The 86,026-nt window shown below is 65.4% G+C and carries 57 protein-coding genes, 1 tRNA gene and 1 pseudogene (1 of these 59 cut by a window edge); 38 read left to right on the forward strand and 21 right to left on the reverse strand.

The window, feature by feature from the left end; genetic code table 11:
• Window positions 1-1,984, reverse strand: partial view of a TonB-dependent siderophore receptor gene (locus tag QYS36_RS07570; protein WP_308838953.1) — the 5' portion only. Its footprint begins 146 nt before the window's first position; only the first 1,984 of its 2,130 coding nucleotides appear in the window; it begins with the start codon at window positions 1,982-1,984; its stop codon lies beyond the left edge, outside the window.
• 414 nt (window positions 1,985-2,398) lie between these two features.
• On the opposite strand from QYS36_RS07570, the gene QYS36_RS07575 reads away from it, so the two are divergent.
• From QYS36_RS07575 to QYS36_RS07620, 10 genes are all read left to right on the forward strand, one after another.
• Window positions 2,399-3,193 carry an ABC transporter ATP-binding protein gene (locus QYS36_RS07575; RefSeq protein WP_308838887.1) on the forward strand — a complete coding sequence of 265 codons (795 nt, stop codon included), beginning with the start codon at window positions 2,399-2,401 and terminating at the stop codon, window positions 3,191-3,193.
• A complete protein-coding gene (locus QYS36_RS07580; RefSeq protein ID WP_308838888.1) occupies window positions 3,190-4,173 on the forward strand; it encodes an iron ABC transporter permease in 984 nt (327 codons plus the stop codon). Before QYS36_RS07575 ends, QYS36_RS07580 begins: the two co-directional genes overlap by 4 nt.
• Window positions 4,170-5,213: an iron ABC transporter permease gene (locus tag QYS36_RS07585; protein WP_308838889.1), complete on the forward strand. Its 1,044-nt coding sequence runs from the start codon at window positions 4,170-4,172 to the stop codon at window positions 5,211-5,213. Before QYS36_RS07580 ends, QYS36_RS07585 begins: the two co-directional genes overlap by 4 nt.
• Window positions 5,214-5,241: 28 nt before the next feature.
• A complete protein-coding gene (locus tag QYS36_RS07590; protein ID WP_308838890.1) occupies window positions 5,242-6,180 on the forward strand; it encodes an ABC transporter substrate-binding protein in 939 nt (312 codons plus the stop codon).
• 188 nt (window positions 6,181-6,368) lie between these two features.
• Complete coding sequence (locus tag QYS36_RS07595) at window positions 6,369-7,355, forward strand: TauD/TfdA family dioxygenase (RefSeq protein WP_308838891.1); 987 nt, start codon at window positions 6,369-6,371, stop codon at window positions 7,353-7,355.
• Window positions 7,356-7,420: 65 nt separating this feature from the next.
• Window positions 7,421-12,226 (forward strand): condensation domain-containing protein, encoded by a 4,806-nt coding sequence (locus QYS36_RS07600; protein ID WP_308838892.1) that lies wholly within the window; start codon window positions 7,421-7,423, stop codon window positions 12,224-12,226.
• Window positions 12,227-12,276: 50 nt separating this feature from the next.
• Window positions 12,277-21,753, forward strand: coding sequence for a non-ribosomal peptide synthetase (locus QYS36_RS07605; RefSeq protein WP_308838893.1), 9,477 nt, complete (start codon window positions 12,277-12,279; stop codon window positions 21,751-21,753).
• Between the two features lie 2 nt (window positions 21,754-21,755).
• The gene (locus QYS36_RS07610) at window positions 21,756-30,773 is read left to right on the forward strand and encodes a non-ribosomal peptide synthetase (protein ID WP_308838894.1); all 9,018 of its coding nucleotides are present in this window, start codon (window positions 21,756-21,758) and stop codon (window positions 30,771-30,773) included.
• A complete protein-coding gene (locus tag QYS36_RS07615; protein ID WP_308838895.1) occupies window positions 30,770-34,552 on the forward strand; it encodes an amino acid adenylation domain-containing protein in 3,783 nt (1,260 codons plus the stop codon). The genes QYS36_RS07610 and QYS36_RS07615 overlap by 4 nt, the downstream gene beginning before the upstream one ends.
• Entirely contained in the window at window positions 34,552-36,195 is a 1,644-nt protein-coding gene (locus QYS36_RS07620) for a cyclic peptide export ABC transporter (protein ID WP_308838896.1), read from the forward strand. The genes QYS36_RS07615 and QYS36_RS07620 overlap by 1 nt, the downstream gene beginning before the upstream one ends.
• A 14-nt stretch (window positions 36,196-36,209) precedes the next feature.
• On the opposite strand, the gene fhuF is transcribed toward QYS36_RS07620, so the two are convergent.
• The gene (fhuF, locus tag QYS36_RS07625; RefSeq protein ID WP_308838897.1) at window positions 36,210-36,935 is read right to left on the reverse strand and encodes a siderophore-iron reductase FhuF; all 726 of its coding nucleotides are present in this window, start codon (window positions 36,933-36,935) and stop codon (window positions 36,210-36,212) included.
• 291 nt (window positions 36,936-37,226) lie between these two features.
• On the opposite strand from fhuF, the gene QYS36_RS07630 reads away from it, so the two are divergent.
• From QYS36_RS07630 to QYS36_RS07640, 3 genes are all read left to right on the forward strand, one after another.
• On the forward strand, window positions 37,227-37,442 hold the full coding sequence (locus QYS36_RS07630) for an MbtH family protein (RefSeq protein WP_308838898.1): 216 nt from the start codon (window positions 37,227-37,229) through the stop codon (window positions 37,440-37,442).
• The gene (locus tag QYS36_RS07635) at window positions 37,442-38,218 is read left to right on the forward strand and encodes an alpha/beta fold hydrolase (RefSeq protein ID WP_308838899.1); all 777 of its coding nucleotides are present in this window, start codon (window positions 37,442-37,444) and stop codon (window positions 38,216-38,218) included. Before QYS36_RS07630 ends, QYS36_RS07635 begins: the two co-directional genes overlap by 1 nt.
• Before the next feature lie 326 nt (window positions 38,219-38,544).
• Window positions 38,545-39,933, forward strand: coding sequence for a diaminobutyrate--2-oxoglutarate transaminase (locus QYS36_RS07640; RefSeq protein WP_308838954.1), 1,389 nt, complete (start codon window positions 38,545-38,547; stop codon window positions 39,931-39,933).
• 27 nt (window positions 39,934-39,960) lie between these two features.
• Here QYS36_RS07640 and QYS36_RS07645 read toward each other — a convergent pair whose 3' ends face one another.
• Window positions 39,961-40,371, reverse strand: coding sequence for a PA2817 family protein (locus QYS36_RS07645; protein ID WP_308838900.1), 411 nt, complete (start codon window positions 40,369-40,371; stop codon window positions 39,961-39,963).
• A 74-nt stretch (window positions 40,372-40,445) separates the two neighbouring features.
• Window positions 40,446-42,893 (reverse strand): acyl-CoA dehydrogenase, encoded by a 2,448-nt coding sequence (locus QYS36_RS07650; protein WP_308838901.1) that lies wholly within the window; start codon window positions 42,891-42,893, stop codon window positions 40,446-40,448.
• A 331-nt stretch (window positions 42,894-43,224) separates the two neighbouring features.
• Between QYS36_RS07650 and QYS36_RS07655 the strand changes: the two genes are divergently transcribed.
• From QYS36_RS07655 to QYS36_RS07665, 3 genes are all read left to right on the forward strand, one after another.
• The gene (locus QYS36_RS07655) at window positions 43,225-43,845 is read left to right on the forward strand and encodes a glutathione S-transferase (RefSeq protein WP_308838902.1); all 621 of its coding nucleotides are present in this window, start codon (window positions 43,225-43,227) and stop codon (window positions 43,843-43,845) included.
• A 75-nt stretch (window positions 43,846-43,920) separates the two neighbouring features.
• A complete protein-coding gene (locus QYS36_RS07660) occupies window positions 43,921-44,853 on the forward strand; it encodes an ABC transporter ATP-binding protein (protein ID WP_308838903.1) in 933 nt (310 codons plus the stop codon).
• Window positions 44,853-45,638 (forward strand): ABC transporter permease, encoded by a 786-nt coding sequence (locus tag QYS36_RS07665; protein WP_308838955.1) that lies wholly within the window; start codon window positions 44,853-44,855, stop codon window positions 45,636-45,638. The genes QYS36_RS07660 and QYS36_RS07665 overlap by 1 nt, the downstream gene beginning before the upstream one ends.
• Window positions 45,639-45,683: 45 nt before the next feature.
• Here QYS36_RS07665 and QYS36_RS07670 read toward each other — a convergent pair whose 3' ends face one another.
• The gene (locus QYS36_RS07670; protein ID WP_308838904.1) at window positions 45,684-46,655 is read right to left on the reverse strand and encodes a magnesium and cobalt transport protein CorA; all 972 of its coding nucleotides are present in this window, start codon (window positions 46,653-46,655) and stop codon (window positions 45,684-45,686) included.
• A gap of 150 nt (window positions 46,656-46,805) precedes the next feature.
• Window positions 46,806-47,495 carry a crotonase/enoyl-CoA hydratase family protein gene (locus QYS36_RS07675; protein WP_308838905.1) on the reverse strand — a complete coding sequence of 230 codons (690 nt, stop codon included), beginning with the start codon at window positions 47,493-47,495 and terminating at the stop codon, window positions 46,806-46,808.
• Between the two features lie 350 nt (window positions 47,496-47,845).
• On the opposite strand from QYS36_RS07675, the gene QYS36_RS07680 reads away from it, so the two are divergent.
• From QYS36_RS07680 to efp, 4 genes are all read left to right on the forward strand, one after another.
• Window positions 47,846-47,935: transfer RNA gene (locus tag QYS36_RS07680), tRNA-Ser, on the forward strand.
• A 205-nt stretch (window positions 47,936-48,140) separates the two neighbouring features.
• Entirely contained in the window at window positions 48,141-49,487 is a 1,347-nt protein-coding gene (locus QYS36_RS07685) for an MFS transporter (protein ID WP_308838906.1), read from the forward strand.
• Between the two features lie 25 nt (window positions 49,488-49,512).
• Window positions 49,513-50,637, forward strand: coding sequence for an elongation factor P maturation arginine rhamnosyltransferase EarP (gene earP, locus QYS36_RS07690; RefSeq protein WP_308838907.1), 1,125 nt, complete (start codon window positions 49,513-49,515; stop codon window positions 50,635-50,637).
• A 46-nt stretch (window positions 50,638-50,683) separates the two neighbouring features.
• Window positions 50,684-51,256 (forward strand): elongation factor P, encoded by a 573-nt coding sequence (gene efp, locus QYS36_RS07695; protein ID WP_042556123.1) that lies wholly within the window; start codon window positions 50,684-50,686, stop codon window positions 51,254-51,256.
• A gap of 79 nt (window positions 51,257-51,335) precedes the next feature.
• Here efp and QYS36_RS07700 read toward each other — a convergent pair whose 3' ends face one another.
• The 3 genes from QYS36_RS07700 to QYS36_RS07710 form a co-directional block, all read right to left on the reverse strand.
• Window positions 51,336-51,893, reverse strand: a complete 558-nt coding sequence (locus QYS36_RS07700; protein WP_308838908.1) for a Smr/MutS family protein — start codon at window positions 51,891-51,893, stop codon at window positions 51,336-51,338.
• A gap of 47 nt (window positions 51,894-51,940) precedes the next feature.
• Window positions 51,941-52,264 (reverse strand): hypothetical protein, encoded by a 324-nt coding sequence (locus tag QYS36_RS07705; RefSeq protein WP_308838909.1) that lies wholly within the window; start codon window positions 52,262-52,264, stop codon window positions 51,941-51,943.
• Window positions 52,265-52,357: 93 nt separating this feature from the next.
• Entirely contained in the window at window positions 52,358-52,957 is a 600-nt protein-coding gene (locus QYS36_RS07710) for a cysteine hydrolase family protein (protein WP_074879417.1), read from the reverse strand.
• Between the two features lie 236 nt (window positions 52,958-53,193).
• Here QYS36_RS07710 and prmB point away from each other — a divergent pair, with 236 nt between their 5' ends.
• Window positions 53,194-54,099, forward strand: a complete 906-nt coding sequence (gene prmB, locus QYS36_RS07715) for a 50S ribosomal protein L3 N(5)-glutamine methyltransferase (protein WP_308838956.1) — start codon at window positions 53,194-53,196, stop codon at window positions 54,097-54,099.
• A gap of 501 nt (window positions 54,100-54,600) precedes the next feature.
• Here the strand turns inward: prmB and cobF are convergent.
• From cobF to phhA, 6 genes are all read right to left on the reverse strand, one after another.
• Entirely contained in the window at window positions 54,601-55,365 is a 765-nt protein-coding gene (gene cobF, locus QYS36_RS07720) for a precorrin-6A synthase (deacetylating) (protein ID WP_308838910.1), read from the reverse strand.
• Window positions 55,366-55,531: 166 nt separating this feature from the next.
• The gene (gene ggpS / locus QYS36_RS07725; protein ID WP_308838911.1) at window positions 55,532-57,787 is read right to left on the reverse strand and encodes a glucosylglycerol-phosphate synthase; all 2,256 of its coding nucleotides are present in this window, start codon (window positions 57,785-57,787) and stop codon (window positions 55,532-55,534) included.
• A gap of 89 nt (window positions 57,788-57,876) precedes the next feature.
• Window positions 57,877-59,166, reverse strand: a complete 1,290-nt coding sequence (locus tag QYS36_RS07730; RefSeq protein ID WP_308838912.1) for an MFS transporter — start codon at window positions 59,164-59,166, stop codon at window positions 57,877-57,879.
• Between the two features lie 136 nt (window positions 59,167-59,302).
• The gene (locus QYS36_RS07735; protein WP_308838913.1) at window positions 59,303-60,655 is read right to left on the reverse strand and encodes a DUF2254 domain-containing protein; all 1,353 of its coding nucleotides are present in this window, start codon (window positions 60,653-60,655) and stop codon (window positions 59,303-59,305) included.
• A 213-nt stretch (window positions 60,656-60,868) separates the two neighbouring features.
• On the reverse strand, window positions 60,869-61,225 hold the full coding sequence (locus QYS36_RS07740) for a 4a-hydroxytetrahydrobiopterin dehydratase (protein WP_308838914.1): 357 nt from the start codon (window positions 61,223-61,225) through the stop codon (window positions 60,869-60,871).
• A gap of 35 nt (window positions 61,226-61,260) precedes the next feature.
• Window positions 61,261-62,046, reverse strand: a complete 786-nt coding sequence (phhA, locus tag QYS36_RS07745) for a phenylalanine 4-monooxygenase (RefSeq protein ID WP_308838915.1) — start codon at window positions 62,044-62,046, stop codon at window positions 61,261-61,263.
• A gap of 206 nt (window positions 62,047-62,252) precedes the next feature.
• Here phhA and QYS36_RS07750 point away from each other — a divergent pair, with 206 nt between their 5' ends.
• Window positions 62,253-63,806: a sigma-54-dependent transcriptional regulator gene (locus QYS36_RS07750; protein WP_308838916.1), complete on the forward strand. Its 1,554-nt coding sequence runs from the start codon at window positions 62,253-62,255 to the stop codon at window positions 63,804-63,806.
• 41 nt (window positions 63,807-63,847) lie between these two features.
• On the opposite strand, the gene QYS36_RS07755 is transcribed toward QYS36_RS07750, so the two are convergent.
• The 4 genes from QYS36_RS07755 to QYS36_RS07770 form a co-directional block, all read right to left on the reverse strand.
• Window positions 63,848-64,510, reverse strand: coding sequence for a DUF799 domain-containing protein (locus tag QYS36_RS07755; protein WP_308838917.1), 663 nt, complete (start codon window positions 64,508-64,510; stop codon window positions 63,848-63,850).
• Between the two features lie 5 nt (window positions 64,511-64,515).
• Window positions 64,516-64,863, reverse strand: a complete 348-nt coding sequence (locus tag QYS36_RS07760) for a DUF4810 domain-containing protein (protein WP_308838918.1) — start codon at window positions 64,861-64,863, stop codon at window positions 64,516-64,518.
• A 14-nt stretch (window positions 64,864-64,877) separates the two neighbouring features.
• Window positions 64,878-65,546, reverse strand: a complete 669-nt coding sequence (locus QYS36_RS07765) for a CsgG/HfaB family protein (protein ID WP_308838919.1) — start codon at window positions 65,544-65,546, stop codon at window positions 64,878-64,880.
• 255 nt (window positions 65,547-65,801) lie between these two features.
• Window positions 65,802-66,698, reverse strand: a complete 897-nt coding sequence (locus QYS36_RS07770; RefSeq protein WP_308838920.1) for a LysR substrate-binding domain-containing protein — start codon at window positions 66,696-66,698, stop codon at window positions 65,802-65,804.
• 127 nt (window positions 66,699-66,825) lie between these two features.
• On the opposite strand from QYS36_RS07770, the gene QYS36_RS07775 reads away from it, so the two are divergent.
• The 11 genes from QYS36_RS07775 (at window position 66,826) to QYS36_RS07825 (ending at window position 79,464) form a co-directional block, all read left to right on the forward strand.
• Window positions 66,826-67,653 (forward strand): MaoC family dehydratase N-terminal domain-containing protein, encoded by an 828-nt coding sequence (locus QYS36_RS07775; protein ID WP_308838921.1) that lies wholly within the window; start codon window positions 66,826-66,828, stop codon window positions 67,651-67,653.
• Window positions 67,654-67,817: 164 nt separating this feature from the next.
• Window positions 67,818-68,981 (forward strand): acyl-CoA dehydrogenase family protein, encoded by a 1,164-nt coding sequence (locus QYS36_RS07780; RefSeq protein ID WP_308838922.1) that lies wholly within the window; start codon window positions 67,818-67,820, stop codon window positions 68,979-68,981.
• 10 nt (window positions 68,982-68,991) lie between these two features.
• Window positions 68,992-70,341, forward strand: coding sequence for an MmgE/PrpD family protein (locus QYS36_RS07785; protein ID WP_308838923.1), 1,350 nt, complete (start codon window positions 68,992-68,994; stop codon window positions 70,339-70,341).
• 80 nt (window positions 70,342-70,421) lie between these two features.
• Complete coding sequence (locus tag QYS36_RS07790) at window positions 70,422-71,624, forward strand: CaiB/BaiF CoA-transferase family protein (protein ID WP_308838924.1); 1,203 nt, start codon at window positions 70,422-70,424, stop codon at window positions 71,622-71,624.
• Window positions 71,625-71,786: 162 nt separating this feature from the next.
• Window positions 71,787-72,611: a CoA ester lyase gene (locus tag QYS36_RS07795; RefSeq protein ID WP_308838925.1), complete on the forward strand. Its 825-nt coding sequence runs from the start codon at window positions 71,787-71,789 to the stop codon at window positions 72,609-72,611.
• A gap of 121 nt (window positions 72,612-72,732) precedes the next feature.
• Complete coding sequence (locus QYS36_RS07800) at window positions 72,733-73,734, forward strand: TRAP transporter substrate-binding protein (RefSeq protein ID WP_308838926.1); 1,002 nt, start codon at window positions 72,733-72,735, stop codon at window positions 73,732-73,734.
• A gap of 91 nt (window positions 73,735-73,825) precedes the next feature.
• A complete protein-coding gene (locus tag QYS36_RS07805; protein WP_308838927.1) occupies window positions 73,826-74,494 on the forward strand; it encodes a nitroreductase in 669 nt (222 codons plus the stop codon).
• A 332-nt stretch (window positions 74,495-74,826) separates the two neighbouring features.
• On the forward strand, window positions 74,827-75,294 hold the full coding sequence (locus QYS36_RS07810; protein WP_308838928.1) for a MarR family transcriptional regulator: 468 nt from the start codon (window positions 74,827-74,829) through the stop codon (window positions 75,292-75,294).
• Window positions 75,294-76,739, forward strand: coding sequence for an efflux transporter outer membrane subunit (locus QYS36_RS07815; RefSeq protein ID WP_308838929.1), 1,446 nt, complete (start codon window positions 75,294-75,296; stop codon window positions 76,737-76,739). The genes QYS36_RS07810 and QYS36_RS07815 overlap by 1 nt, the downstream gene beginning before the upstream one ends.
• A gap of 9 nt (window positions 76,740-76,748) precedes the next feature.
• Window positions 76,749-77,936 carry an efflux RND transporter periplasmic adaptor subunit gene (locus QYS36_RS07820; RefSeq protein ID WP_308838930.1) on the forward strand — a complete coding sequence of 396 codons (1,188 nt, stop codon included), beginning with the start codon at window positions 76,749-76,751 and terminating at the stop codon, window positions 77,934-77,936.
• A 1-nt stretch (window position 77,937) separates the two neighbouring features.
• On the forward strand, window positions 77,938-79,464 hold the full coding sequence (locus QYS36_RS07825) for a DHA2 family efflux MFS transporter permease subunit (RefSeq protein WP_308838931.1): 1,527 nt from the start codon (window positions 77,938-77,940) through the stop codon (window positions 79,462-79,464).
• 120 nt (window positions 79,465-79,584) lie between these two features.
• Here QYS36_RS07825 and QYS36_RS07830 read toward each other — a convergent pair whose 3' ends face one another.
• Window positions 79,585-80,520, reverse strand: coding sequence for a hydroxymethylglutaryl-CoA lyase (locus tag QYS36_RS07830; protein ID WP_308838932.1), 936 nt, complete (start codon window positions 80,518-80,520; stop codon window positions 79,585-79,587).
• A gap of 195 nt (window positions 80,521-80,715) precedes the next feature.
• On the reverse strand, window positions 80,716-81,921 hold the full coding sequence (locus QYS36_RS07835; RefSeq protein ID WP_308838933.1) for a CaiB/BaiF CoA-transferase family protein: 1,206 nt from the start codon (window positions 81,919-81,921) through the stop codon (window positions 80,716-80,718).
• A 178-nt stretch (window positions 81,922-82,099) separates the two neighbouring features.
• Here QYS36_RS07835 and QYS36_RS07840 point away from each other — a divergent pair, with 178 nt between their 5' ends.
• The 5 genes and pseudogenes from QYS36_RS07840 to dctM all read left to right on the forward strand — a co-directional run.
• Entirely contained in the window at window positions 82,100-83,017 is a 918-nt protein-coding gene (locus QYS36_RS07840) for a LysR family transcriptional regulator (RefSeq protein ID WP_308838934.1), read from the forward strand.
• Window positions 83,018-83,108: 91 nt separating this feature from the next.
• Window positions 83,109-84,113 (forward strand): DctP family TRAP transporter solute-binding subunit, encoded by a 1,005-nt coding sequence (locus QYS36_RS07845; RefSeq protein WP_308838935.1) that lies wholly within the window; start codon window positions 83,109-83,111, stop codon window positions 84,111-84,113.
• A 24-nt stretch (window positions 84,114-84,137) separates the two neighbouring features.
• Window positions 84,138-84,515, forward strand: a complete 378-nt coding sequence (locus tag QYS36_RS07850) for a VOC family protein (protein WP_308838936.1) — start codon at window positions 84,138-84,140, stop codon at window positions 84,513-84,515.
• Between the two features lie 310 nt (window positions 84,516-84,825).
• On the forward strand, window positions 84,826-85,464 hold the full coding sequence (locus QYS36_RS07855; RefSeq protein ID WP_308838937.1) for a TRAP transporter small permease: 639 nt from the start codon (window positions 84,826-84,828) through the stop codon (window positions 85,462-85,464).
• Window positions 85,461-86,026: pseudogene (gene dctM / locus QYS36_RS07860) on the forward strand (C4-dicarboxylate TRAP transporter large permease protein DctM); the annotation flags it as partial. The gene QYS36_RS07855 and the pseudogene dctM, both read left to right, overlap by 4 nt.

Below are 86,026 nucleotides of genomic sequence, written 5' to 3' on the forward strand. Positions count from 1 at the left end.
TGGCGTCGAACAGGGTATAGGCTGGCATGGCCGAATCCATACCCGAGGCCTGCGTGGTGCCCATGTAGCGAGCGCCGGCGCCTAGGGTCAGTTGCGGCATGCCCCAGTCGACGAAGTCGTAGCTGGTCCACAGGGCGGCCTGGTGGTAGGGCGTGTCATCGGTGCGCTGACCCACTTCATCGGCAATCGCGCTCTTGGTGGTGCGGGCATCGGTATAGGCGTAGGTGGCGATCACGCTGAGTGCTGGGGTGACATCCGCCTTGGCTTCCAGCTCCAGGCCGCGGGAGCGTACCTCGCCGGTCTGGCGGAACTCCTCGGTGCCTGGATCCTGCTTGAGCACGTTGGTCTGGGTCAGCTCGTAGACTGCTGCGCTGAGCAGCATATTGCTGTCCTTGGGCTGATAGCGCACGCCTGCTTCGTACTGTTTACCTTCGGTGGGGGTGAAGGTCTGGCCGGTGACTTGCGCAACGGAAACCGGGAAGAACGACTCGCTGTAGCTGATGTAGGGTGCCAGTCCGTTGTCCGCCTGGTAGACCAGGCCCGCGCGGTAGGTAGTGGCTTCGTCATCCTGGCTGGCTTTGGCGCCATTGCGATGCGCGGTCTGCTGCTGATCGGCCCAGTCGTGGCGACCACCCAGCAGCAGGGTCCACTTGTCGCCGAACTTGATCTGATCCTGGAAGTAGACACCTTTTTGCAGCATATCGAGCTGCGAGCCGCGATCCCGGCTGCGATCCTTGTTTACTACTACCGGTTGCCCATAGTCGTAGCGACTCAAGTCCAGGCTGGGGGCTGCAGCGCGGAAGTTGTGCGAGTCGTAGGAGGTGTCGTAACCATCGAAGCCGACCAGCACGGTGTGCTCGACACTACCAAGCTGCCACTTCGACTCGATATTGGTATCGCTGGCCCAGGTTCGCGCGCGTTCACGGCGATCACTGTATTGCCGGGCGAGAATGCCGGTATTGGCGGCATTGCGGATAGCGGTTGCCGATGTCTGTACTTGCAGGTAATTCCACTTCACATCGGATTCGTAATAACGCAGCTTATTGTTGAGCGTGAAATTTTCGTTGAAGTGGTGTTGAAACTCGTAGCCCAGCGTCGACATCTCTCCATTCATGTCGTCGTAGTCCGGCTCGCCGACAAAGTCGTGGCGGCCGATCTTGAAGGCGCCGTCACCCACACCCTTGACCAACTGATAGGGCAGGGTGGCGGGGAAGCGGGTATCGGTCTTCTGGTAGAAGGACAACAGGGTCAGCGAGGTGTCTTCATTGGGGCGCCAGGTCAGCGCCGGGGCGATATAGAACTTGTCGTCATTGAGATGATCCTGCTGGGTGTCACTGTCGCGACTGAGTATCGTCAGGCGATAGCTCAGGGTATCGCTGCCGGCCAGTGGGCCGCTGAAGTCGGCCGAGAGCTGCTTGCGATCGTAGGAGCCGACTTGCAGGTTCAGCTCATGGAAGGGCGTTTCGGTCGGGCGCTTGCTGACGCCATTGACCATGCCGCCAGGTGAGAGCTGGCCGTAGAGCACCGAGGCCGCGCCGCGAATGACCTCGACGCGCTCCAGGCCGTAGGGTTCCTGAATGCCGTCGTAGGAGTTGTTCTGCAGGCGCAGGCCGTCCCGCAGCGAGCCGCCGGTGCCGGATTCGACCTCGAAGCCGCGGATGCGGAAGCGGTCCGCAGTGCGGTTGAAATTGGTCGAGCTGCTGGTGAAACCTGGCGTGTAGCTCAGCGCCTGGGCCATCGTTTCCGACTGGCGATCGCGGATCTCATCGCTGGTCACCACCGACAGCGACTGTGGCGTCTCGGTGATCGGTGTGCTGGTCTTGGTGGCACTCATGTTGCGCTTGGCTACGTAGCCGACCACATGCTCGGTGGGTTGTTCGACGCTTTGCCCGGTCACGTTGATGGCGTCGATCTCCACGGCTGCAGCCGTGGGTGCCTGGGTGGTCTCGGCGGCATGCAGGTTGCCTGAGCCCAGGCTGGCCATGGCCAGTGCTAGCGCGGTAAGGCTGAAGGCTGGGCGTCGGGCGAAACGTTCGGGGCTTAGGTGCGAAACCTGGCACATGACGAAGGAATCCTTTGGTCTTCTGGTATGTGTGCGCAAGGCGGAGGACGTTCTGTGATCCTTCGCGCCGGTGCGCCGTGGCAGTCAGCAGTAGCGCGTGAACTCTACATCTAAATGAGAAATATTTGTACTAGCGCACAATTTATTGTCACCACTAAGCTATTACTGCAAGCTACGTATAAATGTTCAAGGCCTGGGCGCTGCCTGATAGGCAGTGTCCACCCTGAGCTGGACGAGATTCGCGGTGAATCCGCATGCCCGACAAACCGCGCTGGCCCCTGAGCAAGGCGGCGCTGGCGCTGTGGTTCGAATTCGAGTGTGTACATGTTGAAAGCGATGGGACTTCAGCTTCAATTCGACGGATTGAAGGTGCTGGATGACATCAGCCTGACGATTCCCGAGGGCTGCTTTACTGCATTGATAGGTGCCAATGGCTGCGGCAAGACCACCTTGCTCAACGTGCTGGCGCGCATGCTGCGGCCAGCCAGCGGCGACGTACTGCTGCAGGGCAAGCCCCACGTTCAGCTCTCGCGCCGTGATCTGGCCAGGCAGATCGCGCTGCTGCCGCAACGCACCGCTTCGCCTGCCGGGATCACCGTGCGCGAACTGGTCATGCAGGGGCGCTACCCCTGGCAAAGCTGGTGGCAGCAGTGGAGTGACGCCGATCAGCAGGCGGTCGACCGCGCCGTGGCACTGGCTGATGTCGGTATGCTGCTGGATCGCACCCTGACCAGCCTGTCCGGGGGGCAGTTGCAGCGCTGCTGGATTGCCATGACCCTGGCGCAGGAGACCCCGGTCATCCTGCTCGACGAGCCCACCACCTTTCTCGACATCGCTCATCAGATCGCCTTGCTCGAACTGCTCGCCGAGTTGCGTGACCAGGGGCGTACTGTCGTGGCGGTGCTGCATGACCTCAATCAGGCCGCGCGCTACGCCGACCAACTGGTGATGTTGCGCCAGGGCAAGGTTCACGCCCAAGGCACGCCGGCCGAGGTATTCACCCCGGCCAATCTCAAGGCGGTGTTCGATCTGGATGCGCACATTCTCATCGATCCGCATTCCGGTGATCCCTTGTGCGTGCCGGCATCGCCTGCCCGCATCCGCGCACTCGACAGCCAGGTAGCGCTGTGACGGGTGGGTGGCGCTGGCCGATCTGGTTATCGATCCTGGTCGGCGTCGGCCTGGCGTCGACGCTGCACCTGGCGGTGGGGGCCAAGTCGATCCCCTGGAACGATGTCTGGCAGGCGCTGCTGGCCTATGACCCGAGTAATGCGGATCACAGCGTGATCCGCGGCTCGCGCCTGCCACGCCTGTGGGTGGCGATGGTGGTGGGCGCCTGCCTGGGGCTGGCCGGCACGGTGATGCAGGCAGTGGGTGACAACCCGCTGGCCGACCCGGGCATTCTCGGCATCAACAGCGGCGCGGCCTTGTTTGTGGTCATCGGCTTGCTGGTGCTGCCCGGCAATGATATGAGCATGATCCCGCTGTTCGCCTTCAGTGGTGCTCTGGTGGCCGCCATCGGCGTCATGCTGCTGGCCGGTCGCACGCCCAACCCGGTGCGCCTGACGCTTTCCGGGGCGATGATGGCTGCGCTGTTCGGCGCCATCACCGCGATCCTGCTGCTGCTCGATCAGCAGGGGCTGGACAGCCTGCGCCGTTGGCTGACCGGCTCGCTGGGGATCAGTGGGGCCAACCTGCCGACCTGGCTGTGGCCTTATGTCGCTGGCGGCATGCTCTTGTGCCTGGTCAATGTGCGGGCATTGAATGCCTATCGGCTGGGCGCGCAGGTGGCCTCGAGCATGGGCGTCAATCTGCTGCGCATGCGTCTGCTCAGCCTGGTCGCCGTGGTGCTGCTGTCCGGTTGCGCGGTGGCGCTGGCCGGGCCCATCGGGTTCGTCGGGTTGGTGGTACCCCATGCGGCGCGGCTGCTGGTTGGCCACGACCTGCGCCAGTTGCTGCTGGCCACGCCGCTGCTGGGCGGCTTGCTGCTGGTGCTGGCCGATGTCGTGGCGCGCACCCTGGTGAGCCCGTATGAACTCAATACCGGCATCGTCACCGCGCTGATCGGTGGCCCGGTATTCGTCGCCCTGGTGCTGAGGAAGCTCAAGTGAGTCGCTGGCTGACCACGCCAAGGCGTTGCCCCGGCTTGCCCTGGGTCGGCCGACCCATCGATGTGTTGGCGGCGTCAGTGCTGCTCTTGTTGCTGACGGGGCTGACACTGTACGCGGCGAGCGTTGGTAGCTACTCCACCAGCATGGCCCAGCTCTGGCAGAGCCTGTTCTCCGCCGAGGCGACTGCGGCACAGGCCAACGTGCTCTGGGAGTTGCGCCTGCCGCGCATCCTGCTGGCGATTCTCGGCGGTGCGGCGATGGCCCTGGCGGGTGTGCTGATGCAGTCACTGACGCGCAACCCACTGGCGGCGCCGGGATTGGTCGGGGTGGAGGCGGGCGCCAGCGTCACCATGCTGCTGATCCTGGTGCTCTGGCCGCAGGCCTTGCCGCTGCCGCTGTATCCCCTGGCGGCGCTGCTCGGTGGCCTGGCGGTGGCGCTGTTCATCGTCGCGCTCTCCTGGCGCGGTGGCATTGCCCCGCTGCGTCTGATTCTGGTCGGCGTGGGGCTGACGGCCATGCTCGGCGCCGTTGCCGATCTGCTGATCACCTACGGCAATATCGATCGGGTCGAGTCGGCGCTGATGTGGCTTGGCGGCAGTCTGCATCGCAGTGATTGGCCGCAGGTGCAGAGCCTGCTTATCTGGCTGCTGGTGGCGGGCCTGCCGCTGTTGTTCTGTCACCGCCAGCTCAATCTCCTGCAATTGGGCGAGGGCGTGGCGCTCAGCCGCGGCCTGAATACGCCGCTGATCATGCTCTTGCTGTTGCTGTGCAGCGTCACCCTGACCGCGGCAACGGTGGCCAATATCGGCGTGATGACCTTCGTTGGTCTGGTCGCGCCGCATCTGGCGCGGCAGTTGTGCGGTGACCGGCATGGCGCGTTGTTGCCGCTGTCGGCCCTGTTCGGCGCCGTACTGGTTCTGCTCGGTGACACCCTGGGGCGCGCCTTGCTGCCACCGTTGCAACTGCCGGCCGGTCTGGTGGTGGCGATTATCGGTGCGCCTTATCTGTTGGTTTTGCTGGCGCGGCAACGCAACCGTTGACGCGTCGTCATTGAAGGACATGACGAAGATGATGGTGAAGTTAAAAGCTCTTTCCCTGATGGCCTGGGTACTGCTTGGCCTGAGTTCGATGCAGGCTGTGGCGGCCGACACTCGGGTGTTCGAGAACCGTTTCGGGCGTGTCGAAGTGCCGGTTGCACCGCGTTGCGTGGTATCCCTGCATGACCTCAGTCTGACCACCCAATTGCTCGAGCTGGGCATAACCCCGTGCGGGTCCACCGGGCGCAAGAAGCTGTTTTCCGATGCCTTGTTCCGTGGTGCTCAGCAACGCTTCGATGTCTCCGGCATTCGCTATGTCGGTTCGCACCAGGCGCCCGATCTCGAGGCCATCGCGGCGCTCAAGCCGGACCTGATCGTCGGGCTGTCCTATCACCAGGACCTAAAGGAGCGCCTCAGCAGCATTGCCCCGGTGGTGCTGCTACCGGCGCGCGAGGCTGACATCAAGACCTACGCCAAGGAACTGGCCGAACTGGTAGGCAAGCAGCAGCGCTATGAGGAGATGCTCAAGGAATACCAATGGATCGTCGGCGAATTCGCCAAGCGGGTGAAGGAGCCGGGGCGCATAACGGTCACCACCCTGGAGGTCTATCCGGACGGTTTTCAGCTGATCGGCCGGTCCGGCATGGATGATGTGATCGCCGACTTCGGCCTCGGGCGCGTGGCGGCCTACAAGGAGGCGCGGCAGAACGTGCCGTACAGCCTGGAGCGCATTGGCGACTTCGACAGTGATTTCATCATCGACACCTATGAGGAAATGCTCGGCTCCGAGGCCAGCACCGAGGCCTTCCGCCGTTCGCCGCAGTGGCAGAACCTGTTCGCGGTGAAGAACCATCAGTTCCTGTACTTCAACCGTAGCCGCTTCGCCGACACCATGCAGGGCATGATCGGCTCGGCCTACCTGCTGCTGTCGCATATCGGCGAGCGTGAATACAACCTGCAGGGAAAATGACCCGTAGCCGGCCTTTGCGAGCAGGCTGAATAATGGCCAGTTAATGGCTCCAGGCCAGTTGATTCGCGGCCTGCGCTGCTGCAACAAGCACATAACGGCTTATGCTTAAATAATATTAATTCTTGTTTGATAGTGAGTGCGTTTTGCGATAATTTGGTGCGCCTTATCAGTAGCGCCAAGGAATCCAGATGCTTACCGATTCGCTCAGCCGTGCAGACCAGTCACCGGTTCATGCGGGTGTCGAGGGACCGCTGCCCTTCGTGTTGCGTGCTCCTGTGCCAGGCGACTCCTGGCGCGATCATGCAGAGCTGATCAGGCGCGCAGTCGACAGCGACCTGCAGACCACCGGAGGCATCCTGTTTCGCGATTTCGCCTTCCGCGACACCAACGACTTCGAGGATTTCGCTCGCAGCTTCGGTCACGAACTGCTGACCTACGACTACGCCTCCACGCCGCGCACCAAGCTCAACAGCCGCGTCTACACCTCCACCGAATACCCCGCTCACCAGGTCATTCCGCTGCACAACGAGCAGTCCTACTCGTTGAATTGGCCGATGAAGATCTGGTTTCACTGCATCCAGGCCGCGCCGGTCGGCGGCGAAACCCCCATCGCCGACAGCCGCCTGGTCTACCAGCGCATCGATCCCGTCATCCGCCAGCGTTTCGCCGGCAAGCGCCTGATGTATGTGCGCAACTACGGCAATGGTCTGGATCTCACCTGGCAACAGGCGTTCAGCACCGAAGACCGCAACGAGGTCGAGCGCTTCTGTCGGCTCAGCCACATCGACTTCGAGTGGAAGGACGACGGCGAGCTGCGCACGCGCCAGGTCTGCCAGGCCGTGGCGCAGCACCCGGTCACCGGGGAGTGGGTCTGGTTCAACCAGGCGCACCTGTTCCACATCTCCAACCTGCCTGCCGCACTGCGCGAAACCCTGGTGTCCATCGTTGGCGAGGAGGGTGTGCCGCGTAACGTCTTCTACGGTGACGGCTCGCCCATCGAGTTGGAGGCGCTGGAGCATGTGCGCGACGTGCTGCAACGCACCCAGATCAGCTTCCCCTGGCAGGCGGGCGATGCGCTGATGCTCGACAACATGCTGGTCGCCCATGGGCGCTCCACCTTCCAGGGGCCGCGCAAGGTGGTGGTGGCCATGGCCGAGCCTGCGCCATTGGGCTGACGCCCTCACTCTCTATGCCGCCGCGAAGGCGGCAGAACTCGACTCTGCAAGATGAAGGACGACATATGCTCGATCGCCTGATGCGTGATTGCTGGCTGCGCGGTATTCGCCTGTCCGCCAGCGAAGGCCGCCTGATGATTTCCGCTGGCTTGCCGGAGGCCCTGAGCGCCGAGCTGGAGCAGGAACTGCAGGCGCGCACTGCCGAGATTCTGCCCTGGTTGGCGCGCCACCCGGACTACTTCCAGGCGCGCCCGCTCAACGATAACGAGCAGGCCCTGTGGTTCCTGCAGCGCATGGAGCCGAACAGTTGCGCCTACAATATCGCCCTGGCCGGGCGGGTGAGGCCGCAGTACCTCTGGGCCGATCTGCCGCAGCGTCTGGAGCGGGCCTGGCAGACGGTGCAGCAGCGTTATCCGCATCTGTGCAGTGCCTATGTCGAGCGTGATGGCGAGTTGCTGCAGTGGGATAGCCGCCCGCAGCCTACCTCAGTGCAGTGCGAGACCTGGCAGGACGCGGATGCGGCCAGTGTGCAGCGCCGCGTGATCGAACTGGCCGACAAGCCCTTCGACCTCGCTGCCGGTGAGGTCAGTCGGCTGGTGCTGTTGAGCAATCAGTTGGGCGAGCGTGTCGAGCACACGGTGTTGCTGGGTATCCACCATATCGCCTCTGACCTGACCACTTTCGATGTGCTGTTCGCTGAGCTGTTCGCCCTAGTCGATGGCGAAACGCTTGCCGATGTCGACCCCCAGGCCTATCGCAACTGGTGCAGCACCCTGCATATCCGCAGCGAGGCGATCGAGGCCGAGGAGCTGGCCTGGTGGCAGGCACAACTGGCCGATGCACCGACCCTGGAGCTGCCCACCGACTTCGCCCATGGCAGCACCCAGGGCTTCGAGGGTGGGGAGCTGTCGTTCCATTTTGGCGCGGACGACAGCGAGCGGCTGCGTGCGGTGGCCAAGAGCCTGGGCGTTACGCCCTACGTTTACTGGTTCTCACTGTTCCAGCAGTTTCTCGGCGTGCTGTCCGGGCAGGATGATTTCGTCCTCGGCACCCCCAGTGGCTGGCGCTTGAAGCGCGAGCAGGCCGAATTGCCGGGCTATCTGGTCAACCCCTTGCCGGTGCGCTGCCGGGTGCGTCGCGACCTGTCCAGTGCTGACTGGGCCAGGCAGGTGGCGGCCAATGTCAAACAGGCGTTGCGCCACCGTCACTATCCCTTCGCGCGCCTGGCCAAGCACCTGGATCTGCCACGGCAGATGGGCCGGGCGCCGGTGTTCCAGCACATGTTCACCCTGAACAAGGAGCGTGACGTACCCTTCGAGCGCTACATCGAGCGCATGATTGGCGAGCAGCGTGGCGCGGCCCACGAGCTGAACCTGGTGATCATCGATGACCTGCCCGAGTTCATCGGCCGTTGGCGCTACAGCAAGGCGTTGTATCGCCGCGAGAGCGTCGAGCGCTTCCAGGCGCAGTTCCTGGCCCTGGTCATGGCGGCCATGGAACAGCCGGACGTGCCTTTCGCCGAGTTGGACTGGCTGCCCCGCGAGCAGCGTTCGCAACTGTCTGGCGAAACCCTGCCGGTGCCGGAGGAGGGCGCCTGGCAGGCCTTCGCCAAGCACTGTTTGGAAAAACCCCAGGCCATCGCCCTGGAGGATCGGCAGGGTCAACTGACCTATGCCGAGTTGGCCAAGGCCGTGGTCGCCCGTGGTGAGCGCCTGCAAGGCTCGCTGAGCGCCCTGGGCGATCGGGTTGCCCTGTGCCTGCCGCGCAGCCGTGAACTGGTGATGCATATGCTCGCTGCCTGGCAGTGCGGCGCTACCTATCTGGCCCTCGACCCGCAGTGGCCCGAGTCGCGTCTGCAGGACATCTGCCAGGATGCCACGCCCAGGGTCTGCGTGGGCGAGGGCGCTCGGCCACACTGGTTGCCAGAGCAGGTGCAGTGGCTGGCCGTGCCGGGCGAGGCGGCATTTAGCGATGCACCGCTGCGCACCAGCGTGCCGGCGGACTTGCCGGCCTATGTGGTCTACACCTCCGGTTCCAGCGGGCGACCCAAGGGCGTGGAGGTGACCCAGGGCAACCTCGTGCACTACGTCAGCGCCTGCCTGGCGCGACTGCACCTGAGCAGCGATGCCAGCCTGACGAGCCTGGCCAGTTGCGCCACGGACCTGGGCCACACTGCCTTGTTCGGCGCGCTGCTCAGCGGCCGGCGCTTGCGCCTGCTGGACGAGGCGCTGGCCTTCGATGCCGAGGAGCTGGCGGCGCTGCTCGGGCAGCAGCCCGTGGACATGCTGAAGATCGTGCCCTCGCACCTCAACGCCCTGCTGGTGGCCAGCGAGCCGCAGCGCCTGTTGCCGCGCCAGTGCCTGGTGCTCGGTGGCGAAGCCCTGGGCGCCGAGCTGCTGGCACGGGTGCGCGCCCTGAGCCCGCAGCTGCGTATCGTCAACCACTACGGGCCCAGCGAAACCACGGTGGGCGTGCTGACCCACGAAGTCGAAGGCGAGGGTGACGCACCGCTCGGCCGGCCCCTGGGCAACGTGCGCATCAGCGTGCGTGGGCCGGATGGCGCGGTGTTGCCGGCTGGCGTCAGCGGCGAGCTGTATATCGAAGGCGCCACCGTGGCGCGTGGGTACCTGAATGCCAGCGAGGCCGATCGGGCGCGTTTCGGCGAGCAGGGTTACCGCACGGGTGACCGGGTACGCCTCGATCATCTGGGGCGGGTGCTGTTCCTCGGCCGCCTGGACGAGCAGGTGAAGATTCGCGGTTATCGCGTCGAGCCTTCGGAAGTGGCGGCGCAATTGCGTGCGCTGCCCCAGGTGGCGGACGTGCGTGTGCTCAACGCACCGACGCCGTTGACCGGCAACCGCCTGGTGGCCTTCCTGGTCGCCGCGCCGAGCGCGCTGGCGGATATTCAGTCCGCGTTGCAGGCCCGCCTGCCGGACTATATGCAGCCGGCGCAGTGGTATTGCCTGGAGGCCATGCCGCTGCTGGCCAATGGCAAGGTCGATCGTCAGGCATTGTTGAACCTGGCCGAGCAAGCGCCACGCAGCGTCGAGGCGCGTGCCGAACAGCCGCTGAATGCCGTGGAAAGCACCCTGCTGGATATCTGGCGCGAGTTGCTGGGTAACCCGGATATCGGCCCCGACGACAACTTCTTCGCCCAGGGCGGCGACTCGATTCTCGGCCTGCAGATCATCGCCCGTGCGCGCCAGCAGCAGATCACCCTTACCCCCAAGCAACTGTTCGCCGAGCCCAGCGTGCGGGCGCTGGCGCGGGTGGCACAGACGCCACAGCGGGCTAGGCTCGAGCGCCTGTTGGCGATTGCCCGGGAGATTCTGGAAAAGCCCGACCTGCAAGCCGACGACAACTTCTTCGCGGTCGGCGGCGACTCGATCCTCAGCCTGCAGATCATCGCCCGCGCCAAGCAGCAGGGCCTGCAGCTCAAGCCCAAGCAGATCTTCGAGTTCCCTTCGGTCAACGGCTGGGCCGAGCAGGCCGTGGACCTCGCCAGTGTGGCCGAGCAGGCCAAGGCCGACAGCGCTGAGCCGAGCGCCGCTTTCCCTCTGACGCCGATCCAGGCCTGGTTCTTCGATCAGCAGCAGAACACCCCGCAGTACTGGAACCAGTCTCTTTTGCTGGCCGTTAGGCAGCCGCTGGAGCCGGCGCGCCTGGCCCAGGCGCTGGCGACCTTGCTGCAGCGTCACAGCAGCCTGCGGCTGATCTTCGAGCACAGCGCGCAGGGCTGGCAGCAACGCTATCAGCCGCTATCGGCGGACATGGCCGGCAAGCTGCTGCAGGTGGTCGAACAACCGCTGGACGACGCGCTGCTGGAGCAGTGGCAACAAGGCTGGCAACTGGATCGCGCGCCATTGATCCGCTGGGTGTATTTCACCGGCAGTGGGCACCTGCTGTGCACGGCGCATCATCTGCTGGTCGATGCGGTGTCCTGGCAGGTACTGCTCGAAGAGCTGGAAAGCCTCTACCTGGACCCGCAGGCCGCGCTGCCGGCGGTTTCCACGAGCTTCCATGGCTGGAGCGGGGCCTTGCAGCAGCATCGCCAGGCCGCCGAGGTATTGGCTCAGCGCGACTACTGGCAGGCGCAGTTGGCCGAGGAGGGCGAGGTCGCCCGTGACGTCAGCCTGTATGGCGAAAGCCGCACGCTGGAAACCAAGCTGTCCGTCGAGAAAACCGAACTGTTGCTGGGCGACTGCCATGGGGCCTACGGCACCCAGGTGCAGGATCTGCTGGTCGCCGCCCTGGCTGGCGTGATCGGCCAATGGCTGGGACGCGAGCAGGTCACCCTGGAGATGGAAAGCCACGGCCGCAGTGGCTGGGAGCAGGGCCCGGATCTGTCGCGCTCGGTGGGCTGGCACACCAGCCGCTACCCCTTGGCCGTGCCCGCTGCCGAGCAACCGGAAGAGGCGATCATCGCCGCCAAGGAGGCCCTGCGCCGCGTACCGGAGCAGGGCATCGGCTACGGCCTGCTGCGCCTCGATCCCCAGCACGGGCTCGGCGCCGCTTCGCTGCTCACCTTCAACTACCTGGGGCGGGTCGACCAGTGGCTGGGTGGCTCGCGCCTGTGGCGCCTGGCGCAGCCGCTGTGCCCGGCCATGCGCGCCCCCGATACCCGCCGCACCCATCTGCTCGACGTTACCGCCCTGGTCGACCAGGGTCAGTTGCACATCGAATGGCGCTACGCCCCGCAGGTGCATGAGCAGGCCCTGATCGGCGCGCTGTCGCAGCAGTTCCAGCAGCGTATCGAAGCCCTGCTCGAACACTGCCTGGATCCCGAAGCCGGTCGCGCCACCGCTGCCGACTTCGCCGATTCGGGGCTTTCCGACGACGAATTCCTCGGCCTGCTCGAGCAACTGCAATGACCATCCCTGGCGCCCCCACATCCCCAGCCCACGGCAAGGAGACCCTCGGCATGAACGACAAGGTCAAGGCACTTTCCCGCAATATCGAGGCCATCTACCCGCTGGCGCCCATGCAGCAAGGGCTGCTGTTCCACAGCCTGATGCACCCGGGCAAGGGCATGTACCTGCTGCAGTACCGCCATGTCATGGTGCTGCCGCAGCTCGACCTGGACGCCTTCCGCCAGGCCTGGGCACAGGTCGTGGAGCGCCACGAGCTGCTGCGCACCTCCTTCGTCTGGAAGCAGCAGAAGCGGCCAATGCAGGTGGTGCACAAGCAGGTCGAACTGCCGATCACCTACGAGGACTGGTCGGCTATCGATGAGGCCGAGCAGCAGGCGCGCCTGGAGCATCTGCTGGCCGAAGAGCGCCGCGAGGGGCTGGATTTCACCCAGGCGCCGCTGATGCGCGTGCGCCTGTTCAAGCTGGCGCCGGACACCTACCAGTTCGTGCGCAGCTACCACCACATCCTCATGGATGCCTGGTGCTTCTCGATCATCATGATGGACTTCCTCGACGGCTACCGCGCCGCGCGCGAAGGGCGGCGCCTGGAGCTGCCCAAGCCACGCCCCTACCGCGACTTCATCCGCTGGCTGGAACAGCAGAAGCCCGAGGATCATCAGGCCTTCTGGCAGCAACGCCTGGCCGGTTTCGACACGCCCACCACGTTCGGCTTCGGCCACTCCGGCCGCGTGCTTGATGCGCCGGAGCCGGTGGAGGATTGCGTCGAGCACCTGAGCCTGGCGCAGACCCAAGGCCTGCAGCAGGCTGCCAGCCGCCTGGGCATCACCCTCAACACCCTGGTGCAGGGCGCCTGGGCCTTGCTGCTGGGGCGCTACAGCGGCAATCGCGACCTGCTGTTCGGGGTCACCGTGGCCGGGCGCCCGGTGCACATGCAGGGTATGGAGAGCATCGTCGGGCTGTTTATCAACAGCCTGCCGCTGCGCTGGAACTGGCAGCCGCAGCAGTCCCTCGGTGCCTGGCTCAAGGCCCTGCAGGCGGAGAACCTCAGCCTGCGCGAGCACGAAAGCGTATCGCTGGCACAGATCCAGGGCTGGAGCGAGGTGCAGCGCCAGGATCTGTTCCAGAGCCTGTTCGTCTTCGAGAACGCGCCGATTTCCGCCAGCCTGCGTCAGGGCCAGTTGGACTACCTGATCAGCGACATGGCCAACCGTACCCACACCAACTACCCGATCACCGTGGTGATCGTGCCCGGCGAGCGCCTGCACCTGCAGTTGACCTACCAGACCGACTGGTTCCTGCGCGAGGAAGTCGAGCAGATGCTGCGCCACTTCCGCACGCTGCTGCTGAATATGGGCGACGCCCTGGCCCGCGATATGGACATGCCGCTGCAACGCCTCGCCATGCTCGATGCGGCGGAGATCGCCCAGCAGCATGCCTGGGCCGCAGGTGGCCTGGCAGCGGATGAAGCGCAGTTGCAGCCGCTGTACGTCGAGCGCGTGCAACGGCAGGTGCGCCGCACGCCTGAGCGAATTGCCGTGGTGCATGGCGAGCGCAGCCTGAGCTTCGATCAGCTGAATCGGGCGGCCAACCGCCTGGCCCACCACCTGCGCGCCAATGGCGTGCAGGACGGCGACCTGCTGGCGCTGCTCGATGAGCGTGGCCTCGACCTGGTGGTGATGATCCTCGCCGTGCTCAAGGCGGGCGCCGGCTGGCTGCCGCTGGATCCGCGCAACCCGCCGCAGCGCCTGGCCCAGGTGCTTACCCAGAGCCGTTCGCCGCTGCTGGTCCATGGCCTGGAGCAGGATGAGTTGGCCCTGCAGGCGTTGCAGCAGATGGCCCAGCCGCTGGCGGCGATCCGCTACGAGCCGGCGGCCCTGAGCGGTTACAGCGATGCCGACCTGGACATTCCCGTGCATGGCCTGTCGCTGGCCTACTGCATCTTCACCTCGGGCTCCACCGGCACGCCCAAGGGGGCGATGGTGGCCCACGCCGGCATGCTCAACAACATCCTCGGCAAGTTGCCGGGCCTGGGCCTGAATGAGCAGGACGTGATCGCCCAGAGCGCGCCGCAGTGCTTCGACATTTCCGTCTGGCAGACCCTCGCCGGCCTGGTGCTGGGCGCGCGCACGGTGATTCTCGGCGACTGCGTGATGCAGAACCCCATGGCCCTGGCCGATGCCATCGCGCGGCATAGCGTAAGCATTCTCGAAGCGGTGCCGTCACTGATGCAGAGCCTGCTCGACGCCGGCCTGGAGCGCACCGCACTGCGTTGGGTATTGGCCACTGGCGAGGCGCTGCCGCCGGCGCTGGCGCGGCGCTGGTTCGAGCGCTACCCGGGCATTCCGTTGATGAACGCCTACGGCCCGGCCGAATGCTCCGACGACGTGGCCTTCCACCCGCTCACCGAGCGCCTGGCCCAGGCGCGCAGCAGCGTGCCGATTGGCCGTGCCACCCTGAACAACCGCCTGTACCTGCTGGATGCCGAACTGCAGCCGGTGCCGCTTGGTGCGGTGGGTGAAATCTTCGTTTCCGGTGTCGGGGTTGGCCGTGGCTATATGGCCGACCCGGCGCGCACGGCAGCGGTGTTCCTGCCTGACCCCATCGCTAACGACGGCAGCCGCCTGTACCGCACCGGCGACCTGGCGCGCTTCCTGGCCAATGGCGAGCTGGAGTACGTCGGGCGTACCGACCACCAGGTGAAGATTCGCGGCCACCGTATCGAGCTGGACGAGGTCGAGGCCTGCCTGACCCGTTATCCCGGCGTGCGTGAAGCGGTGCTGCTGGCCCGTGACGACCTGCAACGCGCCAAGGTGCTGGTGGCCTACCTGGTAGCCGAGCCGCAGCCCTCCATTGAGGCGCTGCGCGAGTTCGTCGCCGCCAATCTGCCGCCTTACATGCTGCCCAGTGCCTTCATGCTGCTCGAGCGCATGCCGCTCAACGCCAATGGCAAGATCGATCGTAAGGCCCTGCCGGCACCCGACTTCGCCGCGCAGAGCGAGGCGCGCTACCTGGCGCCACGCAGCGAGCTGGAAGCGCAGTTGGCCGAAGCCTGGCAGGGCGTGCTGGGGCTGGCGCGGGTCGGCATCCAGGATCACTTCTTCGAGCTGGGCGGGCATTCGCTGCTGGCCACGCAACTGATCGGCCAGATCGGCAAGCTCAGTGGCAAGGAGCTGCCCCTGCGCGTGGTCTTCGAGCGCCCGACCATCGCCGCCATGGCCGAGTGGCTGGAGCAGCAGCAGGCAGGCGAGGGCAACACGCCGAAGCGCCTGCCGCGTCCGCAGAGCCTGCCGCTGTCGTTCGCCCAGCAGCGCCTGTGGTTCCTTCAGCAACTGCAGCCTGAAAGCCCGGCCTACAACCTGGCCGGCGCGGTGCGCATGAGCGGCGACCTGCATGTGGCTGACCTGCAGGCAGCACTACAGGCTCTGGTCGATCAACACGAAGTCTTGCGTACTCGTTTCGTCAGCGACGGCGGCGAGCCGACGCAGGTCATCCTCGCCAGAGCCGAGCTGGCCCTGCCGCTGATCGAGGTGGCCAGCGAGGCGCAGTTGCACGAGCTGCTGCGCCAGGACGCGATGACCCCGTTCGCCCTGGACAGCGCGCCGCTGCTGCGCGCCTGCCTGTATCGTCTGGGGCCGCAGGCGCATGTGCTGGCGCTCAATTGCCACCATATCGTCGCCGATGGCTGGTCGCTGCAACTGATCATCGACGGTCTCTGCGCCCATTACCGCGAGCTGCGCCAGGGACGTAAGCAGGCGTTGGCCGAGGCGCCGATGCAATACGCCGACTATGCCCTCTGGCAACGCCAGTGGATGGACAGCGCCGCCTGCCAGAGCGAGCTGGCCTACTGGCGCGAGCAGTTGTCCGGCGAACTGCCGGTGCTCGAACTTGCCGCGGACTTTCCCCGTCCGGCCCATGCCAGCCAGGCCGGTGGCCGCGTCGAGCAGCGCCTGCCGGAGGCAATGGCGGCGCGCTTGCGGGCATTCAGCGCGAGCCACGGCTGGAGCAATTTCATTCCCATGCTCTGCGCCTTCCAGCTGCTGCTGCGCAGCCGCAGCGGCGAGCACGACATCCTCGTCGGGGTGCCGGCAGCCAACCGTCATCACGCGGCCTTGCAGCCGCTGGTGGGCTGCTTCGTCAACACCCTGGTGTATCGCCAGAAGCTTTCCGGCACGACCAGCCTGTTGCAGCACATGAACGCCTTGCAGGCGCTGTCGGTGGCGGTGCAGTCGCATCAGGACCTGCCCTTCGACTACCTGATCGAACAGCTCGGCGTGGCCCGCCAGGTCAGCTACAACCCGCTGTTCCAGGCCATGTTCAACTACTTCCCGGGCCATGCCCTGGAGCGTTTCGAGCTGACCGACCTGATCGCCGAGCCCCTCGACAATCGCCCGGACAGCGCCCTGTGCGACCTGCATCTGGACGTGCGCGACAGCGAGCACGGCATTGCCCTCAGTCTGCAGTACAGCAGCGAGCTGTTCCGCGAGCAGACCGCCCAGGCGATGCTCGATCAGTACCTGGCGCTGCTCGACGCCGTGCTCGAACAACCGCAGCAGGTGCTCGGCGAACTCGCCTGGCAGCCCGAGCAGCGCGCACTGGCTCGCTTGCACGGCGAGCCTGCAGAGGGCCGGGAAGACATCCTGCAGGCCTTCGCCCGGCAGGTCGCCGAGCAGCCCGAGGCCATCGCCCTACAGGCCGGCGAACGGCGCCTGAGCTATGCCGAACTGAACCAGGCCGCCGAACGCCTGGCCGCTGCCTTGCAGGCCCGTGGTGTCGGTGCCGAGGATCGTGTGGCCCTGCGTCTGCCGCGCGATGCGCGTCTGCCCATGGCCATGCTGGCCATTCTCAAGGCGGGCGCTGCCTACGTGCCGCTGGCCGAGGACACCCCGGCCGAGCGCGGCCGTTACATCCTCGCCCACGCACAACCGCGGCTGTGCCTGAGCAATGCCGAGGCCCTGGCGGAACTGGCCGAGTGGGGCAGCGATGTCGAGTTGCTGGATATCGATACGCTGAGCACTAGCGAGCCTTACCGTGCGCCTAGCGTGCATCCCGCCCAGCTCGCCTACGTGCTCTACACCTCGGGCTCCACCGGCCAGCCCAAGGGTGTGGCCATCGCCCGTGGCAACCTGATGAACCTGATGCTCGGCGTGCAGCAGGTGCTGCCATTGACGGCGCAGGACAGGGTGCTGGCACTGACCACCGCAACCTTCGATATCGTCATCGTCGAGCTGCTGCTGCCGCTCGGTCGCGGGGCCAGCATCCTGCTTGCCGACCGTGAGCAGGCACGCGACCCGCAAGCCCTCGACCGCCTGATTGAGACCGGCCAGCCGACGGTGATGCAGGCTACCCCTGCCACCTGGCGCATGCTGGTGGCGCACACCGGGCGCAGTTGGCAGGGCGTGCGCGCCATTTCCGGTGGCGAGGCCCTGCCGTGCGCGCTGGCCGAGGCCATGGAGCAGCGTGGTGCCCGGGTGATCAACGGTTACGGGCCGACCGAGGCCACCGTCTACAGCACCTTCGAGCCGCGTCAGGGCGAGAGCGGCGGGGTGGAGGTACCGATCGGCCGGCCGCTGGTCAATACCGCCGCCTATGTGCTGGATGCCGATCTGCAGCCCGTAACGCCGGGCGTTTCCGGTGAGTTGTACCTGGCCGGGGAGAACCTGGGGCGCGGTTATTTCGCTGCGCCGGGCCTGACCGCCGCCAGCTTCCTGCCTGATCCCTTCGTGCCGGGGGCGCGCATGTACCGCACCGGCGACCGCGTGCGGCGCAACGCCAATGGCAGCCTGGACTACCAGGGGCGCCTGGACTTCCAGGTCAAGCTGCGCGGCTTCCGTATCGAACTGGGCGAGATCGAGGCCCTGCTGGCGCGCGTCGCCGGGGTGCGCGAAGCGGCCGTGGTACTGCTCGGCAGCGGCGACAGCGCGCGTCTGGTGGCCTACTACTCGGTCACCCAGGCGGCAGAAGAGCTGACTGATGCCACGCTGCGCGCGCAACTGGCGCAGCACCTGCCGGATTACATGCTGCCGAGCCAGTTCGTACGCCTCGACAGCTTGCCGCTGAGCCCCAGTGGCAAGGTTGAGCGCAAGGCGCTGCCGGCACCCACCCAACATGAAGGCCAGCGCGACGGCGAGCTGAGCCAGCCCTGGGAGGCGCAACTGGCCGAGCTGTGGTGCGAGCTGCTCGGTTGCAACGCGGTGGGCGCCAGCGACAACTTCTTCGCCCTCGGCGGCCATTCGCTGCTGGCGGCACGGCTGGTGGCGCGCATCGCCGAGCGCCATGGGCGGCAACTGCCGCTGCGCAGCGTGTTCGAGTGTCCGACCCTGGGCGCGCTGGCGGCCAGCCTGGCCACTGCTGAGGGCGCAGACGAAAGCATCCTGCGACCATTCGGCGAGGTTGCGGCGCCGTTGCACTTCACCCAGCAGCGGCTGTGGTTCCTCGACCGCTTGCAGGGCGACACCCAGGCCTACCACCTGTCCCTGGCCATGCACCTGCACGGCACCCTGCACGCCGAGGTACTGGAACGCGCCCTGGCGCAACTGGTGCAGCGTCAGCACAGCCTGCGCACTGTCTTCAGCGAGACTGAAGCCGGCGCGCGGCAGCAGGTCGTGCCGTTGCTCGGCCCGCTGCTCAGCGTCGCATCCTTGCCGCAGGATGTGCATGCGCCGGCCTTCTCCCGCACCTTGAGCGAGGAGGCGCAGCACGCCTTCGACCTGAGCGCGACGCCGCTGTGGCGGGTGCGCCTGTATAAGGGTGAAGGGCAGAGCGTGCTGCAGGCCACTTTGCATCACATCATCGCCGACGCCCGCTCGCTGGAGATCTTCTTTGACGAGTTGCAACGCCTCTACCAGGCCGAGCTGAGCGGAGAGCAGGCGACGTTGGCGCCGCTGCAGCTGCAGTTCAGCGATGTTGCCGCCAGTTGGCAGAGCCCGGCCGGGCAGGCACGCATCGACGCGCAACTGGACTACTGGCGGCAGGCCCTGGCCGGCGAGCCGCCGGTGCTGGATCTGCCCACCGATCTGCCGCGTCCTGCCGAGCAGGGCTACCACGGGCGGCGCCTGCGTTTCGAGCTGCCGTTCGAGTTGGTCGAGCGCCTGCGCAGCACCGCGCAGCGCCACGGCCTGACCGCCTTTGCGCCGCTGCTGGCGGCCTGGAAGGTGCTGCTGGCCAGGCATTCCGGGCAGCGTGAGCTGTGGATCGGCCTGCCGGTGGCGCAGCGTCAGCAGGCACACACCGACAACCTTATCGGCTATTTCGCCAGCACCCAGGTGCTGCGCAGCCAGATCGACCCGCTGCAATCGGTGGCCTCGTTCTGGCAGGCGTTGCAGGCCACCCACCTGACCGCCCAGCAGCACGGCGACGTGCCCTTCGAGCGACTGGTGGAGGCCTTGCAGGTACGTCGCGATTTGAGCCACACCCCGCTGTTCCAGGCGCTATTCAACCTGATCCAGCGCGACGACGTGGCGGCGGTCGGCCAGGGCTTCGCCGGCCTGCCGGCGCAGCGCCTGGATGTCGAGAGCGACAGTGCCCTGGTGGACATCGGCCTGCATATCGAGCAGCACGGCAGCGCCTGGCACTGTGTGCTGGAGTACAACACCGAACTGTTCGTCGCCAGCACCATGCAACGCTACGCCGACGAGTACCGGCACCTGCTCGAAGGCATGCTGGCGCGACCCGAGGCGCGGCTGTGGGACATAGATCTGGCCAATGCCGATCACGCCCTGACCCGCCGCCCGTGGAACCTGCCGGCGCACGCGCTGAGCGAGACCGAGGATCTGATCGCGCGCTTCGAGCGCCAAGTCATGCAGAGCCCGGACGCACTGGCGGTTGATTGCCAGGAGCAGCGCTACAGCTATGCCCAGCTTAATGTCCAGAGCAACCGCCTGGCCCACTGGCTGCGCGCCCAGGGTGTCGGCTGCGACGATCTGGTCGCCCTGTGCCTGAGCCGTGGCCCCTGGCTGCTGCCCAGCATTCTGGCTATCCACAAGGCGGGCGCGGCCTACCTGCCGCTCGACCCACAGCAACCGGGCGAACGCCTGCGCTTCATCATCAAGCATGCGCGGCCGGCCCTGGTGCTCAGCGAGCGGGCCTGTGTCGAGGTGCTCGGCGCTGTCGACAGCACGCTTGTCGAGCACCTGCCGCTGGCCGTGCAGCCGGCACACGACCTGGCCTTGCCGGTGGCGCCGCAGCAGCGCGCCTATGTGATCTACACCTCGGGCTCCACCGGCACGCCGAAGGGCGTGCAGGTCACCCGTGGCAACCTGAGCAACCTGCTCGCCGGCCTCGACCGTCAGTTGCCGCTGAGCGCCGAGGACGTCTGGCTGGCCAGCACCACCTACGCCTTCGATATGTGCAAGCCGGAGCTGTTCCTGCCGCTGCTCAAGGGCGCGGGCATCCTCCTGGCGCGCCGCGAGCAGGTGGTCGATGGCCACCGCCTGTTCGAGCTGCTGCGCCGTGCCACGGTGTTCCAGGCTACCCCGGCCGGCTGGCAGCTCCTGCTGGAAACCGGTCGTGACGACTGGCCGGCCCTGCGCGGCCTGATCGGCGGCGAAGCGGTGCCGGCCGAGCTGGTCAAGGTGCTGCAGGCCAGGGGTGTGCAACTGATCAACGCCTATGGCCCGACGGAAACCACCGTCTGGTCGACCACCCAGTCGCTGCGTGAGGTGCCGGCGGGTGTCGCCGATATCGGCATGCCGTTGCTCAACACCCGTTGCTACGTGCTCGACGAATGCCTGCGGCCGGTGCCGCTGGGCAGCACCGGCGAGCTGTATATCGCCGGCTGCGGGGTGACCCGTGGCTACCAGCGGGCGCCGGCGATCACTGCGGCGGCGTACCTGCCCGATCCGTTCGCCCGCGAGTCAGGTAGCCGCATGTACCGCACCGGCGATCTGGTGCGCCGGCGCAGCGATGGGCGCCTGGCCTATGTCGGTCGTGCCGATTTCCAGGTCAAGGTGCGCGGTTTCCGTATCGAACCGGGGGAGATCGAATCGCTGCTGCGCCGTTACCCCGGCGTGGAAGAGGCGGTGGTCATGCTTGATGCACGCAGCCACAGCCTGTTCGCCTGGCTGCAGGCCGTGAGCCCGGTGGACGAGGCGGCGCTGCGCCGTCATCTGGAAAGCCTGCTGCCGGCCTACATGGTACCGGCCGGCTTTATCCAGCTAGCGCGTTTCGCCCTCAATGCCAACGGCAAGATCGACCGCAAGGCCCTGCCGGCGCCGCAAACGCAGGCCGAGCAAGGCGTGGCGCCGCGCACGGCACTGGAGCGCGAGCTGGCCGAGCTGTGGCAAGAGCTGCTCGACCTGCCGCAGGTCGGCGTGCTCAGCAGCTTCTTCGAGCTCGGCGGCCATTCGCTGCTGGCGATGCGCCTGATGACCCGGGTGGAGAGCCGCTTCGGGGTCAAGGTCGAGCTGCGCAGCCTGTTCCATAACCCGACCATTGCCGGCCTGGCCGAACAGATCGAAAACCCGCAGCGGCCTTCGACCGACCAGGCACTGGATGAGATGCAGCGTTTGCTGGCAGAGATGGAAGACTGAAGATGAATGCGACCAACCAACAGGCCTTCGTCGAGATCGCCCAGCGCCTGGCCTCGCTGCCGGCGGACAAGAAGCAACTGTTCCGCCAGCGTCTGGCCGAGAAGGGCATCGATAGCTGGCGCCTGCCCATAGTCCCGGCTGCCGACGCCAGCGCGCCGCTGGCCCAGGCGCAGTTACGTTTTCTCTCGGCAGAGGCCCTGAGCAGCCGCGCGCTGTACAACCTCTGCTCGGTGCTGCGTTTCGATGGCCGCCTGGATCTGGCCTGCCTGCAGCAGGCCATGCAGCAACTGGTGGAGCGCCACGCCATCCTGCGCACCCGCTACCTGGTTGATGCCGAGGGCCGTTTGCAGGCGCACTGCGAGCCCTGGACGGCGGGCCTGCCGGCGGTCGAGCCGTTGCCGCCACAAGCCGTTGCCGATCCACAACAGTGGTGCGCCGACGAATATGACCGACAACTGGCCGAGCCCTTCGAACTGAGCCACGAGATGCCCTGGCGCTGGCGTGTGTTCAGCGATGCCGAGCAGGGCAGCACCTGGCTGTTCTTCACCATCCACCACGTCGCCTACGACGCCTGGTCGGCCCAGCAACTGACCCGCGAACTGGCCGAGGGCTACCGTGCCCTGAGCCTGGGTGAGCCGGCCCAGTTGCCGCCGCTGAGCATCCAGTACGCCGATTACGCGGCCTGGGAACACGAATGGCTGGCCAGTGACGCCTGCCGCCAGCAACTCGATTACTGGCGCAATCAGTTGGCCGAGGCGCCCGGCCCGTTGGCACTGCCATACGATCATCCGCGGCCGCCCGCCAACCAGCGTCGCCATAGCGGCGCGGTAAAGGTACGCGAACTGCCGGCTGCCTTGTCGGCGCAGGTGGATGCGGCCATCCGCGAGCAGGGCGTGACCCTGTACATCTTCGGCCTGACCGCCTTCGCCTGCCTGTTGGCACGCTACAGCGGCGAGCGTGACCTGTGCCTGGGCACCTCGGTGGCGCAACGCGATCGCCCCGAATTGGCGCCGCTGATCGGGCCGCTGCTCAACACCCTGGTGATTCGCCAGCGCCTGGAGGATGACCCGGACTTTCACAGCGCCCTGCTGCGCACCCGCGACAGCGTGGCGGCGGCGTTCGACCAGCAGACCCTGCCTTTCGAGAAGGTGCTCGAAGCCCTCGACCGGCCCCGTTCCAGCCCATTGTTCCAGGCCATGTTCGTGCAGGTCGAATTGCCGGAAAGCCGCAGCCTGAGCCTGCCGGGAGTCAGCGTCGAGGTACTCGACCCGCCGCAGCGCCATGCCCGTTTCGACCTCACCCTGCGCCTGGTACGCAGCGCCGACCAGCGCCTGCGCTGCGAGCTGGAATACAGCGACGAGCTGTTCGAGGCGGCCACCATCGAGCAACTGCTCGACGATCTGCAGGCCATCCTGCAGGACGCATCAGGCAATCCCGCACAGCGTCTGTCGGCGCTGCGCCTGGCTTCGCCGCGTAGCGAGCTGCAGGGCCCGGCGCTGGACGCCGCTGTCGAGCCGCTGGATCGCCAGGTGCAGCAGTGGGCCGTGCGCACGCCGCAGGCGCCCGCCCTGTGCGAGGCCCGACAGACGCTGACCTATGGCGAGCTGGGCAATGCCGTGCAGGCACTGGCGCTGCGCCTGGCCGAGCAGGGCGTCGGCCCGGGTCAGGTGGTGGCCCTGTGCATGCCGCGCAGCGCCGAGCAGGTGTTGGCCATGCTGGCCTGCTGGCAACGTGGCGCTACCTGCCTGTTCCTCGACCCGGCGCAGCCCGTGCAACGTTTGCAGCAACTGCTGCAAAGCAGCGCGGCGAGCCTGCTGCTGACCCTGGCCGAGGCGCCGGCGCTGAACGGCGCGGTGGCGCGTCTGCAACTGAGCGCCGCCGATCTCGCCGCGCCCGCCCCGCAGCAGCCGGTGGCCAGCCTTAGCCAGCGCGAGCAGGCCGCGTACCTGATTTACACCTCGGGCTCCACCGGCCAGCCCAAGGGCGTTCTGGTCAGCCATGCCAACCTGGCGCACTACGCCGCCGCCGTCAGCCAGCGCCTGCAAGCCAGCGCCGGCAGTCGTTGGGCGACCCTGGCCACGGTGGCCGCCGACCTGGGACTGACCTGCGTATTCGCCGCGCTGCACAGCGGTGATCCGCTGATCCTGCCGGAGGCCGCGCTGGCCTTCGATCCACCCGGCTGGGCCGATTTCCTGGCGCAACATCCCGTGGACTGCCTGAAGATCGCCCCTTCGCATTTGCGTGGCCTGCTGGCGCTGGACGATGCCCAGCGCGTATTGCCCCGACAATTGCTGATCTTGGGCGGTGAAGGTTTCGATGCGGCGCTGTTCGCCCGCATCCGCGAACTGGCGCCGGAACTGCGTGTGTTCAACCACTATGGCCCGTCGGAAACCACCGTCGGTGTGGTCTGTGGCGAGGTGACGGAGGCCGGGCAGGGCGCTTACCTGCCGCTGGGCCAGCCATTGGCCGGTGCCGAGCTGCGTATCGTCGATGCGGCGGGCCAGCCGGTGCCGCGTGGCGTGGCGGGTGAGTTGCTGATCGGCGGCCCCCAGGTCGCGCTGGGCTATCTCGGCCAACCCGAAGCCACGGCCGCTGCCTTTATCGAGGACGCAGGGCGACGCTTCTACCGCAGTGGCGACCGCGTGCGCCTGGATCACCATGGGCGTCTGGCGTTCCTCGGGCGCCAGGACGATCAGGTGAAGATTCGCGGTTTCCGCGTCGAGCCCGGCGAGGTCAGCGCCTGGCTGGGTCGGCAGTCGCGGGTGCGTGACGCCGCCGTGCTGGCGCGCGAGATCCAGGGCCGTCTGCAACTGGTGGCCTATGTTGCGCCGCGCCTGAGCGCGGACGAACTGAGCGCCATCCAGGCGCAGGCCAGGGCGCAACTGCCCGAACCACTGCAGCCGTCGTATTGGTCGAGCCTGGACGCCTTGCCGCTGACCGCCAACGGCAAGCTGGATCGCCGTGCCTTGCCCGAGCCGCAAACCAGCGTGGTCGTGGATGAGAGCGGGCAGGCGCCGCAGAGCGTCAGCGAGGTGCTGTTGGCGCGGCTGTGGTGCCAGGTGCTGGGTTGCGCCTCGGTCGGGCGCCAGGAGGATTTCTTCGCCCTCGGCGGCGACTCGATTCTCAGCCTGCAACTGATTGGCCTGGCCGCGCGCGAAGGGCTGCGCCTGCAACCGCGCGATGTGCTGGAACAATCGACCCTGGCGGGCATGGCAGCAAGTGCCGACTGCCGTGCGCAGCCGCGTCTGGCCAGCATTCTGGCGGCCTTCCGCGAACTGCTCGGCCAGCCGCAACTGGGGCTGGACGACGACTTCTTCGCCGCTGGTGGTGATTCGATTCTCAGCCTGCAACTGATCGCCCGGTTGCGCCAGGCCGAACTGCGCCTGATGCCGCGCCAGTTGCTGGAAAATCCCACGCCGCGACAACTGGCGGCTGCGCTGGAGCCAGCGCCTGCCACCCGCAACGAGCCGGCAGCGGCGCCGCCAGCACAGGTCAGCGCCGTGGCGCGCCTGTCCCATGCCCAGGAGCGGCTGTGGTTTATGCAGCAGCTCGAACCGGAGGCGACCGCCTACAACGTCACGCAACTGCTGGCCTTGCACGGCGAACTGGACGTACCCCGCCTGCGCAGTGCCTGCCTGAGCCTGATCGACCGTCACGAAGCCCTGCGTTGCCGCTTCTTCGAGGACAACGGGCAGGTGCGTCAGCGTCTGGACGCGGCGCCCGAGACCAGCTTCGTCCTGCACGATCTGCGTGCAGCGTCGGCAGAGGCGCGCGAGGCGGCGATTGCCCAGGCCGCGCAGCGGGTGTTCGACCTGGCCCAGGGGCCGCTGGTGGCCATCGACCTGTTTCAGTTCGCGGAGGACGACTATCGCTTGCTGTTCAATGCCCACCATATCGCCGTGGACGGTTGGTCCATGGGGCTGCTGGTACAGGATCTGGCCAGTCTCTACGAAGATCGCCAGGCGGCGCCGGCCACGGGCCTGCTGCAAGTGATCGAAGCGCAGCGCCAGACGCTGGAAGGGAATGCCGGCCAGGCACTGCTGGATTACTGGCAGCAGCGCCTGCAGGGCTTGAGTGATGAGCCGCTGACCCTCAGCGAAACCCCGCGCCCGGCGCTGCAGACGTATGCCGGCGCCCGTGAGCAGTTCCCTTTGCCGGGCGAGCTGACCTCGGCAGTCGCGGCCCGTGCCAGGCAGCTCGGGGTGACCCCCTTCGTGCTGTATTTCGCCGCGCAGCAACTGCTGCTGTGGAAACATTCCGGGCGCCGCGATTTCGCCATCGGCCTGCCGGTGTCCGGGCGCGAGGCGGCGGACAGCCAGGCGCTGGTCGGCCTGTTCGTCAACACCCTGGCCTACCGCGTGCAGCTCGACGAGCTGGAAATCCTGGAGCATTTCCTGCAACGCCTTGGCCAGCGCCTGACGGATGACCGCGCCCACGAGCAACTGCCGTTCGAGCGCCTGCTCGAGGTGCTTCAGGTGGAGCGCAGCCTCGACCGCACGCCCTTGTTCCAGACCCTGTTCAACTACCAGGTCGATCACCTCGGCGAGCGCAATCTGCACCTGCCAGGCGTTACGGTCGCGCCGCTGGCATTGCCGCAGGGTGCGATCAGCGCCAAGTTCGACCTTACCTTCAACCTGTTCAGCCAGGGCCGTGGCGAGGAGGCCAGCAGCCAACTGATCGTCGAATATGCCACTGCGCTGTTCGACCCGGCGCGCATCCAGTGCCTGGTGGACGATTACCTGGGCGTGCTGGCCAGCCTGGCGCATCTGGATCTGCAGCGGCCGCTGCTGGACTTGCCCTTGGCGTCGGTCCAGCGCCTGTCACGTGCTGGCGACGCTGCCGAGCTGGATGTCGAGGCGGATTTCGTGACCCGCTTCGAAGTGCAGGCCGCCTTGCATCCCCAGCGCACCGCGCTGTTCTGCCGCGACCGGCAACTGAGCTATGGGCAGTTGCAGGCGCAGGCCAACCAGCTTGCGCACTGGCTGCTGAGCCAGGGTGTAACGGCGGAATCGACTGTTGCCTTCTGCCTGCCGCGCGACGAGCGCCTGCTGATCTGCCTGCTGGGCATCCAGAAGGCCGGGGCGCAGTACCTGCCGCTCGACCTCCGCCATCCGCCTGCGCGGCAGGCGGCCATCCTGCAGCGGGCACGACCGCACCTGTTGCTGTGCGAACGTGAGGATGAGCACTTCCCGGCCGAGCTGCGTTGTCAGCGTTGGCAGGATCTGGCCTTGTCGGCGCAGCCGGTCGATTCCCCGGCGTTGCCGAGGCACCTGCAGCAACTGGCCTACACCCTCTATACCTCCGGCTCCACCGGGCAGCCCAAGGGCGTGCAGATCAGCCGGGGCAACTTCGCCAACTTCCTCCTGGCGATGGAGCGCGCCTTGCCGCTGGACGGCGTGCAGTGCTATCTGGCGTTGACCACCGTGACCTTCGATATCAGCGGCCTGGAGCTGTGCCTGCCGCTCGTGCGTGGCGGCAGCGTGGTGCTGGCCGATGACGAGCAACGCCAGGACCCGCTGCTGCTGGGGCAACTGATCCGTGAGCGTGAGGTGGAGCTGATCCAGGCCACCCCGGCGACCTGGGCCATGCTGCTGCAGGGCAACCGCCAGGTGCTGGCCGGGCGCATCGCCCTGGCCGGTGGCGAGGCCCTGGCGGCGGAAATGGCGGGCGAGCTGAAGCAACTCGTCGGCTGCCTGATCAACGTCTACGGGCCGACCGAGACCAGTGTCTGGTCGACCCAGGCGCCGGTAAATGAGCTGAGCCAGCCGGTGGTGCCCATTGGCCGGCCGCTGCTCAACACCCGTTGCCATGTGCTCGACGAACACCTCTGCGAAGTACCGCCGGGCCGTGTTGGCGAGTTGTATATCGCTGGTGAAGGACTGGCCCGTGGTTATGCCGGGCAGCCGGGATTGACCTCCGAGCGTTTTATCGCCGACCCGTTCGGCGGCGCTGGCGGGCGCCTGTACCGCACCGGCGATCTGGCGCGCTGGCAGGCTGATGGACAGTTGTACTACCTGGGCCGCAGCGACGATCAGATCAAGCTGCGCGGCTTCCGTATCGAGCTGGGCGAGATCGAGGCGGCTTTGCTCAGCCATCCAGGGGTCGCCCAAGCGGTAGTGGCGGTGCAGGGCGAGCACCTGGCCGCGTTCTGGGTCGTGCAGCCTGGTGCCGAGCCGAGCGCAGACGAGCTGCGTGAACATCTGCAGGCACGCCTGCCGGTTTATATGCTGCCGACCCATCTGCAAGCGCTGCCGACCTTGCCGCTTAACAGCAATGGCAAGGTGGATCGCAAGCAATTGCCACAGATGAGCAGCGCGCCTCGGAAGGCAGGCAGCGAGCAGCGGCCGATGAGCGCCAGCGAGACCCTGCTGAGCGAGCTCTGGGCGCAGGTGCTGCAGCTCGAGCAGGTACCGCTTGATGGGCATTTCTTCCAGCTCGGCGGGCACTCGCTGATGGCCGCGCAGGTGCGTTCGCGGCTGCGCGAGCAGGGTTTCGAGGTGCCGCTGCGCTGGCTGTTCGAGACGCCCGTGCTGACGGAGCTGGCAGCACGCCTGGAGACCCAGGCCGCCGCCATCGACCCGGCCACATTGAGCATCGCGCGGGTCGATCAGCACATCGACCAGCCGCTGTCGCCTGCGCAGCAACGGGTCTGGCTGATGCAGCAACTGCAGCCGGACGACAGCAGCTTCAACATGAGTAGCAACGTGCGCCTGCGTGGCCAGCTCGATGTCGAGGCGTTGCAGCGAGCCTTGCAGCGCGTGGTACGGCGCCATGCGATCCTGCGCACTACCTACCATCAGCAGCAGGGCGAGGCGCGCCAGCGTATCCATGCGCAGTCGGCGCTGACGCTGCAGGTGGAGAGCAGCAGTGAAACCCGGTGGGCCCAGGCGGCTCATGAACTGGCCACGCGCCCGTTCGACCTGAGCGTGGAGGCGCCGCTGCGCGCGGTGCTCTATCGCCTGGGCGAGCAGGAGCATGTGCTGCAACTGGTGCTGCACCATATCGCCTCCGATGGCTGGTCCGGCTCGGTGCTGATCGGTGAACTGGTGGAAGGTTACGAGGCCTATAGCCAGGGCCTGGCACCCGTGGAGCACGAACTGGCGATCCAGTACGTCGACTATGCCGCCTGGCAGGGTTCGCCGGCGCTGCGTGCCCGTCAGCGCCAGGGCCAGCAGTTCTGGCAACGTACCCTGGCCGGCATACCAGGCCAGGTGCCCTTGCCGTTCGACTTCCAGCGTGGCGAGCGCGATGGCAGCGGTGGCGCGGCATTGGACTTCCAGTTGCCGGCGGCGACGCTGGCACGCCTGGAGGCCTTGCAGCGGGACAGCGGCCTGTCGCTGTTCATGCTGCTGCTGACCGTGTATGCCGCCGTGTTGCAGCGTGAAACCCAGGGCCGCGATCTGGTCATTGGCACCGACGTGGCCAACCGCGAACACCCGGCCACCGAGGCGCTGATCGGCTTCTTCGTCAATCTGTTGGCCTTGCGCATCCGCGTGCAACCGGAGCTGAGTTTCCGTGAGCAGGCGGCGCTGGTGCGCGATGTCTGCCTGGATGCCTTCGCCTGGCAGGACACGCCATTCGAGCAGGTGGTGGAATGCCTCGACCTGCCGCGCGTGGCCAACCAGCACCCGCTGCTGCAGACCCTCTTCGTGCTGGACAACACGCCGCGTCAGCCGCGCCGCCTCGGCGACCTCGAGGTAACGCCGCTGACGGGCGAACAGCAACACTCCAAGTTCGACATGGCGCTGTTCGCCAGTGCCGACGGCGATGCCCTCAGCCTGCGCTGGGTGTACCGCACCAGCCTGTTCCGCCCTGCCACCATCGAGCGTTTGCGCGACAGCTTCCTGGCGCTGCTCGACGCTGCGCTGGGCGCGCCGGACAGCCCCATCGATGCCTTATCACTGCCTTCCAAGGGAGCCGCTGCCATGTCCACCCCCACGGACAACCCGATGCAACGCAAGATGAGCAAGCTCGGCAAGCTGCGCCAGAACGGCCCGGCTGCCGCTGCCACACCGATCGAAACCCGGCCGCTGCGTGCCGGCTCCAACTTCCCCCTGCTGGTGCAACTGCGCGAGCGCGAGCTGGCGCCAGCGGTGTGGGCCGAAGCCAATCGCGAGCAGGTGGAAAGCTGGCTGCGCGAACACGGCGGGATTCTTTTCCGCGGCTTCGATCTGCCCACCCCGGCAGCCTTCGAGCAGTTCTGCCAGGCCTTGTGCCCGGAGCTGTACGGCCAGTACGGCGATCTGCCGAAGAAGGAGGGCGGCAACAAGATCTACAAGTCCACGCCCTATCCGAAGGATCGCATGATCATGTTCCACAACGAGAGCGCCCACCAGCATCGCTGGCCGCGCCGCCAGTGGTTCTATTGCGAGACGCCGGCTGTCAGCGGCGGGGCCACGCCCATCGTCGACAGCCGTGAGGTGTACCGCGAGCTGCCGGCCTGGCTGCAGGCCAAGCTGTGTCACAAACAACTGATGTACGTGCGCAATTTCAGCGCCAGCCTGGATGTCAGCTGGCAGCACTTCTTCCAGACCGAGGAGCGTGCCGAGGCCGAACGCATCTGCCGTGAGGGTGGTATCGAATTCGAGTGGCGCGGTGCCAACGAGTTGCATACGCGCCAGGTGTGCCCGGCGGTGATCCTCCATCCGCTGACCGGCGATGCCAGTTTCTTCAACCAGATCCAGCTCTACCACCCGGCGTTTCTCGATGCCGATATCCGTGAGCAATTCCTCAAGGGGCGCGATAGCGTCATGCCCCGGCAGGTGTTCTACGGTGATGGCAGCGAGCTGGAAGAGGCCGCCATCGAGGCGATCAACGCCGCCTACGAGCGTTGCGCGGTGCGCTTCGACTGGCAGCGCGGCGATGTGGTGATGCTCGACAACATGCTTGCCGCCCATGCCCGCGATCCCTTCGAGGGCGAACGGCGCATCGTCGTCGCCATGGGCGACATCTATCGCCGCGATCAGGTCGCAGCGGCACCGGCCACGGCCGAGCAAAACGCTCTGGAGATGACACCATGATGGACCTTGGTCTGCCGCTTTCCCCGGCCCAGAAACAACTGGCCGAAGCCAATCCGCAGGGGTATCGCTGGGTGCGCATGGCGCTCGCCGGTGTTGCCCCGGAGCGGGTCGAACAACGTCTGCGTGATCTGCTGAACAGCCATGAAGCGCTGCGCTTGCGCTACCAGCGCCCACTCGGCGCCACAGGCCTGCGCCAGCGCGTGGCCGAGCCGGGCGAGTTGCGCCTGGACTGGCGCCAGGCCGCTGCCGGCACCGATGCGGCGGCCTGGCAGCGCGACGCCCAGGCCCAGTGCCAGGCGCAGCAGCCCGACCTGCTGGCCTGGTGGCGCGACGAGCAGCTATGGCTGGCACTGCCGGCCTACTCGCTGGACCTGCGCAGCCTCGAGCAACTGCGCCGTGAGCTGCTGGGGCAGGGCGCGGCACCGCAGGCCGAACCGATGCAGTACAGCGATTACGCCGAGTGGATCGCCAGCCTGCAACTGGACGAAGACGCCGAGCAGGGCATGCAGTTCTGGCGCAACCTGGCCTTGCAGGAGGTGCCGGGGCTGCGCCTGATCGAACGCTATGGCATGGCCAGCGGTGCCCGTGGCTGCGTGCAGCAGCTGCTCGAACCTGCCTTGTGCGGTGCCGTGCAGGCACTGGCCAAGGGCGAGGCGCTGGCCGTCGAGCCGCTCGCCCTGGCAGCCTGGGGTGCCTTGCTCGGCCGCCTGAACGGTCAGCGCCATGCGCAACTGGGCCTGCAGCACGACCCGCGTGACGACTATGAGGAACTGCAGGGCGCCTACGGGCTGTTCGAGCAGACCCTGCCCATGCAGGTGCATCTGTCCGAGCACGCCAGTTGGGTCAGCCTGGCCCGGCAACTGGCCCGGCAACTGGAAAACGCCGTGCTCTGGCAGGAGTACCTCGGCCAGGCCGAGCTGCTGCCGGAGTGGCGCGCCAGCTATCAGGCCGGGCTGCGCGTGCAGCATCTGGCCGAGGTACCGGCGCTGCAGGCCCTGTCGCTCGACACACCGGTGGAGCTGCAACTGCACTGGCTGCTGGATGAGTCCGGCCAGGGCCAGTTGGCGCTGGTGTACGACACCGGGCTGTATCGCCGTGAGCAGATGCAACTCCTGCTGCGCCGCTACGCGCATTGGATCGGCCAGCTGCTGCAGGCACCGCAAGCGCCGCTGGACAGCCTGGATACCTTGCTGGCGGAAGAGGCGCAGCCGGTGGCGACTGGCGGAGAGCTACCAGCGGACATGGATATCGTCGAGCGCTTCCGTGCCCATGCGCGCAACCAGCCGCACAGCCCGGCGCTGCGCGATGGTCGGTGGGTGCTGTCTTACGCGGAGCTGGACGAGCTGAGCGAGCGGGTGGCCGGCAGCCTGCAGCAGGCCGGCGTTGGCCCGGATCAGGTGGTGGCGCTGCTGCTGCCGCGCGGCGCGCAGATGCTGGTGGCCATGCTGGCCTGCTTCAAGGCCGGTGCGGCCTACCTGCCGCTGGATCCGGCGCTGCCACCGCTACGCCTGGCCAGCATTCTTGACGATGCCAGACCAGCGCTTGTGCTGTATCTGGATGAGCTGACAATGGCCTGCGAGGTGCCCAGCCTGGCCTGGTCGCAGGCCAGCAGCGCTGCGCCACTCGCGGCGCCTGTAGCCAGCGCGCCGCAGCACCTGGCCTATGTGCTCTACACCTCGGGAACCAGCGGCAAGCCCAAGGGCGTGCAGATCGAGCAGGGGCAGCTACGCCACTATGCGAGCCAGATCACCCATGCCCTGGATTTGCCGGCCGGTGCTCACTACGGGCTGGTGTCCTCGCTGCTCGCCGACCTGGGCAACACCGTGCTGTACCCGGCCTGGTTGCAGGGCGGCTGCGTGCACCTGCTGAGCCAGGCCAGCGTCACCGATGCACAGGCCTTCGCCGAGGAGCTGCGCGAGCATCCGCTGGATGTGCTGAAGATCGTTCCGTCGCACCTGGAAGCCTTGATCGGCGAGCATCCGCTGGAGGGCGTGCTGCCCCGTCAGGTACTGGTGCTTGGCGGCGAATCGGTGGGTGAGAGCCTGCTGGCGCGCCTTGTACAGGCAGCAGCTGGCTGCCGCCTGTACAACCACTACGGGCCGAGCGAAACCACGGTCGGCGTGCTCTGGCGCGCCATCGATATCGAGCAGGGGGCGAGCGGCACGGCCCTGAACCAGGTGCTCGGCAACAACCGCATCTACCTGCTCGACGAACAACAGCGCCCCGTGCCCTGCGGGCAGGCGGGCGAGCTGTGCGTGGCCGGGGCGAGTGTCGGCCGTGGCTACCTGGGCAATGTCGGTAGCTCGGCATTCGGCCAGGACCCGCTGTCCGGCGCGCGCCTGTATCGCACCGGCGACCTGGCGTTGCGCCAGGCCGATGGCGCCTTGCGCATCCTCGGGCGCAATGATCAGCAGGTGAAGATTCGCGGTTTCCGTCTGGAACTGGCGGAGGTCGAACAGGCACTACGTGACCTGCCGGGCGTGCAACAGGCGGCGGTGCTGCTCGATGGCGAACGCCTGCTGGCCTTCATCGTGGAGGAGGAGGGGCAGAGTCGGGCAGCGAACCTGCTGCGCGATGACCTGGCCCAACAACTGCCGGACTACATGCTGCCCGCCGGCATCTTCGCCCTGAAAGCCCTGCCGCTGAACAGCAATGGCAAGCTGGATCGTCAGGCGCTGCTGGCGCGTGCCCGGCAGCGCATGCAGGGCGCGCGGGTTGCCCCGGTCGGCGAACTGGAAAGTGCGGTGTTGGAAATCTGGTGCCGTGTGCTGGGTGTCGAGGATCTCGGCGTGACCGATAACTTCTTCGCCATGGGCGGGCATTCCCTCGCGGCGATCAAGGTGGTGGCGCTGATTCGCGAGCAACTGGGGCTCAACCCGCCAACCAATCTGCTGTTCGAGCGGCAGACCGTGCGCGAGCTGGTGCAGAGCCTCGATCAGGGCGCGAGTGGCGAGGGCTGGCAGGTGCTGAACGAAGTGGCCGGTGACGCGCCTGCCTTGCTTCTGGTGCACGGCGCGGAAGGCCACCTGAAAGACTACCGACCGTTGCTGGCGCAACTGGGCGAAGGCCAGGCCGCTTATGGTTTGACGGCATTTGATGAGGGTTGGCAAAGCAGGGATCTGGACGCGCTGCTGCAGCGCTATGTGCAGAGCATTCCCGAGTCGCTCAAGCAGCGCCCGCTGGTGCTGCTCGGCTGGTGTCTGGCGTCGCGCCTGGCGCTGCTGTTGACGGCGCATCTGCAGGCCGCAGGCTTCAACGTCCAGGCCCTGGCGGTGGTGGATCATGATTCGCAGCGCAGCCTGGCGGGTGATGGCGACGAGGGGGGGCAGTTGCTCGCCGACCTGGTGTTCCTGTGTGGCAGCCGTGCGCGGCCGCTTGGCGATACCTTGCGCGAGCGGCTGGCCCGGCAACTGGTCGATTGCGATTATGCCGAGGGGGTGGCCCGCCTGCTGGCCGACGCCGAAGTGCGCGAGCATCTGCAATGGGAGGGTGCCGAGGCCGAGTTGCAGGCCGCGATGGTGCGCTACCGGACGATCAAGACGCGCCTGTACGAACAGGCTCTACCGATGGTCGACGTGCCCATCTGGTTGTGGCGCAGCAATGCCCACGGCGACCTGCGCGCCGCCTGGCAGGCGCACACGCGCAAGGCGCTGCATTATCGGAGCCTGGATGTCGGCCATCATGCGATCCTTGCCGAGCCGCGCCTGAGTGCGGAGCTGTTGTCCTTGCTGGCGCCGAGCATTACGCCGCAACACCGAGCCGAGAGGGTATCGAACTGATGATGTTATTGAAGGAGCTGCTGATTGATGCGCGCTGGCGCATTTTCCTGGCGGTGCTGTGCAGTGCCTTGAGTGCGGCCTGCAGCATCGGCCTGATCGGCTATATCAACCGCAGCCTGGAGCAGGGGCTGGATGACCTGAGCCAGGCGCTGGCGCTGTTCGCCGGCCTGCTGTTGCTGCTGTTCGTCAGCGGTACCCTGGCCCAGTGGCTGCTGGTGCAGATCGGCCATCGCCTGGTCTACCAGTTGCGCCTGCGCCTGGTCGGCAAGGTGCTGGGCACCGCCCTGGAACGCATCGAGCGACTGGGCAGCCCGCGCATCTACAACGCCCTGACCAAGGACGTGACCACCGTGGCCACGGCCTTCAAGCAACTGCCGATCTCCCTCTACAACGGCCTGCTGCTGGTGGCGGGCCTGGCTTACATGGCCTGGCTGAGCCTGCCGTTCTTCGCCCTGACCCTGGCGGTGATCGCCTTCGGCGTGGTGCTCGACGTGCTCCTCGGGCGCAAGGTCAAGCGCCTGATGCAGCAGGTGCGGCAGCAGGATGACCAGTTGACCGAACAGTTCGAGGCGACCATCAACGGTCGCTGCGAACTGGCCTTGAGCCGCGAGCGTCGGCAACTGCTCTACAACCAGCGCCTGGAGCCGATCGCGCAGGCCTCGCTGCAGGCCTCGGTACGCGCCGATACCCTGTGGGCGATCAACCTGAACTGGACGTCGCTGCTGGTGTTCGTGCTGATCGGTACGCTGTTTTTCCTCGGTCAGGGCCTCGGGCTGCTGAGCCAGCAGGTGGTGGTGGGCTACGTGCTGGCGATCATGTTCCTGCGTACGCCGATCTCGATGATCCTCGATGCCGTGCCGGCGGTGATCCGCGGCCATGTGGCGCTGCAGGCCATCGACGACCTGGCCCTGGGCGAGACGGTGCACTTCACCCAGCCAGCCAAGGCCGCCGAGCCTTTCCGTGAGCTGCGCCTGAGCAACGTGCAATACCGCTACCCCGGGCAGGGCGATGAATTCGCCTTTCAGCTGGGCCCCATCGATCTGCAGGTTCGCCGTGGCGAACTGATCTTCATCGTCGGCGGTAACGGCAGCGGCAAGTCGACCCTGGCCAAGTTGCTGACCGGGCTCTATCAGCCCAGCGAGGGGACGGTGGCGCTCAATGGCGTGACGCTGGATGCCGCGAACAGCGAGTGGCACCGCGAGCATTTCGCGGCGATCTTCGCCGACTTCTACCTGTTTGCCGATGTGCTCGGCGAGAACGGTCAGCTCGATGGGCTGGAGGAGCGGGTCGATCATTACCTGCAACGCCTGGGGCTGGCGCACAAGGTGCAGTTCGTGGCGGGACGGCTGTCCACCACGGCCCTGTCCCAAGGGCAGCGCAAGCGCCTGGCCCTGCTGTTGCTGATGATGGAGGGCCGCGAGGTGCTGCTGCTCGATGAATGGGCGGCGGATCAGGACCCGGTGTTCCGCCACGTCTTCTACCACGAGCTGCTGCCCGAGCTGCAGGCGGCCGGCAAGACGGTCATCGCCATCAGCCACGATGATCGCTACTTCGATGTGGCCGATCGCATCTACCGGCTCGATTACGGCCAGTTGGTGGACTATGACCGCAGCAGCGAGAGCCCTTTCCAGCGGGTCATCTAGTGGTTTCGAGCGGGTTATTCGGGCGTCTTGGCACGGTCGAGCGGGCAACTGCCGCAATAGTCGACGCCCGGTAGGCGGTAACGAATGCAGCAGATACGCCGTAGCCGCTGCGGTTCGCTGGCGCCGACGTCCTTGTAGTACACCGGGGCGAACAGCGGATTGCGCCGGCCATCGGGGCGCAGGCGGCTTTCCAGTATGGCCCTGGCCGGGGCGGAGCAATCGGCCGTCGCCAGTGGATGCCGTTCGGTTTGTGTGGTGGCGAATTCGAAAAGGTTGCCGGCGTTGCTCCAGAACACTCGTGGCGAGGCCTTCGAGACCCTGGCCATGACCTCGATCGCCGGTTCCAGGTGCCCTTGTATCAAGGAGCTGAAGCGCTCGAAGGGCGAGCAGGGCGGCAGACTGCTGCCGTCATGGGGCAGGTGCAGGCCAAGCGGTTTGCCTTCTGCCGAAAGGGCGACGCCGACATCGCTCAGGGCGATAGGCAACTCGCGCTGCAAGAGCAGGTTGGCCGCCACGGTGGGGGCCAGGAAGCAGAAATACCATTTTGACCAGATAGAGGTCAGTGCTAGCAGATCGTCGGTGCCATGGCGGGCCGCCAGGTTGCCAATGAACGCGGCGAAATAGTCCGGCTGAAACAGTTGCGAGCCGGCAACTGCCTGCTGTTGATCACTGGCCAGCTGCAGGTTTTCGCCATAGTCCGCCAGGGGGCCGCTGAACAGCGGGGCGAGACTGGGGATCACCCTCGCAGCCCCGTGTCACCGTCAGGCGGCATTACGGAATGCTTGGTGAGAGGAGTTGTAGGTCGAGGCATGGGGAGGCACTTGCTGGTGAGACTCGTTATCACTGGCGTCGCCCAGTATAAACAAACCGGATGCATGCAGGCGAACCGGCCTGTAACACCAGGGAGTGTAAGCCCATCACGATAATATGTAATGATAATTGTTATTAACCGTATTATCCTGCGTTCGCTCGTATGCAAAGCTCAGGCTGCCCTGCGAGCACGCGCATCTTCAGTGGAAACGGAGTGGAACATGAGTCTGGACAGTCCTGAAACGCGATTTTTGGTTGTGGTCAACGATGAGGAGCAGTACTCCATCTGGCCCGATTACAAGGAAATACCGCAAGGCTGGCGCACAGCCGGCAAGCAGGGCAGCAAGGAAGAGTGCCTGGGCTATATCGAGTCGGTGTGGACCGACATGCGGCCCTTGAGCTTGCGCCAAGCCATGCAGGCCCAGGATCGCGGTTGATGCATTGTGCTTCCAGCCCCTGGTTTTCGGTATTGCCGGGCGGCAGCCAGCCACCCGCGCTGCGACTGTACTGCTTCCCCTATGCCGGGGCGGGGCATACGGTTTTCCAGCATTGGCGCGCAGGGCTGACGGCCGACATCGAACTGGCGCTGGTCAAGTTACCGGGGCGCGGGGCGCGCTTTAGTGAGCCTCGAGCCGTTTCGTTGAACGAACTGGCTGAAGCCCTGGCCGCGGAAATCGCCCAGGCGAGTGCCGGTGGCGCTCCCTTCGCTTTCTTCGGCCACAGCATGGGGGCGTTGCTGGCTTTCGAGACGGCGCGAAAGCTGGCCCGGCAGAGTCTAGCGCCCACCATGCTGCTGGTATCGGCCCGCACGGCGCCAGCCGCCCACGGCTGGCGCGAGCGGGTGGCGGATCTACCGCCTGCGCAGTTTCTGGAGGTCATTCGTGGCATGAACGGGATGCCTCGGGAGTTGCTGGACAACCCTGAATGGGTCGAGCTGTTCCTGCCGATCATCCGTGATGATTTCGCACTCTGCGAAGACTACCGCTACAGCGCCGAGCCGCCCCTGGCATGCCCCATTCAGGTATTGGCAGGGGAAACCGATGCGAGCGTGCCGCTGCCCTTGCTCGAGGGCTGGGCCCGGGAAAGCCTGGGCGGCTGCCAGACCTGGTTGTTTCCCGGTGGGCATTTCTACCTGTTCGAGCACGAAGCCGAGTTGCTGGTACGCATGCAGCGACTGCTGCTCGGCGAGCCGCGCAAACAGGCGGCTGGCTGAGCGGGCGTCAATCGGTCAAGCATTCCAGCCTCATGCGTTCTGTCGTGATTGCCACTGATGGCAATCCCTATCTTTCGCGTGTTGTGCCGTATCTCTCATCTGTCCCATTTGATTAATGTAATGGTAGTAATTATCATTTGTAATATGACGCTGATCATGGCCTTGCGGGTGACCTTGCCCGGCAGCCGATAACCGCCACCTGGCATCGCCTGAGTTGGCGGATCGTCCGCTGCACGATGCACGTTCCGGCAGCGTCGCCAGATAACGCGCTATCCGCGCGACACGAGGATGCACGCATGAATGCAATCACCCCGATCACCAACACCATGGTCGAACTCCAACGCCGACACAGCGGGCTCAGCCAGCGCTACTGCCTGGACAGTACACCGGCATTGCAGCGGCAAATGCAGCGCGAGTCGAATGCGCGCAGCTACCCGCGGCGCATACCGCTGGAGTTCAAGCGGGCGCAGGGGGTGTATGTCGAGGACTCACGCGGGCAGGTGTACATCGATTGCCTGGCCGGTGCCGGTACCCTGGCGCTGGGGCACAATCACCCGGTGACCCTGGAGGCGATCCAGAAGACCCTGGCCTCGGGCATACCGCTGCACGCCCTCGATCTGAGTACGCCGATCAAGGATGCCTTCGTGGAGACGGTGTTCGAGCTGCTGCCGGGGGATTTCGCCAGGGACGCACGTATCCAGTTCTGTGGCCCGACCGGGGCGGACGCCGTCGAGGCGGCGCTCAAGCTGTCGCGTACGGCAACCGGGCGGCAGAGCATTCTGGCGTTCCATGGCGCCTATCACGGCATGACACTCGGCACGCTGTCGGTGAGCGGCAACCTGGGGCCGAAGAATGCACTGGGTGGGCTGCTGGCGGGCACCCAGTTCCTGCCCTATCCGCATGCCTACCGTTGCCCGTTCGGGCTGCGCGGCGAGCAGGCGATCGACGCCAACCTGCACTACATCCGCCACCTGCTCAGCGACCCGGAAAGCGGCGTGACCCAGCCGGCGGCCATGATCCTGGAAACCGTGCAGGGCGAGGGCGGCGTGATTGCCGCACCGGATCGCTGGCTGCAGGGGCTGCGGGCGATCACCCGCGAACAGGGCATTCCCCTGATCCTCGACGAGATTCAATGCGGTATCGGCCGCACCGGCGATCTGTTCGCCTTCGAGCGCAGCGCCATCACCCCCGATGTGGTGACGCTGTCGAAGGCCATCGGCGGTGGTCTGCCGCTGTCGGTGGTGGTCTACCGAGGCGAGCTGGATCAATGGCAGCCTGGCGCCCATGCCGGCACCTTCCGTGGCAATCAACTGGCGATGGCCGCGGGCGATGCCACCTTGCGCTTCATCCAGCGCGAAGGCATCTGCAGCCATGTACGTAACGTCGGAGCACGCTTGCAGACGCTGCTGCAGGGGCTGCAGGCCGAGTTCGACTGGGTCGGCGACGTGCGCGGCCGTGGCCTGATGCTGGGCATGGAAATCATCGACCCGGCCAGCCAGGATGGCCTGGGCCAGCCCGCTACCGATGGTGACAAGGCGCGCCAGCTACAGCGTGCCTGCCTGGAGCGTGGCCTGATCGTCGAACTGGGCGGCCGCCATGGCGCTACCGTTCGCTTCCTGCCGCCGTTGATCATCAGCGACGCGCAGGTCGATCTGGTCGGGCAGATCCTCTATCAGGCGGCGCAGAGCGTGGACCGCATTGCCGTCGCGAACTGAGGTGGCTATGCCGCGGGCTACTCGCGCTTAGTGGCGGCTGCCGGGGGCCGGCATGGCCAGCAGCTGCTTCTCCTGGTTCCAGTCGAACGGCTCGTCGTTTTCCTCGGCATGGAAGCGGCGCTCCTCGAGTTGCTGATACAGCTCGATCTCGTCGTCCGGCATGAAGTGCAGGCAATCGCCGCCAAAGAACCACAGCAGGTCGCGCGGTACCAGGTGGGCGATCTGCGGGTAGCGCTGGAAAATCTGGCTGATCAGGTCCTGGCCCAGGTACTGGCTGCGTTCGAAGTCCACCGGCAGTTCGGCGAGCAGTTCATCGTAGCGCTCGAGGAAATTGGCATGGCTGGCATCGAGGATCTGCTCGGCTTCACCCAGGGCCACCAGGATGGTGCGCAGGTGATTGAGCAGGGCGATGTGGTGGTCGAGATGGGGGCTGGCCATGTCCGGGATCCTGAAAGTAAAACGGGCGCCGGAGTATAAAGTCCACGGCGCCCGCTGTCGTCTGTGCAGTTCGACTACCTGACCTTGCCCTCGGTAGGCAGCAGCTCTTCCTTGCTGAAGTCATCGACATCGATCACCACGCGGCGGGCCTGCTCGGCGCGCTGCAACTGCTGGCCTTCCTCGGCGCTGAGTACGCCGGCGGCGACCGCCGTTTCGATCTCGTTCTGCCCGGGTGTTTCACGCACCTGGCCGGCCTTGACCGCCTTGTACAGCTTCTTCTGCAGTGGCGCGGCTTCCTGCAGCAGGTTGAGGGCGTGTTGCAGGGCACCGACCGGATCGTCGGTCGAGGTGGGGCGGAAGCAACCTTCAAGCAACTCTTCGAGCGCCGGGTCGCCGGCATTGCGGCCGATGATCGCGGCAACCTGGGCGTCGAGATGATCGTCCGGGCCCTGGTGACGGCGGCCGAAGGGGAACACCAGCACGCGCAGGGCGCTGCCCAGCAGGCGGTTGGGGAAGTTGCTGAGCAGCGCGTCGATGGCGGTTTCGGCCTTGCCCAGGCTTTCTTCCAGTGCCCAGTGCAGCAGCGGGCGAACATGCTCGGGGTAATCCTGGTCGTGGTAGCGCTTGAGCGCCGCCGAGGCCAGGTACAGGTGGCTGAGCACGTCGCCCAGGCGGGCCGACAGGCGCTCGCGACGCTTCAGCTCGCCGCCCAGCAGCATCATGCTGAGATCGGCGAGCATGGCGAACGCAGCGCTCAGGCGATTGAGGGCGCGGAAGTAGGGACGGCTGATGCGGTCACCCGGCACCTTGCCGAGCAGGCCCATGCTGAGGCTCAGGATCAGCGTGCTGGCGGCGTTGCTGACGGCGAAACCGATGTGTTGCATCAGCAGGTCGTCGAACTCCAGCAGCGCCTGGTCGCGGTCTTCACGACTGGCCAGGGCCATTTCCTTGAGCACGTAGGGATGGCAGCGAATGGCGCCCTGGCCGAAGATCATCAGGTTGCGCGAGAGGATGTTGGCGCCCTCGACGGTGATGAAGATCGGCGCGCCCTGCCAGGAACGGCCCAGGTAGTTGCTCGGGCCCATGATGATGCCCTTGCCGCCGTGCACGTCCATGGCGTGGGTGATGCATTCGCGGCCGCGCTCGGTGAGGTGGTACTTGAGGATCGCCGACAATACCGACGGCTTTTCGCCAAGGTCCACCGCATTGGCAGTCAGGATGCGTGCGCTGTCCATCAGCCAGGCGTTGCCACCGATGCGCGCCAGGGCTTCCTGGATGCCTTCGAAGGCCGACAGCGGCACGTTGAACTGCTCGCGCACCTGGCTGTACTGGCCGGTGACCAGGCTGGTGTACTTGGCCGCACCGGTGCCGACGGCGGGCAGGGAGATGGAGCGACCTACCGACAGGCAGTTCATCAGCATCATCCAGCCCTTGCCGAGGTACTCGGGGCCGCCGATCAGGTAGTCCAGCGGGATGAACACGTCCTTGCCGGAGTTGGGGCCGTTCATGAAGGCGGCGCCCAGCGGTATGTGGCGACGGCCGATGTTCACGCCAGGGGTGTCGGTGGGAATCAGCGCCAGGCTGATGCCCAGTTCGTCCTTGTCACCAAGCAGGTGATCCGGGTCATAGGCCTTGAAGGCCACACCCAGCAGGGTGGCCACTGGGCCCAGGGTGATATAGCGCTTTTCCCAGTTCAGGCGCAGGCCGACGACTTCCTCGCCGTTCCACTGGCCTTTGCAGATCACCCCGCTGTCGGGCATGGCGCCGGCATCGGAGCCGGCCAGCGGGCCGGTCAGGGCGAAGCAGGGAATGTCCTCGCCGCGCGCCAGGCGTGGCAGGTAATGGTTGCGCTGCTGTTCGGTGCCGTAGTGCAGCAGCAGTTCGGCCGGGCCGAGGGAGTTGGGCACCATCACGGTGGAGGCCAGGTCGCCGCTGCGGGTAGCCAGCTTCATCGCCACCTGTGAGTGGGCGTAGGCGGAAAAGCCCTTGCCGCCGTATTCCTTGGGAATGATCAGGGCGAAGAAGCCGTGCTGCTTGATGTGCTCCCAGGCCTCGGGCGGCAGGTCCATGCGCTGGCCGATTTCCCACTCGCTGACCATGGCGCACAGCTCTTCGGTGGGGCCATCGATAAAGGCCTGCTCCTCGGCGGTGAGGGTGGCTTTCGGGTAGGCCAGCAGCTTGTCCCAGTCTGGGCGGCCGCTGAACAGCTCGCCGTCCCACCAGACGGTACCGGCTTCGATGGCGTCCTTTTCGGTGTTGGACATCGGCGGCAGCACTTTCTGGAACCAGGCGAACAGTGGCGCGGTGAAGTGCTTGCGGCGCAGCTCCGGCAAGGCGAGCGGAATGGCGACCGCCAGCCACAGCAGCCAGAAGATCACCAGCAGCCAGCCCGGGGCATGGCCGTAGGCCCCCATGATCAGCAGGTAGGCGGCAACGATTGCCAGGGCGGGCAGGGGGGCCGTGCGGCGGTGGGCCAGATAGGCCGTACCGAGAACCAGGACGAGCAACCAGACAGCGAGCATGCAGAATCCTCCGTGATGGCGACAGCAGAACGGCGTGTGCCGCCATAATCGTAGTCGGCTTGGGTAGAACTTGCCGACAGGGGCGTAACAGGGCGCTTCCTGCAAGGGATGGCCCGCCACGTTCCCGATAGTGACCCCGTTGCAGGCCGGCGAGTTCGTATAACAAGTTGCATCCGCGGATGACCTGTTGGTCAGTTGCTGAATGGCCCCGTTAGCTGCTCCATGAACGAGGTCGATAGCCAACATCACCGCGGCTGGCTTTCATCTTGGCGGCACAGTGGTAGGGTTGTCGGCCTCTTGGCTGGCAGGACTCTGATAAGGACGGTTGGTGATGCTGAAAATATGGGGCCGCAAGAATTCCAGCAATGTACGCAAGGCGCTGTGGGCTGCCGAAGAGGCCGGCGTCGCCTATGAGCGAGTCGAGGCCGGTGGCGCGTTCGGGGTGGTCGACCAGCCTGAGTTCCTGGCACGCAATCCCAACGGGCGCGTGCCGATGATCGAGGACGGCGACCTGGTGTTGTGGGAGTCCAACAGCATCGTGCGCTACCTGGCTGCGGCCTATGCGCCGGGTAGCCTGTATCCAGAGGATCCCGCCAGGCGCGCGTGCGGCGACAAGTGGATGGACTGGACGACGTCCAGCTTCGCCGGCGAATTTCGCGATCTGTTCTGGGGCATTCTGCGCACGCCCGTCGAGCAACGCGATCTGCCGGCAATCGAGGCTGCCCGGCAGCGTTGCATTGCCCTTCTCGAGCTGCCCGAGCGGGCGCTGGGCGAACAGCCCTACCTGTCTGGCGACAGCTTCGCCATGGGCGATATCCCGCTGGGCAGCTTTATCTACGCCTGGTTCGAAATGCCCATCGAGCGCCCGCCGCAGCCCAACCTGCAGGCCTGGTATGCGCGGCTTTGCGAGCGCCCGGCCTATCAACGCGCGGTGATGAGCGAACTGACCTGACAGCGCAATTGCGTTGCAATGTTTGCCCGGCACCCCCATCTAAACCCTGTCATTTTCAATGCGTGCGTATCTTCTATGAGTACTGCTCTGTCGATCCGACAGCTGACCAAAACCTACGGCAACGGCTTCACTGCCCTGCACGGCCTTGACCTCGACGTGGCAGAAGGCGACTTCTTCGCCTTGCTCGGCCCCAACGGCGCCGGCAAGTCCACCACCATCGGCATCCTCTCCACCCTGGTGAACAAGTCCAGCGGCACGGTGAATGTGTTCGGCCATGACCTGGACGCCCAGCCGGCTGCGCTCAAACGCTGCATCGGCGTGGTACCCCAGGAATTCAACTTCAACCAGTTCGAGAAGGTCTTCGACATCGTCGTGACCCAGGCCGGTTATTACGGTATTCCGGCACGCCTCGCCAAGGAGCGGGCCGAGCAGTACCTCAACCAGCTGGGCTTGTGGGACAAGCGCGGCGTGGCCTCGCGTGAATTGTCCGGTGGCATGAAGCGCCGGTTGATGATCGCCCGCGCACTGGTGCACCAGCCACGCCTGCTGATCCTCGACGAGCCCACCGCCGGCGTCGACATCGAGCTGCGCCGTTCGATGTGGAGCTTTCTCACCGAACTCAACGAGCAGGGCATCACCATCATCCTCACCACCCACTACCTGGAAGAGGCCGAGCAGCTGTGTCGCAACATCGGCATCATCGACCACGGGCGGATCGTCGAGAACACCAGCATGAAAGCGCTGCTGGGCAAGCTGCACGTCGAGACTTTCCTGCTCGATCTGAAACGCGATCTGCTCGCGGTTCCGCAGTTCGTCGGTTATCCCGCCAAGCTGGTCGACGCCCATACCCTCGAGGTGCAGGTGGATAAAAGCCAGGGTGTTACCGAGCTGTTCCGGCAACTGGCAGCGCACGACATCGAGGTGTTGAGCCTGCGCAACAAGAGCAACCGCCTGGAGGAGCTGTTCGTGTCCCTGGTCGAGAAGAACCTGTCGAAGGTAGCCGTATGATGCACGAGCAGTCCGAGTTCAGCGCCAACCTGGTGGCCTTGCGCACCATCGTCTACCGCGAAGTGCGCCGTTTCATGCGCATCTGGCCGCAGACCCTGCTGCCCCCGGCGATCACCATGGTTCTGTACTTCGTGATCTTCGGCAACCTGATCGGCCGGCAGATCGGCGACATGGATGGCTTCACCTACATGGAGTACATCGTGCCGGGGCTGATCATGATGTCGGTGATCACCAACGCCTACGGCAACGTGGTATCGAGCTTCTTCGGCAGCAAGTTCCAGCGCTCGGTGGAGGAGCTGATGGTGTCGCCGGTGTCGCCGCACACCATCCTGATTGGCTACGTCACCGGTGGCGTGCTGCGCGGGCTGGCGGTGGGCATCATCGTCACCATCCTGTCGCTGTTCTTTACCCACCTGCAGGTGCACCACCTGGGGCTGACCGTGCTGGTGGTGTTGCTGACGGCGACCATCTTCTCCCTGGGCGGCTTCGTCAACGCGGTGTTCGCGCGCAACTTCGACGATATCTCGATCATCCCGACCTTCGTGCTGACGCCATTGACCTACCTGGGCGGGGTGTTCTACTCGATCAGCCTGCTGCCGCCGTTCTGGCAGACGGTGTCGATGGCCAACCCGGTGCTGCACATGGTCAATGCCTTCCGCTACGGCATTCTTGGCGTGTCGGATATCAGCATCGGCACCGCCATCGGCTTCATGCTGGTCGCCACGGCGGTGCTCTATGTGCTCTGTGTGCGTCTGCTGGTCAGTGGCCGCGGGATGCGCCAGTAGGCAGATCGAGCTGAGGGCACGTCGCCACGGCGTGCCCCTGTCGAGCTACAGCCAGCCGTAATGCCGGAAGCTGGCGTACAGGCCCACGCAGCCGGCGCCGATCACGCCCAGTACGGCGAAGTAGCCGTACTGCCAGCTCAGCTCCGGCATGTTGTGAAAGTTCATGCCGTAGATGCCGGCCACTGCGGTGGGGAAGGCCAGGATCGCTGCCCAGGCGGCGAATTTGCGTTGCACCACGCTTTGCCGGGACGACTCGAGCAACAGGCCGACCTCGATGGCGTGGTCGGCCATCTCGCGCAGGTTGGTCAGGTCCTCGAGCAGGCGATTGACGTGAATCGCCACGTCGCGAAAGTACGGGCGCATGTTCTTGTCGATGAACGGGAAGTCCAGGTGCTGCAGTTCCTGGCAGATCTCCGCGAGCGGGCCGATATTGCGCCGCAGGCGCAGCAGGTCGCGGCGCAGCTGCTGGATGCGCACCACTTCGCTGTGGGTCATGGCGCATTCGAGCACCGTCTGCTCGAGCTGCTCCAGCTCGGCGTAGTAGGTGTCCATCAACGGCCGGTAGTTCTCGATGATGAAGCTGATCAGCGCGTAGAGCACGAAGTCCTCGCCGTGCTCGAGCAGCAACGGCCTGGCCTCGCAGCGCTGGCGCACCTTGGAATAGGGCGCGGACTCCCCGTAACGGGCGCTGATCACGTAGCCCTTGCCGGCGAATAGCTGGGTTTCCACGAAGGTCAGCTCGCCGCCGACCTGCACCGGCGAATAGAGCACCAGAAACAGGGCGTCGCCAAAGATCTCCAGCTTGGGGCGGGTGTGCCGTTGCAGCGCATCTTCCAGGGCCAGCTCATGCAGGTTGAACTGGCGCTGCAGGTTACCGAGTTCCTGGCTGCCGGGGTCGTGCAGGCCGATCCAGACGAAATGCTCCGCCTTGCTGGCCCATTCCCAACCTTCATCGAGGTGGATGTCGCGGACCTTGCGACCCTTGCTGTAAACCGCTGCTGCGACCACTTCGCCCATGGTGTGCCCCCGTGCCTGATTGGTGGGGGCAGCTTACCTGCTTATGTCGCGGTGCTCAGCAGTCACGTGAGCGATCTGCACGGCCTGTCAGCGCTGGCGTGCTGGCGAGACTGGCGTGCAGGGAGGTGGCACGCCAGGCTGGTGCTGGCGTTACAGCGACTGCTGCTTGTCCAGTTCGATGGATTTATCGAGGGTTTCCAAGAGGGCCGCGCGCACCTTGAGCTTGGTCTTGCGGTGCGCATTCATGTTGATCTTCTTGAACTGCGCCGCGACGGCCTGGGCGGTGGCCAGCAACTGCTCGGCTGGCACGACCTTGTCGAGGAAGCCGGCATCGATGGCGCTTTGCGGGTCGAACATCTCGCCATTGATCACCGAGCGGTGGAAGGCGGATTTGCGCAGGCGATCACGGGCCAGCTCGATGCCGACGTGGTGCATGGTCATGCCGATCTGCACTTCGTTGAGGCCGATGGTGAACGGCCCTTCGACGCCGATGCGGTAATCGCTGGAGAGCAGCAGGAAGGCGCCCTTGGCCACCGCATGGCCGGGGCATGCGGCGATGATCGGGTACGGGTGGGCCAGCATGCGCCTGGCCAGGGTCGAGCCGGCGGCGACCAGATCGATGGCGTTCTGCGGGCCGGAGGTCATCACCTTGAGGTCATAGCCGCCGGAGAGAATGCCCGGCTGGCCGGTAAGGATGACGATGGCCTTGTCCTGGGTCGCGCGATCCAGTGCCGCGTTGAAGGCCTCGATCACCGCTGGCGAGATGGCATTCACCTTGCCGTTGTTGAGCGTCAGCGTGGCGATGCCGTCATCGAGTTGGTAGCTGATCAGGTCGCTCATGGTCGACTCCTTGTTGTGAAAGTGCGGCTGACGTTACCCATCCGCCAGGCTTCGGTAAAGCACCAAGGGTGACCGTAGAGTCAGTGTGGCTGGCCGAGCCAGGCGCAGAGCAGGGTGGTCGGCTCGCTGCCCGTGCCGATGATGGGTGGCGCGGATCACCACTGCCGAGTTCTCTCCGGCGCCGCCGACCAGCGCTCATGCGCCCCGGCTCGCGCTCGCGTGGCGGCGGCCACCCCGGTCGCGCTCTGGCAATGGCTTAAGCACATGAATCTTTTGAAAAAAGTTTTGCGTTTGGGAAAGCCTTCGATTACATTAGCGCGCCTCGACAGACAGCGCGTCTGGCGAGATCCGGTGAAGTGTCCGAGCGGTTGAAGGAGCACGCCTGGAAAGTGTGTATACGAGAAATCGTATCAAGGGTTCGAATCCCTTCTTCACCGCCACTTTCGAACAAAACCAAGAACCCCGAAAGCCGACAGGTTTTCGGGGTTTTTGGCTTCTGGCGTTGGCTTTCTGCGTCCTCATCTCCCTTGAGTCTCCATCGCTGGCTCGAACGCTTGGCGCTCGCGCCTGGGTGGCGTGGCCGGGTGACTGTTACCGCATTCTTTTCTCGATGCGCCCTGGTGGCGGCATCGTTCCGAGGTTTTTATGTCGCAATTGCTTGGCATGGCGCTGGGGCCCTTGCTCGGTTTGTTCATCATCAGTATCGGCAACGGCTTCATCTCCTCGCTGACCACGCTGCGCCTGGATGCGGCGGGGGTATCGGCGACGGTGATCGGTATCGTCTCGGCATCCTATTTCATCGGCCTGACCCTGGGCGCGCTGTTCAACGACCGGCTGATCCTGCGCATCGGGCATATCCGCGCCTACAGCAGCTTCGCCTCGCTGACGGCGGTGAGCGTATTGCTGCAGGGGCTGTTCTTCGATCCCTGGGCCTGGTTCGTCTTTCGGCTAGTCGCCGGCTGGTCGATTCTGGGCGTGTTTCTGGTGGTGGAGAGCTGGATGCTCCTGGCCGGCGACCAGAAGGTGCGCGGGCGCCTGCTGGCGCTGTACATGATGGCGCTGTATGGCTCCGGCATGCTCGGCCAGTTGCAGCTGGGCGCCATCGATGCCTGGGGCGAGACCGCGCCCTTTATGGTGGCTGGGCTGCTGGCATCCTTGTCGGTGCTGCCGATGGGCATCATTCCGCGGGTCACACCGCTGGTCGAGAAGGTCGAGCCGTTGCTGCCGCAGCAACTGATCCGCATGACGCCGACCGGGGTGATCGGCTGCTTCGGCTCGGGAATCGCGATTGCCGCGGTGTATTCGCTGCTGCCGCTGTACCTGCAGCGGGTGGGCATGAGCGTCAGCGAGGTCGGGCAGATGATGGCCAGCGTGATCCTCGGCGCCATGCTGCTGCAGTATCCGGTCGGGCGCTGGTCCGATCAGCATGATCGGCAGAGCGTGCTGATCGTGCTCAGCCTGTTCTGCCTGCTGATTTCTCTGGCGATCATGATTCTGCCGTCCTCCCCCGTGTTGCTGATGGTGTTGCTGTTCCTGCTCGGTGGTGGGGTGTTTGCCGTCTACCCGGTGGCGGTCAGCCATGCGGCGGACCGCGCGCCGGCCGGAGCCCTGGTGCGCATGGTGCAGGGGCTGCTGCTGATCAACTCGCTGGGCTCGGCGATCAGCCCGCTGATGATCTCCCCGCTGATGGAGCACGATGGTGACGCCGGGCTGTTCCTGGCCTTCAGCCTGCTCAATGGCTGCCTGGTGCTGCTGTTCTTCTGGCGCCGCAAGCTGCGCCCCGCGCCGCAGCCTGTGGCACCATTCGAGCCGGCGACGCCGGCCTCGATGGTCGGCGCGGAGCTGCGGGTGACCGAGGACCTGCTGCAGGGTGCGCTGGAGCACGAGCGCCAGGAAGACCTCTCCGATGTGGTGCCGGGCGTCGAGGTTGCCGAGCCGGTGGGCGATGTGATCATGGACGCCCGGCAGCGCGAAGGCGGGCTGCAGGCCTGAACTGACCAATAAGGGAAGGGCGGCTATGAGGTGGGACATTTTCTGCTGCGTCGTCGACAACTATGGCGACATCGGCGTCACCTGGCGCCTGGCGCGGCAACTGGTGGCCGAGCAGGGCGCCACGGTGCGCCTGTGGGTCGATGACCTGGCGGCGCTGGCGCGTATCTGCCCGCAGGCCGATGCCGGGGCGAGCTGCCAGCGATTGAGTGGGGTCGAGGTACGCCGCTGGGTGCCGGCCTGGCAGGCGGTCGAGCCGGCCGATGTGGTGATCGAGGCCTTTGCCTGCGAGTTGCCTGATGACTATGTGGCGGCGATGTCGGCGCGCGCGAGGCCGGTGCTCTGGCTGAATCTGGAATACCTGAGCGCCGAGAGCTGGGTCGAGGGCTGCCACGGCCTGCCGTCGATGCAGGGCAACGGCCTGCAGAAGTTCTTCTTCTTTCCCGGCTTTACCACCGGCACCGGCGGGCTGCTGCGTGAGCGTGAGCTGCTCGCCGCGCGGGACAGGCTGCAGGCCGATGCCAATGCCCGCGCAGGGTTTCTCGCCTCGCTGGGCATCACGCCGGCCGCCAATACCCGCCTGGTTTCCCTGTTCGCCTACGAGAACGCCGCGCTGGCAGGCTGGCTGGATGCCTTGGCCGCTGATGACACGCCCACCCACCTGCTGGTGCCGGAAGGTCGGATTCTCGGCGATTTGCAGCGTTGGGCGGGGCAGTCGCTCGAGGCCGGCACGCTGCTGCGGCGCGGCGCGCTGAACGTTCAGGTGCTGCCGTTCATGCAGCAGGATCAGTACGACGCGCTGCTCTGGTGCTGCGACCTCAACCTGGTGCGCGGTGAGGATTCCTTCGTGCGCGCGCAGTGGGCCGGTCGACCGCTGGTCTGGCACATCTATGCGCAGCAGGACGACGCCCACCTGGAAAAACTCGATGCCTTCATGGCCCTCTATTGCCAGGGGCTTTCAGGCGAGGCGCAGGCCGCGTTGCGCGCCGTTTGGCATGCCTGGAACGCGGGGCAGGCGATGGCGCCGGCCTGGGCGGCCTGGCGGCAACAGGCCATTGAGCTGGCCAGCCATGCCCGCGAATGGGCCAGGCGCCAGGCGGTACGTGCAGATCTTGCCGCGGCGCTGGTGCAGTTTTACCGAAATTGGCTATGATACGCGGCCTCGAATTTTGTAAATCCATTCAGATCCGGATATTCGTATGAAAACCGCACAAGAAATGAAGCCTAACAGCGTGGCCCTGATCGATGGCCAGCCATGGCTGATCCAAAAGGCCGAGTTCACCAAGTCCGGTCGTAACAGCGCCATCGTCAAGATGAAGCTGAAGAACCTGATGAACGGCTCGAAGACTGAAACCGTCTACAAGGCCGACGACAAGATGGAGCCGGTCATCCTTGAGCGCAAGGAAGTGAACCTGTCCTACATCAGCGGCGACGACTACGTGTTCATGGATCCGGAATACAACTCCTACGAGCTGCGTGCCGAAGACCTGGAAAGCGTTCTGCCGTTCATCGAAGAAGGCATGAACGACGTCTGCGAAGCGGTGTTCTTCGAAGGCAAGGTGATCTCCGTCGACCTGCCGACCACCATCGTGCGTCAGCTGGCCTACACCGAAGGTTCCGCCCGTGGCGACACCTCCGGCAAGGTGATGAAGCCTGCCAAACTGAACAACGGTACCGAAGTGAAAGTGGCTGATTTCTGCGAAATCGGTGACTGGATCGAGATCGACACCCGCACTGGCGAGTACAAGTCCCGCGCCAAGGCGCCGGTCTGATCGTCAGGCTTGCGATGTGAAAAACCCGGCCTATGCGCCGGGTTTTTTATGCCCGTGATTCCAGGGCGCGGGGCGGGGGTCACTCGTCACGGCCATCCATCATGGTGCGTTTGAGCAGCACGTAGACCGCGCCAGTGCCACCATGCTTGGCGATGCACGAGGCGAAGCCCAGCACCTGCGGATGCTGACGCAGCCAGGTGTTCACATGGCTCTTGATCATCGGTTTGCGGCCGTCGGTGCGTACCGCCTTGCCGTGGGTGATGCGCACGCAGCGAACTTCCAGCTTGGTGGCCTCGGCGAGAAATTCCCAGAGGGTGTCGCGAGCCTTCTCCACGTTCATGCCGTGCAGATCCAGGCTGCCGTCGAAGGGGATCTGGCCGAGTTTGAGCTTGCGCATCTGGCCGTCCTGCACGCCATTGCCGACCCAGTACAGGGCATCTTCAGCGCCAACGTCGATGACGAACTGGTCGGACAGGCCGTCGACCTTGATGGTGTCGGTGCGCAGTGTCGCGGCCTGGCGCAGGGTGGCCAGGCGAACGCGGTCGCTCTTTGGCTTGCCGGTGTCGGCGCGATCGTGCTTGATCGGCTTCACGCCTTGCAGCTGGGCTTTGAACAGGGAAAGGTCGTCGTCTTGCATGGGGGCCTCCGCAGGGGCACCCAGTTTACCAAGCAGCGCTGGGCCGGTCAGTCGCGTTTCTTCATCAGGTGCGGCGACATGGCCAGGTCGGCCTTGCGCTGACGCATGCGCCGGCGCGACTTGCGCCAGCCCACCACGCCGCCCCAAAACAGCAGCAGCCCGAACACCAGCAGCACGCTGGCATCGGTGGTCGAGTCGTTGAGGCTACCCAGCGCCGGTGGGCGACCGAGCAGGGTTGCCGCGCCCGCCATCAGCAGCAGGATGCCGAACACCGCAACCAGCGCCGTCAGGTAAGCGGCAAAGCGGAACCGCCAGTTGCCCGGGCGTCTCGGGCGCAGGTGGCTGGCATTGAAACCGTCTGTTTGTTTCATGCGCTAATTCCTTGAGGGATCTTCTCGCTATGACTGGCAGTGTAGTAGCGGGTTCAAACAACGCGGCGCAGTAGAACGAGTTCTTAGAGCCTCCTACAGCAGGGCGTTGGCATCTGGCACCCAGGCGGCAAAGTTGTCGGCCAGGGCGATCATTTCCACGCGGTGCATCTCGGCGGCACTGATCACCTTGCCGTCGGGGGTCGGCAGGTCGCGGGTGGCGCAGGCGGCATCGACCACCGTGCAGCGGTAACCGTAATCCTTGGTGGCGCGGATGGTGGTGCTGATGCTCGAGTGGGTCATGAAGCCACACACGATCAGGTCCAGATGGCCGAGCGACTGCAGCTTCTCGTGCAGCTCGGTGCCGGAGAAGGCGTTCGGCATGCGCTTCTCGACGACGATTTCGCCGGGCAGTGGCGCCACTTCCGGCAGGTGAGCGCCACGCGGGCCGCGCGGATCGAGCAGGCCGCCGGGAATCCCCAGGTGCTTGATGTGCACGATGGCGCCACCCTGGGCGCGCACGGCGTCCAGCAGTTTGGCGATCTCCACCAGGGCAGCGTCGAGGCCGGGCAGTTGCACCACGCCGCTGCGGTACTCTTCCTGGGCATCGATGACCAGCAGGGTCGCATTGCTCAGGTTGGCGGGGGCGTGGCCACGGCCAGTGAGCTGATAGAACGTTTGCGGGTGGGACGACATGTACGACTCCTTGCTGGCGCGGTTAACGGGGCATATTGTCCGCCTCTATGACGCCGCTGTGAACCTCTGTGTTGGTGGTATTGCAGCGCTCAGGCCCGGTGATGCGAGCAGAATCGTTTCAGCTCGCGATTGCAGGTATCAGGGCAATCCCGCTGGCGGCGCTGGAATGCCACGGCCGGCCTGCTAGACTAACGCTTTTTGCCCGGAGCCATGCTGTGACCGATGCTTGCCCAGCCCTGAATACCCGCCTGCGCACCTTGCGTGATTACATTCGTTGGGCGGTGAGCCGTTTTCAGGGCGAAGAACTGTTCTTCGGGCACGGCACCGACAACGCCTGGGACGAAGCCCGGCAACTGGTACTCGGCGCCTTGCATCTGCCTTGGGAAATCGCCGACAGCTACCTCGATTGCCGCCTCGAGGACGATGAGCACCTGCACCTGCAGGCGTTGCTCAAGCGCCGTATCGAGGAGCGCGTACCGACCGCCTACCTGCTCGGCGAAGCCTGGTTCTGCGGCTTGCCGTTCATCGTCGACGAGCGCGTGCTGGTACCTCGTTCACCGATCGCCGAGTTGATCGAGCAGCGCTTCAGCCCCTGGCTGGCCAGCGAACCGGCGCGGATTCTCGACCTGTGTACCGGCTCGGGTTGCATCGGTATCGCCTGTGCCTACGAGTTTCTCGACGCCGAAGTGGTGCTTGGCGACCTGTCCTACGAGGCGCTGGAGGTGGCCAACCGCAATATCGAGCGCCATGGCCTCGAGGAGCGCGTGTACACCGTGCAGGGCGATGGGTTTGCCGGGCTGCCGGGCCAGCGCTTCGACCTGATCGTGTCCAACCCGCCCTATGTGGATGCCGAGGATTTCGCCGACATGCCGGCCGAGTACCAGCACGAACCGGAAATGGGCCTGGCCTGCGGCGACGATGGGCTGGACCTGGTACGGCGGATGCTCGCCGAAGCGGCCGATCACCTGACCGACAAGGGCCTGCTGATCGTCGAGGTCGGCAACAGCCAGGTGCATGTCGAGGCGTTGTACCCCGAGGTGGATTTCGCCTGGCTGGACTTTGCCCGTGGCGGCCATGGCGTGTTCATGCTGTCGGCCGAACAGTGCCGCGAGCACCAGGCGCTGTTTCGCGAGCGCTGCTGAGTCGATATTTACGATCTGTTAGCTTGAAGCATGGGGCACCTCGCAGGCCGCTATGTGGCGCAAGCGGCCAGTCGCCCCCGTTAGGGTGGCTGGTGATTATCTGTGGGAGCGGGCCATGCCCGCGAAAAATCACGGGCATGGACTGGGCGTCCCCGCCCGTACCGACATGAGTCCGCCAGCATTACCGAGTTGTTTATGTGCTCGGTTCCGCTCTGACGAGCGGGTTCCTTTTGGCATTGCCCCAAAAGGAACCAAAAGGTCTAGCCCCGACATCCGGCCCCAGCTGCGCTGGGATTCCCTCATTACATCGTCGTTCCGGGGGCCGGCCTGGAAGGGCCATCCATGGCCCATCAGGCCTCTCGCCGCATCCATGCGGCTCGTCCCCCTGCACAACGATTCCATTCGGCCTCCTGAAGGGGCGATTGGTGTCGCCTGTTATTACCGTGCAGAAGAAACATCAAAAAGCCAAGGCGGCGAACGACCGCTTCTGCCTTGCTGCGTTCAGGCCTCGCGGCCGCCGCGGCGCAGCAGGTAGCTGTCCATGATCCAGCCGTTGGCCGCGCGCGCGGCAGCGCGGGTCGTGGCGATCTGATCGGCCACCTCGGCCAGCTTGCCGGCGATCAGGATCTCGTCCGCCGTGCCGACATAAGCGCCCCAGTAGATGTGCAGGTCTTCGTCGATCACATGGCGATAGCTGTCCTGGGCATCGAGCATCACCACCACGCTGTCCACTCCCTGGGGCCAGCCTTCGCGCAGGCGGCGGCCGGTGGTGATCTGCACGGCGCGGCCGATCTGGTTCAGGGGTATGCGGTGGCGCGCGGTAAGTGCCTGCACGCTGGTGATACCGGGGATCACCTCATAGTCGAGGGGCATGCCTGCGGCGATCACGCCGTCGAGAATGCGCAGGGTGCTGTCGTACAGCGACGGGTCACCCCAGACCAGAAAGGCGCCGGTTTCGCCGTCCTGCAATTGGCCGATCAGTTGCTCGAAGACTGCCTGCTTGTCGCGGTTGAGGCTGTCGATGCTGGCGTCGTAGTCCGCTACATCGCGCTGGCGCTCCGGGTTGGTCGCTTCGAGGATGCGGTAGTGGCGACCCGCTTCGATATAGCGATCGAGGATCAGGTGGCGCAGGGCGATCAGTTTGTCCTTGGCTTCCCCCTTGTCGAGGATGAAGAACACGTCGGCGCGATTGAGGGCCTTGATCGCTTGCGTGGTGAGGTAGTCGGGGTCACCGGCGCCGATGCCGATGATCAGGATGTCTTTCATGCTGCGTGTCTCGTTCTTGCGATGGCGCGCAGCATATCAGGTGCTGGTTGTTGGCTGCCTCGCAGAGCAAGGGTTCGCGATCTCTCACTGGAACAGCGTTTGTGGGAGCGGGCATGGACTGGGCGTCCCCGCACGCTCCCACGTATGCACTCCGTTCGGCCTAGGGTTAGCCTGCCGCCAGCTTCAGCACCGGTTCCGGCTCGGCGACGCCAGCCAGGAACTCATCGCCCCAGCGGCGTATATCGTTGTAATTGACGATATCGAACAGCTCGCGCAGACGAGCCTTGGCTTCGGCCTTGGGCATGTTCAGCGCCAGGTAGCAGGTTTGCGCCAGGTCGGCGGTGTCGTGGGGGTTGGTCAGCAGCGCGCCCTTGAGCTCCGCTGCCGCGCCAGCGAATTCCGACAGGGCCAGCACGCCCTGGCCTTCGAGCAGGCCCTGGGTGGCGACGAATTCCTTGGCCACCAGGTTGAGGCCGTCGCGCAGCGGGGTGATCCACATGACATCGGCCATGGCGTACCAGGCCACCACCTCGTCGAACGGGAAGCTGCGGAAGAAGAACTGCACCGGCGTCCAGCCGATCCGCGCGAAGCGGCCGTTGATGCGCCCCACGGCCTGTTCGATCTGTGATTGCAGCTCGTCGTAGATGGTCATTTCGCGGGCGGCCGGCACGCAGATGCTGACCAGGGTGATCTTCTTGTGCAGCTCCGGGTTGTCGGCCAGCAGGCGCTCGTAGGCCTGGAGTTTTTCCAGGATGCCCTTGGTGTAATCCAGGCGCTCGACCGACAGCACCAGCTTGATGCCACTGAGCTCGTTGCGCAGGTTGGCCATCTGTTCGCGGGTCTTGTCCTGGGCCAGGGCGTTGCGCACCCGGTCGATATCCAGGCCGACCGGGTGAGCGCCAAGCTTGACCACGCGGCTGCCGGTGTCCACGGCGGTGGTCATGCGCTCCAGGCCCACGGCGCAGCCGTAGGTGATGAAGCGCGGGGCGCAGTTCTGCCGGCTGACGGTCTGCAGCGGGGTGACGCCACGGGCCACGTCGACGAAGTTCTCCACCTGGCGCGGGATGTGAAAGCCGATGTAATCGCACTGCAGCAGGCTGCCGATGATCTGCCGGCGCCACGGCAGCACGTTGAACACGTCGGCCGAGGGGAAGTAGGTGTGGTGGAAGAAGGCGATGCGCAGGTCCGGGCGCAGTTCGCGCAGGTAGCCCGGCACCATCCACAGGTTGTAGTCATGCAGCCAGACCACGGCGCCTTCTGCGGCTTCCTTGGCGGTGCGCTCGGCGAAGGCGCGGTTGACCTTGAGAAACACCTGCCAGTCATCCTCGTCGAAGCGGGCGCGCTCCCAGAAGGTGTGCAGCGTCGGCCAGAAGGCTTCCTTGGAGAAGCGCTTGTAGAAGATGTCGACTTCCTGCTTGCTCAGCGCCACCCGGGCAGCGGTGAGTTTCGGATAGCGCTCGGCATCCACGGTGGTGTGGGTTTCGAACGGCTCGTCGCCTTCCTCGTCGACCGCCCAAGCGACCCAGGAGCCGGGCCGCGAATCACCGAAGAAGCTCATCAGGGTGGGGATGATGCCGTTGGGCGAGGTCGGGCGGCGGCGCTGCACCTTGCCGTCTGCGCCACGGTATTCCTCGTAGGGCAGGCGGTGATAGACCATCACCAGCTCGGCGCGCCCTGGCGTGGTCGCCGAGCGCTTCTCGGCGGCGATGCCATGCTCGCCAAGAAAGCCGAAATGCACGAAGGCCTGCAGAATGCCGCCGCAGCCGGGACGGTCGGCCTGCAGAATCCATGACTGGTGCTCGGTGGCCTTGAGCAGGTTGGGTTCCGATTCGCCCACGCACACGCCCTTGTAGGTGCCGTCGAGCATGTTCAGGTCATTGAGGGTGTCGCCACAGGCCAATACTTCGCCGTCGTCGAGCTGCAGCCAGTCGACCAGCGCCTTGAGGCTGCTGCCCTTGTTGACGCCTTTGGGTAGAAAGTCGAGGTAGCGATCCGCGGAATACAGCAGATCGCAACCTAGCCTTTCTGCGACCTCGGCCAGGGCCGGGTCGGCAGCCTGTTCGGGCGTGCAGAAGTAGGAACAGCGGCGTGCCTGGGGTACGTCCTGGCGTTCCAGGCCAAATTCTTCCAAGGCTTGGGCTACCTGGCTCTCACCCGGCCAGCGGGCATCGACCTGGCTCTGCAGCTGTTGGATGGGTTGCAGGGTATCGCCATGCACCAGGGTGGCGCCGACGTCGGCGATGATGAAGTCCGGTTGCGGCAAGGTCGGGTCGGCCAGCAGCGGCAGTACCGCCTCGAGGCTGCGACCGGTGACGTAGGCCAGCTGGATTTCCGGGTGGGCGGCGATGGTCTGATAGAGGCTGAGACGATCCTCGGGATCGCCAGCGAGAAAGGTTCCATCAAGATCGGTTGCAAGTAGCATGCGCTGTCTCCCTGTCCAAGCGCCGGCATCAGCCGACGAGCAAAAGCGGGCACCTTGGTGGCGCCTCTGTTCTGTAGGCCTGTGTGTGCCTACGATGAAGTGGCCGCGCGCTCCTGCGCGCTGCCGGGGTTATCGTTGTCCGGGCCCTTGTCATCGTCTGCCGGCGGGGCGTCGGGCATCAGTTCCAGCACGGTATGGCTGGTACGCAGCATCGGCACGAAGTGCGCCTGTTCACCGGCGACCAGGTCGCTGACGTGACGCAGGCGATAGAAGGTATAGGCCGCCAGCAGGCCCAGGGTGGCGGCGAAATACAGCGGCAACGCGGCAGCGCCGGTGTATTGCATGAGCAGGCCGGCGAGCAGCGGCCCGCATACCGAGCCGACGCCGTTGACCATCAGCAGGCTGCTGGAGCCGGACAGAATCTCGTCGCTGTGCAACTGATCGATCAACTGCGCCACGGCGATGGGGTAGATGGCAAAGGACAGCCCGCCAAACAGGAACATCAACGCCAGCAGCGGGCGCCCAGCGGGCAGCAGGCTCATCGACAGGGCCACGACCACCGCAGCACTGACCACCCAGAACAGCACCCAGCGCCGGTCGTGATTGTCGGAGAAACGCCCAATCGGCCACTGCAGCAGGGCACCGCCAAGAATGGTCGCGCTCATCATCAAACCGACGCCCGCGGCATCGAAACCGTTGAGGTTGGCATACACCGGTGCCATGCCCCAGAACGCGCCAAGGGCCAGGCCGGAAAGACCAGCGGCGGCAATCGACAGCGGTGCGATGCCGGCGATGGCGCGCAGCTTGGTGTGCAGGGTCTCCGGCACGCTGGGCTGTGGCTGGCGGGTCAGGGTGATGGGCATCAGCGCCGCGCTGATCAGCATCGCCGCCAGGGCGAACAGCAGGAAATCGGTCGGCTCGGCCAGGTTCAGCAACTGCTGCGCGGCGGCCAGGGCGCCGAGATTCACCGCCATGTAGATGGCGAACATCTGCCCGCGATTTTCGTTGCGCACCTGGGCGTTGAGCCAGCTTTCGATGACCATGTACAGGCTGACCAGCGCCAGGCCGTAGAGCACCCGCAAGCTGAGCCAGACCCAGGGGTCGACGATCAGCACGTGCAGCAGCGCGGTGATCGCGGCCAGGGCGGCGCAGAAGGAGAAGGCACGGATATGCCCAACGCGACGCACCAGCGGAATCGCCAGCCAGGTGCCGAGGAGAAAACCGACGAAGTACCCGGACATGATCAGGCCGAGCATCCCGGTGGAGTAGCCTTCGGCGACGCCACGCAGGGTCAGTAGGGTGTTGAGCAGACCGTTGCCAAGGAGGAGTAACGCGACCCCACCCAGCAACGAGCTGATAGGGGCAATCAAGGACCACATGGCGAACAACCCTAAGGAACTATGCCGGTGATGGCAAGCAGGAAGCGCGCCAGGGATCTTTGGGGTGGTTTCTATGTGGTTGATTTACATGGAATATTTTTGGGAATAAACGGCTCGCCAATTTTTTCGCGGTTTATCATGCCCCGTCATGGGGCAGTACTCGTTCCGGCAGCGGCATCAGCGGGCGTTGCTCGGCGCCGAGGGTGCGGTTGAGGCGGGCAATGAAGTCGTTGATTTCTTGCCGTTCGCGGCCCTCGTGCAGGCAGCGGTCTGCGGTGTCGCGCACGCTGCGTGCATGGCGCAGCAGCTCGCCACGTTGCTCGGTGCTGCACGGACGATGCAGCAAGTTCTTGAAGGCTTGCAGGAGGCTCACCAGAACGCTGATGTCTGTGGCGCCATAGGCCCGTATAGGGCCTAGCAGTTGCAACAGCAATTGGTCCAGCGAGAGCTCCTGGTATGACAGGCGAGGGGGTTCGTCGGGCAGCCTGGCGAAGTCTCTGTCGCCCAGCTCGAGGCGTTTGCCCAGCAGCACGCCGAGCAGATCGACGGCCTTGATTGCCGTGCCCGGGTCGTTGATGCCGGGGCTGAGCGCCTTCACCGCAATCTCCGACATCTGCCGACAGCCGAAGAAATAGTGGTTGCTGGCGTACTCCTCGATGAAGAAGTCAAAGCAGTCGAGCAGTTGCTGGCAGCTGTCCTCGTCCAGTTGCCGCTCCAGGCGGAACAGCGGATGGCCTTCGCTGACGAAGAAGCCACGATGGGCCATCACCGTCATGCGCACCTGATGGCGACGCAGCAGGGCATTGGCTTCGCTGACGTTGAGCGCCTTGAAGTAACCGTTGCGTTGCGCATTGACCGTTACCCAATCACTGTCATCCGGCCAGGCCACCTGCTGCTTTCTTGCGGCCAGGTTGCTGCTGCAGGTGTGAAGCTTTGCCAGGCTGGCGAGGTAGAGATTGTTGAGAATGTGCTCGACCTGGATCGACTGCGAAATCGAGCGGATGAAGTGCACGAATAGGCCCAGGCAGGTAATGCCCATGGCGAGGGTGATCAGCACGCCGAGGCTCGGCACCCGATCGGTGTCGCCCTGTTCGATGGTGGTAATCAGCAGCAGCGCATAGAGGATGCTGCCAAAGTAGATGCCCAGTGTCTTCTGGTGCCCCTTGCTGCTGATCAACCCCGGGATCACTCGCGGCGAGAGCGAGGCGGCGGCATTGTTGAGCACCACCATGACCATCGAGAAACTGAACACCATCAGCGAGAGGATGCCGGTCACCAGGGTGGCGAGGATCAGCCTGGCGTTCTCCGCGTTGCGCACCATGCCGATGTCGACGTTCTGCTTGAGCGCCAGCATCCAGGGACGGTATTCGAGTGCCATGGTCAGCACGCAGAGGAGAAAGAAACCGATGGCGATCAGCGTCGGGTAGAACGCCAGGCTGCGGGTAATGCGCTGATAGGCGCGAAACAGAACATTGCTGGGCACGGCCATTGGCGAATCCGTCTTGGATGGCGTTGACCGCACCATAGCTTTCGGGCATGCATGCGCGGCAGCTCATAATGACCGCCTGATGGCCACCCAGTTCACCCTCGAATTGGGTTTGGCGCGGCCAGCTGATCCAGGCATGGCGCGCCATCTGGCAGGTTGCATGGCCTTGCCGTGAGCGAACCGTCCGTCATCCGAGCAGCGGGGCGCGGTGGCTGCTCACTTGCGCCCCTCGGCAGCGCTGGCGAGCACATCGGTGCGCGCCGCCATGACGAAATCGTTGCGATGCAAACCCTTGATCGAGTGGCTCCACCAGGTCACGGTGACCTTGCCCCATTCGGTGAGCAGCGACGGGTGATGGTTTTCGGTTTCGGCCATTTCGCCCACCGCATTGGTAAAGGCCAGCGCATGCTTGAAGGTGCGAAAGGCGTAGGCCCGTTCGAGCTGCATCACGCCATCGCGGACCTCGATGTTCCAGTCGGGGATTTCCTTGATCAGCTGCGCCAGTTCGGCCTCGCTGACTTTGGGCGCATCGGCGCTGCAGGCTTCGCAGGTGGCGTTGGACAGTGCGGTCATGGGGTTTCCTCTGAACGTTGATCGTTACGGCGCGGCTACGCCGCTTTCGGTGGAAATTTCGGCGCATGCAGGCCCAGCGCCATGGCCTGCTGAACCAGGCTCATGATGTCCTGCTGTGCCAGGGCGAACAGCCGTTGCAGGTCCGGCAGCACGAAGTACAGCGGCTGCAGGATGTCGATGCGATAGGGCGTGCGCATGGCTTCCACGGGGTCGAACGGCTGGTGCTCGGGCTCGCCGGACAGACAATACACCGCCTCCTTGGGCGAAGAGAGAATGCCGCCGCCGTAGATGCGCCGGCCGGCCGGCGTGTCCACCAGGCCGAATTCGATGGTCATCCAGTACAGGCGTGCCAGGAATACCCGCTCCTGGGGGCTGGCAGCCAGGCCCAGGCGGCCGTAGGTGTGGGTGAATTCGGCGAACCAGGGGTTGGTCAGCAATGGGCAGTGGCCAAAGATCTCGTGGAAGATATCCGGCTCCTGCAGGTAGTCCAGATCCGCCTCGCTGCGGATGAAGGTGGCCACCGGAAACTGCTGGTTGGCGAGCAGCTCGAAGAAACGCTGAAAGGGAATCAGCGCCGGCACCTGGGCGACCTGCCAGCCGGTGCTGGCCTGCAGCACGCGGTTGATGTCCGGCAGCTGGGGAATCCGCTCCCGGGGCAGGGCGAGCTTGTCGAGGCCGTCCAGGTACTCCTGGCAAGCGCGGGGCTCGATCACCTTGAGCTGGCGCTCGATCAGCGTCTGCCAGGTGCGATGCTCGACCTCGCTGTAGTCGATGAAGCCGTTCGCGTCAGGCTGCCGGGCAACGTACTGGCTGGCTTTCATCTGGCGATCTCCCTGCACATCCGTTTCTGTGGCCTGAGCATGCCGCAGCCGGGCGGGCGTGGCGCGGGCGCGAGCGGCGTGGGGGAGCGGGCAGATGGCGGTTTTCGTAAAGAAAGCATTACGTCTTGCGCGAAAGCCTGTTCCTGGCTTGGCCGCTTCCTCTAGACTGGCAAGAAACCTTGACGAAAATAACAAGAGCGGCCGTCATGCGTATCAAGATCCACTGCCAGAACCGTGTCGGCATCCTGCGCGACATCCTCGAACTGCTGGTCGACTACGGCATCAACGTGGCCCGCGGCGAAGTCGGCGGCGAGCAGGGCAATGCCATCTACCTGCATTGCCCGAACCTGATCAACCTGCAATTCCAGGCCCTGCGGGCCAAGTTCGAAACCATTACCGGGGTATTCGGCGTCAAGCGCGTGGGGTTGATGCCCAGCGAACGGCGCCATCTGGAGCTCAACGCCCTGCTCGGCGCCCTGGAGTTTCCGGTGCTGTCGGTCGATATGGGCGGCAGTATCGTCGCCGCCAACCGGGCCGCCGCTGGCCTGCTCGGTGTGCGCGTGGATGAGGTGCCGGGCATCGCGCTGTCGCGCTATGTCGAGGATTTCGACCTGCCGGAACTGGTGCGTGCCAATCGCTCGCGGATCAACGGGCTGCGGGTGAAGGTCTGCGGCGACGTATTCCTTGCCGATATCGCGCCACTGCAGAGCGAGCACGATGACAGCGAAGCCATGGCCGGCGCCGTGCTGACCCTGCACCGCGCCGACCGTGTCGGCGAACGCATCTATCAGGTGCGCAAGCAGGAGCTGCGCGGCTTCGACAGCATCTTCCAGAGTTCCAGGGTAATGGCCGCGGTGGTGCGTGAAGCACGGCGCATGGCGCCATTGGATGCGCCGCTGTTGATCGAGGGCGAGACCGGCACCGGCAAGGAGTTGCTGGCCCGTGCCTGCCACCTGGCCAGCCCCCGCGGCCAGTCGCCGTTCATGGCGCTCAACTGCGCTGGCCTGCCGGAGTCGATGGCCGAGACCGAGCTGTTCGGCTATGGCCCCGGCGCCTTCGAAGGTGCTCGCGCCGAAGGCAAGCTGGGCCTGCTGGAGCTGACCGCGGGCGGCACGCTGTTTCTCGACGGCGTCGGCGAAATGAGCCCGCGCCTGCAGGCCAAGCTGCTGCGCTTCTTGCAGGATGGCTGCTTCCGCCGGGTTGGCAGCGACGAGGAGGTGTACCTGGATGTGCGGGTGACCTGCGCCACCCAGGTCGACCTTTCCGAGCTGTGCGCCCGGGGCGAATTTCGTGAAGACCTCTATCACCGTCTCAACGTGCTCAGCCTGCACATCCCACCGCTGCGCGAATGCCTCGATGGCCTGCAACCGTTGGCCGAGCATTTTCTCGACCGCGCCAGCCGGCAGATCGGCTGCCCGTTACCGGGGCTGGCACCGGCTGCGCTGGAGAAACTCGGTCGCTATCACTGGCCGGGCAACGTGCGGCAGCTGGAGAACGTGCTGTTCCAGGCGGTATCGCTGTGCGAGGGCGCGCTGGTCAAGCCCGAACACATCCGCTTGCCAGGGTATGGCGCGGCGCAGCCGCTGGGCGACTTCTCGCTGGAAGGTGGGCTGGACGCCATCGTCGGGCGCTTCGAGAAAGCCGTATTGGAGCGCCTGCATGGCGAATTTCCGAGCAGCCGCCTGTTGGGCAAGCGTCTGGGGGTGTCCCACACCACCATCGCCAACAAGTTGCGTGAGCACGGCGTGGGCAAGGAGTAGAAACAAACGAGCCCGGCAATCCGGGCTCGTCTGGCGGGGCTTCAGCGGGCGCTGACGGGCCGCGCGCGTGGCCCTGGCAGAATGCCGTTGACCGGGTTGCTGCTCAGCAGGCGAGCGCTGGTGATGCCGGCGATCTCGTGGCCGCGATCGTTGAGGCTGTTCATCACCTGATTGACCAGGGCGGTAATCAGAATCCCCGCCAGGCCGCCGCCGCTGTTCTGCTGTTGCTCGGCGGTGCTGGCCCGGGCCACGCCTTTCCACAGCTCCTTGCCGGTGCGCAGGTCGACCAGGGTGGCGCTGGCGGCCACCGCCACCTCGCTGCTGATCACCTTGTAGCTGCTGCCGTATTCGGTCACGTCGATATACAGCACGGTGTCGGCGCCAAAGATCTCGTAGAGCTTCTGCGGCGAGACTTCGCGAATTTCCTCGGCGTTGCTCATGCCGTTCTGCTTGAAGGTCTCGTTGACCACCGCCACCGGCAACACGTAGTAGCCGGCTTCGCTCAACGGCGCGGTGATTAGCGAGTACAGGCTGAAGGTGGCCTTGATGTCCGGCGATTTGTTGACCGGCGGCAGCACCAGGATGGAGGCCGGGCTGCTTTCCTTGAAGGCGCTGTAGTCGTAGGGCTGCTGGGTGGCGCAACCGGCCAGCAGGGCGAGCGCGGCCAGTGCCGCGAGTGTTCTGAGGGAGGTCAGTAGGGGCATGTCGATCACTTGGCCATATTGCGCATCAGGAAGTCCATGTACTGCGCGGACTCGGGGAACAGGGCTTTCTCGGTTTCGAACTGCTGGCGCACCTGATCGGGCTTGCCGATCTCCGCGTACAGCATGCCGAGGTGGGCGTGGAAGCCCGGCGGCAGCGTGCGGTCAGCGGCGCGGGCTTTCTGGGCGCTGGCTTCCAGCGCCGCGATCTGCTCTTCGGTGCCGGTGGTGTTCTCGAAGCGCTGATAGACCTGCTGCTGGTAACCCTCCCAGTAGTACAGGGATTTGGGTTGCTGGGCGCAGCCGGCCAGCAGGGCGCTGGCCAGTAGGGTGGTGAGCAGAAGTGGGGATTTCATCGTTCGCTCCTCGCTCACTTGACCGGGCGCCAGGCGCCGCTGTCGACACCGCTGACCAGTTTGTTGACGGCCTCGCGGATCGCCAGGTCGAGCACCTTGCCATTGAGGGTGGAGTCATAGCTGGCGGTGCCGCCAAAGCCGATGATCTCGCGGTTCGACAGGGCGTATTCGCCGGCGCCCTGGCTGGAGTACACCACCTCGGAGGTGGCCACATCGACGATGTTGAGGTTCACCTTGGCGTAGGCGATCTGCTGCTTGCCGCGGCCGAGGATGCCGAACAGCTGGTGGTCGCCGACTTCCTTGCGACCGAACTCGGTGACGTCACCGGTGACCACGAAATTGGCGCCCTTGATCTGCTGAGCCTGCTTGGAGAAGCCCGACTCCTGCTGCAGTTCGCTGAGGTTGTCGCGATCGAGCACGTTGAAGCGGTTGGACTGCTGCAGGTGGGTGATCAGGATGGTCTTGGCCTGCCCGCCAAGGCGGTCGACGCTGTCGCTGAAAATACCGCGCAGGTAGCTGGAGCGGTTGTCGAACTTGCCAACGGCAATCGGGCTGCGCGGGCCGCTGTACTGGCTGCTGGCGGTGTTGACCTTGGCGACTTCCAGGGTGCGCGAACTTTCCGTGGCGCAGCCGGCGAGCAGCACGAGCATACCGGCGAGGCCAGCGGTAATGAGCTTGTTCATACGAATCTCGTTTGCAAAGTGGGCAGGGGGAGCCTGTAACGGCAGGAATCAGCCCGGCACTTTCACGAGGGATGCGGCATGGGATGGCGACGCGCGGTAACGCGAGGCGCTTGAAGAGTCGATCCATGACGCTGACCCTGTGGCGGGTGCGGGGTGCTTCCTGCGGCGACGATTCTAGAGCGCATCAAGGCGTTTTGCCAGCAATGGCGACCCCGGGTGTGACGCGCTTCGCTTCGTGATGCTCCTGATGCCTGGTCAGCTGACCGTGCTTTGCGGCAGCAGGGTGGCGATCAATGCCCGCACGCTGCCAGGCAGCGCTTCCAGGTCACGCACCAGCATGCTGCGCTCGCGTACCGCCCAGGCCTCGTCCAGCTCGATGGTGTGCAGTTTCATGGTGCGGCGGTGCCGGCTGGCGGCGGACTCGGGGATGATGCCGATGCCGACGTTGGCCTCGACCATCCGGCAGATGGCTTCGAAGCCGGACATTTGGATGCGCAGCGAAAGGGTGCCGCCCAGGGTTTCCACATGCTCGCGCAGGAAGGTCAGCAGGGTGCTGCCGTCGTGCAGGCCGATGTGCTGGTATTGCAGCGTGTCGCGCAGGCTGACGCGCTCGCGCTCGGCCAGCGGATGGCCGTCGGGCACCACCAGCACCAGGCGGTCGGTACTGAAGTGCAGCACCTGCAGGCCGGCGGCTTCCACCGGGCCGGCGATGATGCCCAGGTCGGCGCCGCCATCGAGTACGCCGCGCACGATGTCGCGGCTCAGGCGTTCCTGCAGGTCCACCGTCACGCCGGGGCGCTCTGCCAGAAACCTGGCCAGCACCTCGGGCAGGAACTCGGTCACCGCCGTGGTGTTGGCGAAGATGCGGATATGCCCGGCCGAATCACTGCCGTATTCGGTGAATTCGCTTTTCAGGTAATCGACCTGGCGCATGATCAGCCGGGCGTGCTGCAGCAGGCGCTGGCCGGAGGGCGTCAGCTCCACGCCGCGGCTGTCGCGGTACAGCAGGCGCGTGCCCAACTGGCCTTCCAGCGCCTTGATCCGTGCGCTGGCGGCGGCGGGCGAGAGCGAGGCGCGCCGCGCACCCTGGGTCAGGCTCGGCGATTCGGCGATATGGATGAAGAGGCGCAAATCCGGCAGATCGAAATGCATGACAGCTCTGCACTCAGTGATGACGGGCGTTCAGCTTATCCGAACGCCGGATTAAATAAATGCGGATTCTCGGAACGTCTGACGAGTTGCATGCTGGCGGTACATAACAAGACAGCTGGAACCCACCATGAGCGACTCCGATTTTTCCGCCTGGATTGGCCGCACCGAACACGCCCACGATCAACTGAGCCGCAACCTGGTCAAGCGCATCGCCGCCACCCTGGGCGAAGACACGCCCGCTCACGGCGAAGCGCTGCCGCCACTCTGGCATTGGGCCTTCTTCCAGGAGCCCATCGCCGAAAGCGGCCTGGGCGGCGACGGGCACCCGGCGCGCGGTGGCTTCCTGCCGCCGGCGGACAATCGCAACCGCATGTGGGCCGGTGGGCGCCTCGAGTTCATCGCACCGCTGCGCGTCGGCGGTGAGGCCACGCGGGTGTCGACCATCAAGCACATCGAAGAGAAGCACGGCCGCACCGGCGCGCTGCTGTTCGTCACTGTGCAGCACGATTACCTGCAGGACGGCGAGCTGGCGATCCGCGAGGAGCAGGACATCGTCTACCGCGAGCCCAGCCCGCCCAAGAGCGGTACCGGTGAGGCGCTGCCGAGCGGCGACTGGCGCGAGGCCGTGGTGCCCAGCCCGACCCTGCTGTTTCGCTACAGCGCGGTGACCTTCAATGGCCATCGCATCCATTACGACTGGCCCTATGTCACCGAAACCGAAGGCTATAGCGGCCTGGTCGTGCATGGCCCGTTGATCGCCACGCTGAGCCTGGGCGCGTTCTGCCGCGCCAATCCGCAGGCCTGCCTGCGTCGTTTCGCCTATCGCGGCTTGCGCCCGCTGGTGGCGCCCGAGCCTTTCGAGGTGACCGGGCGAATAGCCGAGCCGGGCAGGGCGCAGCTGTGGGCCGGCAACCAAGGCGGCATGGCCCAGCAGGCCGACGTGGAATTCGACTGATAGACGCTTTGTAGGGTGGACGTCGCTTCACCTGCGCGGCCCGATCTGTCCACCGTTCTGCAATCGCAATGGTGGACAAAAAGAGCGTTTGCTACGCGCCCCGGTCCACCCTACGCAGCTAACGATCGTTGACAGGCTCTTACAAGAACAAGCGAGGAACCGAGATGACCCCGGAACAGAACGAAGAGCTGAATTTCATCCGCGAAGGCGTACGCGGCCTGTGCGCCGAATTCCCGGCCGAATACTGGCGCAAGATCGATGAACAGAAGGGCTTCCCGGAAGCCTTCGTGGCGGCCATGACCGAAGCCGGCTGGCTGTCGGCGATGATCCCGGAAGAGTACGGCGGCTCCGGCCTGGGCCTGGCCGAGGCGTCGGTGATTCTCGAGGAAGTGAACCGTTGCGGTGGCAACTCCGGCACCATCCACGGGCAGATGTACAACATGTTCACCCTGCTGCGTAACGGCAGCGATGAACAGAAAAGTTTTTACCTGCCCAAGCTGGCCAGCGGCGAGCTGCGCCTGCAGTCCATGGGCGTGACCGAGCCGACCACCGGCACCGACACCACCAAGATCAAGACCACCGCCGTGCGCCGGGGCGACAAGTACCTGATCAATGGCCAGAAGGTGTGGATCTCGCGTATCCAGCACTCCGACCTGATGATCCTGCTGGCGCGCACCACGCCGCTCGCCGAGGTGAAGAAGAAATCCGAAGGCATGTCGATCTTTCTGGTCGACCTGCGCGAGGCCATCGGCAACGGCCTGACCGTGCAGCCGATCGCCAACATGGTCAACCACGAGACCAACGAGCTGTTCTTCGACAACCTGGAAATTCCTGCCAGCAGCCTGATCGGCGAGGAGGGCAAGGGTTTTCGCTACATCCTCGACGGCCTGAATGCCGAGCGCACGCTGATCGCCGCCGAGTGCATCGGCGATGGTCGCTGGTTCATCGAGAAAGCCAGTGCCTACGCCCGTGATCGCGTGGTGTTCGGCCGCCCGATCGGCCAGAACCAGGGGGTGCAGTTCCCCATCGCCAAGGCGCATATCGAAGTCGAGGCCGCCGACCTGATGCGCTGGCGTGCCTGCGAGCAGTACGACCGCGGCGAAAACGCCGGGGCCAGCGCCAACATGGCCAAGTACCTGGCAGCGGAAGCCTCCTGGGCGGCGGCCAATGCCTGCCTGCAGACCCACGGCGGCTTTGGTTTCGCCAATGAATACGATGTCGAGCGCAAGTTCCGCGAGACCCGCCTGTACCAGGTGGCGCCGATCTCCACCAACCTGATCATGTCCTACGTGGCCGAGCATCTGCTCGAGCTGCCACGCAGTTTTTAAGGAGCACGTCATGAGCCATACCCAGGCCCTGGCGGGCTTCCTCGCCGACCTCAATTACGAGCAGATTCCAGCAAGCGTGCTCGATCGCAGCGAAGACCTGTTTCTCGACTGGCTCGGTTCCGCTTTGGCCAGTGAAGGTGCGCGGCCGATTCCGCTGTTCGAGGCCTATGCACAGAAGATGGGCCCGGCCAATGGTCCGGCGCGCATCCTGGTCAATGGTCGTGGCACCTCGGCGTACTTCGCGGCGCTGGTCAATGGTGCCTCGTCGCACCTGGTCGAGCAGGACGACCTGCACAACAGCTCGGTGCTGCATCCGGCCACGGTGGTGTTCCCGGCGGCCCTGGCGGCGGCGCAGGATCTCGGCAAGTCCGGCCGCGAGCTGTTGCTGGCCTCGGTGGCCGGCTACGAGGCGGGCATTCGCATCGGTGAGTTCCTGGGCCGCTCCCATTACCGCATCTTCCACACCACGGCCACGGTCGGCACCCTGGCTGCGGCGGTGGCGGTGGGCAAGTTGCTGGACTTCGACCAGAAGCAGTTCGTCCATCTGCTCGGCAACGCCGGCACCCAGGCCGCCGGGCTCTGGGAGTTCCTGCGCGACGCCGCCGACTCCAAGCAACTGCACACCGCCAAGGCGGCTGCCGATGGCCTGTTGGCGGCGTACTTCACCGCGCAGGGCTTGACCGGTGCGCAGAACATTCTCGAGGGCGAGCAGGGCATGGCCGCCGGCATGTCCAGTGATGCCGATCCCAGCAAACTGGCGGATCGCCTCGGCAGCCGTTGGGCGCTGGTGGAGACCTCGTTCAAGTTCCACGCCTCGTGCCGCCACACCCACCCGGCCGCCGATGCGCTGCTCGACCTGATGTGGCGCGAAGGTCTGCGCCACGGCGATATCGCCCAGGTGATCACCCATGTGCACCAGGGCGCCATCGATGTGCTCGGCCGCGTGGTGGTACCGCAGAGCGTGCACCAGGCCAAGTTCTCCATGGGCACCGTGCTGGGTCTGATCGCCGTGCATGGCAAGGCGCAGCTCGGCGAGTTCGAGAATCTGGCGCTGCGGGACCCGGCCGTGGCCGCCTTTCGCGCCAAGGTGCAGATGCGCCTGGACCCGGAGGTGGATGCGGCCTACCCACAGCGCTGGCTGGGTCGCGTCGAGGTGCTCACCACCGACGGCCGCACCTTGCATGGCGCCATCGACGAGCCCAAGGGCGACCCCGGCAACAGCCTCAGCCGCATGGAGCTGGAAGACAAGTTCCGGCGCCTGCTGGCCTTCGCCGGTAAACGCAGCAGCGATGAGGCAGGCGAGCTGATCGCCAGGGTCTGGCGCCTGCGCCACACCGATGATTTGAGCCACCTGGCCTGACGGCACGTATCGACTTTGCGGTGGATCGGTAGAGCGCGGACTACGCGTCCCGATCCACCCTACGGAACAGGGAACTGCACATGAACGACTCACAACAACCCCGGCCACTGGATGGCATCACCGTGGTCAGCCTGGAACACGCCATCGCCGCGCCGTTCTGCACCCGCCAGCTGGCCGACATGGGCGCTCGGGTGATCAAGGTCGAGCGCCCCGGCAGTGGTGATTTCGCTCGTGGCTACGACGAGCGGGTCAACGGCCTGGCCTCGCACTTCGTGTGGACCAATCGTTCCAAGGAAAGCCTGACCCTCGACCTCAAGCAGGACGATGCCGGCGAGGTGCTCGACAGCCTGCTGGCCAAGGCCGACGTGCTGGTGCAGAACCTCGCGCCGGGTGCGGCGGCGCGCATGGGCCTGTCGTTCGAGGCGCTGCATGCGCGCTTCCCGAAGCTGATCGTCTGCGACATCTCCGGCTACGGCGAAGGCGGCAGCTACGAGAAGAAGAAGGCCTACGACCTGTTGATCCAGAGCGAAGGCGGCTTCCTGTCGGTGACCGGCGGCGCGGGTGAAGATCAGTTGGCCAAGGCCGGTTGCTCGATCGCCGATATCGCCGCCGGCATGTACGCCTACAGCAACATCCTCACGGCGCTGCTGCTGCGCGGCAGGACCGGCCTGGGCAGCCGCATCGACGTGAGCATGCTCGAGAGCCTGGTCGAGTGGATGGGCTATCCCCTGTATTACGCCTACGACGGTGCCACGCCGCCGCCGCGTGCCGGGGCCGCCCACTCGACCATCTATCCCTACGGCCCGTTTCCCGCTGGCGACGGCGGCACGGTGATGCTCGGCCTGCAGAACGAGCGCGAATGGCAGGCGTTTTGCGAGCGCGTACTGCTGCAGCCAGCACTGGCCGGCGATGAGCGTTTCTGCGCCAACTCGAAGCGTTCGGCCAATCGCGAAGCACTGCGCGCGATCATCGTCGAAACCTTTGCGGCGCTGAGCGCCGAGCAGGTGATCGAGCGGCTGGAGCAGGCGCAGATCGCCAACGCCCATGTCAACGACATGGCCGGTGTATGGAATCACCCGCAGCTCAAGGCCCGCGATCGCTGGCGCCAGGTCGACAGCCCGGCCGGCAGCCTGCCGGCGCTGCTGCCACCGGGCAGCAACAGCGCCTTCACGCCGCGGATGGATCCCGTACCGGCGCTGGGTGAGCACACCGATGCCTTGCTCGCCGAGCTGGGGTATGGCGAGGCGCAGATAGCCGGGTTGAGGGTGAGCGGGGCGGTTTGAGAGCTGTTCGCGACAGGTCGTGCGTGGCCCACCCCCTGTGCAATGGTGCCGCCGTCGATTGGTGGGCTAAAGCCCACCCTACGGCAGGCCTGCGCGAATTGTAGGGTGGGCTTCAGCCCACCATTTACCAATTAACGAATTTCACGTCAGGAAGCCGATGCCATGACGACCTCCATCATCCGTACCGCGCTGTTCGTGCCCGCCTCGCGACCCGAGCGCATTCCCAAGGCCCTGGCCAGCGGCGCCGACGCAGTGATCGTCGACCTCGAGGACGCGGTGCAGGAAAGCCTCAAGGTCGAGGCGCGGGACAACCTCGACCGCTTTCTGACCGACAACCCGGAAGCGCGCCTGCTGGTGCGCATCAACTCGCCTGAGCACGCCGGCCATGCCGAGGACATCGCGCTGTGCCAGCGCCATGCAGGCGTTGTCGGGGTACTCCTGCCCAAGGTCGAGAGTGCCGCCCAGGTGGCACGGGTGGCCGAGGCCGGCAAACCGATCTGGCCGATCATCGAAAGTGCTCGGGGCCTGCATGAACTGCCAGCCATCGCCGCCGCTAAAGGTGTCGAGCGGCTGTCCTTCGGTGGCCTGGACCTGGGCCTCGATCTGGGCCTGAACAGCGGCACGCCGGCAGCCGAGCGGATTCTCGATCAGGCGCGCTACGCCGTTCTGCTGCACAGCCGCCTGGCCAATCTGGCCGCACCGCTGGATAGCGTGTTTCCGGCGATCCAGGATCAGGCCGGCCTCGAGCGTGCCAGCCGTGATGCCCGCGACATGGGTTTCGGTGGGCTGCTGTGCATCCATCCCAGCCAGCTTGCCGTGGTACACGGGGCACTGGCGCCCTCGGCCGAAGAGCTCGCTTGGGCGCGCCGGGTACTGCAGGCCGGCGAGGGCGGTGACGGGGTGTTCGTGGTCGACGGGCAGATGGTCGATGCCCCGGTGGTCGGCCGGGCGAAGCGCATCGTCCAGCGTGCCGGCGCGGCCGGTTAACGCTTTCAGGCCTGCGTTCGGCACGGCCGAACGCGCCTTTGCACAATGCTGAATTCCGCCGAAGCAGGTGCGGTTGTAAACAGAGTTCTACCTACCAACAAAAACAAGATGAGGTCACTCCATGCTCAAGCTTTCTCTCAAGGCGCTGGTCTGCGCTGTCGCCGTTTCCGTAGCCGGTGTTGCTCAGGCCGCCGACTCCGCGCCCATCAGTATCAAGTTCGCCCACGTGGTGGCCGATCACACGCCCAAGGGGCAGGGCGCGCTGCTGTTCAAGAAGCTCGCCGAGGAGCGTTTGCCCGGCCGGGTCAAGGTCGAGGTCTACCCGAACTCCTCGCTGTTCGGTGATGGCAAGGAGATGGAGGCGCTGCTGCTCGGCGACGTGCAGTTGCTGGCACCGTCGCTGGCCAAGTTCGAGCACTATGCCAAGCCGATCCAGATTTTCGACCTGCCGTTCCTGTTCGACAACATGGAGGCGGTCGACCGCTTCCAGGCCAGCGAGCAGGGCAAGGCGTTGCTGACCAGCATGGAAGGCAAGGGCATCACCGGCCTGGCCTACTGGCACAACGGCCTGAAGCAGCTGTCGTCGAACAAGGCGATGCATGAGCCTAAGGATGCCCGCGGCCTGAAATTCCGCGTGCAGGCCTCGGCGGTGCTCGACGAGCAGTTCAAGGTGCTGCGCGCCGCGCCGCGCAAGATGAGCTTCGCCGAGGTCTACCAGGGCCTGCAGACCGGCGTGGTCAACGGCACCGAGAACACCTGGTCGAACTATTACAGTCAGAAGGTGCATGAGGTGCAGCCGTTCTTCACCGAGTCCAACCACGGCCTGATCGACTACATGGTGATCACCAACACCAAGTTCTGGAACGGCCTGCCGGAGGACGTGCGCAGCGAGCTGGACAAGATCATGGTCGAGGTCACCGCCGAGGTGAACCGCCAGGCCGATGACCTCAACAAGAATGCCCGCGCCGACATCGTCAAGGCCGGCACCAGCGAGATCATCCAGCTGACCCCGGAGCAGCGCGAGCAATGGCGCGAAGCCATGCGCCCGGTGTGGAAGAAGTTCGAGGGCGAGATCGGCGCCGACCTGATCAAGGCGGCCGAGGCGTCCAACCAGGCGCAGTGATGGCTGGTTGAATCGCGCACAACGGAGGCCGCTTCCCTCGGGAGGCGGCCTTTGTTTTGATGGCGACGTTGATCACACGCGAGGAGAGAGGATGAAGGTCAGCCAGGCTTTACGTGAGCGTCGCAGCGTACGCGCCTTTCTCGACCGGCCGGTACCGTTGGCGTTGCTGCGCGAACTGCTGGAACAGGCGGCGCGTGCGCCGTCCAGTGGCAACCTGCAGCCCTGGCGTATGCATGTTCTGCAAGGTGATGCGCTGGCGCGTTTCGTCGCGCATATCGGCAGGCGGCTGGCGAGCGATCCAGAGCCCGATCCCGCCGATTACGCGGTGTATCCGCAACCCCTGCAGGAGCCTTACCGCACCTCGCGGTTCGAGGTGGGCGAGCAGATGTACGCACTGCTGGGCATCGGCCGCGAGGACAAGCGCGGGCGCCTGGACTGGTTCGCCCGCAACTTTCGCTTCTTCGAGGCGCCCTGTGCGGTGTTCTTTTCCGTGGACCGTTGCATGGGGCCCGGGCAATGGGCCGACCTGGGTATGTATCAGCAGAGCCTGATGTTGCTGCTCAAGGAGCACGGCCTGGACAGCTGCCCGCAAGCCTGCTGGACACGCTATCACCACAGCGTCGAGGCGTTTCTGCAGATGCCGGCCGAGCACATGCTGCACTGCGCCATCGCCGTGGGCTATGCCGACCCCGAGGCGCCGGTCAATCGGCTGGCCAGCGAGCGCCTGCCCCTCGAGGCGTTCTGCACCTTTTTGGAATGAGCAGTGTCATGCGAATGCGCAACGGCGCAACGGCGCAACGGCGCAATTGAATCGCATCTACCCATGATCCCGGGTGTCGCTTCGCTCGACGCCGGGCTAGCTGACCGTAGCCTGGGCTGAGCCTGCGATAGCCAGTGTTCCAAATCTCCCGCGCAATCATCTTCCCCCATATATCCCCTGAACCCACCCATCCCCCAGACAGTCCCTTCAAAACCCCTGAATATTTCAAAGTATTTCTGGAATTGATAACAAGTATTACGAAATGTAATTGGGCTGATCGCTGCCTGGGCAGTAATCTGCAGGGCATTCACTGCCTGGGCAGGTAATTCTCGATGCCACATTTCGACCGCGAGCGGTTCTCGCTGCAGCACTCACCCGGCCACCTGATCGCGCTGATCAATCAGCTCAAGGATCGCATGCTCGAGCGCCACCTGGTGGATCACGGCGTCACGGCCGCGCAGTTCAAGGTGGTGCTGCTGATCAGCCAGAGTCGCGCCAGCACGCCGGCCGACCTGGTGCGCCTGCTCAGCCTCGACAGCGGGGCGATGACCCGCATGCTCGACCGTCTGGAGCAGAAGGGCCTGCTCACCCGCGAGCGCAGCCATGAGGATCGCCGCCAGGTGCGCCTCATCCTTACCGAAGCGGGCAATGCCCTTGGCGTGCGGGTGCCGCAGATCGCCGCCGACGCCACCAACGAGCTGACCGGCTGCCTGAGCCTCGCCGAACTCGACGAATTCCAACGCCTGTTGAAAAAAATGCTGATGGCCGCCGACGCTTTGCCTGAGCTGCCAGGAGAATGATGAACACCATGCCGTTGCGTACCCCCCTGTCGCTGATTTTCAGCGCCCTGCTACTGGCCGCCTGTGCCTCCCAGGACGGCCTGCATACCCAAGGCCACACCCTTGACGCCGCCAGCCTGCAAGGGCAGACCTTCACCGGCAACCTGTCGCCGGCTGCCTGGCCGGCCAGCGACTGGTGGAATCGCCTGGGCGACCCGCAGTTGAGCGGGCTGATCGAAGAAGCCCTGCGCAGCAACCCGGACCTGCAGGTCGCCGACGCGCGCGCCCGCCAGGCCAACGCCGCCGTGCTGGCTGCCGATGCGCAGCGCCAGCCGACCCTGGATGCCAATGCCAATGTCACCCGTTCACGCTCCGCCCGGGTCGATGACCCCAGCGGGCAGGGCGGCCGCTACGGCACCTTGCGCACGCTGTCGCTGGAAGGTGGCTACCACTTCGACCTGTGGGGCGGCGATCGTGCGGCCTGGGAAGCGGCCCTGGGCCGCGCCCGCGCCAGCGAGGTGGATCGCCAGGGCGCACGCCTGACCCTGGCCGCCTACGTCACCCGTGCCTACAACGACCTCGGCCTGGCCTACGCCACCCAGGAGCTTGCCGAGCAGGATCTCAAGCGCAGCCGCGACATGCTCGACCTGGCCCGTAGCCGGGTCGATGCCGGCCTGGACAGCGAATACCAGTTGCAGCAGACCCAGAGCCTGGAAGCCGCCGCCGAAGCCAGCCTGACCGCCGCCACCCAACAGGTGGACAGCGCGCGCATTCGCCTGGCGGTGATGCTCGGCCAGGGCCCGGATCGCGGCGCCACATTGCCGCGGCCGCAACTGATCGCGCCGACGGCGGTGAGCCTGCCGGCCAACGTGCCGGCCGAACTGCTCGGTCGGCGTCCCGACCTGGTCGCTGCGCGCTGGCGTGTCGAAGCGGCTAGCCGCGACATCGACGCCAGCAAGGCCGACTTCTATCCCAACCTCAACCTGAGCGTGGCAGCCGGCAGCAAGTCGCTGCTCGGAGACGCCATGTTCGGCGGCGCCAGTCGCTTCTTCAGCGTTGGCCCGGCGCTGAGCCTGCCGATCTTCGACGGCGGCGCGCGGCGTGCCGCCCTGGCCGGGCGCAATGCCGATTACGACGTGGCCGTGGCCCAGTACAACCAGACCCTGGTCGGCGCCTTGGGCGATATCGGTGACGGCATCAGCCGCATCCGTTCCCTGGAGCAGCAGATCGCGCAGCAGCAACGGGCCCGTGATATCGCCCGCAGTTCCTACGACATCGCCATGCAGCGCTACGCCGATGGCATCGGCAACTACCTCGACGCGCTCAGCGTCGAGCAGCAACTGCTGCAGAGCGAACGCCAACTGGCCAACTTGCGTGCCGAGCGTATCGACGCCTCGGTGCTGCTGATGCAGGCCCTGGGTGGCGGCTTCGAAGCGCCCACCCAATCATCCACTTCCGCACGCTGAGTACCCGCCATGACTGACTCTCAAGCCAACGCCGCCAACCCGAATTCGGGCAAGCGCAAACGCCTGCTGATTGGCCTCGGCCTTGTCGTCGTGCTGTGCAGCGCGGCGATCTTCGCCTACCACGAGCTGTACGGCCGCTTCTATGAAGAGACCGACGACGCCTACGTGGGCGGCAACCTGGTGCAGATCACCCCGCAGATCACCGGCACGGTGACGCGCATCGCCGTGGATGACGGCGACTACGTCGAAGCCGGCCAACCCCTGGTGTGGCTGGACCCGGCCGACACCGAAGTGGCCCAGCAGAGCGCCGAGGCCAACCTGGCGCGTACGGTGCGCCAGGTGCGCGGGCTGTACAGCAATGTCGACAGCTACAAGGCCCAGGTGGCCTCGCGCAAGATCGACGTGCAACGCGCCAAGGCCGACTACCAGCGCCGCGTGACCCTGGCCAGCAAGGGGGCGATTTCCCGCGAGGAACTGGCCCACGCCCAGGACACCCTGAACAGCGCGCAGAGCGCACTGACCTCCGCCCAGCAGCAACTGGATACCAACCAGGCGCTGGTCGACGACACCGTGATCGCCTCGCACCCGGACGTGAAGAGTGCCGCCGCGCAGCTGCGCCAGGCCTTTCTCAACAACGCCCGCAGCACCCTGGTGGCGCCAGTCAGCGGCTATGTGGCACAGCGTTCAGTGCAGGTCGGTAGCCGCATCCAGCCTGGCGCCGCGCTGATGGCCGTGGTGCCGTTGCATGAGGTGTGGATCGACGCCAACTTCAAGGAAACCCAGCTGCGCGAGATGCGCATCGGCCAGCCGGTGACCGTCGAAGCCGACCTTTACGGTGATGACGTGACCTACCAGGGCCACGTCGAAAGCCTCGGTGTGGGCACCGGCAGCGCCTTCTCGCTGCTGCCGGCACAGAACGCCAGCGGCAACTGGATCAAGATCGTGCAGCGCCTGCCGGTGCGTATCCGCCTCGACGACGAGGCGCTGGACAAGCACCCGCTGCGCATCGGCCTGTCCACCACTGTGACCGTCGACCTGCATGACCAGAGCGGCGCGCAGCTGACCACCCAGATGCCCAAGGAAGCGCGCTTCAGCACTGCCGTTTACGACGCGCCGCTGGGCGAGGCTGACGCGCTGATCGAACGCATCATCCACGCCAATGGTCCGCAGAACGCCAATCCGGCGAAGCAGGGCTGACATGAGCGACGCCAATTTCCGCCCGGCCAGCATGCTGCTGGCCACCATCGGCATCTCCCTGGCGACCTTCATGCAGGTGCTCGACACCACCATCGCCAACGTCGCGCTGCCGACCATTTCCGGCAACCTGGGGGTCAGCTCGGAGCAGGGCACCTGGGTGATCACCTCGTTCGCCGTGTGCAACGCCATCGCCTTGCCATTGACTGGCTGGCTGGCGCGGCGCTTCGGCGAGGTGAAGCTGTTTCTCGCCGCCGTGGTGCTGTTCGTGATCACCTCGTTCCTCTGCGGCATCGCCCGCTCGATGCCCGAACTGGTGGTTTTCCGCGCCCTGCAGGGGCTGGTCGCCGGGCCGCTGTACCCGATGGCGCAGACCTTGCTGCTGGCGATCTTTCCCAGTGCCAAGCGCGGCATGGCCCTGGCGCTGCTGGCGATGGTCACGGTGGTGGCGCCGATCATCGGTCCGATTGCCGGTGGCTGGATCACCGACAGCTACAGCTGGCCGTGGATCTTCTTCATCAACGTGCCGATCGGCATCCTCGCCACCCTGGTGGTCTGGACGCAGATGCGCAATCGCCCGGAAACCACCCAGCACCAGCCTATCGACTACGTCGGGCTGATGCTCCTGGTGCTGGGTGTCGGCGTGCTGCAGGTGGTGCTCGACAAGGGCAACGATCTGGACTGGTTCGAGTCGACCTTCATCCAGATCGGCACCGCCATTTCCGTGGTGTCACTGGTGGCCCTGGTGATCTGGGAACTGACCGATCAGCACCCGATCATCAACCTGCGCCTGTTCATGTACCGCAACTTCACCTTTGGCACCCTGGCGCTGGTACTCGGCTATTCGGGCTTTTTCGGTATCAACCTGCTGCTGCCGCAGTGGTTGCAGACACAGCTGGGCTACACGCCGATCTGGGCGGGCCTGGCGGCAGCGCCGATCGGCATTCTGCCGCTGTTCCTGTCACCGCTGGTGGGCAAGTACGCGCACAAGTTCGACCTGCGCCTGCTGGCCGGCGGCTCGTTCCTGGTGATCGGCGCCTCGTGCTTCATGCGCGCCTCGTTCAATACCGAGGTCGACTACCGGCACATCGCCGAGGTGCAGGTGTTCATGGGCCTGGGGATCGCGCTGTTCTTCATGCCGACCACCAGCATCCTGCTCTCCAGCCTGCCGCCCAAGGACATCGCCGACGGCTCCGGCCTGGCCACCTTCCTGCGGGTACTGGGCGGCAGCTTCGCCTCGTCGCTGACCACCTGGATCTGGCACCGCCGGGAAATCTACCACCACGCCCAGTTGACCGAGCACGTCACGCCCTATGACCCGGCCACGCACCAGTATCTGGAGCAACTTGGCGGCGCGTCGCAATCGGCCTACCTGCAGATCGACCGGGTGGTGGAAAGCCAGGCCTACATGCTCTCGACGGTGGATTACTTCACGATGATGGGCTGGTTGTTCCTTGGCCTGATCCTGATCATCTACCTGGCCAAGCCACCGTTTTCGGCCAAGGGCGCGGAAGCCAGCGGCGGGCATTGATGACTGACTGTTCGCGGACGTCGTGGTGACCCTGCCCAGGTAGCCCGGGTTGAACGAAGTGATACCCGGGGCTGGTTTCCTGGGTATCGCTGCGCTCAACCGCAGTCTACGGTCGTTCGATCAGGCGCCTGCTTCGCTCATCCACTTCGGTTTCGGGTAACGACGATCTGATTTGCCGGCCTTGAGGATCGCACCGGGTACCTCATGGCCGATCAGCTCGGGCAAGGTCGCCGCCGCGGCCAGTAGTGCATCCAGATTCACCCCGGTCTCCAGGCCCATGCGCTGGAACATGTGCACCAGGTCCTCGGTGCAGATATTGCCGCTGGCGCCTGGCGCATAGGGGCAACCGCCCAGCCCGCCGAGGGAGGCATCGAAGCGCTCGATGCCGGCATTCAGCGCCGCCAGGGCGTTGGCCAGGCCCATGCCGCGGGTGTTGTGAAAATGCGCGGTGAACACCGCCTCGGGCCAGCGCTGCAGTGATTCGCGGCAGATGCGTTCGACCTGGGCCGGATCGGCCATGCCGGTGGTGTCGCAGAGGGTCACGCCCTGCACGCCGAGGTCGAGCAGGCGCTGGGTCAACTCGTGCACGCGTGCCTCGGGTACGGCACCCTCGAAGGGGCAGCCAAAGGTGGTCGACAGCGAGGCGTTGATGAACACGCCGCTGCCGCGAGTGACCTCGATGATCTCGGCGAACTGCGCCAGGGACTGTTCCGGCGTCATGCGCAGGTTGGCCAGGCCGTGGGTGTCGCTGGCCGACATCACCAGGTTGATCTCGTCCACCTGGCACGACAGCGCCCGCTCACAGCCGCGCACGTTGGGCACCAGCACGGTGTATTCAACGCCCGGCACGCGCTGGATGCCACGCATCACCTCTTCGGCATCGCGCAGGTTGGGAATCGCCTTCGGCGAGGTGAACGAGGTGACCTCGATCTTCGCCAGGCCGGTTTGCGACAGCCTGTCGATCAGGGCGATCTTGGCATCGGTGGGCACGAAGGCCGCTTCGATCTGGAAACCGTCGCGGGTGGCGACGTCCTGGATATAGAGGCGTTTGGTCATGGCTGAATCCTACGGTTGGAGTGACAAGCTACAAGCTGCAAGTAAAAGCTCGTAGGGTGGATGACGCTCTTTTCATCCACCATTGCGACCGTAGGGCGGTCGCTGGAGAGAAGTGTCAGCTACGCGCCCTGGTTTTTTCTGAAGCGCGGCGAGGGCTGGTGGACAAGCTTCGCGTTGTCCACCCTACACAGGGCTTCAGATAATCCCGCGTTCGCGCAGGCCGGCGACCTGTTCGGCGCTCAGGCCCAAGCCGGCCAAGACGTCATCGGTGTGTTCACCCAGTTGCGGGCCACCTTCGCCGATGCGGCCGGGGGTGCGGCTGAGTTTGGGCAGCACGCCGGGAACCTTCAGCGGGCCGGCACTGGTCTGTACCGTCTCGATCATCTGCCGCGCCAGGTAATGGGGGTCACTGACGATGTCGGCGGCGGTATAGGGATAACCGGCGGGCACGCGGGCGCCCTTGAGCGCCTCGATCACTTCATCGCGGCCGCGCTGGGCGGTCCATTCGCCGATGGCGCCGTCGATCAACTCGGCATGCTGGCTGCGCCCGTCGTTCTGCGCCAGGCGCGGGTCGTTGCCCAGGTCGTCACGGCCGATCAGGCTCATCAGGCGCTTGTAGATGCTGTCGCCATTGCCGGCGATCAGCACGTAGCTGCCGTCATTGCAGGGGTAGGAGTTGGACGGGGTGATGCCGGGCAGGGCGCTGCCCGCCGGTTCGCGGATATAGCCGAAGGCGTCGTACTCGGGCACCAGGCTTTCCATCATGGCGAACACCGACTCGTACAGGGCGACATCGATCTCCTGGCCTTGGCCGCTGCGGGCACGCTCCTGCAGGGCGAGCAGCACGCCGATCACCCCGTACAGCGAGGACAGCGAGTCGCCGATGCTCACCCCGACCCGCACCGGCGCCTGGCCGGGGTAGCCGGACAGGTGGCGCAGGCCACCCATGGCTTCACCGATCACGCCGAAGCCGGGCAGGTCGCGGTAGGGGCCGGTCTGCCCGTAGCCGGAGATGCGCAGCATGATCAGCCGCGGGTTGATCGCTTGCAGCGCCTGATAACCCAGACCCCAGCCTTCCAGGGTGCCGGGGCGGAAGTTTTCCACCAGGATGTCGGCTTCGGCCACCAGCTGGCGCACGATGTCCTGGGCTTCGGCCTGTTTCAGGTCGAGGGTCAGCGAGCGCTTGTTGCGTGATTGCACATGCCACCACAGCGAGGTGCCGTCCTTGATCTTGCGCCACTTGCGCAGCGGGTCGCCGATACCCGGCGGCTCGATCTTGATCACCTCGGCGCCGAACTCGCCAAGCAGCTTGCTGGCGAAGGGGCCGGCGATCAGCTGGCCCATTTCGATGACCTTGAGGCCGGCCAGGGCCATGGGTGCAACAGTTGGATTGGCAGACATGCGCGAATTCCCGGTGACTTGGGTCGATGGCGCCGAGCATCGCCCACGGCGGGCCTGGCCGCAATCAGTCAATCGTCAAGTCTGGCTTCGTGCTACGCGAAGGCTTATGGTGGCGGCGCCCCGACATGGCTTTGCCGATGGGCACGATTCTTTCGCCAAATACGAAGCGGAGCCTGCCATGCGCGTGGATTTCACCACCCTAAAGCTGTTCGTCGCCATCGCCGATGAGCGCAGCCTGACCCGTGCCGCCGAGCGTGAGCACCTGGCGCTGGCGGCAGTCAGCAAGCGCATCAGCGACCTCGAGGCGCACCTGCGTACACCCTTGCTGTATCGCCAGCCCAAGGGCGTGGCGCTGACGCCCGCCGGCGATGCCTTGCTGCACCATGCGCGTAACCTGCTGGACAACATCCAGCACATGCAGGCCGACCTCAGCGAGTTCAGCGAGGGCATCAACGGCCATGTGCGCATCCACGCCAACACCTCGGCGGTGATCGCCTTTCTGCCCGAGGACCTGGCGGCCTTCAGCGCCCAGCATCCGCAGATTCGCATCGACCTGGAAGAGCGGGTCAGTAGCGAGATCATCCACGCGGTGCGCGAGGGGCTGACCGATATCGGCATCTTCGCCGGCCATGTGCAGGCCGATGGCGTGCAGGTGTTTCCCTATCGCCACGACCGCCTGGTGCTGGTGGTGCCGAACGAGCACCCGCTGGCTTCACGGCAGCGGGTGACCCTGCTGGAAACCGTCGGCTATGACTTCATCGGCCTGCAGAAGGAGGCCTCGCTGCACGCGCTGCTCAGCGAGGCCGCGCAGCAGGCCGGTGTGCATTTGCGGGTGCGCATCCAGGTGCGCAGCTTCGAGGCCATCTGCCGGATGATCCACACCGGCCTGGGCATCGGCGTATTGCCGGAGCAGGCGGTGCGCACCTACCTGCCGAGCATGGCGGTGCGGGCGGTGGCGATCGAAGATGCCTGGGCGATCCGCGAGTTGAACATCTGCGTACGCCACTACGACAACCTGTCGCTGATCGCCCGGCAGATGGTCGACCACCTTGCCTTCGGCAATGGCGAAGGCAGGCTTGGCCAATCAAGAATGTAGTCGCGCTCGGCGCTGCAGTAGAGTTCGCCGTACACAAAGGCATCCGGACGGGCGATGGCCCGCCGTACCAATAACAACAGGAGATCGCCTCATGTCCCGCGTCTTTCGTCGCAGCCTGTCCTGCGTCCTGCTTTCCACCGCCATGGCCTTCGCTGCTGCCGTGCAGGCCGAAGAGATCGTCATCAAGTTTTCCCACGTCGCCTCTGACCAAACTCCCAAGGGGCAGGGCGCGTTGATGCTGCAAAAGCTGGTCAAGGAACGCCTGGCCGGCAAGGCGCGGGTGGAGGTCTATCCGAACTCCTCGCTGTTTGGCGATGGCAAGGAGATGGAAGCCCTGCTGCTCGGTGACGTGCAACTGCTGGCGCCGGCCCCCGTGAAACTGGAGAAATACCAGCCGCGGGTACAGATCTTCGACCTGATGTTCCTGTTCGACAACGCGGCGGCGTCGCAGCGTTTCGAGCAATCGCCCAAGGGCCAGGAGCTGCTGCACAGTTTCGAGAACAACGGCATTCTGGGCCTGGCCTACTGGCTCAACGGCATGCGTCAGTTCACCGCCAACAAGCCGCTGCATGTGCCGAGCGACGCCCGCGGGATGAAATTCCGCGTGCAGCCGTCTGACCTGCAGGCCGCGCAAATCAGCGCGCTGCGTGCGGTGCCGCGCAAGATGGCCTTCGCGGAAATCTATCAGGGCCTGCAGACCGGGGTCATCAACGCTTCCGACAATCCCTGGTCGAACATCTACAGCCAGCGCCACTATGAAGTGCAGCAGTACATGATCGAATCCAACCATGCCGTCGGCAACTACATGCTGATCACCAATGCGAAGTTCTGGAACGGTTTGCCAGACGATATTCGTGGTGAGCTCAAAGGCATCATCGATGAAGTCACCCGCGAGGTGAACAAGCAGGCGCTGGCGCTGAACGAGCGGGACAAGCAGCAGATCCTTGCCGATGGCAAGCGTGAGCTGATCGTGCTCACCGATGCACAACGCCAGCAATGGCGTGAGGTGATGCGCCCGGTGTGGAAGGAGTACGAAGGCAAGATCGGCAGCGACCTGATCGAGGCGGCCCAGGCGGCCAACGCTGCCGGCCAGTAAGCAGAGCGCAAAGAGGAGGCTGGCATGCTCGACCACCTGGATCATCTGGTACTCACCGCCACCGATGCCGAGGCGACCACGCATTTCTATACTGAGGTGCTGGGCATGCGCCTGGAAACCTTCGGCAACGGTCGCAAGGCGTTCTGTTTCGGCAACCAGAAAATCAACCTGCACGTGCGTGGCCAGGAGTTCGAGCCCAAGGCTCATCTGCCGGTACCCGGTGCGCTGGACCTGTGTTTCATCGCCAGCCAGCCGCTGGGCGACGTGATCGCGCAGCTGCAGCGGGTCGGCTGGCCGATCATCGAAGGGCCGGTGATGCGCACCGGCGCTACGGGCCCGATCCGCTCGGTGTACCTGCGCGACCCCGACCTGAACCTGATCGAGATCTCCGAGCTGGTGTGAGTTTTGCGATGTTTGAAGGCTGCCAGGTGGCGAAAGCGGCCGTTCTCTATGTAGGGTGGATGACGCTCTTTTCATCCACCATTGCGATCGCAGAGCGGTGGACGGATGAAGCGTCGTCCACCCTACGACAGGCCGCTTCTGCCTTGATCTTGCCGATCCTGGCGCTTCGACAGCACTGAGCGACGTCCGGCGTGAGCTATTCGCCAAGACCGAAGGCCGCGTTTACTAATCGTGAATATCTGCCCGCTAACGTCGGGTTTAGAGTCGGCTTGCCAAAACAATTACAACAACCCTCTCTGGGAGACCGCTGATGCAAGCTTTGTCGCGCCTGTGGAATCGCCTCGAAGAAGTCGCCATCGCCTTTCTTCTCGCTGCAATGACCCTGGTGACCTTCTCCTACGTGGTATTCAACAACCTCTACGGGGTTTTCTATTCCCTGGGGGACTCGTTGCCCTTCGCCAACGATGCGATGTTCGCCATCGGCGACGCCATCCTCTACGTCGCCCAGGAAATGACCTGGAGCGTGGCCCTGACCAAGGCCATGTTCGGCTGGCTGATCTTCGTCGGCCTGGCCTGGGGGGTGCGCATCGGCGCGCACATCGGCGTCGACCTGCTGGTGCGCCAGTTCAGCCCCGCCAACCAGCGCCTGATGGCCATCCTCGCACTGCTCATCTGCCTCGGCTACTGCGCACTGATGACCTACTCCAGCGAGCAGTGGGTGGCCGTGCTGTACAGCGTCGGCACCGGCGCCGAGGATCTGGACCGCTTCGGCGTTCGCCAGTGGCACATCGTGATGATCGTGCCGATCGGCTTCGCCCTGATGTTCGTGCGTTTCCTGGAAATCTTCATTCGCGTGCTGCAAGGCAAGCAACAAGGCCTGGGCCTGCACAGTGAAGTGGACGATGCCGTGAAACTGGCTGAAACCGACAAGGCGGAGACCACCAAATGACCATTACCTTCCTGTTCGTCGCCTTGTTCGTGCTGATGTTCATCGGCATTCCGGTGGCGATTTCCCTGGGCTTGTCCGGGGCCATGACTATCCTGTTCTTCAGCAACGACTCGGTGCGTTCGCTGGCGATCAAGCTGTTCGAGACCAGCGAGCACTACACGCTGCTGGCGATTCCGTTCTTCCTGCTGTCCGGTGCGTTCATGACCAGCGGCGGCGTGGCCCGTCGCCTGATCGATTTCGCCAACGCCTGCGTCGGCCATATCAAGGGTGGCCTGGCCATCGCCGCGATCATGGCGTGCATGCTGTTCGCCGCGCTGAGCGGCTCGTCGCCGGCCACGGTGGCCGCGGTCGGCTCGATCGTCATCGCCGGCATGGTGCGTTCGGGCTACAAGCAGGACTTCGCCGCCGGCATCGTCTGTAACGCCGGTACCCTGGGCATCCTGATTCCGCCGTCGATCGTCATGGTGGTCTATGCCACCGCGACCGAAACCTCGGTGGGCAAGCTGTTCATGGCCGGTGTGGTACCGGGCCTGCTGCTCGGCCTGGTGCTGATGGTGGTGAT

The sequence above is a fragment of the Pseudomonas sp. G34 genome (assembly GCF_031119625.1).
GTDB lineage: Bacteria > Pseudomonadota > Gammaproteobacteria > Pseudomonadales > Pseudomonadaceae > Aquipseudomonas.

What these genes read in the sequence shown, in the direction of transcription:
- QYS36_RS07830 (WP_308838932.1), bottom strand. Translation starts at nt 80,520, where the DNA reads ATGACCAAACGCCTCTATATCCAGGACGTCGCCACCCGCGACGGTTTC.
- QYS36_RS07685 (WP_308838906.1), top strand. Translation starts at nt 48,141, where the DNA reads ATGTCGCAATTGCTTGGCATGGCGCTGGGGCCCTTGCTCGGTTTGTTC.
- QYS36_RS07820 (WP_308838930.1), top strand. Translation starts at nt 76,749, where the DNA reads ATGACTGACTCTCAAGCCAACGCCGCCAACCCGAATTCGGGCAAGCGC.
- QYS36_RS07775 (WP_308838921.1), top strand. Translation starts at nt 66,826, where the DNA reads ATGAGCGACTCCGATTTTTCCGCCTGGATTGGCCGCACCGAACACGCC.
- QYS36_RS07855 (WP_308838937.1), top strand. Translation starts at nt 84,826, where the DNA reads ATGCAAGCTTTGTCGCGCCTGTGGAATCGCCTCGAAGAAGTCGCCATC.
- QYS36_RS07730 (WP_308838912.1), bottom strand. Translation starts at nt 59,166, where the DNA reads ATGTGGTCCTTGATTGCCCCTATCAGCTCGTTGCTGGGTGGGGTCGCG.
- efp (WP_042556123.1), top strand. Translation starts at nt 50,684, where the DNA reads ATGAAAACCGCACAAGAAATGAAGCCTAACAGCGTGGCCCTGATCGAT.
- QYS36_RS07850 (WP_308838936.1), top strand. Translation starts at nt 84,138, where the DNA reads ATGCTCGACCACCTGGATCATCTGGTACTCACCGCCACCGATGCCGAG.
- QYS36_RS07780 (WP_308838922.1), top strand. Translation starts at nt 67,818, where the DNA reads ATGACCCCGGAACAGAACGAAGAGCTGAATTTCATCCGCGAAGGCGTA.
- QYS36_RS07665 (WP_308838955.1), top strand. Translation starts at nt 44,853, where the DNA reads ATGCACGAGCAGTCCGAGTTCAGCGCCAACCTGGTGGCCTTGCGCACC.
- QYS36_RS07595 (WP_308838891.1), top strand. Translation starts at nt 6,369, where the DNA reads ATGCTTACCGATTCGCTCAGCCGTGCAGACCAGTCACCGGTTCATGCG.
- QYS36_RS07810 (WP_308838928.1), top strand. Translation starts at nt 74,827, where the DNA reads ATGCCACATTTCGACCGCGAGCGGTTCTCGCTGCAGCACTCACCCGGC.
- QYS36_RS07785 (WP_308838923.1), top strand. Translation starts at nt 68,992, where the DNA reads ATGAGCCATACCCAGGCCCTGGCGGGCTTCCTCGCCGACCTCAATTAC.
- QYS36_RS07605 (WP_308838893.1), top strand. Translation starts at nt 12,277, where the DNA reads ATGAACGACAAGGTCAAGGCACTTTCCCGCAATATCGAGGCCATCTAC.
- cobF (WP_308838910.1), bottom strand. Translation starts at nt 55,365, where the DNA reads ATGAAAGACATCCTGATCATCGGCATCGGCGCCGGTGACCCCGACTAC.
- QYS36_RS07640 (WP_308838954.1), top strand. Translation starts at nt 38,545, where the DNA reads ATGGTCGAACTCCAACGCCGACACAGCGGGCTCAGCCAGCGCTACTGC.
- QYS36_RS07645 (WP_308838900.1), bottom strand. Translation starts at nt 40,371, where the DNA reads ATGGCCAGCCCCCATCTCGACCACCACATCGCCCTGCTCAATCACCTG.
- QYS36_RS07750 (WP_308838916.1), top strand. Translation starts at nt 62,253, where the DNA reads ATGCGTATCAAGATCCACTGCCAGAACCGTGTCGGCATCCTGCGCGAC.
- QYS36_RS07835 (WP_308838933.1), bottom strand. Translation starts at nt 81,921, where the DNA reads ATGTCTGCCAATCCAACTGTTGCACCCATGGCCCTGGCCGGCCTCAAG.
- QYS36_RS07610 (WP_308838894.1), top strand. Translation starts at nt 21,756, where the DNA reads ATGAATGCGACCAACCAACAGGCCTTCGTCGAGATCGCCCAGCGCCTG.
- QYS36_RS07760 (WP_308838918.1), bottom strand. Translation starts at nt 64,863, where the DNA reads ATGAAATCCCCACTTCTGCTCACCACCCTACTGGCCAGCGCCCTGCTG.
- earP (WP_308838907.1), top strand. Translation starts at nt 49,513, where the DNA reads ATGAGGTGGGACATTTTCTGCTGCGTCGTCGACAACTATGGCGACATC.
- QYS36_RS07770 (WP_308838920.1), bottom strand. Translation starts at nt 66,698, where the DNA reads ATGCATTTCGATCTGCCGGATTTGCGCCTCTTCATCCATATCGCCGAA.
- QYS36_RS07650 (WP_308838901.1), bottom strand. Translation starts at nt 42,893, where the DNA reads ATGCTCGCTGTCTGGTTGCTCGTCCTGGTTCTCGGTACGGCCTATCTG.
- phhA (WP_308838915.1), bottom strand. Translation starts at nt 62,046, where the DNA reads ATGAAAGCCAGCCAGTACGTTGCCCGGCAGCCTGACGCGAACGGCTTC.
- QYS36_RS07825 (WP_308838931.1), top strand. Translation starts at nt 77,938, where the DNA reads ATGAGCGACGCCAATTTCCGCCCGGCCAGCATGCTGCTGGCCACCATC.
- QYS36_RS07660 (WP_308838903.1), top strand. Translation starts at nt 43,921, where the DNA reads ATGAGTACTGCTCTGTCGATCCGACAGCTGACCAAAACCTACGGCAAC.
- ggpS (WP_308838911.1), bottom strand. Translation starts at nt 57,787, where the DNA reads ATGCTACTTGCAACCGATCTTGATGGAACCTTTCTCGCTGGCGATCCC.
- QYS36_RS07815 (WP_308838929.1), top strand. Translation starts at nt 75,294, where the DNA reads ATGAACACCATGCCGTTGCGTACCCCCCTGTCGCTGATTTTCAGCGCC.
- QYS36_RS07840 (WP_308838934.1), top strand. Translation starts at nt 82,100, where the DNA reads ATGCGCGTGGATTTCACCACCCTAAAGCTGTTCGTCGCCATCGCCGAT.
- QYS36_RS07675 (WP_308838905.1), bottom strand. Translation starts at nt 47,495, where the DNA reads ATGAGCGACCTGATCAGCTACCAACTCGATGACGGCATCGCCACGCTG.
- QYS36_RS07575 (WP_308838887.1), top strand. Translation starts at nt 2,399, where the DNA reads ATGGGACTTCAGCTTCAATTCGACGGATTGAAGGTGCTGGATGACATC.
- QYS36_RS07795 (WP_308838925.1), top strand. Translation starts at nt 71,787, where the DNA reads ATGACGACCTCCATCATCCGTACCGCGCTGTTCGTGCCCGCCTCGCGA.
- QYS36_RS07740 (WP_308838914.1), bottom strand. Translation starts at nt 61,225, where the DNA reads ATGACCGCACTGTCCAACGCCACCTGCGAAGCCTGCAGCGCCGATGCG.
- QYS36_RS07710 (WP_074879417.1), bottom strand. Translation starts at nt 52,957, where the DNA reads ATGTCGTCCCACCCGCAAACGTTCTATCAGCTCACTGGCCGTGGCCAC.
- QYS36_RS07700 (WP_308838908.1), bottom strand. Translation starts at nt 51,893, where the DNA reads ATGCAAGACGACGACCTTTCCCTGTTCAAAGCCCAGCTGCAAGGCGTG.
- QYS36_RS07735 (WP_308838913.1), bottom strand. Translation starts at nt 60,655, where the DNA reads ATGGCCGTGCCCAGCAATGTTCTGTTTCGCGCCTATCAGCGCATTACC.
- QYS36_RS07655 (WP_308838902.1), top strand. Translation starts at nt 43,225, where the DNA reads ATGCTGAAAATATGGGGCCGCAAGAATTCCAGCAATGTACGCAAGGCG.
- QYS36_RS07600 (WP_308838892.1), top strand. Translation starts at nt 7,421, where the DNA reads ATGCTCGATCGCCTGATGCGTGATTGCTGGCTGCGCGGTATTCGCCTG.
- QYS36_RS07670 (WP_308838904.1), bottom strand. Translation starts at nt 46,655, where the DNA reads ATGGGCGAAGTGGTCGCAGCAGCGGTTTACAGCAAGGGTCGCAAGGTC.
- QYS36_RS07590 (WP_308838890.1), top strand. Translation starts at nt 5,242, where the DNA reads ATGATGGTGAAGTTAAAAGCTCTTTCCCTGATGGCCTGGGTACTGCTT.
- QYS36_RS07805 (WP_308838927.1), top strand. Translation starts at nt 73,826, where the DNA reads ATGAAGGTCAGCCAGGCTTTACGTGAGCGTCGCAGCGTACGCGCCTTT.
- QYS36_RS07630 (WP_308838898.1), top strand. Translation starts at nt 37,227, where the DNA reads ATGAGTCTGGACAGTCCTGAAACGCGATTTTTGGTTGTGGTCAACGAT.
- QYS36_RS07845 (WP_308838935.1), top strand. Translation starts at nt 83,109, where the DNA reads ATGTCCCGCGTCTTTCGTCGCAGCCTGTCCTGCGTCCTGCTTTCCACC.
- QYS36_RS07620 (WP_308838896.1), top strand. Translation starts at nt 34,552, where the DNA reads ATGATGTTATTGAAGGAGCTGCTGATTGATGCGCGCTGGCGCATTTTC.
- QYS36_RS07790 (WP_308838924.1), top strand. Translation starts at nt 70,422, where the DNA reads ATGAACGACTCACAACAACCCCGGCCACTGGATGGCATCACCGTGGTC.
- QYS36_RS07705 (WP_308838909.1), bottom strand. Translation starts at nt 52,264, where the DNA reads ATGAAACAAACAGACGGTTTCAATGCCAGCCACCTGCGCCCGAGACGC.
- QYS36_RS07765 (WP_308838919.1), bottom strand. Translation starts at nt 65,546, where the DNA reads ATGAACAAGCTCATTACCGCTGGCCTCGCCGGTATGCTCGTGCTGCTC.
- QYS36_RS07635 (WP_308838899.1), top strand. Translation starts at nt 37,442, where the DNA reads ATGCATTGTGCTTCCAGCCCCTGGTTTTCGGTATTGCCGGGCGGCAGC.
- QYS36_RS07800 (WP_308838926.1), top strand. Translation starts at nt 72,733, where the DNA reads ATGCTCAAGCTTTCTCTCAAGGCGCTGGTCTGCGCTGTCGCCGTTTCC.
- QYS36_RS07615 (WP_308838895.1), top strand. Translation starts at nt 30,770, where the DNA reads ATGATGGACCTTGGTCTGCCGCTTTCCCCGGCCCAGAAACAACTGGCC.
- QYS36_RS07755 (WP_308838917.1), bottom strand. Translation starts at nt 64,510, where the DNA reads ATGCCCCTACTGACCTCCCTCAGAACACTCGCGGCACTGGCCGCGCTC.